This is a genomic window from Exiguobacterium sp. s48 (assembly GCF_018617395.1).
GTDB lineage: Bacteria > Bacillota > Bacilli > Exiguobacteriales > Exiguobacteriaceae > Exiguobacterium.
In genome coordinates this window covers 115343-230685 of record NZ_JACSKC010000001.1, presented here as the reverse complement: position 1 = coordinate 230685, position 115343 = coordinate 115343, and the positions used below count along the sequence as shown (strand labels likewise).

Genomic DNA, 115343 nt, shown 5'->3' with positions numbered 1-115343 from the left:
AGTTTTTCTGTGAAGGTCGTTAAATCCACTCGTAGAAACTTATCGCCCAATTGATTCGGTAATCGGTCGAAACGTTCCGGATATTGAACTTGATAGTGAATCGTTCCCGTTTCGTATAAGTTGATCGTCGACGGATCAATCGAACGGGACACTTGAATCAAGTCGGAAACATTTTCCGCACGTTTGACGTTGATGGTGAACGTATCGATCACCTTCGCATTCCGTTGATCGGACGTCTCGATTTTCACTTCAATCGGTCGGTCTGCCACAACATCCGCTGCCGGAATCGTAAACTCTTTGACTTCGTAGTTACGTAAGTTTTCGAATGCGACTTGTTTCCCGTTATACGTGATTGTTGAGTTGAGGAACAAGTCTTGGAAGTCATAGTCGCTCGGTCGCCACATTAATTTAACGTCTTGTCCAGCAGTCACTTCAACAGTCCCGGCTTTTAAATCAGCAGAGGTATAGGACTGGTTTGAATCACTGACGGACTCAATCACGTTGTAAGGTTTATGATTCGCCCCGATAAAGGCGCGATACATCGTATTGATGAAGATTTTCTTCTCATCTTCTACCGAGAACTTGTTCGTGTGCCCTGCACCGGAGTAGGTGAAGTTGTTTTTTGTATACGTGTAGTAATGATTGCTTGCATCTCCATATACACGATTTCCACCAGTAGAATACAGGTTGTACCAAGGCGTCACATCCGGATCGTTCAAATCGAGAGTGAAGTATTGGTTATGGGTATTTGAGATATTTTTGATTGAATCATCGAGGCGATACGGATAAGATGTGAAAATCCCATCCTGTACCTTAACTGCCTTATTGGTTGTTTCAGGAGCACCAAATCCCATGTTCGTATACATTTTTTGCCCTGAGATATTCAGTGAAGGATTGATATTCACAAATTGACGTTCCCACTCGGACGTAGGTGATGATGAACTATTCGTACGGAAAATCGTATCGTGCGTCAACATGACACCTTGTCCTGTTTCACTGAAACGTTTGACTTTCGAAGTGGCCGCAGCGTTCATGCTTCCATAAACGTTGTACGAATCCTGGAATCCAAAAATCAGCATATCGTAGTCGTTTTTGAGTAATGCCTGGTCATAAGTACCACCCTCGAACTGACTAGTTGTACCGTCCGTTAAATTGAATTCATAATTCCCAGCCGGGTCTACTAACATATTAGATAAATAGCTTGAAATTCTTCCGTTCGTGCCGGTTCCAGCAGTGAGCTGCAAGATGTTCGCTTTCACTTTTTCATCGAGGTAGAGAATACTCCCCTTACGATAATCTGCTCGACCTGTCAATGCATCCTTGACGACGAGCATCCAGTTCTTCGGTCCGCTAAACGTCGGACGCGATAACGTAAAATTGAGCGTTCCCGATTCTTTTGCCTGTTGCTCAATGACTTTTTCATCCGCATCAAATCGATCGTTATGGTCGTAATCGATATACAATTCTACGAATGCTGAAGAAGTTGGTGGTTGCGATAATGTATAGGCGAAGTTGATTGGATGACGGACACCATCTTTCACTTGAATCGTCTGATTGCTAATCGACTGATTGTTATACTTCACTTCAGTTGATTGAAATCTCGGACGGGAAATGGTGAGTTGATTCAACTGCTGCGACATCTCGCGATCGACATTCTGTTGATCATTTCGATTAAAGACTTTCACGTTTGCATAATCACGTTGATAGTCTGCCAAGCGTTTTAACTGTGTATCGCCGTTTGCAGCATCCTCATGCATAAGAAGGGGCAAGCCGACACGGACAACCGTATTGAACAATTCCGTCGCTTTCAACTCTGTCAGATCGTTCATTTGATTTGTCGTGTCATGATTTTTCGAGTTGACGACAAGCGTCCCATTTTTATATTTCTCAGTTAAAGGACTGCTTCCAATCATGACCGCATCGAATGCACCTGTCATCGGAAAACGGGAGGCATTAAATTGTTTAATCGTCATAAACTGCGCATTCACTTTCGCAGTATTTACATTCAATGAATCACGATATGTTTTCACCGCGTTATTGTATTCAGTCACTGAAAGTATTTTCGACGAAGAAAAAGCATCACGAAGAATCAATACGTTTAAAATCGGTTGATTGGTCTGCGCAACTACTTTTTGTGGAATGATGGATATGATTAATACGAGAACCGCTATGTATTGCATGAGTTTACGCAATGTATAGTCCTCCCTATTTTTAGTCTTCACTACTAATTATCCCACCCACTTGAAAAAATATACATCTATTTCTTTGACATCAGGTAAATGTTTTAACTTAGGAAACGTCTCACTTCACTGATGAAATAAAGAGACCCTGTCACAATCAACGTCTCACTCGTCGGTACTTCCATCCAATCGCTTAGCCATTCTTTCCATTCAACGAAGCGTGCCCTATCTTTTAAAAGCTGATCTCTCGTTCTCGCACGAGGAAAATCAAACGTTGTCTCGTACACGTCGCCAATCTCTTGAAGCGCGTGAATCATCGTGTCACGGTCCTTGTCCGCTAAAATCGCCGTCAGCACGGTCACGTCTTGTTCTTGTTTGGCTTGAAGGACCAATGCCTCGATGCCTTCCTGGTTATGCGCCCCATCCAAGATCACTCGTGGTCGTTTGGAGACGAGTTCATAACGCCCCGGATGTTGTGCCCGCTCAAGACCTGACCGGATCGCCTCTTCCTTCCATCCAAGATGATGCGCCACTGCCACGGCACACGCTCCGTTATATGCTTGATGATGCCCCGTCAAGCCGAGCACGACAGGTGGCATCCCCTCATATGTCACGACAGTCCCAGCCCCGTCCTCGATTTCTGACACAAGCGTTCGTACATCATGAATCGAAGCGCCTACGTCTTCTCCTTTTTGAAGCAACAATTCAATCAACTTCTCCTGATTGACACTGTGGAACATCGGCACGCCACGTTTCATGATGCCGTACTTTTCCAGCGCAATCTCTTCAAGCGTATCGCCGAGAATCCCTTGATGGTCATGTCCGATTGACGTGACGATCGTCGCGAGTGGTTGCTTCAATATGTTCGTCGAATCGAGGCGACCCCCGAGACCGACTTCCCAAATGATTACATCAGGACGTGTGTCATCAAAATAGCACCATGCCATCATCGTCAAGAGTTCGAACTCCGTCAACGTCTCTGGTGCTTTGTCCGCACACGCTTTGACTCGATTTGCCACGTCGACGAGCGCGTCTTCCGGAATCGGTTCCCCGTTCAACATGATTCGCTCCTCGAACTGAATGATATAAGGGGAGGTAAATGTGCCGACGGATAAGCCGTTCTCCATCGCCATCGCCCGTAAAAACGCGACGGTCGACCCTTTTCCGTTCGTCCCGGCCACATGGATGGATGGGCGTTCTTCTAACCCTAACTGCTCAATCATCCAGTTCATCCGCTCAAGACCCGGTTTGATCCCGAAGCGAAGCTGTCCACTCAACCAATCGAATACATCTTGTCTCGTCTTCATCTTCCACACTCCTACTGTTTACACTTCTGTTTCATCTTATCAAAATTCACGACAGCCGTTATGGAAAACAGTCTATGCTATACTCGAAGCGAAGAAGGAGGCATGCGCCATGACAACTGACTGGAACTTCGAGGCGACGTACCTCGAACTACGTGATATTTTTTACGACCGTGGACCCATCCATCCGGTCGACAACCCGACACTCGTCTTGTTTAACGATTCATTAGCCGCTTCGCTCGGCCTTGATGCGCAAACACTCAAACAAGACATCGCTTTACTTGCCGGCAATCGTCAAACCGAGACATCTTTCTCTCAAGCATACGCCGGACACCAATTCGGCAACTTGACGATGCTCGGGGACGGACGCGCCCTCATGCTCGGGGAACATGTGACTCCGAACGGGAAGCGTATCGATGTGCAACTGAAAGGTTCTGGGCCGACAGAGTATTCTAGAGGGGGCGACGGACGGGCCGCACTCGGCCCGATGGTACGCGAGTTCATCATCAGCGAGGCGATGCACGCTCTCGGCATCCCGACGAACCGTGCGCTCGCCGTCGTTCAGACAGGGGAAGCCATCATGCGTCAAGGTCCGAAGCACGGGGCAATCCTGACTCGGGTCGCCTCAAGTCATCTTCGTGTCGGGACATTCCAATTCGCAGCAGGCGCCGGCTCTATCGATGATGTTATTTCGCTCGCGGAGTTTGCGATCAAACGTCATGATCCTGACTTGGTGGATGCGCCTGATTGCTACGAGCAATTCCTCGGACGCGTCGTCGAAAGACAGGCGAGACTGATTGCCAACTGGCAACTCGTCGGGTTCATTCACGGGGTGATGAATACGGACAATATGTTCATCAGTGGAGAAGGTCTCGATTACGGACCGTGCGCATTCATGGATACGTATCATCCGGAGACGGTCTTCAGCTCGATTGACCGAGACGGACGTTACGCCTATGCGAACCAACCATATATCGGGTCTTGGAACCTCGCCCGACTGGCGGAGACATTGCTGCCGCTCCTTGGCGAGACGAAAGAAGAAGCGGTCGATGTGGCGAACAAACAGCTTACCCGTTATACCGAGTTATATAAAGAAGCGTACTTTACCGGACTCGCGCATAAGATTGGCTTATTCGTCCGAAAAGACGGTGACGATGCACTAACCGATGAACTGCTCCGCTTGATGATGGAGACGGAGGCAGATTATACGAATACGTTCCGCTCGTTGACGCTTGGTGAAATCGATTCGCTTCCATTCGCAACTCGTGAAGATGGGAAGGCGTGGATTGACGCTTGGCGAAAACGTTTGAGTGAGCAAGGTCTCCCGGACGAGGACGTCAGTCGAATCATGCGCCAATACAACCCGGCCGTCATTCCACGTAATCATCACGTCGAGAAAGCAATCCAAGCGGCAGAACGAGGCGACTTCGGACCGACCGAGGCGCTACTCACGATTTTACGTGACCCTTATAACTACGACCAACCGTCTGAATACGTATCGGCAGGTCCACCACGGACGTATCCGTATCAAACGTTTTGTGGCACGTGAACCATCTCACTTTTGCAAGATGGTTTTTTTGAAACCTATCTCATCGATTTATCGTAATAGAAAGTAGTTCATAAAATATTCGAGTGAATTGGAATGGAGTGACACAAAATGAAAGGACTCATCCCGTTGATGATCCTCATCACCGCTTCAGCATCTTATGTAGTGTATAGTTTATATCTAACATTAGTCGGCCAACCGATTCAGCCACAGTTGACTGGTGTGGCAATTGGTCTTCTTTTCACGTCTTCATACTACATCACAACAGGCCGTTTGCCGTTTTGGAGTGAAGAGGAAGAGGCATGAGACGCATCTATATTGCTCTCTTGTTTATTGGTACGGTTCTATATTCCACGTACATCGTCCATCTGTTTCGAATCGGTTTCACGACCCCATTATATACCCAACTCCCGATGCTATTGGTGATTGGAGTCATCGTCTGGTCGCTCGTACAAACAAGACCCGAACGTCGCTCTTGACGCTCGGGTCTTAATATTATTCTGAATCCCGAAAAGGAAACGATACAGACGAAGGTTCCGGTAACGAATCAGCGAGTGCCAACAACTCTTCTTCCGAGATATTTCCTGTCACGATAATCAGTTTGCCTTGGGTTAAATAGTATAAACCGTTCCCGTATGATTGCTCCAATACATACGGTTCTGGCTGTTCCGACATCTCCCCTTCTACCTCAGTGAAAGAATCCGTCGCAATGATACTGATGAGGCGTGTCTCATCATATAACGTCCAAAGTTTCACCGACCAATCGCTACCTGAGTAATCAGTGCTGATGGCCTCCATCTCTTTATTAGGAAGATCTAATCCGTGAGCGAACGCTGATGATGTCTCCGGAATCCCAAAGCGTTGCATGCCACGCTGCGCCCATCCATTTCTTTCATCATGAATGAATACGCCAAACGGGTTCTCACGGTCAGGGACGGTCATCGCAACTAAACCGATCCCCCCGACCATCGTCTCCGTTATAATGTGATCCTTCGACAACTGTCTTGTCGAGCCATCTTCATATTGAAGGGTGATTTGTTCCACGACCGCGTCCGAGACCCGTTCTGTCCCTGGTTGTACTTCGGCAATCGTCGTCCCCGTCACGTCTACGTCGGGGAATTGCGATTCATCAATCACTCCCTCCTGTTCTACCTTTTCCACATCTGCCTTCTCCACAGACTCCGTCTCTTCTGATGGTGTACATCCAGCCAGTCCTAACATAAGAACACATATTACCTCAAGTCGTCTCATCTCATATCCCCTTTCTCCGTCCATCTCTCCAAATTCTACCAAAACATAAAAAAACCTTCTTCAGAGAATCAATCTCCAAAGAAGGTGTGTCTTACTTACGCAACTCTTCCAAACGGGCGCGGACCGCGTCACGCTTGTCGAGGTAGTCTTTTTCTTTTGCTTTCTCTTCGTCGATGACGTGAGCCGGCGCCTTGGCGATAAAGCCTTGGTTTCCGAGTTTCTTCTGCACGCGCTCGACTTCCTTCTCATACTTCGCCACTTCTTTTTCAAGACGGGCGATTTCTTCTTCGAAGTTGATGAGGTCTGCGAGCGGGATGAAGAGCTCCGCTCCCGTCATGATCGCGGACATCGACTTGTCCGGAGCCGTGAGGCCACGTCCGATTTCAAGCTCTGTCGCATTCGTGAACTTGCCAATCGTCATTTCATTCGCGCTCAAGTAACCTTGGGTCGCATCGTCGCTCGTCGAGATGAAGAGCTGAATCGGTTTCGACATCGGTGCGTTCACTTCGGCACGAATGTTACGAACCGAGCGGATGACGTTCATCACAGCTTCAAACGCTGGAACCGAATCGGCGAAGTGAAGGTCGTCACGACGCGTCGGGTAGCTTGCACGAACGATTGAATCGCCTTCATGCGGCAAGTGCTGCCAAATTTCCTCTGTAAGGAACGGCATGAACGGGTGCATGAGACGCATGATCGAATCGAGCGTATGCGCGAGGACCGAACGGGTTGTGTGCTTCGCTGCTTCGTCCTCACCGTAGAGCGTGAGTTTCGCCATCTCGATGTACCAGTTACAGAACTCTTCCCAAATGAAGTTGTACAAGTAACGACCGGCTTCACCGAACTCGTATTTGTCGACGAGACGTGTCACTTGGTCGATTGTGTCGTTCAAGCGCGTCAAGATCCACTTGTCAGCAAGCGTCTTCTCACCTGTGAGATCGATGTCTTCCACTTTGAGTCCATCCATGTTCATGAGTGCGAAACGGCTTGCGTTCCAAATCTTGTTCGCGAAGTTCCATGTCGACTCGATCTTCTCCCAATAGAAACGAAGGTCGTTCCCTGGTGTCGAACCTGTGAGGAGGAACCAACGAAGTGAATCCGCTCCGTACTGGTCGATGACTTCCATCGGGTCAACGCCGTTACCGAGTGATTTCGACATCTTGCGTCCTTCCGAGTCACGGATGAGACCGTGGATGAGGACGTCGTTGAACGGTTGCTTCCCTGTGAACTCGAGTGATTGGAAGATCATCCGTGATACCCAGAAGAAGATAATGTCGTATCCCGTGACGAGCGCGCTCGTCGGGAAGTAACGGTTGAAGTCCGGTGCGTCCGCATCCGGCCAGCCCATTGTTGAGAACGGCCAAAGTGCTGACGAGAACCATGTGTCGAGGACGTCTTCGTCTTGTGTCCAGTTCTCACTGTCCGCCGGTGCTTCTTTCCCTACATACACTTCGCCTGTTTCGTTATGGTACCAAGCCGGGATGCGATGGCCCCACCAAAGTTGACGGCTGATACACCAGTCGCGGATGTTCTCCATCCAACGGAGGTATGTGCCTTCGAAGCGTTCTGGGACGAAGTTGACTTTCGTGTCGTCGTTTCCTTGTGCCTCGAGTGCCGCTTTCGCGAGTGGCTCCATGTCAACGAACCATTGTTTCGAAAGGTATGGCTCGATGACTGCGCCTGAACGCTCTGAGTGACCGACCGAGTGCGTATGCGGCTCAATCTTCACGAGTGTTCCGTCCGCCTCAAGGTCTTTCACGAGTTGCTTGCGGCATTCGAAGCGGTCGAGCCCTTCGTACTTGCCTGCGTTCTCGTTCATCTTCCCGCCTTCGTCCATGACGAGGATGCGTGGAAGCTCGTGACGGTTTCCGATTTCAAAGTCGTTCGGGTCATGGGCTGGCGTGATCTTCACGCAACCTGTACCGAACTCCATGTCTACGTAGTCGTCTGCAACGATTGGAATCTCACGGTTCATGATTGGAAGCATGATCGTCTTGCCGATGAGGTGTGTGTAACGCTCATCTTTCGGGTTGACGGCAACCGCCGTATCACCGAGCATCGTCTCAGGACGTGTCGTCGCGATTTCGATGTGACCAGATCCGTCAGCGAGTGGATACTTCATGTGATAGAACGCACCCTCGACCTCTTGATAGATGACCTCGATATCCGAAACGGCCGTCTTTTGAGCCGGGTCCCAGTTGACGATATATTCGCCACGGTAAATCAAGCCTTTTTCATACAAACGGACGAATACTTCTTGAACGGCTTTTGAGAGCCCTTCGTCGAGTGTGAAGCGCTCACGCGAGTAATCGAGACCGAGACCGAGTTTTGACCATTGATCGCGAATCGTCTTCGCGTACTCGTCTTTCCATTCCCACGTCTTCTCGAGGAACTTTTCACGTCCGAGGTCGTAACGCATCACGCCCTCTTCACGGAGCTTTTGCTCGACTTTCGCTTGGGTCGCAATTCCGGCATGGTCCATCCCTGGGAGCCAGAGCACGTCATAACCTTGCATACGCTTGAGGCGTGTCAACAAGTCTTGGAGCGTCGTGTCCCATGCGTGCCCGAGGTGAAGTTTCCCCGTAACGTTCGGTGGTGGGATGACGATCGTGTAGGGTTGTTTCGAATCGTCCTCGTCTGCTTTAAATACATCGTTCTCTAACCAGTAGTCGTACCATTTTGACTCCGTCGCACTTGGGTCGTACTTCGTCGGCATGGTGATTTCATTTGTCTCATGGGCCATGTGGGGCGCCTCCTCTATATAATAATGAACACAAAAACGGCTTCTCTCGTCCTATACGCTAAGGACGAAAGAAGCCGTGATCTTCCGCGGTACCACCTTAGTTCGCCAACAAGTGGCGCCCTCAAAATCGAATAACGGTCGATGGACCGAACTTTCCTACTCCATTCAGAAAGTCAGCTCCGAGGCGACTTCCGCGTCCATCCCTCGCAACCTTTCACCAAGCGGTCGCGTCTCTAAAAGGAATGGAGGATGCGTACTACTCCTCATCAATGCTTTTCATCGTATCTGTTAAATAATTGTAGCGACAGAAACGTCAGCAGTCAAGATTAGAGTGAAAACTCTTCTTGAAGCTCCTTGAACGTCGCCTCGACCGCTGCAATCGTCTTCTCGATATCCTCATCCGTATGAGCCGTCGAGAGGAACAATCCTTCAAACTGTGACGGTGGCAAGAAGACGCCACGCGCCGCCATCTTCTGATAGTACGAACGGAACATCTCGAGGTTCGCCGATTTCGCTTTCTCGAAGTTCGTTACTTTCTCGTTCGTGAAGAAGAAACCGAACATCGAGCCGGCACGGTTCGTGTCGTGCGGGATGTTGTATTTCTCACCGGCCTGCGTGAAGCCTTCCGCGAGACGATCTGCCTTACGCTCGAACTCGGCGTAGTGCTCAGGCTTCAGTTGCGAGAGTGTCGTGTAACCGGCAATCATCGCGAGTGGGTTACCCGAGAGCGTACCCGCTTGATAGATCGGACCTTGCGGTGCGATTTGTTCCATGATTTCATGTTTCCCACCATATGCACCGACCGGAAGTCCACCACCGATGACCTTCCCGAGACATGTGAGGTCCGGTGTGACACCGAAGTACCCTTGTGCACAGTTGTACCCGACACGGAAGCCCGTCATGACCTCATCAAAGATGAGAAGCGCGCCGTTTTGTTCCGTGATCTCGCGGAGTCCTTCGAGGAATCCTGGTTGTGGTGGTACGAAGCCCATGTTTCCTGCGGCCGGTTCGACGATGACGCCAGCGAGGTCGTCACCGTATTTCTCAAAGGCGACGCGGACTGCATCTAAGTCATTGTAAGGAACCGTGAGCGTATGGCTCGCGAGTTCTTTCGGTACCCCTGGTGAGTCCGGGAGACCGAGCGTCGCGACACCAGACCCGGCTTTGATGAGAAGCGAGTCACCGTGTCCATGGTAGCATCCTTCGAACTTCAAGATTTTCGTCTTCCCTGTGTAGCCACGTGCGAGGCGAAGTGCCGCCATTGTCGCTTCCGTACCCGAGTTGACCATACGGACCATCTCGATTGACGGAACGCGGTCGATGACGAGTTCTGCCATCTTCGTCTCAAGCTCAGTCGGCGTCCCGAACGTCCAGCCTTTTTCGGCTTGTTCTTGAATCGCTTTCGTGACGACAGGGTCACGGTGACCGAGGATGAGTGGTCCCCATGAGAGGACATAATCGATATACTCGTTGCCGTCGATGTCATAGACGCGTGAGCCTTCACCGCGTTCGGCGAAGATTGGCGTCATGCCGACCGATTTGTAGGCACGGACCGGACTGTTGACACCGCCTGGCATGAGCGGGCGGGCTTGTTCGAACGCTTCTTGTGAGCGCGTTTGGTTGTATGTCATGCGTAGTCTCCTTCCAAATAGCGACAGACGTCTTTTGCGAAATACGTGACGATGAGATCGGCACCGGCACGTTTGAATCCGACCATCGTCTCCATGACGATGCGTTCTTCGTCGACCCAGTCGTTGAGTGACGCGGCTTTAATCATCGCGTACTCTCCGCTCACGTTATACGCCACGATTGGCATATCGAGTGAGTCGCGCATGTCACGGATGATGTCCATGAAGGCGAGAGCCGGTTTGACGATCATGAAGTCGGCACCTTGTTCGACGTCCGATTGTGACTCACGGAACGCCTCACGACGGTTCGCCGGGTCCATCTGATACCCTTTACGGTCGCCTTCCCCAGGAGCCGATTGGGCAGCGTCACGGAACGGTCCGTAATAGGCTGACGCATATTTGACGCCATAGCTCATGATTGGAATGTGACTGAATCCGTTCTGGTCGAGACCTTCACGGATAGCTGCGACGAATCCGTCCATCATCGAGCTCGGTGCGATGATATCGGCACCCGCTTGTGCTTGCGTGATGGCTGTCTGGACGTGAAGTGGAAGCGATGCGTCGTTATCGACGTCCCCGTCCTTCACAAGGCCACAGTGACCTGTCGACGTGTATTCACAGAGGCACGTATCGGCGATGACCGTGAGCTGTGGTGCCCACTCTTTTACTTTACGGATCGCTTCTTGGACGATGCCGTGATCGTGATACGCTTCACTGCCTTCTGGGTCTTTATGTTCCGGCACGCCGAACAAGAGCACAGATTGGAGACCGAGGTCGACGATTTCTTTGATTTCTTCTTCGAGTCGGTCAAGTGAATAATTAAAGACGCCAGGCATCGAGCTGACTTCACGTTTAATGTTAGTCCCTTCAATGATGAAGAGCGGGTAAATCAAATCTTCTTTTCGAACATGATTTTCACGTACGAGGGCACGCATCGACTTCGATGAGCGAAGACGACGGTGACGGTCAAACTGGTTCATGAAAAATCCTCCCCTACACACTGTATTAATGCATCCATAGTATAACATTCTGGCACTCGTACCGGTAACGTCGACACTTGTCGGATGGCACGTCCGGTCACTTCACCGATGGCGTACCACGTCCCGTTGAAGTGGGACAAGTGTGGTGTGAGCGCCTCGACGGCCGACGGGCTCAAGACGAGCATCGCCTTTACGGTTTCGAGTTGTTGCTGTTGCGCCGGTGTTAGCGGCACTGGAATCGTCTCGTAGACGACCCAGTCCTGCACGTGAGAGAGCATCGTCATGTGCTTCGTGTTCGCCAAATTGCCACGTGCGAACAAGACGACCTCCTCGGTTGACACGACTTCACGTAACTCTTGAAAGAGCGCCTCACCCGTATACGTCTCCGGCATGAGTGAGACGGTAAACCCTTCCGCTTCAAGTGCCCGTTTCGTCTTCTCTCCGACAGCGGCGACTTTCACGTCCCGCGTCAGATTTTGAAGGGCGGGCACCGCGTTTTGACTCGTCACGACGAGCCAATCGAATCGTTCCACGGGTGGTGGGATGTGCGTCTCTCTCGTCTGAATGAGCGGGACATGATGAACGGAAAGACCGCTCGCCTCGAGCCGTGCTCGTTGCGAAGCGGTCATTCGTTTCGTTCCCGTGTACCAGACGTCACTCATTGACCGAGGCGAGGATTTCACGTCCGCCACGACCGAGCAATTCTTCTGCGACTGCTTGTCCGAGTGCGACCCCGTCCGTTGACGTCTTCGTCACGCGAAGCACTTCTTTCCCGTCCACTGACGCGATGAGGCCTGTGAGCGTCACGTCGTCACCGTCGACCGTCGCATAACCGCCGACCGGTACGTGACAGCTTCCTTCGATGGCTTTTAAGAAAGTTCGTTCCGCCGTCGCCGCTTTCGCCGTCACATCATCGTGTAACAATTGAAGCACTGAAGTCACTTCTGCATCGTTCTTGCGGCTTTCAATGGCGAGTACGCCTTGTCCGACAGCCGGTACCATGACGTCCGGGTCGAGCGCTTCAAAGTCGACACGATCTGTCCACCCCATTCGCTCGAGTCCTGCTTTCGCGAGCAAGATGGCGTTGTAGTTCTCCGAGTCTAACTTTTTCAGACGCGTATCGATGTTTCCACGGATCCATTGAATCTCAAGGTCAGGACGTGCCGCTAAGATCTGAGCACCACGACGGAGTGAACTCGTTCCAACAATCGAACCTTTCGGAAGCGTCTCGAACGTGTATCCGTTCTCACAGATGAGGACGTCACGCGCATCGACACGTTTTGGCATACAGCTGATATAGAGTTCTTCTGGTAGTTCGGCCGGAACGTCTTTCATACTGTGTACGGCGAAATCGATGTCCCCATCGAGCATCTGTTGTTGAATCTCTTTGACGAATAGACCTTTCCCACCGACCTTCGACAATTGTACGTCGACGATTTGGTCCCCTTTCGTCACGATTTCTTTAATCTCGAAGTCGTTTTGTGCTCCAGCTTGCTTCAATTGCTCGATGACCCATTTCGTTTGAGTCATGGCGAGTTGGGAACGGCGTGAGCCGACAATGATTTTCCGCATGTTCAATCTCTCCTTCATAGAAAAAGGCGACACACGTCGCCTTTTTGTCTTGTTAGCGCATCAATGCGCGAAGTGGTGCTTTAGCCGAAGTGGCATCTGTTTCTTCCACTTCGTCTACAGGTTGTTCCGGCAACTCGACATCGAGTCCGAACGTCTCGATGAATTGAGCGATCCGAACGTTCGCATCCGGCTGAGCCGCTGCGTCCTTAATATAATCGATCGGATCACGAAGCATTTGATTGATAATCGACTTCATATGCTTTCCGATGACTTTCTTGTCACGTGCCGACAAGTGATCGAGTTTACGCTCTAGACTCGTCATCGTGTCTTCTTGAATATCAAGGGCACGGGCACGTAACTCATTCATGATCGGGACGACGCCGAGCGTGACGAGCCATGTTTGGAACTCTTGAATCGCTTCATCGATTTTCATTTCAATCTTTTCAGCCTCGACGAGACGTGCCTCAAGATTCTTGTTGACGATTCCATTCAAATCATCGACATCGAATAAATGAACACCCGGAAGTGTCGCGACCGCTGGATCGATATCTCGCGGCACAGCGATGTCAATGAGCAAGAGTGGACGTTCACGGCGTAACAATTGTGCCGCTGCCACATCGTCATATCCGATGACGGCGTCTTTCGCCCCTGTCGAACTGATTAAAATATCCGCATCGAGTAATCCGCATGCGATTTCACGAATTGAATGGGCACGACCTTGGAACTTGTCCGCAACCGCCTTCGCCTTACTTTCCGTCCGGTTAAAGACAGCGATTTGTTTGGCGCCCGCCTCAAACAAGTTGAGTGTCGTCAATTCACCCGTTTCACCGGCTCCGACGACGACGACTTGTTTGTCTTCAAGCTGTTGGTACATCTCTTGCGCAAGCGTCACGGCAGCCGAACTGACTGATACAGACATTTCCCCAATTTGCGTGTCCGTATGGGCGCGCTTGGCGAGTGTGACCGCTTCTTTGAATAATTTGTTGAAGACCGTTCCTGTCGTTCCATGCTCTTGAGCGCGGAAGAAACTCGTCTTCACTTGACCTAAAATTTGTGTTTCCCCGATGATCATCGAGTCGAGTCCAGATGTGACACGGAATAAGTGGCGAATCGCCTCTTCTCCTTCTCGGATCGACAAGTATGGCGTGAACTGTTCCATCTCTAAATCGAACCAGTTCGCCAAAAAACGTTTCGTGTAATAACGACCCGTATGGAGTTGGTCCGTCACGACGTATAGCTCCGTCCGGTTACACGTAGACAAAATAACCGACTCGAAAATGCTCTTCTCTTCGCGAAGTGCAATCATCGCATCCACGATTTCTTGCTCCCCAAACGAGAACTGCTCCCGAATCGCGACAGGGGCTGTCTTGTTATTTAGTCCAACGACGACAATATGCATGTATCTCTTCCCCTCATCTAAAATCCACCGACGGTTGTCTCTTCTTTTTCAATCTCTACCGTACATTATAACAATTTTTATCTAGGAACTATAATCTTCTGTTTGATTTTCCTGAAATAAAATAAGAACTTTTTGTGACAAAAAGAAGTAGAAATGGCGAAACCCCATTCCTACCCTTTTTTCTTAAGCATTTGGCGAGTTCGGGTCCGTGATAATCGAACTCTCTGCCTCTTCTTTGTCTAAATATTGCTCACGTTCCTTCAGTTTGTAGATTCGAACGATATTCTGAACAACCGTTTTGGCGACCGCATAGAACGGTACGGCGATGAGCATTCCGATGATGCCGGCCAAGTTCCCAGCCACGAGTAAGACAATGATGATCGTGAGCGGGTGCACTTTCAAAGATTTCCCTTGAATGAGCGGCGAGATGACGTTCGATTCGATTTGTTGCACGATGATAATGACGACGATGACCCAAATCACTTTGATCGGATCTTGGATAAACGCGACGACGACTGCCGGTGCGGCTCCTAAGAACGGACCGACGTACGGAATGATGTTCGTCACCATCATGAAGAGCGCGAGCAAGATGGCATAATCCACCCCAACGATCCAAAGACCGATGAGCGAGGTGATTCCGACAAAGAACGCCACGAGTAGCTGCGCGTTGACATAGCTACGGACCGTCTCGTGCATGTCATGCAAGATGTGACGTGTCTCTTTCTCATAGCTCGATGGCAACAGTTTGACAATGGCATCCGGTAATCGTTTCCCGTCGAGTAACATATACAGGAGCATGAATGGAATGACGACAATGGTGATGACCGCTGACGTCACGAACCCGACGACTTGGCCGAATGACGAGGCGATGTTTCCGAATAGGTCTCCTAAGTACGATGTGATGTTCGTCGTCAAGTTACGGAACATCTCATCATTTTGTGCCATGAAGCGCGACAAGAACTCATTTTGAAGTAACGAATCACGAACGGCGAACGCCTGTTGCTGAAGTTCTTTCGCGATACTTGGCATCGCATTGATCAGTGACGTGATCTGCTCACCTAAAACGGGTCCGAGCACACTGAAGACAATGGTGAAGATCAGGACGAGCCCGATCAATGTCAATGCGACCGCTAACGTTCGTTTCCCTTTTAAACGTTTCTCTAAAAAGTCGACGATGCCGACCAAAAAGTAAAAGAAGAGTCCTGAAATAATGAGCGGCACCGTGACAAGTGCCAAAATAACTTGAACCGGCTCAAACACAAAGGAAATTTGTGTTCCGACCCAAATGACTAAAAAGATGGTCAGCGTCCAAAAGAGGGCGCGGTACCATTTGCTTTCAAACATACGTTGCATTTCCCCACCTCGTTTACGATTATGACTATGTACTAACTATGATTATACGATAATTACCCGCTTGCGGGATGAGAAAAACAAAAAGGCGAAGGAATCCCTTCGCCTTCGCCTTATTCACCCTCTGTGATGAGTGCGTAAATCGCTTTCCATGCCTCGTCTTTTCCTTCTGCCGTTTCAGCTGAGAAGGCGACAAAGCGGTCGGATGGATCAAATTGAAGCTTGCGTTTCACCGCTGCCTCATGTTTTTGACGCTGACTCTTCTTAATCTTATCGAGTTTCGTCGCCACGACGATGACTGGAATCTCGTAATGCTTCAAGAAGTTATACATCGTCACATCATCACCCGTCGGTTCATGACGGATATCGACGAGTAAGACGACACCACGAAGCGCCTCCTGGCTCGTCAAGTATTGCTCCATCATGACGCCCCACTTCTCACGTTCCGTTTTCGATACTTTCGCGTAACCGTATCCTGGAACGTCAACGAACATGATTTCATCATTGATATTGAAGAAGTTGAGGGTCTGAGTCTTCCCTGGTTTCGAAGACGTCCGTGCGAGCGCCTTCCGTTGGCAAATCTTATTAATGAACGACGATTTCCCGACGTTCGAGCGTCCCGCAAGTGCCACTTCCGGCAACTCATGGACCGGATAATGGTCTGGCGCGACGGCACTCGTCACGAACTCTGCTTTGTTGATCTTCATTTAATTTCCTCCAAATGCTACATCTAGTACTTCATCGAGTGTCGTCACGGGAACGAACGTCAATTTCTCACGTACCGTCTCTTGAATGTCATCGATGTCTCGCTCATTATCTTTCGGAATGACGATGGTCGTCAACCCGGCCCGGTGAGCAGCGAGCGCTTTTTCTTTCAATCCACCGATCGGTAAGACACGTCCACGGAGTGTGATCTCCCCGGTCATTCCGACGTCACGATGGACTTTTTTCCCGGTCAACGCGGAAATGAGTGCTGTTGCAATCGTGATCCCGGCTGACGGACCGTCTTTCGGCACGGCACCTTCTGGTACGTGAATGTGGATGTCTTGTCGCTCGTAAAACGTCGGGTCGATCCCGAACCGCTCTGCATTCGCACGGACATAGCTATACGCAGTCTGTGCCGACTCCTGCATGACGTCCCCGAGTTTACCCGTCAACTGAAGTTTACCTTTCCCTGGAGCGAGTGCCACTTCGATCGTTAGCGTGTCTCCACCGAACGCCGTATAGGCAAGACCTGTCACTGCACCAATCGAGTCCTCGGTCTCCCCTTTTCCATAACGGTACTTCGGTTTTCCGAGATACGTGATGATGGCTTTTTTCGAAATCGTGACGCGTTTCTTCTCACCGATAGCGATTTGTTTCGCTGCTTTTCGGCAAAGCGAACCGATGACGCGTTCTAAGTTCCGGACGCCGGCTTCACGTGTGTAACGGCGCACGACTTCATAGAGCGCATCTTCTTTAATCGTCAATTGACTCTTCTTCAACCCATGCTCTGTCAGTTGTTTCGGTACCAAATGGCGCTTCGCAATCTCTACTTTTTCAAGTTCCGTATACCCACCGATTTGGATGAGTTCCATCCGGTCAAGGAGTGGGGCCGGGATTTGCGAGACATCGTTCGCCGTCGCGATGAAGAGGACGTTCGACAAATCGAACGGTTCTTCGATGTAATGGTCCGAGAACGAGACGTTTTGTTCCGGGTCGAGCACTTCGAGCATGGCTGATGCTGGGTCTCCTCTAAAGTCAGATGCCATCTTGTCGATCTCATCGAGCAAGAAGACCGGGTTCTTGCTTTCCGCTTGCTTCAATCCACGAATGATCCGTCCTGGCATCGCCCCGATATACGTGCGACGGTGTCCACGGATTTCTGCCTCATCGCGCACGCCACCGAGCGAAACACGGACGAAGTGACGGTCAAGTGCAGAAGCGATGGAGCGGGCAAGCGACGTCTTCCCGACCCCTGGAGGTCCGGCAAGGCAGAGAATTGGTCCACGAAGCGAGTTCGTCAACTGACGAACGGCCAAATATTCAAGGATGCGATCTTTCACGGATTCTAAGCCGTAATGGTCGTCATCAAGCACATCCGCCGCGTGTTTCACGTCAAGCTTATCATCCGTTTCGATGCCCCACGGAAGAGACACGACCCAGTCGAGGTAATTACGAATGACCGCATACTCTGGCGACGTTTGTGGCACGACGTTCAACCGTTCCGCTTCACGCATGACATTCTTTCGTGTCGTTTCCGGCAAGTCGAGCGCTTCTAACTTCTCACGAAGACGGTTCGGTTCCGACTCTTGCGTCTGGTCCCCAAGCTCTTGTTGAATCGTCTTCATCTGTTCTCGTAAGTAATACTCGCGCTGTGACTGTTCAATCGATTTCTTCGTCCGTTCGCGCATTTCTTGCTCAAGCTCGATCACTTCGACCTCATGGGCGATGATTTCAAGTAGCTCAAGTCCTCGCTTGACGGCATCTGCTTCTTCAAGCATCGCTTGGCGAAGCTCGACGTCGACATCAAGTTTTGACGTGATATAGTCCGTGAGTGATTCAAGCCGCTCATACATTTCGAAACGACGACGCTCATCTGGCGACATGCCCTTAATGTTTGCGACGAGTTTTCCGAACTGTTCTTTTAACAGACGGACGAGTGCCGTACGTTCGACCTCTTCCCCTTCTGCGAGTTCGACCGGCTCGATATTGGCGAACCATCCTTCATCTGTCGATTCAATCGAGTCGACACGGACGCGCTCTTTCCCGACGATTCGAACCCGAATCGTCTCGTTCGACAATTCACTCATCTTCGCAATGTGGACACGCGTTCCAACCGTGTATAGGTCTTCCGGTTCCGGCGACTCGTTCCCTGTTTCTTTCTGCGTCACAACAATCAAATCTGTTTCATGCTCCTTTGCGGCAAGGAGCGCCCGAAGGGATAACGGGCGTCCGACATCGATGGTCACACCGATGAGCGGATAGACGACGACTCCTCGCAAAGGAAGGATTGGTAATTTTTCCATATACAACGCCTCCTGTGCAAAAAGGCCCAAAACTCGGATGTGCCGAGTGTTTGAGCCTTCTTCGTTAACAAATTATGCTGTCTCTTTGTTGTCCCCTGTCTGTTCGACAGTACCATCACGAAGGACGTATTTCGGACCGGCAAGACCCGTAATCGTTTCATCCGTAATGATGACTTTCTCAATATCGTCACGCGATGGGACGGTGAACATCACATCGAGCATCATTTCTTCGATAATCGAGCGGAGACCGCGTGCGCCAGTCTTACGTTTAATCGCAAGTTTGGCGATTTCAGTCAATGCCTCGTCAGTGAACGATAATTCCACATCGTCAAGCTCGAGCATCTTCTCGTACTGACGAACGAGGGCATTTTTCGGCTTCGTCAAGATTTCAACGAGTGCTTCCTCATCGAGTGTCGTGAGTGTCGCCATGACTGGCAAACGACCGATGAACTCAGGAATCAACCCGAATTTTTGAAGGTCTTCAGGAAGTGCGCGGGCGAGCAAGTCTTCTTGCGTCAACTCGCGATTCTCTTGATCATTTCCGAAACCGATGACTTTCTTCCCGATACGGCGTTTGACGACCGATTCGATGCCGGCGAATGCACCACCGACGATGAAGAGAATGTTTGTCGTATCGATTTGGATGAATTCTTGATGCGGATGCTTACGACCACCTTGTGGCGGTACGCTCGCTGTCGTGCCTTCAAGAATTTTAAGAAGTGCCTGCTGAACGCCTTCACCGGATACGTCACGCGTAATCGATGGGTTTTCAGACTTACGGGCAATCTTATCGATTTCATCGATATAAATGATTCCTTTTTCAGCCTTCTCGACATCATAGTCAGCTGATTGAATCAATTTAAGCAAGATATTCTCGACGTCTTCCCCGACGTAACCTGCTTCCGTCAAGCTCGTCGCATCCGCGATTGCGAATGGGACGTTCAAGACGCGAGCCATCGTTTGGGCAAGAAGCGTCTTCCCGCTACCTGTTGGTCCAATCATGACGATGTTCGACTTCGCGAGTTCGACATCATCCGAACGCCCACCGGCGTTGATTCGTTTATAGTGGTTATAGACAGCTACTGAAAGCGCACGTTTCGCACGGTCTTGACCAATAACATAATCGTCTAGGATGTTACGAATCTCTTGTGGTTTTGGAATGTCTTTGAATTCGACTTCTTCCTCTACACCGAGCTCTTCCTCAACGATTTCATTACAAAGTTCGATACACTCATCGCAAATGTATACACCTGGTCCAGCGACTAACTTACGAACTTGTTCTTGCGATTTTCCGCAAAACGAGCACTTGAGTTGCCCCTTTTCCTCGTTAAATTTAAACATTCGATACACCCCTTCTGTGGTGAAAATGGATGTAAGTGCGATAAATCGCGATTTGAATTTTCTGGTGCGATGCACCGTGAAAAGACAGTTTACATCTCTGCGTTGAAATAATTGTAGCATGAACATATTGCGACTTCAAAGAATTACACATGCAAAGTGCTGTGATAGAAAAAAGGACGACCGCTAAGCAGTCGTCCCACTAAAAATCAACTTACTTCGCTTTACCGTTTTCAACGAGGATGTCGATCGCTTTACGGAATTTGAGGTCACCTTTAAGTGTTTCAAGTCCGCCTTGTGGAGCGAGCATCGTACGGAGTTGGTCCGGTGCGATGTTGTAAAGTTTAGACATTTCTTCAAGCTCTTTCTCAGCATCTTCGTCAGATACTTCGATTGCTTCTTTTTCAGCGATTGCTTTCAAGACGAGACGAGCTTTTACGCGCTCTTCAGCTTGCTCTTTCATCTCTTCGCGCATTGCTTCTTCAGAAGTGCCAGTGAGTTCGAAGTACATGTTGAGGTCGATTCCTTGTGAAGATACACGTGAGCCGAACTCTTGTACCATGCGGTCTACTTCTTGGTCAACGAGAACTTCAGGTACGTCGATTGTTGCGTTTGCAGTTGCCTGCTCTACGAGTTGGTCGCGCATTGTACCGTCAGCTTCTTGTTTCTTACCAGCTTCTAAACGCTCACGGATGCTCGCTTTCAACTCGTCGAGTGTTGAAACTGACTCGTCGATGTCTTTTGCGAACTCGTCGTCGAGTTCAGGAACTTGTTTTGTTTTAACTTCGTGAAGTTTGACTTTGAATGTCGCTGGTTTACCCGCCAAGTTTTCAGCGTGGTACTCTTCAGGGAATGTTACTTCAACGTCTTTTTCTTCACCAGCAGTCATGCCGATCATTTGCTCTTCGAATCCTGGGATGAATTGGCCAGAACCGATTTCAAGTGTGTAGTTCTCAGCTGTGCCGCCTTCGAACTGCTCACCGTCAGCGAAACCTGCGAAATCAAAGACAGCTGTATCGCCGTTTTCGATTGCACCTTCTTTAACAGCGAGTTCTGCGCCTTGCTGTTGAAGTGCTTCAAGTTCTGCTGTCACTTCGTCTTCTGTTACTTCAGTAGAAACAGCTTCGTACTCAAGACCTTTGTATTCGCCAAGCTCAGCTTCTGGCTCAACCACGAATGTCACTTTGAACGCGACTGGTTTGCCTTTTTCGAGCGTGCCGTCTACATCGATGTTTTCGAGCGCGATTGGTTCGAAACCAGCTTCTTCAACCGCACCTTGGATTGTGTCGCGGTAGAGAATGTCGAGTGCATCTTGATAGAGTGCTTCTTCTCCATACATTTTGTTGAACATTGGGCGTGGCAATTTCCCTTTACGGAAGCCAGGCACGTTCAAGTCTTTGACGACTGTTTTAAATGCGGCGTCAACTGCTTTATCAAAAGCTTCTGCAGGAGCTTCGTACGTGAGTACACCTTGGCTACCTGATGTTTTTTCCCATTTTGCTGTCATGCTAAGTCCCTCCAACAATTCGTTTATACCGTACAAAAATGTACAACAATCCGTATTATAGCATAAATCCTCAGTGTGCACACAAGGATTTAGTCTAATAACGACTGCGTAAAGCGCAGATCCGCCTCCAAAATCGCGGACGCCAAACCGTCGACCGGTTCGTCATGTAAAATCGCCTGTTTCGCTTGTATCAGTGCCACTTCGACCTCTTCCTTTGAAGCCGGCACATACGGATAGTGCGTGTACATGTAGTTCATCAATAGCTGGGTTCCAATCTCATCACCCTCTACTGATTTTTGAAGCGATAACACCGTTTTTTCCCACGTTTCGATTTGTATCGAAGCATCATCTTTCGTCATCTCGTGCATCGAGCCCTCATCCGTCCATGCGATGTCCGACAGTTCGGCAAATGCCTTTTCTAGCACAATCAGTTTGACGAGTTTCGGACGATCCGACACGAGCAATTCATGAAGCACATTGTCGAGGACGCTGTCGATATTAAAGTGGACATGTTGTAACGCTTCGATTTGTTCCCCTGTACTCCCGCGCGTCAACGTCCGCTTCAGTTTGGCGATGGCAGCCGGAAATTCCGTCATCTTCAAGACCTGCAATACCTGGTCCGCCTGTGTATTTACCGTATCTTTTTTGTCTTGCCAGTCGAGATACTGATGAATCCAATAGGCCGCTTCAAACGGTTGATCTCGCATGATGAAATATTGTGCAATCTGAAGTCCGCCAGACGCTGGTTCTTCTGCTTCTGCCATCTGAATCGTGACGAGCTCCTGCAGCTTTTCGAGTGTTTCGGGGTCATCCGGTCGTTCCATCGCACATTGGAAGATTTCCATGAAAATAAACGGGTCACCCGGAATCGTCTGATACCAATCCCACAAAATCGGTTCGATCCGCTGTCGTTCTCCGGAAGCATCCGCCTCCTGAATCATCTTATGCAGACGCGACCAATTCCCGGGGAACGGATAGTCCTGATCCTTTTTCTTCTCCATCTTCCCTCACCCTCTCTTCCATTCCCTTTCATCTTCCGTTAGGACGCAATTCCTTGTCAATCGATTTCCCGGAAAATGAAAAAAGAGACGATCTCCGTAGAGAGCGTCTCTATTTTAATGGAAGCGTCCCAAGAGGGATTCGAACCCCCGACCGACGGCTTAGCTTACCACCATGACTTTCGTCACCAACATCGTGTTGTTTGTAGTCTGGACTATATCTTCACCGTTTCAGGTGCGACACGTGTAGTCTCTACGGAACCTCACGAGCATGATGCTCCTCCATTGATTCTACCTCTACATTCATAGACATTCGAATCAACTCGACCCGATCGGGAATGAGTTTCCTCGGTATTACCATCAGCATGATCTGTTAAGGCTTCACCGATATAGTGTCGTCCACTTTATAGGTTTCTGTTTCCCTATAAAGGCTCCTATTTGTCTTGAAGGCCGTTGCTCTATCCTGCTGAGCTATTGGGACATTGACATGAAAACTATAATAGAAAAATGGTTTCCTGTCAATCGATTTCCCATTCGAAACTCATAGTTTTCCTGCGATGTCCAAATCTTCGACAGGTGAACCGTCTTCTGAGCGATAAAAACGCACCGTGGCTTCTCCATTTTCTAGGTCAAGAAGCGCATACGTCTTGTCGGAGCGTCCACGTGGCATCCGAATCGAACCTGGGTTGATGTAGACGACCCCGTCCTCGATTAAAGCACCTGCCACATGCGAGTGACCGAACAAGACGACATTTGCGCCGACTTCTTCAGCCCGGTAACGCAATCGATTCAAATCAAATTTGACGTCATGATGATGCCCGTGGACGATAAGAATCGTACCGGCATCCGTCGTCTCGATCCGTTCAAGGGGTAAGTCTCCCCCAAAATCACAATTTCCACGGACCGTTCGATACGGTAACAAATGTTCATCCACTAAAGCGAGTTGGGAATCGCCACAATGGAACGCATCCTCAATCTCTGCCTCGTGTCGTTCAAAAATCGTTGTCAATTCTTCGGTCAGGCCATGACTATCACTCACTATTAGAAAACGCATAAGCTTCATCCTTTCATGAATGGAATGATTTCTGCCTCCAATTTTCGTAATGCTTGTCCACGGTGACTGACGACCGCTTTTTCTTCACGTTCTAATTCCGCCGCTGTCTTGTGAAGTGATGGAACGATGAAGAGTGGATCGTATCCGAAACCGTTCTCTCCTCGTGGCGAGTAGCCGATTGTCCCTTCAATCGTTCCGCGAACGGTCAACGTTTCCCCGCTCGGCTTCGCTAGACAAAGGGCACAGACGAAGCGCGCCGTCCGATTGGTTTCACCATTTAACTTTTCAAGCAGAAGCGCATTGTTCGCCTCGTCCGATTTTTCTGGACCAGCGAAACGGGCAGAATAGACTCCCGGTGCTCCGTCGAGCGCGTCGACTTCGAGGCCAGAGTCATCCGCGAGTACGGCATGCCCAAAGTAGGCAGCCGCTTCCGTCGCTTTTAACGCCGCATTTTCTTCAAACGTCGTGCCGGTCTCATCTGTTTCCGGTGCATCCGGATAATCGAGTAACGACTCGACTTCGAAACCGAGCGGTGTCAGCATCCCTTCTAGTTCCTTCACTTTTCCGGGATTGTGTGTCGCAATGATCAACTTCATAATGTCTCCTCCGAGCGTTCTCCGACGTACCACCACGAAGCACCGAGTGCCGCTTCGGCCGTCTTGAATAATGATTCGATTCCGTGTTGTGCGAGCGCGAGCATCTCGTTCATCTCTTGAAGGGTGAACGTCGCTTCTTCTCCCGTACCTTGTACTTCGACAAATCGACCGCTCGCCGTCATGACGACGTTCATGTCGACCTCTGCCGCGGCGTCTTCCAAGTAATCCAAGTCTAGGACGAGCTCATCTGTTCGCCCAACGGAAATCGCGGCCACGCCTTCTTTGATTGGTGTATCGTCGAGTTTCCCTTGACGGATCAATCGGTCGACGGCGAGGACGAGCGCACAAAAGCCTCCCGTGATAGAAGCTGTTCGCGTCCCCCCGTCTGCTTGAATGACGTCACAGTCAATCCAGATCGTTCGTTCTCCGAGCCGCTCCAAGTCAACGACCGAGCGAAGCGACCGAGCAATCAAACGCTGAATCTCCATCGTTCGACCGGACTGTTTCCCTCGAACCGACTCTCGGACAGTCCGATTGCCCGTCGCACGTGGCAACATCGCATATTCCGCATTGATCCAACCTTGCCGTTTTCCGCGAAGGAAATTCGGGACGCGCTCTTCGACCGTTGCGGTACAGATGACTTTCGTATCGCCAATCGAAATGAGGACAGACCCTTCCGCGTGCTTGTTTACATGTGGCACGATTTCAACCGTACGTAGTTCATCAAATCGTCTCGTCTCACGCAATGCCGGTCACCTCGACTTTCTCCGCATGGACTGGTCTTCCTAGCCATTCACTTGCCAATCGGTCGAACAGTTCGATATCCCCCGTCGCATAAAAGGCATGGGACGGGACCGTATCCAATCCATTTTCAAGTTCTTGATAATCCAGCATCGCCGCCACTTCAAGCGCTGTCTCGTCACCCGATGAGATGAGGTGGACGTCCGGTCCGACCACATTTTGGATGACGGGAGCGAGAAGTGGGTAGTGTGTGCAACCGAGAATGAGCGTATCCATTTCAGACGATTGGAGAGGACGGAGTGTCTCCTCCACCACTTGATACACACGATCTCCAGACACCTCACCCGCCTCTACGAGCGGCACGAACGGTGGACATGCGAGTGAGTACACATCGACCTCACCGGCTACATGACGAAGTGCTTTCTCATACGAACCACTTTCAATCGTCATCTTCGTTCCGATGACACCGATATGTTTGTTCCGCGTGCCTTTGACGGCAGCGCGGGCACCCGGGTCAATGACACCTATGACTGGGATATCGAGTCGTCTCCGCGCCTCTTTCAACACGACCGCCGTCGCCGTGTTACAGGCAATGACAATCATCTTGACATCTTTTTTCAATAAAAATTCAATCAATTCCCATGTATATGCTTCAATCTCATCGTGCGGACGCGGACCATAAGGACAGCGTTCCGTGTCGCCGATATAGATGATTTCTTCTTTAGGGAGTTGGCGCATCAATTCTTTGACTACCGTCAATCCGCCGACTCCTGAATCGAGGACTCCAATCGCTCGTTTCATTTCGCATCACTTCCATTCTCACCTATCTTACCAAAAAACATCGACCGGAAAAAGAAACGGTCACATGACAAAAAAAGACGAGGTCGCCAGTGGCGCCTCGTCCCTTACCCGAATTACTGAGCAAGACCTTCGCTAGTGAGCATGTCAGAAAGCGTGTTGATTGCTTCTTCTGCATCTTCACCTTCAGCAGTGATCTTGATTGTAGAATCTTTTGCGATACCGAGTGAAAGTACACCCATAATCGACTTCAAGTTAACTGTTTTACCATTGTACTCGAGGTTGATGTCTGACTGGAACTTAGAAGCTGTGTTAACCAACTGAGTAGCTGGACGAGCGTGAATTCCTGAATCAGCAACGACTGTGAACGTTTTTTCCATGAGATGATGGTCTCCCTTCAAAATTCAATTCTACAGGCGAACCGGCAGAATATTTTTTGTTTGTGAACTCATTATCAAATGATAGCGGATTCGCAAAAATTCTGCAAGCGGTTTTTATATTCTGGAGTCCATTCCGTAGGACGGCCTTCCTTCGTCAAATGAACGAGGCTTGTGCGTCCTGCGAAGAGGAGTTGTTCTCCATCATATGCCCCGTAATGAATATCACATGAAGTGTTTCCGACCGTCAAGATATTGGCATGCACAGTCAGCTGTTGACGTGGCATGACTTGTCGAACATAGTCACATTGCGCATCGGCGACGACAACAAATCCATCCTTTAAGGAGAATCCTGTCGCCTCTAACAACTCGATCCGGGCATCTTCGAAATAGATGAACGGAATCGTGTTATTCATGTGACCATACGGGTCGCACTCTGAAAATCGAACTTTCACATCGAGTGCGATCCCTGCTTTGACACGTGTTTCCCAACCTGGCTCTCGAAAGTACTTGGTCATCGGTTCGCTTATGCCTCGACCGCAGAACCGGTGCGACCTTTGTCACTACCGAAGAACTGTTTGAACGAGTGAAGCGTCGTTTGACGGTTCATCGAAGCGATTGACGTCGTGAGCGGAATACCTTTTGGACAAACTTCGACACAGTTTTGTGCGTTTCCGCACTGCATGATGCCACCGTCTTCCATGAGCGCTTCGAGGCGTTCTTCCGCGTGGAAGGCACCTGTCGGATGCGAGTTGAAGAGACGTACCTGTGAAATCGCCGCTGGACCGATGAAGTCTGATTTGTCATTCACGTTCGGACACGCTTCAAGACAAACGCCACACGTCATACATTTTGATAACTCGTACGCCCATTGACGTTTGTTCTCCGGCATACGCGGTCCTGGACCGAGGTCGTACGTTCCGTCGATTGGAACCCATGCCTTTACTTTTTTCAACGCGTCGAACATGCGTTGACGGTCGACTTGAAGGTCACGGATGACCGGGAATGTTTTCATCGGCGCAAGGCGAATCGGTTGTTCAAGTTTGTCAACGAGTGCCGTACACGATTGGCGCGGCTTTCCGTTGATGATCATCGAACAGGCACCACATACTTCTTCAAGACAGTTCATGTCCCAGTTGATTGGTGTCGTTTTTTCCCCGTTCGCATTGACCGGATTCCGGCGGATTTCCATCAATGCTGAGATGACATTCATGTTTGGACGGTATGGTACCGTGAATTCTTCCGTATACGTCGCTTGATCCGGTCCATCTTGGCGTTCGATGATGAAACGGATGTCTTTTTGTTCAGATTGCATTGGCGTCGTCATTTCGTCTTCGCCCCTTTCTTCGAGTAATCCCGTTTACGTGGCGGGATTAACGAAACATCGATGTCTTCATACGAGATATCGACTTCCCCATCTTTGTAACGTGCCATCGTCGTCTTCATGAACTGCTCATCATTACGTTCCGGGAACTCCGGTTTGTAATGGGCACCACGGCTCTCGTCCCGCTTGAGTGCGCCGAGTGTGATGACGCGTGCGAGGTCGAGCATGTGGTCGAGTTGTCGAATAAACGATGCCCCTTGGTTGCTCCAACGTGCCGTATCCGTAGCTGAGATGTTATGGAAACGTTCACGTAATTCTTGGATTTTCTTATCGGTCGCTTCAAGTTTGTCATTGTAGCGAACAACGGTAACGTTGTCTGTCATGAGTTCACCGAGTTCACGGTGGATTTGATACGCATTCTCTGTTCCGTCCATCGCCAAGATGTTGTTGAAACGCTCGATTTCTTCACGTTCGTTAAAGTTGAAGAGCGCCTCTGAAACGCTCTCTGTCGCTTGATCGAGACCACGCATGTAGTTGACTGCCGCAGGACCTGCTTCCATTCCGCCATGAACGGCTGAGAGAAGCGAGTTCGCGCCGAGACGGTTCGCACCGTGCATCGAGTAGTCACATTCTCCGGCCGCGAAGAGTCCAGGAATGTTTGTCATTTGATCGTAATCGACCCAAAGTCCGCCCATTGAATAGTGGACCGCCGGGAAGATTTTCATCGGTACTTTACGCGGGTCGTCCCCTACGAATTTCTCGTAGATTTCGAGAATCCCACCAAGCTTGATGTCGAGTTCTTTTGAGTCTTTATGAGACAAGTCGAGATAAACCATGTTCTCGCCGTTGACACCAAGTTTTTGGTTGACACATACGTCGAAGATTTCGCGTGTCGCGATGTCACGCGGTACGAGGTTTCCGTAAGCCGGATATTTCTCTTCGAGGAAGTACCATGGCTTCCCGTCTTTGTATGTCCAGACACGTCCACCTTCCCCACGAGCCGATTCACTCATGAGACGAAGCTTGTCATCGCCAGGAATCGCGGTCGGGTGAATTTGAATGAACTCCCCGTTCGCATAGACCGCGCCTTGACGGTAAACCGCTGCCGCTGCCTGCCCTGTGTTGATGACCGAGTTGGTCGATTTACCGAAGATGACCCCAGGTCCACCTGTCGCCAAGATCACCGCGTCTGATGGGAACGCTTTAATTTCCATCGAGCGTAAATCCTGACAAACCGCGCCGCGGCAAATACCTTCTTCATCGATCACGGCGCGAAGGAATTCCCATCCTTCATACTTCTCGACGAGGCCTTGCGCCTCGTAACGACGAACCTGCTCATCGAGTGCGTAGAGAAGTTGTTGCCCCGTCGTTGCTCCCGCATATGCCGTACGGTGGTGAAGCGTTCCGCCGAACCGACGGAAGTCTAAGAGACCTTCTGGCGTACGGTTGAACATAACGCCCATCCGGTCGAACATGTGAATGATTTTCGGTGCATTTTCTGCCATCTTTTGAACAGGTGGTTGGTTAGCGAGGAAGTCGCCTCCATAGACCGTGTCGTCAAAGTGTTGCCACGGGGAATCCCCTTCCCCTTTCGTATTGACGGCACCATTGATTCCGCCTTGAGCACATACTGAATGTGAACGCTTGACCGGTACAAGCGAGAATAGTTTTACCGGAACACCCATCTCAGCCGACTTGATTGTCGCCATGAGTCCAGCTAGACCGCCACCGATGACGATCAGACTTTGATTTGCCATGTACAATTCCCCCTAATTACAAGATGCCTGCAAACGTCAAAATCGAACGGATGCCGACAAAAGATAGTGCCAAGAACACGACACCTGATACGTAGCTCATGAGTCGTTGCGAACGAGGTGACTGTGTAATCCCCCACGTGATTGAGAACGACCAGAGACCGTTCGCAAAGTGGAATGTAGCCGAAAGAATTCCGACTATGTAAAAGAGCAACATAAGTGGATTGTCGACGATGCTTTGCATCATTTCTGCATTGACCTCCACACCGCGTAATTTCGCAAGGCGCGTCTCCCATACGTGCCACGAAATAAAGATCACAAGAAATACCCCTGTAAAGCGTTGGAAGAGATACAACCAGTTCCGTGCGTATGAATAGCGGTTCGAGTTAATCGATCCGAGAAACGCATAGTACACCCCGTACACTCCGTGGAAGATCATCGGTAGTGCGATAATCGTCACTTCAAGGAAGTATAAATACGGTAAGCTCTCCATAAATTGTGCTGCTTTGTTGAATGACTCCACTCCATCGACGATGTAGTAGTTGACCGTTAAATGGACGATCAAAAACAGACCGATTGGAATGACCCCAAGTAGCGAATGGACTTTACGACTAAAGTAGTCACGATGCGCTGCCATTCTATTTCCCCCTTTTCACGAGCGCTGGCTCGTTTTGTCAATAAAAGCGTTTTCAAATGCAGATATAGCTTTCTGTCTTTTATTCTACTCCTGTGAAAATTGTATGACAAGACAACCTAGCCGATTTGTGCCACATTCTTTTCAAAAATACAGGATGACCAAATTCTAAATGGTCGTTATAATGATATAGAGAGATTGGAGTGATGGGATAGAATGGAAACGATGAGCCAACCGATTTTCGCGATTGAACTACTTCGCGACTATGTGTTGACGGACTTGCTTGGTGAAGATTACGCCCAAGTCATCTATTGGTCAGGGAAACGGGTCGCCCGTAAGTTCCCGACGATGTCTGACGATGAACTGATCGCTTTCTTCGCGGAAGCGGGTTGGGGAGAGTTGACAATCAAGAAGGAACGCGGAAGTAAATTCACATATGAATTGATTCCCCCACCTGCGACTCAAAATAAAGCGACAGGCTACTATCAACTTGAAGCCGGGTTTTTAGCCGAACAAATTTCAGGTCGTTTCCAGTGTGTCGCAGAGGGGTATGCCGATCCCACTCGAAAAGCTGTCCAAATCACCGTCCAACTAGACCGGAAAGACGATTACGAATAAGAGTCGATGCACACGCATCGACTCTTATTTTTGTTTCAGCTGAAGTTGCTCATTCATATACTGGCGTACGTCATTGAGTTCATATTGATCAAACGTCACGCCTTCCCCTTCACAGCCCTGAGACGCCTTACGAACGACCGTCACAACATTTCCCGGAAAATGTCCGTTATCTTCCAGCCAACCGAGTGCTTCTTGTTTCGAGAGCAGGACACGTTCTTGTTCATAAGCCAATCCGCGTACCAAGTTCAACACGCAATAAATCGGATTTTCCTCCAGCGTGTCGAGACAATCAATCGCATCTGCACGAATCGCATCAGAAAAATGAGCGGAATCGAATCCGCAGAGCAATTGATGTAGTGGATGTCCGCGCCAAGTGATACCTCGTTCTAAAATCATCAACATATGAGCTGCCAGATCAGGGTCGGTGAATCCTTGCTGCAATTCGGTTCGCTCTTCCCCATTTGCCTTTTCAAAACGAGAACGCCACCCTTCACTATAGTGAAACTCAAAAGGACTCGGGTGACACCAGTCTTTTAGCTGAGCTACCGTCATGATACTCAGTTCGAGCGGATATGGTTCGTTGGAGTATAAGAGACAACAGTCGATGAGTTTATGTCGTTCCTCCCGAGTCAATGCGTTCGATACGACGAGCAACAAATCTACATCACTTCGTTTTGGATGAAAGCCACCCATCGCTACTGATCCATGAATGTATATATGCTGAACGGTTGGTAGAAATTCATCAATCGCTCTCACGAATGAAGCGATTGTATTCTCCACATCTGTCGGAAGCTGTCTCACTCATCCGTCTCCTCGTGCACATATTGAAGCACGGTCTCCGCTAATTTTTCAGGTAGTCCCGCTTCCTTCAATTGTTCGAGTGAGGCCAGACGGATCTGTTTCATCGACCCGAAATGACGGATGAGCTGTTGTCGACGCTTCGGACCGACACCCGGGATCTCATCTAATAGTGATTTTGTCATTTTCTTCGTCCGCAAGCTACGGTGGAACGTGATGGCGAAACGGTGGACCTCATCTTGCATCCGCTGCAATAGATAAAAGGCGCTCGAGCGTGGATGGAGCTCGACGACGCCACCCTGTTCTCCGAACAATAGCTGGCTCGTTCGGTGTCGGTCATCTTTTTTGAGCGAGCCGACCGGTAAGTCGAGCCCGAACTCGTTTTGGATGACGTCGAGGGCCGCGTTCAATTGCCCAATCCCCCCATCGATCAGTAGGAGGTCGGGTAATCGTTTGTCTTCCGTCAAGAGACGGCGGAACCGTCGCCGGACGACTTCACGCATCGTCTCGTAATCGTCTGGTCCTTGGACCGTCCGAATCTTATATTTCCGATATTCTTTTTTGAGCGGCTTCCCGTCTTCAAAGACGACGAGCGCCGACACGGCGTCTGCCCCCTGGATATTCGCGTTGTCGATGATGTCGACACGGGACAAGTTTGGGATGCCGATGGCTTCCCCGAGTTCACGCATTGCGAGCAACGTCCGCTCTTCGTCACGTGCGAGTAGCTCGAACTTCTCGTTCAAGGCGATCGACGCATTCTTCGTCGCCAAATCAAGCAATTGTTTCTTCGCCCCTCGTTTCGGTTGCATCACTTTCGTTCCGATGGCGTCATTCAGTAAGTCGAGCCGGACCGTCTCCGGTACGAGAATTTCTTTCGGCACGACGTTTTGTTCATAGAACTGCACGATGAAACTTTCGAGTTCTTCCGAAGGCTCTCCGTGCATCGGGAAGAGCGAGACATCTCGCTCGATCATCTTCCCGCCACGCATATAGAATACTTGGACACACATCCAGCCTCGGTCGAGTGTATAGCCGAAGACGTCCCGGGCCGTCGGGTCGGCCGTGATCATATTCTGTTTGTTCATGATCGATTCGACGGCTCGAATTTGATCGCGTAGTTCAGCCGCCCGTTCGAATTGCATGTCCTCAGCGGCACGTCCCATCTCGACATTCAACTTCGCGAGCGTCTCACTCGTCTCCCCGTTCAAGAAGCGCCGGATTTCATTGACGATTTCTTTTTGCGAATCCGTATCGACCGCTAGCTCGCAAGGACCCAAACATTGCCCGATATGATAATACAGACAGAGTTTCTTCGGCATCGGCTGACATTTCCGGAGTGGATACAGCTTATCGAGAAGTCGTTTCGTCTCGTTCGCCGCATAGGCGTTCGGGTATGGCCCAAAATAATGGCCTCCGTCTTTCTTCAGCTTACGTGTCGTCAATAGACGTGGGTAAGGTTCGTTCGTGATTTTGATGTACGGATACGTCTTGTCATCCTTCAAGCGAATGTTGTACTTCGGGTCGTGCTTTTTGATGAGCGTCATTTCGAGTAATAACGCCTCAAGTTCGCTCGCCGTCACGATGTACTCAAAGTCACGAATCTCCGCGACGAGACGCATCGTCTTGATGTCGTGTGCCCCTGTGAAGTAGGAACGCACCCGGTTCTTCAAGTTTTTCGCCTTCCCTACGTATATGACCTCGCCGTATTCGTTTTTATGCAGATAGCAACCCGGTTCGTCCGGGAGTAGCGCTAATTTATGTTTAATGTGGTCACTATGACTCAATTCCATTCACCTCAGTTTAGCTTCCTCCTGGACGGGAAAAAGAGTGTGATATCTCGTCAGAGGAGGATTTAATATTATGAAACGATACGATGTCATCATTGTCGGTAGCGGTTCCGCCGCGAGCCAAGCCGCTTCCATTTTACGAGAAGCCGGTAAAGAGATCGCCATCATTGAGAATTGGACGTTCGGGGGGACGTGTCCACAACGCGGATGTGATCCGAAGAAAATGCTTGCCGAAGGAGCCGAACTCCTTGCCCGAACGGAACGTATGCACGAGCTCGGGGTCGAAGGGAACCTATCACTCGATTGGGCCTCCTTTAAAAAGCGGATTGATGAATATCGCTTCTCGATCCCTACGTCAAAAACACAGCATTGGAACGAGATAAACATTGATTTATATCAGGGGGAGCCTCACTTTATCGATGAAGACTCCATCGTCATCGATGGTCATGAGTTGTCTGCCCATCAATTTTTGATTGCGACAGGACAAACGCCACGTCCGCTTGATATCCCTGGTGGCGATTTGGCCATCACAAGTGATGATGTATTCGACCTAGATGCAGTACCGGATGCGATTCATATCGTGGGTGCCGGCTATATCGCATTCGAATTCGCCCATATCTTTCGACGCTTCGGAAGTGACGTGACACTCCTCATCCGCTCACGTGCATTAAAATCATTCGACCCGAACGTCGTCCATCGGCTCGTCGAGGAATCGAAGCGCATCGGAATCACCGTCCGCCACGATATCGAACCGACACGAATCGACGGGAACGTCTTGACGTTATCAGATGACTCTACCCTTGAAGGAGTTGTCCTTAACGCCACCGGGCGAATTCCAAGCATCGAGCGACTACGGTTAGAAGCGGCCGGAGTCAAGGCTGACCATCACGGTTTGCTCGTGAATGAGTATCTCCAAACAAGTAATCCGAACATATACGCCGCCGGTGACGTCGCCAACAGTCCAAATCCCGCACTTACTCCGTTCGCCGGTCAGGAAGGCCGTCTCGCCGCCTTAAATATGCTTCACGGGAATACGCGAGCACTTCCAGAGCGCCCTGCCCCGACCATCGTCTACGCGACTCCTCCGATTGCAAAAGTCGGTCTTACGGTAGAGGAAGCGGAGGCCGAGGGGATCGACTTCGTCGTGAAAGAGACAGACATGTCGAACTTCTTAACTTATTCACGCATCCATGACACGACGGCTTACTCGAAAATACTTCTAAGCGCCGAAGGTCATGTCATCGGGGCACACCTAATCGGACACCATGCGCCGGAACTCATCAATCTGTTCTCTTTCATTATACAGAACAAACTGTCGCATCAACACGTGAAGCACTTAGAAGTCGCCTATCCGACTGCTGCTTCTGACCTCACTTATCTCATCTAAACAAAAGACGGGACTCGCCGAATGGCGAATCCCGTCTTTCTTTCATTCAATCCCTTTATCTTTGTCTTCTTTCAGTGCGTCTTGTAACGACTTCTCCCAAAGCGGGACCCCTTTCGCGTGCGCCGCACGTGAGATGAGGTGCCCCCCGACAGGAGCCGTCAAGAGGACGAAGAAGAGTCCAAGCAAGAGTCTTGCATCAAATACGCGCTCATCTACATACACGTGTAAAACGGCCGCGAAGAGCACGAACATGACGCCCAGTGTCGCACTCTTCGAGGCAGCGTGCGTTCTCGAATAAATATCCGGGAGACGAATGAGACCGATTGCGGCGACGACGGTGAAGAAGACGCCGATAATCGTAAAGATGCCGGTGATAAGATCAAAGATCATTGTCGCGGTCATTTTGGATAATCTCTCCCCTCTCTAAGAATTTCGAGAATGCCACTGTTCCGATGAAGGCTAAAATACTGAGCAGTAAGATGACTTCAAAGTAAAGTGTCGTATCAAGCAGGATGGAGAGCAACGCAACGACCGAGATCAGTGCGATTCCGATTGAATCGAGCGCGATGACACGGTCCGCTGTCGTCGGTCCCTTTACGACACGATATAACATCATCAGCATCGCAAGCACAAGAATGGCGAGCGAGATGTAGATGAGAACATCTAAAAGATCCATCACTCTGTCGCCTCCTTAATACTTAATTCAAAGTTGTCATATATATCTTTTTGTAACGCTTCTTTATCTGGCATATTGAGCGCATGGATATAGAGGACGGAGTTGTCTTTCGATACTTGGACAACGAGCGTTCCCGGTGTGAGCGTGATCAACATCGAGAGCAAACTAACTTTCCACCCTTTATCGAGCGATGTCTCATATCGGAAGATCCCTGGTTGAATCTTCAGTTTCGGACTTAATACGAGACGCAATACCTCAAAGTTCGCAAGGAACAATTCACGGATGAAAATCAAGAGCAGTTTGAACAATCGCCAGACGCGAGCGAAATAGAATCCGCCTCCGCCCGCTTTGAAGAACCGGCGCATCATGAACAAGATGAGCAAACCGAGTAAATAACCGACGAAGAAACCGCTCGATGTGAACGATCCCGTGAGGAACATCCAGATGAACGCCAAGAAAAAGTTAATCAATAGTTGATAAGCCATCTGTCATTCACTCCTTTATCACGGCATCGATATAGATTTCTGGATTGACGAGCGGTTCGATTGCTTGGGTGATATACGGGTGGATGGCTTCTGCCCCAAAACCGTATGCGACCGCAATGGCAAGCAACAAGAACACCGGCACAATCAATCGTTTCGTATATGGCGCGAGTGGCCCATCGTACTCACGTTTCGCCTCTCCCCAAAATCCGTTCAAGAAAATCTTCATGACCGAATAGAGGACGAAGAGACTTGAGATGAGAACAAGAAGTGGTCCAAAGAGCTCGCCTTCGTTCATCCCACCTGACACGATCAACAGTTTCCCGAAGAACCCACTGAGTGGGGGAATCCCCGCAAGCGAGAGCGCTGCGACGAAGAACGTCCATCCGAAGAGCGGGAATCGTGTGATGAGCCCCCCCATATCCCGGAGTTGACCAGATTTGGTGATGCCAATCATCATCCCGACGAGCATGAAGAGGACGGCCTTGATCAACATATCGTGAATCAAGTAGTAGAGCGACCCTTCAAGGGACGTCTGCGTGTTCACCGAGATTCCGTAAAGGATGACCCCGACCGCGATCATAATGTTGTAGATGATAATCAACTTCACATCATTATAGGCGATCGCACCCGTCATCCCGATGAAGATCGTGAGGGCAGCGAGCACCATGAGGAAGGTCTGTAAAAAATCACCGTTCCCATCAAAGAGAAGCGTATACGTCCGTAAGATCGAGTAGATCCCGACTTTCGTCAAGAGGGCTCCGAACATCGCGAGAATCGGTGTCGGCGCGACCACATACGCTCCTGGTAGCCAATAATGAAGTGGGACAAGTGCCCCTTTCATCCCGAAGACGATGACGAATAGCACACCGATGACGGTGATGACGTCCGGATTGTCGACGAGCGGGATCTTCATCGCCAAGTCTGCCAAGTTGAGCGTGCCTGTCACGCCATAGAGTAAGGCAACTGACATGACGAAGAGAGCCGATGCAATAATGTTTACGAGCAAGTACTTGATCGACTCGCGTAACTGAACGCCACGTCCACCGAGTACAATCAGGACATACGAAGACATCAAGAAAACCTCGAAGAAGACGAACAAGTTGAAAATATCGCCTGTCGTGAAGGCACCGTTCACCCCGACGAGCAAGAACAGCATCGCAATGTAGAGATAGTTGCCTTCATACGAATCTGAGAAATAATGGACGGCGAACCACACGATAAAGAGTGTGAGCAATGTCGACGTCGTGACGAGTAGGGCTGACAGCATATCCGATACGAGTGTGATCCCGAACGGTGCCTGCCAACTCCCGAGATTGAGGGTCTGAATTCCCTCTGTCGAGACCGTGTGCACGAGAAAGAGTGACACGATCGAAGTGATGACTAAAGCTCCAAGAGCCATCCCGCGCTGCAGCTGGACACGTTTCGGCATGAACATCATGAGGATGGCCGCAAGCGCAGGAATGACGATTGGAAAGACCGGTAAGTTAATCATACGATTCTGTTCCTTTCATTTCTTCCATATTGTCCGTGCTGAGCTCCTGATACGTGCGATAAGCAAGTACGAGGAAGAACGCCGTCACCCCAAAACTGATAACAATCGCCGTCAAGACGAGAGCTTGTGGTAACGGGTCTGTGAATTCAGTCACCCCATCCACAAGAACAGGGGCAGCCCCCGTCTTCAATCCTGCCGTCGTCAAGACGAGCAAGTGTGCGGCGTGACTGAACAGTGCCGTACCGATGATGATGCGTAACAAACTTCTTGAGAGAACAAGATAGACCGCACACATCGTCAGGACACCGATGATGATGCTAACGAAGATTTCCATTATTCACTCTCTCCAATCGTTTGAATGATCGTCATGGTGACACCGATGACAACAAGGTAAACGCCTAAGTCGAATGCAATCGCCGTATGGAGCGTCTGCTCACCGAGAAGTGGCAAATGAAACTTTCCATAAGCATGTGTCAAAAACGGACGACCTAGAAAAACTGAATGAAGACTTGTCGCAAGCGCAATCAGCAACCCACTTGCTGTCATGAGGCGATAGTTGACCGGAAGTACGTTCGCGAGCGTCTTCGCATCGAATGCGAGTAACAACAGGACGAGGGCCGCAGAGGTCATCAATCCACCGATGAAGCCTCCACCTGGTGAATAGTGACCGGCAAAGAACAAATCAATCGAGAAGATGACGATGATGAAGAAGATGATGATTGCGGCCGTCTGCAAAATAACGTCATTGACGCGTTTGCTGTTTTGCTTCATGTGCACCTTCTCCTTTCGTACGTCGTGATGTTCTAAATTTAATCATCGTGTAAATCCCGAGGGACGCAAGTCCGAGGACCACGATTTCAAACAAGGTATCAAAGCCACGGAAGTCGACAAGGACAACGTTGACCATGTTCTTCCCGGCAGCGAGCTCATACACGTTCTCTTTATAAAACTCAGAGATCGAGGTGAGCGATTTATTCGTCAATGCCATGAAGCTGAGGAGCATCACGGTCGTCCCGACGAGAATCGCCACGAGAGCATTCCCCACTTTAAAGCGCATGCGTACTTCTTTCTTACTGATGTCCGGCATGTGATAAAAGACGAGTAAGAACAACGCCACCGACACCGTCTCAATGACGAGCTGTGTGAGTGCCAAGTCAGGGGCTCCGAAGAAGACGAAGAAGAGTGCCACGCCGTAACCGACGACCCCGAGTAAGATAATAGATGGAAGTCTCGACTTCATAAAGAGAATGGCGAGCGCACCGAGCATGACGACGGTCCCGAGAACATATTCATATGGTGCGATTTCTGCCAAGTTCTCAAATGAGAAGTCGTACATCCCGAACCACCAGATGCTAAAGAGCATCATCCCTGAAAGGAATACGAAGATGTAGATCAAGTATGACCGAATGAATCCCGTCATGTAATTGTCTTTAAAGCGATATGCCGCTTTGTTCGACCAGACGAGCGTGCCGTCGTACATCCCGTTCAGCGTCAAACGATATGGGATTCGGTTGTAGATGCCCATCCATTTACCCAACTGCCAGAACAGCAACGAACCGAGCACCACGACCCCGATGGTCATGAACAACTCAGGTGTCAATCCGTGCCAGAAGTAGATGTGGACGTCGACTTCCTGTCCCTCTGCGACAAGGGTCGGATAAATCGATTCGACTGCCGGTTTAATGAGCGAGTGCGACAAAACGTTCGGGAAGAAACCGAGAACCACGACGAGAAGCGCAAGAATGACAGGAGAAATCAACATCCCAATCGGCGCCTCATGCGGTTGTTTCGGTAACTGGTCGAACTTCGCTTTACCCATGAACGTTTTCGTGAACAGCATGATGCTGTAGATGAACGTGAACACACTTCCGACAAACGCAATAATCGGGAGTACAATTCCAATCGTATCAAGTGCAAAGAAATCGGCTGAAAAGACTTTCGTCGTCGCCTTTAAAAACATCTCTTTACTCAAGAATCCGTTAAACGGAGGAAGACCTGCCATGGACAAGGAACCGATCACGGCAATCGTGAATGAGATCGGCATGACGGTCATCAGACCACCGAGCTTACGAATATCACGTGTCCCTGTCTCATGATCGACGATCCCCGCCATCATGAAGAGCGATCCTTTGAATGTCGCATGGTTGATGAGATGGAAGATGGCCGCAATCGTCGCCACCATAAAGATATTGTCATCCATCCCGTCATAGTGAAGCGCCGCAGCCCCGAGACCGAGGAGCGACATGATCAATCCAAGCTGACTGACTGTCGAGAATGCCAAGATTCCTTTCAAATCGGTCTGCTTCACGGCATTGAACGAGCCCCAGAACATCGTGAACATCCCGACCACGGCTATCGTCCACAACCATACAGCCGACTCTTGGAACACCGGGCTCATACGGGCCACGAGATAAAGACCCGCCTTGACCATCGTTGCCGAGTGGAGGTATGCACTGACCGGAGTCGGTGCTTCCATCGCGTCAGGCAACCAGATGTGGAACGGGAATTGCGCGGACTTCGTGAATGCCCCGAGCAAAATGAGAATCATCGCCACGAGGAAGAATGGGCTCTCCGCAATCACACCGGAGTTTGCGACCATGTCTCGAATGCTGTACGAGCCAATCATCGACTCGATTAGTACGATCCCCCCAAGCATCGACAATCCTCCGAACACCGTGAGAAGCATCGACTTTTGAGCGCCGTAACGAGAACGTTCTTTTTCATACCAATATCCGATTAACAGGAAAGATGAAATCGAAGTGAGTTCCCAGAACATATACATGACGATCATGTTGTCCGAGAGAACGACCCCGAGCATCGCACTCATGAACATCAAGAGATACACATAAAAATTCCCGAGCGACTCTTTGTCCTTATTCAGATAGTAGATTGAATAGAGAACAACGAGTGACCCGATCCCTGTGATGAGAAGGGCGAATAATAGGCTCAGTCCATCGACATATGCCGTGAAGTTGATCCCGAGGGATGGCATCCACGCAATCGTCTCTGTCACGACGTCCCCTGCACTTGTAATCGGAATGAATCCGGCGAAGTAGGTGACGAGGACGACCGGAACGATTAAGACGAACCAGCCTGTATGAATTTGTCTCATCCCCCGAAACAAAAGCGGGATGAACGGTGCCGCAAGGAGCGGCAACAAAATAGCTAAATGTAACACCGACAAGAAAATTCCTCCTTCGAACAGAGTCGTACCATTGAGTGAGTCGTAAAGTAAGTTCACTTGACTCCATCAAGTCTTCCTCATGAGTATAGCGCAAATTTTCAGTCTGTTTCCATGATAAAAGCTTCCAGTTCAGATGCTCTCTCGTCAAAATTTCGAATCTGTTAAATATGAAGGAAGCCGACGGAAAATCCTCAAAAAAAAATTTGAAAAACAGACGATATGTATCAGAATTGGCCCTTCAATCAGGCTGTATGGGATAACTCAACTTATTCCCCGCTCGTCTGTCCTTTTCCTTCTTTTCAAGTCGATAAAACAAAAAAAGCAGCCGATTCGAATCGGCTGCTACGCAATTATTGTGCTGTCGCAATAAACTCTTTCAATGCTTCTTTCGGTTGGAAGCCCATTGTTTTAGAAACAGGTTCGCCGTCTTTGAACATCATGAGTGTAGGGATACTTTGAATTTGGAAAGCACCTGCGACTTCTGGGTTTTCGTCGACATCGAGTTTCACGATTTGGACTTGGTCACCCATTTCTTGATCGAGTTCTTCGAGAACTGGCGCGATCATGCGACATGGTCCACACCAAGTTGCCCAGAAATCTACGAGGACGACGCCCTCTTTTACATCTTGTTCAAACGATTGAGTCGTTGCGTGTTTAATAGCCATTTGTAAAAACCTCCCCAATAAGATGAGAGAGTCCTGATAGAGAACTCTCATGCAATTCATGTTCAGAGTATACCACGGAGGGTAACAACCCCAAAACGTTTTGCTTATTAGCTATTGACGAGGTGTTTGCGGAATTCTTCTGTCAACATCGGGACGACATCGAACAAATCGCCGACGATCCCGTAGTCAGCTACGGTAAAGATGTTGGCTTCCGGATCTTTGTTGATGGCGACGATGACTTTTGCGTTACTCATCCCTGCCAAGTGTTGAATCGCTCCAGAAATCCCACAAGCGATGTAAAGGTCAGGAGTAACGACTTTACCCGTCTGTCCAATTTGAAGTGCATAGTCACAATAGTCGGCATCACATGCTCCACGTGAAGCACCGACGGCTCCCCCGAGAAGTTCAGCCAACTCTTCGAGCGGTTTAAATCCGTCTTCACTCTTCACGCCACGTCCACCTGCGACGATGACTTTCGCTTCCGACAAGTCGACTTTCCCAGTCGCCTTCCGGACGACTTCCTTGACGATCATCGCAAGGTCTTTCAATTCGACTGCAGGCGTTTCAACCGTCACACTCGCTCCAGCTTGAGGCGAGAGCGGGTCGATGTTGTTCGGACGGATTGTGAAGAACATGACCGAGTCTTTGAATTTTACTTTTTCGAACGCTTTCCCTGAGTAGATTGGGCGAACGAACTCTGCGTCACGACCTGATCCTTCGATCGAGACGACGTCACTGATGAGTCCGGCATCAAGGCGTGCCGCGAGTTTCGGTGCAATGTCTTTCCCAAGAGCCGTGTGTCCAAGGACGATCAACTCTGGGTTCTCTTGCTCGATCAACTGACGGAGCACTTGTCCGTAGCCGTCTGGCGTATAGTGTTTGAGACGATCGTCCTCGACGACGAGGACGCGACTTGCGCCATACTCCCCGAGTTCTTGTGCGAGTGATTGGACGTGATCCCCGATCACGACTGCCGTCACATCGTCTGTCAATTGTTTCGCCGCAGCGATGGCTTCGAATGATACGTTACGTAACGCGCCTTCACGCGCTTCTGCGAGTACTAAAGCTTTCATCAATGATCTCCCCCTTAAATGACTTTCGCTTCCGTGCGAAGAAGTTGTACGAGCTCGCTTACTTGTGACGACATGTCGCCTTCAAGGATTCGGCCAGCCTTCTTCTCTTCCGGTAAGAATCGTTCAATCGTCTCGATTTTCGCTTCGATTTCATCTTCGTCGAGGTCGATATCCATGAGCTCAAGTTCTTCAAGTGGCTTTTTCTTCGCCTTCATGATTCCAGGTAAGCTCGGGTAACGTGGCTCATTCAATCCTTGTTGCGCTGTCACAAGAAGTGGGAGTGCGACTTCGATGACTTCCGTGTCCCCTTCGACGTCACGCGTGACCGTTGCTGTTGACCCGTCGATTTCGAGAGCCGTGATCGTCGTCACATAGTTCATGTCCAATAGTTCTGCGACACGTGGAGCAACTTGTCCACTACCGCCATCGATAGCAACGTTTCCTGCGAAGATGAGGTCGACGTCTTGTTCTTTTAGGTATGTCGCGAGCACTTTTGAAATCGTGACATGGTCCGCGTCCTCGACATCGTCCTCGATTGAGATGCGAACGGCTTTATCCGCACCCATTGCGAGCGCTGTCCGAAGTTCTTTATCCGCGTCTTCTGGTCCTACCGTGATGACCGTGACCTCTCCCCCGAGTGCGTCACGTTTTTGAATCGCTTCTTCGACCGCATATTCGTCATACGGGTTGATGATGAACTCAGCGCCGTCTTCTTGAATTTCCCCATTCTCGAGCTGAATCGCTTCCTCTGTATCAAACGTACGTTTCAGCAAAACAAAAATATTCATGGTTGATCCCCCTTTAGTCAATTCTTCCCATCATTCATGAATCAGCATTCATTTTTTGAGCTAGTGATAGGGCTTACTATTAAGCAAGCCCCTTTTTTAACATATGGTGCACATCCGGAAGCGTCGACATCAAATCGTATTTGAAGCCGCTCGCCATCCAACTCGTCACAACCTCATCGATTGTGCCGAAAATCATTTGACGGGCGAGTCGATAATCTAAATCCTTGTCGAACTCTCCTGTCTCGATTCCGTGTTTGACGACGGAATCAATCAAATTCAAGTATGGTTTAAGCACTTCCCCGATTTTTTGACGAAGTACCAAGTTCGACTGTCGAAGTTCGATTTGGGTCACGACAGCGAGGTCATAATCGGCCGACAATTGTTTCAAATGGGATTCGATCAGTTGGTATAACTTACTACCGGCTGTCGACTCGTTCTCGATTTGCTGTTTCGAGTAATCGATAAATAGCCCCATCTTTGCCTGGAACAATTCAATTAAGAGATGTTCCTTATTTTTAAAGTACAAGTAAATCGTGCCGTCCGCGACACCCGCCTCTTTGGCAATGGCTGTCACCTTTGCACCATGATAGCCATGATTGGCGATTACTTTGACCGCCGCATCAATGATTCGGTCACTTTTCGAAATGTTATTTGTCATAAACCCCAAGCTCCTTACCGTTGCAGAAAAATGAATGATGGTTCATTCATTTATTATTCTATCATGCCTACGCTTGGTGTCAACTGCTTTGTTTCACTTGTTTTGCCTTCTCTTCATCGACGAGGACACGGCGTAGAATCTTCCCGACAAACGTCTTCGGTAGCTCATCACGGAACTCATATAACTTCGGCACTTTATAGGCCGCAAGCTTCTCACGGCAATGTTTGTCGAGCTCTTCTTCCGTCACGTTCGACCCATCACGAAGCACGATAAATGCTTTCACCGTCTCGCCACGATACGGGTCCGGCACACCGATGCAGACCGCCTCTTTGACGGCCGGGTGCTCGTAAAGGATCTCCTCAATCTCACGCGGATAAATATTGAAGCCCCCCGCGATAATCATATCTTTCTTCCGATCGACGATATAGAAGAAGCCGTCCTCTCCCATGTACCCGAGGTCACCCGTCGCGAGCCACCCATCTTTTAAGACAGCTGCCGTCTCCTCAGGTTTTTGCCAATAGCCCTTCATGACTTGCGGACCACTCAACATGATTTCGCCAATCTCACCAATCTCTGCCTCCGTCTCTCCGTCTGCCATCACTATTTTAGCAGAAGTATCCGAGAGCGGCGCGCCGATTGAGCCGACAATCCGTTTATCCCATAAGAAGTTCGCATGTGTGACCGGAGATGTCTCAGATAAGCCGTACCCTTCCACGATTCGACCACCCGTGATTTTTTCAAATTCTTCTTGCACCTCGATTGGAAGTGGGGCCGAACCTGAGATACACGCCTCGATCGAAGACAAGTCATACTTTTTCAATTTCGGATCGTTTAAGATTCCGACATACATCGTCGGGGCACCTGGGAAGAAATGCGGCTTTTTCTTTTGAATCGTCTTCAAGACATCTGTCACGTCGAAGCGTGGGACAAGGACGAGTTCATAACCGTTCGTGACCCCAAAGTTTAGACAGCATGACATCCCGTACACGTGGAAGAACGGCACGACGCACAATACGCGCTTTTCGTCTCCACGATTGTATTTATAGAATAAGTTCGTAATCTGGTCCGCATTCGCCGTCAAGTTGAAATGAGTCAACATGACCCCTTTCGGAAGACCCGTCGTTCCTCCTGTATATTGCAGAACCGCGACATCTTCTTTCGGATCGATGTCGAGTGGCGTGACCGGATTGAAGTCTTTGTAGTCTTTAAACGGAGTCGATCCGGTCGTATCGATCACGATATTGTTCTCGCGCTTCACTTTGATTGGGTACAGTTTATTTTTCGGGAACGGTAAGTAGTCAGCGATGCTCGTCGTGATCACGGTCTGAATCTCCGTCTTCTCACTGACGCGAAGCGTTTTCGGATATAACAAATCGAGGGTGATGACTAGTTTGACGCCTGCATCCGTTACGAGGTTTTCGAGCTCTCGCTCCGTATAAAGCGGGTTTGTTTGGACGACTGTCCCACCAGCGTACAAGACCGCATAGAAAGAAATGACGTACTGAGGGCAGTTCGGAAGCATGAGGCTGACACGGTCCCCTTTTTCGAGACCTTTCGCTTGAAGCATCGTGGCGAGTCGACGTGCGGCGTCATCAATTTCAGCATACGTCCACTCTTTCCCGATAAAGGAGACGGCCGTACGATTCGGAAAATCCTTCGCTGCGCGAGACAATGCCTCGTAGAGCGGTTTTACCTCATAATCAATCGATTGGGGCATACCTTCTGGATAATCTTGTAACCACGGTTTGTTCATCGCTGTTCCTCCTTGGAAATGAATACTCATTCAGTTAACTCCATTATAATGCTAAGAAAACGCTTTCATCTACCCTTTACCCGATAATTTTCAGAAAATATCAAAAAAAGCGATTGGATTTGTCATCCAATCGCTGTCAAACTCGCCTGAAATAGGAATCTGTCGACTCTAGTTTTTCAAGCTTCTGATTCATGAGTTGTTGCAATTCTTTTTCATGACGAATGTTTGCGAAGTCTGTCTCGAACCATGCCTCCATCTCCGGTCGGGAGAAGGCATACGTCCGGTTCGGGAATGCGAAGCGGACAATCTCGGCGTTCGGGATGAGGGTGAAATAGGCAGCCGCATTCCGAATCGCGAGACGTTCCTGTTCCGCTCGCTCCATCCCCGGGTCTTCGTAACGGACGGTCAACCCATATGGACGCTTCTTCGTCTGCAACTCGACCGATCGATAGCACTCATGTAGCGGCAAGCTCCCGGCAATTCCAATGACTGCATTGTGATCTCCGACTTTCGATCCTTTGTATTCAAATGCCGTCGGTGTATCTGGATTCGTGCATCCAGCTAACGAAAGAATGAGTACGAGCAACAGACAGAAGCGTTTCATAGGTGTCCCTCCTTACGATTTGAGTCTCAAGTTGAAACGGTAAAGCAAGCGTTTGGCGAGTAAATGTGCCAAGAACGCACCGATTACAAAGCCAATCATATATAACACGCTATTCGCTTCATACGTGAACGTCGTAAACATAATTCCTGTGAACATCGCGATACAAACAACGATGATGATGTGAACGAGCCATAACCAGTTGTTGAACATGAAGAAGCGACCGTTGTTTTCTTGTGGCGCACGATTATACATCCAAGCTCCTAACCAGAATGACAAAACGATGAAGACGATGGACGATGGGATGCTGATTGAGATGAAATCTTGCCATTCTTGGTCAGATTGGATGAATTCATATAAAGTCAGATTCGCTAAGTTTCCAAGGGGCGAAACGACTTGAATAAATACACCATTGTATAGGGAATCTAACCATGAACTTAGTCCCTCTAGACTCGTAAACACATAGGCCGAGGCTTGAATCAATGCGATGATGCCTAACGGGAATATCAAGGCGACAAACGACCACGCCGTTTGAGAAATCGATTCCCCACCGAACGATCCCATCCATAGAGCCAATGAGAATAACGAAATGCCAATCAATGCGATATACAGGACGATCACGACCGATTTGAAAACGGTCCCTTCTAATAAGAAGGAATAACGGGAAGTGGCGATCAATGCAAACATCGCGATACTTCCTAACAGCGTAGACATGACAATCCCACTTGCCCCCAATACCCATTTTGATATGTACTGCTGGGTTCGGGTGAACGGAAGCGACATCGAAAAATCCGACATTTGACTGTTGCGTTCGGCACCAATGAGCGAGGTGGCCATGAGTGCACTAAACACGACAAACAAAAATACAACGGGACCGAGAGGAATCACACTTCCAATATCCCCAATATAGTAGGCGATGCTTGAATCGAGGTCAAAGAAGGACTCGTCCGTCAGGCGATCTCGTTCTTCAAACGGGATACCGTAATCTACAGAATTCGCTCTCGCATTTTTAATCTGCTCATCAAACTGCTCAAATTGTGTCCAAGCCGGCACCGTGAAGGCGACGACGCCTAAGAAGACGAGCAGGATCCAAAGCAGTGATACTTGTTTCCAATCTTTCTTTAACAATACTTTAGACAGCATGGGCTTCTCCTCCTAACTGGACACGGAATACGTCTTCAAGAGACATCGGAATCTCTTCGATCAGCATCGGATTGTATGAATCGATGAACGCTTCGAGCTCTTCCGTCCGTTCTTTTGCCATGAACAGCACGACACGTCCTGTCACGTTGATGATTTCGATATCTTTTCGTTCGAGCAGTTCGACCGGAACATGGTCATTGAACACGACTTGCCACTTAATGCTGAGGGCACGTGCCTCTTCGAGCGACAAGATGGCTTTGACACGTCCGTTCTCAATCATGATGATGCGGTCAGCGATGCGTTCGAGTTCATGCAGTTGGTGACTCGAGACGATGATCGAACAGTTCCGATTCTCGACTTGGGCAATCATCAGTTTCAACACGTCAGATTTGGCGACGACGTCCAAACCGTCCGTTGGTTCGTCGAGCAGGTAGTATTTCGCTTGAACGGCGAAAGCGAGCGATAACGTGACGAGTGCCTTTTGTCCTTTTGAAAGTTGGCGAATCTTTTTGTTGTCGATGTTGTATCGCGTCAATGTCTCACGAAAGACGGTACGGTTGAATGACGGATAAATCGACTCATACAAGTCCGTCGCCTCGTTCACCGTATAATTTTTGAGCGCGTCGGCTGAATCCGGTACGAAGATGACGTCACGCTTCAATCCCGCATCTTTAAAGATACTTTTTGCTCCATAGAGTACATCTCCCATATCTGGGCGGATGATGCCGACCATCGTCCGGAGAAGCGTTGTCTTACCGGCACCGTTACGACCGACGAGCGCGATGATTTCTCCTGATTCGACCGTGAAGTCGATGCCGTCGAGAATCGTCTGACGGTCGATTTGTTTACTTAACTGTTCAACTTTCAGCATTGGTTTTCCCTACTTTCTCATATTCCGTCCGTAATACGTCAATGGCTTCGTCCAATGGCACATTCGCATAGTGGCAATCAATCGCAATCTTTTTGATCGAGGCAATGACCGGATCACGTGCCGCATCATCGTCCACCCAGTCCTCAGAGACGAACGTTCCACGTCCACGTCGCATCTCGAGGAGACCGAGCCGTTCTAACTCCTGGTACGCCTTACTGACCGTATTCGGATTGATGACGAGGTCGGTGGCGAGTTCGCGCACGGACATGACTTTGTCTCCAGGCCGTAAAATCCCCCGGATGACGAGCTCTTTCGTTTGATTGATGATTTGTTCATATAGCGGTTCTGAACTTTTCATATCAATTTTGTATAACATGGGTCACACCCTCTCATAGTCAATGATACTCTTTAAGTGTATTATATGTATTAGTACACGCAATTACAATAGTTCTTTGAGGGCACTTTTAGTTTACAGGGAAATGGAAATGATTTGAATAAGACTTTGGACCGAGGTTTCTCTTCGTCGTATCAGGTACATTGGGGTAGAGGTGAAAAAGTGATGAAAAAACGATTTATAGCAGCCATAGTCGGAGGGCTTCTCGCTGGCGGACTCTTCGTATATACGACACATGAAAAATCAGAGGCGCGTGAGGCATACAGCGCGTACGTGAAGGAAACATACAGTGAACAATCCGACATCGAGCTGTCACGCGACTGGCATATGGGCGGTTATATCGGAGAAATGACATTGACGAAAGAACCGTTCGCCGGCAAATATTTTATCGAGACATATGGTGACGGCTCGATCCATGACAATGTGCTCGAGACGTATTGGGAACGCGAGGCAGAGCGGACGATTCACGAGCGCCTCGTATCGCAAGGAATTTTAAAAGAGGAAGAGACGGTCCGTGCGGAAGTACCGACCGGAGTGTCCGATGATGCGCAAGCAAAAGTAAGCCCGACCCCGACGTCTATCTATGAAACGAATCCGAAGACGTATCTCGACGTCTCGATCATGTTTCATGAAGACTGGAACAATACTGACGAACAGAAACAACGGATTCTCGACGTCATACGCGAAGTGGAATCCGACGTCTATTGGATTCACTTCTCGTTCGACGGGAAACCAGGTGGCAATGACGACTATACGGAACGGTACATTATGTTCACGCGCAAAGCGTCTGACATCGACCCGTCCTTCCTCGATGTGAGGACGATTGAAGATTTGAACGCCTACGACCGTCTGTACGGTTTCGACGAGACGACATTCACGACAGAATATCATTTTGATGGCACCCCCATCGAAGAGGAGACGACACGATAATTCGGTGTCGTCTTTTTTTTGAGCGTTTGACTTTACAGGCAATCCAAAACATTGTATCGTTTGACAAGTCAACGATTGATAAGTCAATTGAAAAAGGTGGGACGCAATGGACCTACGTGAAATCAGCCGATTACTTTACCAAATCAAGTTGGCGGAACAAAACGTCGCATCGTCGTTCGAACGGGAAACAGGATTCAGCCTGACCCGCTACGAGATGCTACAAGTCGTCAAAGAACGAGGCGTTTGTTCGCAACGCGTGATTAAAGAAGAGATGAAAATCGACAATGCCGCCATCACTCGACATTTGAAAATCCTTGAAGAGAAAGGATATGTCGTCAGAGAGCGGAACACTGAGAACCATCGCGAGATGTTCGTCCGTGTGACAGAGAAAGCAGAGCAAGACCTCGGGCACTGCGAACGAGACGAACGGGCCAACCACCTCGTCTTACAAGCCTTGTCCGCTGAAGAGATTCAACACTTATCTGGGCTGCTTCAAACATTGAACAGTCACGCCTAAACAGAGAAAGAAGGAATTCACCAATGGCAACTACATTCGAAAACAACACATTTACAGACGTCATGTTCGGTCGTAAATCAATCCGTGTCTATGACGAGAACGTGAAAATCTCCCAAGAAGAGATGCTCGAGATGATCCAAGAAGCAACAACGGCTCCATCATCGGTCAACATGCAACCATGGCGCTTCGTCGTCGTCGAAAGCCCAGAAGCGAAAGAGACGCTCAAACCACTCATCCGTTTCAACACACGTCAAAACGATTCGTCATCAGCGATGCTCCTCATCTTCGGAGACATGGAATGCTACGAGTACGGCGAACAAATCTACGATCAAGCGGTCGCAGAAGGCAAAATGCCACAAGAAGTGCGTGACCAACAGCTCGGCGCAATCATCCCTTACTACAAAAACCTCTCGAAACAAGAGATGAACGACATCGTGAAAATCGATGCAAGTCTCGCAGCGATGCAATTCATGCTCACAGCACGTGCACACGGCTATGACACGAACCCAATCGGTGGTTTCGAGAAAGACCAACTCGCAGAAGCGTTCGGTCTCGACAAAGACCGTTATGTACCAGTCATGATCTTGTCTGTTGGGAAAGCGGCAGAAGAAGGTTACCAATCTGTACGTCTTGACGCTCAAACGGTCACATCGTTCAAATAATTCACCACACAATCGGAGGAATCAACCATGATCTTAGTCAACGCCACATTCGATATCCAAGCATCACAACGCGAGAACTTCTTGCGTGACATCCAAGTCTTGATCGACTCATCAAAACAAGAAGCGGGTTGCGTCGGATATGACCTATACGAGTCAACGTCTGTCGAGAACCGTTTCGTCATGATCGAGAACTGGGAAGACCAAACTGCTCTCGAGCAACACAATCAAAACCCGGTCCTCATTAACTTCGCACAAAACGTCGCGAACTACGTGTCTGCAAAACCAGTCGTACAAGTAGCAGCGGTCAACTAATATGTCGACGCTCACCCTTGCGCTCGGGACGCTCGTCGCCATCGAATTCTTCTATATCTTCTATTTAGAAACGATTGCGACAGCCTCTTCCTCGACGTCACGTGTCTTCCGCATGTCGAAAGACGAACTGAAGAGAGACTCGGTATCGGTTTTGTTCAAAAATCAAGGAGTGTATAACGGATTGATCGGGGTCGGACTCTTATACGGGCTATACGTCTCCCCCAATCCGGTCGAGATTGTCACCATGATCCTGACCTATATCATTCTCGTTGCCCTATATGGCAGTATCACGAGTGACAAGAAGATTATTCTGACACAAGGTGGGCTCGCCATCTTGACGTTGTTGTCGATGATTATGTGATGACAGAAAAAGCGTTCGACCTGAGAAAAGGTCGGACGCTTTTTTTAACACTTGATGTTTAGCACTAGTGATTTTTATTTATCATTTAACTCGTCCTGATTCATCAACCGGTGAATATGAACAGCTAAATACGTTAACTCGTCATTCGGTATTTCTTTTTCATGCACTTGCTCGATATACGATTTCACTTTAAAAGCTACTTCCATCGCATTAGGGTAAAGGGTCGCGATTTGATTGAATAACAAGTTATCTTTCTCGACTAACAGTTTATCTTCATAAAAACGTTCAACGAAGAATTTGACATGAGTGATAAAACGCGTGTAATGAATACTTTCTTTATCCATTGAGATATTCAAGGAATAGCGTACCATGTTAACGATTGCGCCAATTAATTTAGCATAGTTCATTCCTGCACGTGAACTCGATTCCTCGCTTTGTGCATTAATTAAGTGAAACGCAATGTTGGCAGCTTCTTCTTTTGGGAAATCAACTTTCAAGGCGCGATTGAGTAAGTCGACCGCATAAGTACCAATTTCAAACTCGACCGTATAATAGTTCTTGATTTCCCAATACACACGATTCGTGATGTTGATATTTTTTTGATGACGCTCTACTGCAAAGTGCAAGTGGTCCATGAGTGTGAAATAGATTCCACTATTCAACTTCGTCCCTAATTGTTTTTCAGCATGAGCAACGATGTCTTGGGTCAAACTTAAATAGATATTTGGAATTGAGTCAATTAGATGAATTAACTCTTTCGCCTTCGGGTTATCGACCGACATGTAAATTTGATCGGCGCTCTTTCGTTCAACCGTGTCCCCTACTTTGCGACCAAAACCGAGTCCTTTCCCAAAGAGGATGAAGTCCTTTTGTTCTTCATCCTCGACCAAAACTACGCTCGAATTCAATACTTTTTTGATTTTAATCACAACTTACACCTACTTTTATTTTGGCGTGGTTTCGAAAAGTGATGCCCCATTCGTTTCGATGACTTGTTGATACCAGTAGAACGAATCTTTCCGACGACGTTCGAGCGTTCCGTTCCCTTCGTCATCCTGATCGACATAAATGAAACCATATCGTTTCGACATTTGGGATGTCCCAGCACTTACAATATCAATCGGCCCCCAACTTGTATAACCTAGCAATTCTACACCTTCATCTATGGCAGCTTTCATTTGTCGGAAGTGAGCTTTAAAGTAGTCAATGCGATAAGAATCATGAATTGTTCCGTCTGATTCCACTTGATCGACTGCACCCATCCCATTTTCTACGATAAGGAGCGGTTTTTTATATCGGTCATAGAGCTCAAGTAATGAAATTTTAAGTCCGAGTGGATCAATTTGCCATCCCCAATCCGTTGCAGGAAGGTATGGATTTTTGACCCCCATGATTGTGTTTCCTGCAGCTTTTTCAAGACCCTCTTCTGCCGACTCAGTCAATGACATGTAATAACTGAATGAGACGAAGTCGACTGGATTATGACGCAATATGTCTAAATCACCTTCTTCGAAATGAAGTTGAATCCCTTTATTCTCAAACATACGCAGCGTTAATGCTGGATACTCTCCGAATACTTGTACATCAGCGTAGAAATAATTGTGTAAATTTTTCTTAAGCGCCACCTCTACATCTTCTGGTTTACATGTATGAGGATAAGTGGTTAATTTTGTCAGCATACAACCGACCTGGCTCCCAGGAATAATTTCATGACAGCTTTTTGTCACGAGTGCTGATGCAACAAATTGATGATGCAACGCTTGATATACAAGTTCCTCTTCTTTCCCAGGCGGGCATTGATCTGGAATGATACCTGCCGTTGTGAATGGGTGACGATTGATACTATCAATCTCATTAAAAGTGAGCCAATATTTCACAAGTCCCTTGTATCGATTGAAGCAAACATCACTGAAACGAACGAAGTGATCAATGACATCACGATTAACCCAACCATTATACGCCACACTTAAGTGAAGAGGCATCTCATAATGGGAAAGCGTCACTATCGGTTCAATGCCATAACGTTTCAATTCATGAAAAACATTGTCGTAAAATCTTAGACCGTCCTCATTCGGTTCAAGTTCTTCACCTGTTGGAAAAATTCGACTCCAAGCAATAGATACCCTTAATGTTTTAAAACCCATTTCTGCGAATAATGCGATATCTTCTTTGTAATGATGATAAAAATCAATACCTCTTCGTTTAGGATAGATAGTATCCGTCTTATCTGCCATCGCCTCGCTTACACTCTTTGTCGTCACCCCAACATGACCGTCATAGTCATCTAAACTGAGGTTTGCCTTGAATGTTGCGACATCTGCAACGGATAAACCTTTTCCATCAATGTTCCATGCCCCTTCTGCTTGGTTGGCTGCAATTGCGCCTCCCCATAAGAATCCTTTTGGAAATGTTTTGTTCATGTTAATTCTCCTCCTATTGGACGTAACGTCATGATTGTATCGTGTTGGCTGACTAACTGAACTGGTGGCACAATGACTTCGTAACGGTCTTTGTTTGTGACGATAGCAAGTGTTACCGGATCAAATCCTGCATTCTGAATTGCATCAAGATCAAATTCTACAAGTAAATCTCCAGCCTTCACAGATTGCTCAGGCTGAACATGGGCTTTAAAATACTTTCCTTCCAATTGAACTGTATCAATCCCGATGTGGAATAGAACATCTGCTCCATTTTCCGTCTGCATTCCCACCGCATGTTCCGTATCCATTACAACGCGGATTGTACCGTCGACCGGTGCATACAACTTTCCTTCGGCTGGGACAATGGCAATCCCGTCACCCATTACTCGTGAAGAGAATATTGAATCGTTCACTTGTTCCAAAGAAATCATTTGTCCCACGACAGGACTTTTGAATGTTTCTCGACTTCCAATTTCATCAGCAAAGTGTTGATCTGGTAACTCTTCTTCTTTGACCTGATCTTTTCCAAGTAAAAATGCTGAAACAAATGCAACTACAAACGAAATTCCGAAGCCAGCGATTGCATAAAGAATATTTCGAGGTAATTCTTCAGAAATAAACATCGTCAAACTTGCCAAACCAGGACCTACAAGTACGAAAGCCTGGAGTCCGACGATTCCAACGAATGTACCTCCGACGAACGATCCGAGCATGACACTCCCAAGCACTTTTTTATTTTGTAACGTGACCCCATAAAGAGCAGGCTCTGTAATTCCGAATAATGCAGAAATTCCTGCAGAGATTGCTGTTGCTCGCAAGAGCTTATCTTTAGTTCGGATAGCAACTGCGAAACATGCACCACTCTCAGCAACGTTATGTGCAAGGGATGCGGGGAGATAAAGGACCTCTTTCCCGAGTTCTCCCATTGTCGTGACCGCGTACGGAATCATTGCCTTATGCATACCTGTTGCTACCATAAGCGGGAGAACCGTTGCTAAAAGACCAACTGCAATCCAACCAACCTGTTCAAAGATGAATAAAATAAGTGAAGCAAATTCTTGTCCGATTCTAAAACCGAATGGACCGAGTAATAGAAGACCAATCGGTACCGTAATCAAAAGTGACATCATTGGCACGAAGAAAATTCGAATCGGCTTTGGAGAGACCTTTGTAATGGCTTTTTCAACTTGTGCATATAAAAGAACAGTCAAAATAGCCGGAAATACTTGATATGCATAAGCGATATTTACGATATCGAACGTAAATAATTGAGCGCCTTCAGCTAGCATCGCTGACATGTTTGGCAACAGCATCGCTCCGACTGCTGATAAAGCAACTAGTGAATTGACCTTTAATTTGTTCGCTGTTGTCACAGCGACAAGCAGTGGTAAGAAGTATAGTGGCGCATCTCCTACCAAATTCAATATTCTATACGTTTGTCCATCTGAATCCATCCAACCAAACAATGCTAAAAGTAAAAGGAGTGACTTTAAAATTCCTCCCCCGGCGATTGCAGGGATGAGTGGTTGGAAAATCCCAACGATAAAATCAAGGATTGTTGGTCCAAGCTTTTGCTTTTTCTTAACTTCGGGGTTGGTTGAATCAACTTCCCCGATTAAATTCCGGATTTCGTTATATACTTCAACGACTTCGTTGCCAATGACCACTTGGCATTGTGCTGTCATTCTAACAGCCATGACACCCGGCGTTTGTTCAAGCTTTTTCTTTTGCATTTTCGAGTCGTCTTTCAACGTAAAGCGAAGGCGTGTTGAACAATGCTCAAAATGAGAGATGTTTTCTTTGCCACCGATTAAATGCAAAACATCTTTTGCGACTTGTTGATGGTTCATTTGCTTGGCTCCTTTTGCAAGACACATCCCTGAAGACAACAAAAAAGGACCTAAAATCGTAATGAGTCCACACTTGGCCACAAAACAATTTTAGATCCTGCCTGCATCACCAGTCACATGTCTAAATGTGATATTTAGTTCTGACGTCAGTATAAAACGAAAAAATGTAAGCGTCAACATAAAAATCATATTATTGCATTTAGGAGACCATTTATTTAAGTGTCTAATCACTTTGGATTAATGCATGTAAGGAAATTTGAAAAATACCAATCACTACGCTTGATGTAAATACTGCCCCCACATCGCTTCATCGACGACAAAGAACGATTCATGGGGACATACCGCGAGCACGCACGTCTCCCCCTTATAAAACATCAAGTCTTCTGGAAGTTCTGGATTGAGCCAACTGAACAATGAGCCACCATGCTCTTTTAGGAACTGTGCTGTCCGATAATTCATATGGAACGAATATAGATACGCCGTATCCCCAGATAGTCTTGTCGTCTCCCACTCACTTACGATGGTTCGTTCCATCAAATCCCAGCGAATCTCTTCCGTCAGTACATCCATATACACCAGGCGCTCTTCTTCGATCTCCATTCGGCGCCTGTCTTCCACGAACGCAAAGTGAGTACAGTGCCCAAGCAAAGTATCGATGAGCGCCTCATAGCGGTTCCCCTTTATATCCTGAGTGATCATCAGCATGCTTCACAAGTCTCCTATGGCGAAGAAACAAAGATACCCGTCTCTTCCGTAATCTCGAACGAATCTTGATTCCATCTCACTTCAATCGTCCCGACTCGTTTCGGTTCTTCAACACTTCGATATAATCGCCTGACCTCCATGTCGAAAGTGAAAAAGCCACTGGACTGTTTCATATACCCTTCTTCATTCACATATGTATTTGTCTGATCACCAATCAGCGTAAATGAGTCACAGCTCTCATCTTCACATTGTACCGAATATGTTTCCTCGAACCAGCTCACAAAGTCATCCATATCTGGACTAGTCGTATACATCGGTACAATCCAAACTCTAGCTATAATCAACCCGATAAAACCGAAGAACAACCATTTTTTCATATACTCTCCCCCGCTTTCACTATCCAAAGTCTACCATATCCAAATCATCAAATAAAAAAACCGCCCTGACCGAAGTCAGAGCGGAATTGATATCTTATAAGACGAAAATCGCTGCAGATACACCGACGACACCGACGAGCGCCATCGCATATACCGGCACACGTGGCATTTCGCCATTGTTGTCGAGTGCTTTCCCGAACATGTAGAAGACGATCGGGTGCACGAGGAACGGCATCGAGAAGATGAGCGGGATGAGAAGCGACGCTTCCGTTCCGAACATGCCGCCTTGGACCGCTGCGAACAAGCCGAAGTGCGAGATCGCTGACGACTGTGCCATCGTCGTGTAATCAAATGCAATCGTGCTGAACGTCAAGATGACGAGACCACCGAAGACGGCCATCATTTGCCATCCGAACGAGAACTGCATAAGGGCTTTGACTTCTTTGAAGTCTTCCCCGTTCGCCGCACGCAAGTTTTTCAACGAAAGCGCCGTGAGCGCGAGACCGACTAAGACGATGATCATCGTCGGCCAAATCCAGAGCGCGCCGTTGTCGGCACTAACTGCGAGGATCGAGAAGACGAAGATATGTCCGAAGAACGGGATGTTGATCATGATTGGCGCACGTTTTGCCGCCACTTGACCGAAGTCCCCAGCCGTACACGCTCCTGTGAGACCGCTATGTGAAAGTGACCCCGCCATACCTGGCGCGAGGTTACGGACGTGGCCTGTGCGAGCAAACCACATGATGAGTGCGATTCCACCGAACATCCAGAACAACTGACCGAAGAAACCGTACACGAGAATCGAGTTCATGCCTTCGATTGCGAACGCGTCACCGATTCGTGAACCCCCAACCATGAAGTTGGCAGCCAAGACGACCGGAATCCCTGCGAAGAGAAGCGCGCGGACAGTCGGTCCATACGTCCAGTTATGGAAGATGGCACCGAGTGCTGACGAGATCAACATCGCAAAGAAGATTTGCGGAAGTGCGATAATCGGCTGAACCGCTGTCGCAATCAAGAACGAGACGAACAAGATGACAAGCAAGAGGACTGTCTCGATGACACCTTTTTGCATGTATACTTTCTTGTCCTGAATCTGTGCTTTATGGTCGATGAGTAAGAACGACACCGCAAGACCGAGAAGTGCGAGAATTGGGTAGTAAAGCGCAATCCCTTCTGCCGTATCTGGCTCGATTGCCATACGGAAGAACCCTTCCAAACCGACGAGCAAGAAGAACGAACGAAGGATGAAGATGAACTGCGTACGTCCTGTCCCGAGGAACATCTCTTCTTTAGAAGGAACAACGATATCCTCCATGTCGAGCTCTTGTTTGCTTAAGATTTTACGAAGTTCTTGTCCACCGACGAAGAACGAAACGACTAATGCGATGATTGTCGTCCGTGACAAGAAGTCGACGAGCGGAAATTCAGGAAGACCCGGCGTCGCGATACCGAGCTCGACCATACCGAACCCGAGACCGAGACCGAAGATGACGATGACGAGGATCGGCGAGAAGCGCGTCCCAGCCACGACCATACGAGATAAAATGACCATTGGAATGACGAAGGCCATAAGCAACCAGAATTGGTTGATCAGTTGCATTTGAGATAATTGCTGTACAAGTTCCATTGACTAACCCCTAACATAATTTTTAGCACACAATATCGAAGTGTACAGTAATGAACATTGTGTGACAATAGGGTGTGATGTTTTGTAAACATTGAAAGCGGAACCAAGTGAAATTGGTCCCGCTTTCGTTAGTTATTGGATTGTCTGAGACCCCAAATGCCTTTATTTCCTGTGGAATAAAAAAGGTCTTCTTTCCCAGTAAAGCTCGCTGAATCACTGGAATGCGCACGAATCTGTTTATTAACGTGCCCTTTCCAATCTTTATAACGGTCAAGCTCGAGTTGATAATACGATTTTTCGACATACGCATAAATGTCTTTCAAGGATGCCGTCCCGCCGTGATGCTCGAGGGCGAATTGGATTTTGCGTAGTAATAGGCGTTTCAAATTACCCCACCTTTCTACTTTTTCTTTCAATATAACTGAATTGATCAATCGTATGCTCGTCGCGCTTTCCGACTGAAGTAGTAATGTAACCGAACTTCTACAATCTGATTCACCCATTCATAAACAATCCGATTGCGGAGCGCTTCATTGAATTCGATATGTAGGCTTTCACCTTCTACATAAAACGGTCCTTTGGCAATTTTATCGAATGGCATGCGCAATAACAATTTTTCAATTTTTTGTTGATGGAAAGGTTGCTGAAAGTCTTTCGTCTTTCCATCAATCTGTTGGCGATAAGGTACGCTCGTCAAGTATTCATAGAACGGATAAGCTGCATCAGATGCTTTCAAAGGATTGTACCACATTTGCGCTCCCCGCTCTAACATGACGGATAATACAACCATCTTATAACTTGTTGTCATTCTTGTATCCTCCACTTCGTACAAAAGAGGATACATATTTTCAAAAACACTTAACTCACCGTCTGTTAACTCACCAATTTTCTTTAGAAAACCGAAGAAGCCACCAAAGTGCTTCCTTTCGGATTGATAAGCTTCCAATGAATATTCACCTCGTTGGATTAGTTCTAGGTAGGTCGGTCGTCTCCCTAGTTCTTCCTTCACCATGAAATAATTTCGTTCTAATAATTGATGTCGTGTCGAAGATCGAGTCATCATTTTCTTCAAAAGATCGACAGTCTCTAAATCAAATTCGATTGTACACGAAGTAGGTAAGTTATTTGATGTTGGAACCTTCTTCAGTGAATCTGGACCGCCTGTCGTCAATAACGCCAGTTTCTTATCAATGTTTTTATAGTTCCCAATCAAATCGATAATCGTACAATGTGTCTTTCCTGTTGATAGACGTAGTCCTCGTCCGATTTGCTGGGTGAACACAGTCAATGATTCAGTCGGACGACAGAACAATAGCGTATCGATTTCAGGAATATCTACACCTTCATTAAATAGATTCACTGCAAAAATGATGTCCAATTGTCCTTGCTTTAATTGGGCAATTACTTCCGTTCGATCATAATCGGCCTGACTATGAAGTGCTACCGCTTGTACTCCTTGCCTCCTGAAATAATCAGCCAAATATTCAGCTTGTATAACGGAAGAACAAAAGCCGAGTGCTCTCGATTGATGATGCTCTGACCAAGCTCTATAAATCTTCTCAGCAACACTTTCTTTTAACTGTTCTGCCAATAACTCTTCTTGATCGTAACGACGTCCATTGATCAGACGAATCTGAGAGTAGTCGATTTCATCATAGATTCCAACATAATGAAACGGGGTTAAAAACGATTCTTCAATCGCTTCAGTAAAGTGCATCTGGAAGGCGACGTTATCATCACAAAGTGCATATACGTCTCCTCCGTCTAAACGGTCAGGCGTTGCAGTCAAACCGAGTAAGAACTTCGGTTGAAAATAATCTAGCACCCGACGGTAGGAAGGAGCAGCCGAATGATGGAACTCATCCACGATTATCAAATCGAATTGCTCCGGGTCATATTGCTCCATTCTTTGTTTCGAAGCTAACGTTTGAATCGAGGCGAACACGACGTCAGCAGTATCTTGATTTCTTGATTCACCACCGAGTAGTAACCCGGTCTTCCAGTCGGTCGCCACATTGAGGAATGACTTTTCTGCTTGTAACAAAAGTTCTCTTTGATGTGCGACGAAAAGGACACGTTTGAATTGACGTGCAAAGAATGCACTCAAATACGTCTTTCCTAATCCAGTCGCCAAAACGAGCATCGCTTTTTTTCGACCTTCCGCCATCGTCTCCCGGAGTGCCAATAACGCTGCGTCTTGGACAGACGTCGGTGTAATCGAATCATCTTCTATGTAGACAGGAGAATGTTCAGCGACCTCCAGCTCCTTCATTCGATCCTTTCGCGCTTCATACTCTTCGCGATACGGCTGTAACGAAACTGAATTCATCATTTGCGCATATTCACTATAAAATAATTCATGGAACGCAGCGACTGACTCTTCAAACACTTTCTCTGATACACTTGAAGGAATTTCAACATTCCATTCCACACCATGATTCAACGCACTATGCGACAAGTTCGAGGAACCAACAAAAAATGTACCGCTTCCTATTGTACGGAACAAATATGCCTTTGGATGGAACGACCTCCCTTTTGAGCGGTATAGCCGGAGCTCAATATTCGGTATTTGTAATAGCATATCCAATGCATCAGGATCGGTAAGGTACAGATAGTCTCCTACCAAAATTCTGATTTGAGCGCCACGTTCACTCGCTTTTCTTAACGAAGCGGATAATTCTTTCACTCCCGAAACTTGAGCAAACGCGACGACCATATAAATTTCAGTCGCCGCGTCTATGTGTTCTTGTAAAGGGATGCCTAGATTGCTCGTATGGAGTCGTAAATCACTCATGATCGAAGACCTCTTCTAAAAATAGACCCTTTTCAAAACCGCCACGTATTTTGCGTTTCTCTTCACGTATGCGGTTCAATTCATCGAAGTCTGCCCCATGCATGTTTCCAAGTGTATAGACCAACTCCAAAATGTCAGCTAACTCTTCAAGAGACTCTTCATCAATGTTCGTCTCTTCATACTCTTTGATTTCTTCATAGAGTTTCAAACGTGCTTGCTCAAAGTGTTCGGCTTGAGTAAGTTGCTTCACAATCGGGATTTTTCCTGATTCGTGAATAATTTCAGGAATGCGGTCACGGATTAATTTATTGTACTCTTTCCTCATTATTCTCAACCCTTTCTGCATGCATTGCGGTAGATCAATTTCTATTAAAATACTATACTTTCATTATACCCAATTATTTGAAGGTTTGTTTTATGAAATAGGAGGCTGTATCTAATTGATTACTTCAGAAATCCAATCAATATTTAACGTATTTAATAATGATTTTATTTATGAAATTCCTGATTTCCAAAGAGATTTTGTATGGGGGGAAGAAGAAGTTACACAGCTCTTTAAAGATTTTAATGAAGACACAGAAGAATTTACAAAGGAAAGTTCGTTATTAGACGGCTATTTGTTGGGAAATATCGTGTTGATTAACAATGATCACCAACCTGCAAACAAAATTGTGATTGATGGTCAACAGAGACTTACAACCCTTTCGTTACTATATAAAGTTCTAGAAGAAACAATTGATTATCGTTTACATCAGAATAAAAGCAGCTTTGATACAATTCAAAAATGGATGAATGTCCGAGGTGAATTAAACAAAGGATATGGATTATTTGACGATGATGCAAATTTTAAAACTTCTAAAATACAGCATCACAAAAGCTTAGAATTTGGTAGTACTTATCGGCACATTATTCGCCCAGATTCTAATTCGAAAAACCTATCTCAAACTTCTACTCAAATTGAAGAAGTATATGATGTATTAAAAGAAGAACTCGCTAAATTAGATGATCAGAAATTATTGAAATTTGTAAACTACATAAAACATAAAGTCATGTTAATTGTAACTACTGCACCGACATTATCTAAAGCATTTCAATTATTTGAAATCTTGAATAACAGAGGGAAAGATTTAGAACCGTTAGATTTAATTAAAAACATGCTTTTAAAAAATTTAGCTAAAGATTTCTATAGTGACGATGAACGAGATAAGTTTACTGAAATGTGGAAGAAATTTAACGACAACCTCGTACTAAGTCCTAAAAGAAAAGTTGAATCTTCAACCTTTCTAAAGCACTATTTAGTTGGGACGACTGGAGAGAATGTTCGTAAAGATAAACTTTTTAACTATTATTCCGAACTAAATCCAGCAAAAGAGGAAGTTCTGTCAATCGTTTCTGAGATGCATGATGTTTCATATACTTACGGAAAATTAGAGCGTAAAGAGTTTGAAGGATTTATTAAAAACACCCACTTACTAAATGTTTTATTCAAGCTTTTGAACTTAAAACAGGCACAAACAATCCTCATTCCGTTTTACAATGAATCAGAACAAAGAAAATCAGAGATTGTTGATTTGGCAATTCGATTGGGTGCAAGTGTTATTTTTTCTTACACGCAAACTAACTATATTGAAGCTGAAATACCTTCATTAATAAAAAAATATAACGCAAACTTAAAACGAGAAGGACAAGACCAGGCTTATCATCAATTCGTAAGTGAATTAGAAAGAAGAATTTCAGAAAAAGCTAAACTTGCAAAAGAAGCTGTATTTTCTAGAAAATTTGAGAACACTAGAGGAAACTACAATAAAAAAGGTTACGACTTGCTTCGTTTCATTGAAGCTTATGGTCATTCCGATAATACCGTTCTTCTAACGTCAAACCGAAATAAAAAGGTCACTTTAGAACATATCATGCCAAGAACACCTATCAGCAATGAACTGATAGAGGCTTCCGGTTTTGAAGACTTGGAAGAATATAAAGAATACGTGAATCGGATTGGTAATTTTGCACTTATCGGTAACGATGAAAACTCTTCACTTTCTAATAAACAATTTGATCAGAAGAGATCTGTATATGCAGATTCATCAATTTGGACCACTCAAGTATTGGCAGATCGTTTAGTCTCGTCGATGAAGTCTGGAAAAGAAGTACAACAATTCGAAAGAATTAATAGCTATTTGTTTATGGATGAATCTTCTTCAAGTGTCTATTGGACAAAAGAATTAATTCTGAAGCGCTCTGAAAAACTTGCAGCATACTTAGAAGCTGTCCTCACTAACAAATGACCAACTTCTCTATTAATCTTTTTAAGATATGTATTTAAGAAAAGTGATTTAACTTCACTTTTCTTTTTTATTTTTCAATCCACCTCAAACGCCTTCACATACGCCACATGATCCAACATCACAATCAACTCGTCCTCAAACTGTACGAACCCATCACTCGCATGTCGAAACGATTGGTAAATCGACTCCAATGCCTCAAATCGTGTGTCAGCTTCCACCATATACGTCAGAACTTCCCCATTGACTAAATGGAACTCAATCTCGAATGATTTCATCGCGTTCACTCCCTTTCGCTCGACCGCTTATTTATTTATCTATTCCCTTTTTAGTAATCAATTGTACAATTCTTTGTTCCTTCAACCTCACTCCGGTTTGATGGCATCAATGATTAAAGAAGGGAAAACAAGCTCATCTGCTTGATTTCGAGGGTCATACTTCTTGGACCGAAAGATGACGCCATCCTCTCCATCCCAATCCTGTTGATGGAATTTTCCATTCTCATCGCAGTATTCAAGTAATTTCACTTCATAGCCCGCCTCTTCAAACAGACTGATGATAGATTGATATGTATGGACAATCTTGTGACTCGCCGCCGGATGATTTTTCGGACCAGGTCCACCGACTTGTACAATCTGTTGATACGACTCATCTGGAAAATATCCATCTGGTACCGCACAGCGAATATAGCCTAAAGGCTTTAAATAGTGATGGCACAGCTTCGCTGCGGTCACTCCCTCTTCATACGTGAGATGTTCCCATACATGCTCGGCTAAAATCGCATTGATTGAATGTATAGCAAAACGGTTTTGCCAAGAAAATTCGTCCAATACATCTAATTCTTCTTCTTGAGTATGGATCCAACCTGGATTGTTATTGTACTCCCCCGCTCCAATTACAAGCTTGATTTCATCTGACTTTCGATTCGAAGATTCCACATGCTCCGCTCCTTTTTTACCATTCCTATGTACGCTTACTATTCCGTATATCTATCCGTTACTCCTTTGAAACCAAGATAAAAATTTATCCAGCTATCTAAAGGAAAGTTTTTCCTCTAATCTAAAATAGTCAGAATATTACGTCCTCTTACATATTTTCACTATACATTAGTTAAAGGAGAGATTTAACGATATGGCCTATCACTTCACATGTGAACACTTAACAAAACGCTTTGACACGGGTGACGTCAAAACGGTTGCCTTACAGGACATCAACCTCCGCTTTGAGCACGGGGATTTCATCTCCATTATCGGACCATCGGGGTCTGGGAAATCGACGCTCCTCAGTCTGATTGGTACACTCGACCGTCCGACAGAGGGTACCTTGCTCTTCAACGATGAACCCATCTCGACACTATCTGCGAAACAGCTCGCGAACTTCCGATTCGAGAACATCGGTTTCATCTTCCAACAGTTCCACCTCATCCCGACGTTGACGGCGCTTGAGAACGTCATGTCCCCGCTCTTCGGACGAAAAGTTGATTACGATGTCCATGAACGTGCGCTCGAACTGTTGAAAGAGGTCGGTCTCGCTGACAAGGTCGATTCGTTACCGTCCCAACTGTCAGGTGGTCAGCAACAGCGCGTCGCCGTCGCCCGCGCCTTGATTCATCGCCCGAAATGGCTCCTCGCCGATGAGCCGACGGGGAACCTCGATACACACACGGGTGACGTCATATTTGATCTATTAATCCGCTTGAATCGCGAGAACGGATGTGGCGTCCTCTTCGTCACCCATGACCCGGAACTCGCCGACCGGGCCAACCGAAAAATCGAGATGCGCGACGGGCAGGTCGTCGCTATGAGCGACGTCCATCATGCTTAAGTTCATTTGGAACTCGTGGTGGCGGAATAAGGAACGATTCATCCTGCTCATGGTCGGGATGCTCATCGTCAGTACCGGGCTCAGCTATCTTCTCGGTGTGACGCAGGCGAATAACGGGACGGTCGTCAACGAGCTACAAAAGCGTTGGGACTCGTCTTATCACATCGTCGTCCGTCCGGAAGGCAGCCGAAGCGTGACCGAGGACTTGAACTTGCTCGAGCCAAACTATATGAGCGGACTCGAAGGCGGAATCACACGCGAACAATACGAGACGATTCAACAGATTGCCGACATCGATGTCGCGGCACCGATCGCGATGATTGGGTCGACTTATTCGAGCTCGTTCACGCAAACGCACACGTTTGATAAAGCGGGACTTTATCGCCTTAAGATGAACACACTCATCGATACGGGTATTGAAAAAATCAATGACTTCCAAGACTTGAAAGCCTACTTTTGGGTCGGCTGGATGCCAAACGGTGATTCCACTCACATCGGCATCGGCCCGACCGCCCTATATGAAGAATTCCCACTCAGTTACGGAAGCGATGTCATGCTCGCGGGGATCGACCCGGTCGCCGAAGCGAAACTCGTCGGGTTAGACGATGCCGTACAAGCGACAGCGTTCAGTCGTTACTTCAATGAAGAGGATGTCCCAGAACCTTACGATGAAGACATCACGACAATCCCGATTTTGATGAGTACAAAAGACTACGTCGATGCCTCGATCAACTACACCATCGAAGAAGTCGATGCCGATACGAGCGACCAAGAAGCCTTTATCAAAACCTATCTCGAGAAAGGGAAAGGGGAATATCTAGATAGCTTGAAAGGGACGAAAGTCGCCTCATACGACTTTACAGCCCAACAAATGCACGACAATATCACGAAACACATTTTAGAAGGAACACCACAGCCACAAGATCCTCGTGTCACGGTTGACTACACTTGGCTTTCCGAGAAGGCATCACCTCTTGTCTACGAAGGCGTGACGAGCCCGTTCCCGAAACGGTGGCCGTACTCGTATCAAATCAAACCGTTCCTCGCTGAGGGTGAAGTGAAGTATGGGCAAGAAAGTATGTATCGTAAGTCCAATTTATACGCGGAAGACCTCAACGAAGTGCCGAAAGTGAAATATAACTACATCGGACTATTCGACCCATCGAAACTGAAGCTGTCAAAAGACCCGCTAACGGAACTCCCGATGGAGACGTATTTCCCGGCAAGCGCCGAATGGGTCATGAACTCGAAGGATGAACCGGTCAACCCACCGACGACCGTCAAACCGACGAATAACCCATATAGCTTCTTGACGAAGCCACCGTCAATGTTGACGACACTCGACGCGGCGTTCGCCATCGCTGGTGACAAGGCCATCTCAGCCATTCGTGTCAACGTGAAAGACGTGGACGTCTTGAATGAAGAAAGTGAAGCGAAGCTCCAAGCAGTCGCCAAAGAGATCGAGGACAAGACCGGTCTCATCACGGACGTCACGCTCGGCTCATCTCCACAATACGCCGTCACGTATCTCCCAGGTTTAAAAGGAGAAAGTTCGCTCGGTTGGATTCAGCAGCCATGGATTAAAATCGGGTCGTCAATCACGATTTTCCAAGAAGCGAAACTCGGCTTCTCCGGCGTCGTCGCGAGTGTTATCCTCGTCGCGATGCTGTACGTGTTCAGCTCGAACATCATCATGTTGTACGCACGGAAGAAAGAGTTCGCCATCCTCTTGTCGCTCGGTTGGCGGCCGAGTCAGCTCTCGAAACTGTTATTCTTAGAAGCCACGATCCTCGGGTCGATGGTCGCGCTCATCTCGTGGATGATTCTCGGGACGTTCCTTTGGACGGCGGCCGGCTCGACTTCGATTACCCGTATCTTATTAATTGGACTGGCCGGGCTCTTAATTTACTGGCTCGGGACACTCATCCCGATTCGACTCGTCCGTCGCATCAAGCCATATGAAACGATGCAGTCCGGTGAAGTCTCAAAAGGACGACGTCTCGGCCGCTCGCGCTCAAGCGTCGGCATGAGCTTGAACCAACTCGTGACGTATTGGCCACGGACGTTGTTGTCGATTCTCGCCATCGCCTTACCGACGAGTCTGTTCGGCTTCTTCTTGTTCGTCACGTTCCGCCTCCAAGGCGTCTTGTATACGACGTGGATTGGGGAGTTCGTGGCACTAGAAGTCGGGACGATGCATTACGTCGCCATGGGGGTCGCCTTACTCATTGCGATGTTGACGACGACCGAAATCATGTGGCAAAACGTATCCGAGCGTAAGCCTCAACTCGCCGTCTTGAAAGCGCTCGGTTGGCAGAACACGTCCATCCGTCGTCTCGTCTTGACGGAAGGTGCGTTGACTGGCTTCTTCGCAGGACTACTCGGTGTGACCTTCACCATCATCATCGTTACGATCATGTATCAACAGTTCCCGACGTCAGAGCTACCGTTCTTGTTTGCGACCATCCTCATTCCGGTCGTGACAGGGGTCTTAGGTGCATTGCTTCCTGCCGAACGCGCGGTCCGCATCACGCCGGCTGAAGCCATCGGTGGGCATGTCGTCAACCAAAAACAAGTCGAGAAACGATTCCGCTTCGTACTCGGGACGACGGCGACGGCACTCGTCGTCGGAATCATCAGCTTGTTCGTCTTCACATCACCAGAAGTCAAGCCGGTCACGGAAGAAGCGAAAGCGACCCCAGCCCCGACTGCGCAGACGACGGGTGCGAAACAGGCTGATTTAAAAGCAGATAAACCGAAAGAAGCAAAAGACACCACACAAAAAGAAGATGACCTTCAAAAAATCATGAACCTCGGCACGTTCCAAACGTTTATCGGGGATCCAAAAATGAAGAAACGCGAATTTCAAGTGGGTGAACCCGTGTACGCCTCTCCGGACGGGACTGAACCGGAAGCTGGGAAGCGATTCGTCAGTCTGCCGCTTACGTTGTATGACAAAGATAAGGGCTATGGTGGCTATGCGGACTATCGTCCGAACGGATTCCGCATGTACACGCCAGATGGGACGGAATACAGCCCCGTCGACATGGTCAACCACAATAAGAAAGCATTCCAAGGTGGCTTCCGTTACAAGCCAGGCGAGAAATCCGAAATTGATTTAGTCTTCCTCGTCCCAGAGAAAGCGAAGACGCTCGTCTTGTTCGCTTCGAGTGATGCCATGCCGAAGACCTATACCGTCAAAATTGATGTTCCATAAGCGAAACAACGTCGCCTCCGATAAGAGGCGACGTTGTTTTTATTCGGCTTCTTCTACGATTTCGACACGTACTCCCGTGTCCCCGACTTTTCCTAAATCTTCTACGATCGGGTCTTCATACGCTAACACATGAAACTCCTGCTCGATCGTACGGATGACGTAATGTGCGAGCGCGCCACGGTTACGGTTCACCGGATGAATCGCCATCCGTTCACTAGCGAATGACATCAGGCGCGATGCGGATAGTTTCACAATCGGATGCTCGTTCCATAACCCATCTTCTTTCATTCCGTGCTCTTCTTGTGTCCCTAAAAAGACGGCGTACTGTTCGAAGCGGATTCGGATGCGGTCGCGATTAGCGTCCCATGTGAGGAGCATCGTCGGATTCGCTGCTCCATAAAACGTCCATTCTAACGGGTAATACGCTTCATTCTTCATCTGAAACGATTCTATGTCGAGTACGTAGCGCTCGGTCGACATCAAGTAGTGTAAGTCTAGATTCATGAATAATCCCCTCCTAGAACATACGATATCTTCTTAGATGACTTCCCCGTCATTACGTGATCCCTCATCAATTTCTACAAATTCTGCTTCGATGATTTCAAGATTTTCACGCTTGACTGCTTCCACACTTTCAATAAACTCCGCTTCCGTCATGTTGACGCCTTCTTCAAGCGCATGCATAAGGCGATTGCCCATCTTCGTCATCGATGAGTACGTGATTCCTCCCGAAATGACACCGCCTGCGAGTGGGATCATCTTCGAAATCCCTTTGGCGAACGTGTCTTTCGTCATCTTCACCCCAATCATCGCTGACATTTTCTTGATGATTGGATAGTACACCGTTTTCATCAGCGCTTTGTTCGGGATCTTTTTCAAAGCTTCTTTCGAGAGTTGTGCGGATAGTGCCTTGATGGTAGCCGTCGCACCGCCCACGCCGAACATGACACCTAAAAAGAGAATCAATTCTCCATTCACCCGTTCGACATCTAGTTCCCCGTCTTCCCAAAAGTCATCGTACCCATATAAATACCCGATTTCTTGCGCTAAACGGAGGGCGAAACCGAAGAATTGTGCCGTATCGGCCGGAATCGTTGCGGCGAGACCGATGCCTCCAGGTAGACCGGCTGCAAACGATGCACTCGAACTCTTCATCGTCTGATTGGCGATATTTCGCTTCGCTACTTTTTTGATGACTGAAAGAGGGACGTTCGCCTCAAGCGGTCCCTTCTCTATAATCTCTGCCAACTGATTCGCCGGCACGTACTTACTAAAATTTTGAGCTAAAAACTCTTTCCGGTCTACTTTCACTCCAGGCAATTTCACTGCATTCGTCATCAAGACTTCAAACACTTCTGATCCGTTCGCCATGACCCACACCTCAACCTTCTTATGTATCTCGTTCCATAATCTAGTTTCAGTATATCGATTTCCTCACACGAATTGTAAAATATTTTCCTTTCACCTATATATTTTATATTCAAGGTTACCAAAATCAAAAAAGGGATCATCCAAATGGATGATCCTCGTCTCTCAATAAAACATATACCAGAGTGCCGCTGCCACTAAGAACAGCCCGGCCCCGATGAACAAAATCTTTGCCAATCGTTCGTATACCATGTCTTCACCTCACCAATGCCGCGCCGACGACGAGAGATACCCCGATCGACAGCAAGAATGCCAACAATCCGACAGCAATATTTCCTTGTTGAATCTCGTCGTTCACCTTCAGCGTCGGTGTCAAAAATTCAAATAACCAATAAGTCGCCAGAAGCAATAGGAAACCGAACCCTCCACCGATGAAGATATCGATCGTGCTCTCATGATAGCTCTCGACGACACGGAAGATGTTGGCGAGACCGACAATCTTCCCACCTGTTGCCAAAGCGACAGCGATATTTCCTTTTTGAATCTCGCGCCAGTTGCTGTATGGCGTCGTCACCTCGAAGATGGCGAGACCGACAATAATCATCAGTCCTGCCATCGAATAAAGTCCGAACGACTCTAGCATAACCGCAAACGTTAACGTGCCCATTCCCCGACTCCCTTTACTTTAGTTCGACGACCGTGACTCCGAGTCCACCCTCGCCCATTCCTCCCGGGCGCTGGCTCTTCACGTGACGATGTCCTTTTAAAAATTCTTGTGTCGCCTGACGCATCGCCCCGGTACCTAAACCGTGGATGATGCGGACGTTATCATAGCCCGACACGAGCGCTTCATCGATATACTTATCTAGACGCATGAGCCCTTCCTCGACACGGACGCCACGAAGGTCGAGCTCGGACTTCGTCGAGCTCTGTCGTTTGAGCGAGCTTCCTTTCGATTGAAGCGGCTTCTCTTTCGATGGACCGATCTTCTGAAGGTCGTCCGCTTTGACGTTCACTTTCATGATGCCGACTTGGACGTTGTACTCATTGTCGTTGATTTGTTTCACGATGTAGCCTTTTTGGTTGAACGTCGTCACTTTCACTTCTTCGCCCTTACTGAACGTACGTTTCTGCTGGGCTTTTTGTTTCACTTTTTGGATCTTTTTCTCTTGAAGCGTCGGTTTGGCCGACTCGAGCTCTTTCTTCGCTGCGATAATCTCGTGCTCTTTGACGATTCCCTGTTCACGTAGCTTCTTCAAGCGGTCGATGACTTCGTTCGCCTGACGCTTCGCCTGCTCGACGGCCTTCTCGGCTTTCGCCTCGGCCGCGCTATACAAGTTGTCGCGTTCGCGCTCAAATTCGGTCATCTTCGCTTCAAACGCTGCCTGCTCTTCTTCGAAGTCATGGCGTTTGACGATCAATTCCTGTTCGAGCTGTTCAGCACGTTGTTTCGCTGCTTCAAGTTCGTTGATCATCGATTCGACCGACTCCGCGTCACTACCAACGTGGCTACGCGCCTTATCGATGACTTGCTCAGACAGTCCGAGACGACGACTGATCTCAAAGGCGTTCGAGCGACCCGGTACACCGATTAAAAGACGGTACGTCGGGCTGAGCGATTCGATATCAAACTCCATCGAGGCGTTCATGACACCCTCGCGGTTATAAGCATACGCCTTCAGTTCCGAGTAATGCGTCGTCGCTGCGACACGTGCCCCGCGGCGTTTCACTTCATCTAAGATGGCCATGGCGAGCGCGGCCCCTTCTTGCGGGTCCGTCCCGGCACCGAGCTCATCGAAGAGGACGAGTGACATGAAGTCGATTTTGTCGAGCATGCCGACGATGTTTGTCATATGCGAGCTGAACGTCGAGAGACTCTGTTCGATTGATTGCTCATCCCCGATGTCGGCATAGACCGCGTCAAACACGGAAAGCTCTGTCCCGAATTCTGCCGGTACATAGAGACCTGACTGCACCATTAACTGAAGGAGTCCGATCGTCTTCAACGTGACGGTCTTCCCGCCGGTGTTTGGTCCGGTGATGACGAGTGACGTGTAGTCTTCCCCGAGCTCGACCGTGATCGGCACGACCTCATCTTTCGGGATGAACGGATGACGTGCCTGCTTCAATTTGATTTCCCGATTGTCGTTCAACTTCGGCTCGGTCGCTTTCATCTCTTGTCCGTAAGCGACTTTCGCAAAGATGAAGTCGAGTTCGGCTAATACATCGATATTCGTCATGATGGCATCATGCACCCCACCGACCTCGTTCGAGAGCGCACTTAAAATCCGATCGATTTCAGCACGTTCCTTCAGGCGAACTTCTTGAATCTCGTTGTTGATGGAAACAATCGCTTGCGGCTCGATGAAGAGCGTCTGGCCAGAAGCTGACTGGTCGTGCACGATCCCGCCGAACGCCTGGCGATACTCTTGTTTGACCGGCACGACATAGCGGTCGTTTCGAATCGTGACGATCGCGTCTGAAAGCATCTTCGCATTGTTGCGGAGAATGTTATCGATGCGTGAACGGACACTGCCTTCAAAGCTACGGAGCTGTGTCCGAAGTCCACGGAGTTGTGAGCTCGCCGAATCTTGGACCATCCCTTGGTCGTCAATCGCCTGACGAATCGCCTGCTCGACCTCGATGAGCTTCGTCAACTTGTCCGCATACTCGTCAAGGCGTGGAATGCGAATCTCCTCGTTGTCCTCGTGAAGCTTTTCAAAGAAGTTCTTCACTTGGCGACCGCCATACATGACGGCAGCGACGGCGAGCAACTCGCTCGTCGAGAGGACCGAGCCGATGGCGGCCCGCTTCACTTCCGCACGGACGTCCGTGAGCCCACCGAGCGGCAGACGGTCACGAAGACGAACGACCTCAGTCGCCTCTTTCGTCACATTCAAATTTGAGAGCACCCGGTCGTATGAGTAGTCAGGTTGCATCTTCAGCGCCAAATCTTTTCCGAGCGAGCTCGCCGCATGACCGGCAAGCTGTTGACGCAATTTTTCATATTCTAATACGCGTAACGCGTGGTCCATCTAGCATGTTCCTTTCTATCGCTTCGCCGCAAAGAACGCCTTGGCGTCTTCAAACGTGAAGCAGTTGATAATATCCGATGGTTCGAGATAGGCTTTCCGGGCGTGCAACACACCGAGTGCCATATCTTCCATCATATCTGGGTGGTGCGTATCCGTGTTGATCATCACTTTGACGCCCGCTGCCTTCGCCTTCTTGAGTGTAGAGGCTGTCAAGTCGAGGCGGTTCGGGTTGGCGTTCAACTCGAGCGCCGTCCCCGTCTCTTTCGCGAGTGCGATCAACTTGTCCTCGTCGATCGGATAGCCATCCCGACGACCAATGAGTCGACCCGTCGGATGGGCAATCACGTTGACGTACGGGGAACGGCAGGCGTTCTCGAGACGTGCCATGATCTCGTCGACCGATTGGTCCATCTTCGAATGGATGGAAGCGACGACATAGTCGAGCGTCTCTAAAAATTCTGGTTCATAGTCGAGTGTCCCGTCAGGACGGATATCCATCTCGACGCCACGCAACACGTTCATGTCGTGTGTCTTCGCGGCTTCTTGGATTTCTTTCCCTTGTTCCACAAGTCGTTCCTCCGTCAAGCCATTCACGAACGTCAAATACTTCCCGTGGTCCGTGATGGCCATCCATTCATAGCCGCGCCCTTTCATCGCCACGACGATCTCATCGACGGTCAACTTCCCGTCCGACCAGACCGTGTGCATGTGTGCGTCAGCCTTGATGTCCTCGAGCGTGACGAGTTTCGATAAGTCGTGCTCGAACTCAGCATGTCCCTCCCGAAGTTCAGGCGGGATGAATGGGAGACCGTACCGTTCGAACAATTCTTCTTCTGTTTTTGGTTGCCACAACCCATCTGCCGTCTCGACTCCGTATTCGGAGATGGATTCCCCTTTCGCCTTCGCGAGTTGGCGCATACGGACGTTGTGGTCTTTTGAACCAGTGAAGTGGTGAAGCGTCGCAGCGAACGCGCCTGGCTCGACCATACGGAAGTCGACCGACACCATCTCCTCGCGTTCGAGGACGAGCGAGACTTTCGTCTCACCTGCCGCAATCACCTCGTTGATGAACGGCAAGGCGAGTAGCTTCTCACGCAGTTCAATCGGCTCCTCGGTCGCGATGATGAAATCGAGGTCTTTACATGTCTCTTCGGCACGGCGGAAACTGCCACCGACCGAATGACGCAAGACGAGCGTCTCCTTCTCTAACACCTCATTGATCTCTTCAACAATCGGTCGCATGACTGCGTACGCTAATCGTTCTGGACGTGACTCAAGGTTCTTCGCAGCGGCAAGCAATTTCTCCACACTTTTCGCACCGAAGCCTGGGAGCGATGCCGCTGTCCCGTCTTCAAGCACCCGGATGAGCGATTCCAAGTCGACGACGCCGACTTCACGGAGTTTAGCTAGCTTCTTCCCACCGAGCCCTTGAATCTTCAAGAGTTTCATCAGACCGAACGGAATCTCTTCTTGGAGCGCTTCAAGTACTTCACTGCGTCCTGTGTCTCGATACTCCTCAAGGACGGCCGCCGTCCCCTTTCCGATTCCTGAAATCGAGGTCAAGTCATCGATGTCCTCGAGTTCAAGGTCCGTGTTCTCGAGCGCTGTCGCAGCCTTACGAAACGCATTGATTTTAAACGGGTTCTCCCCTTTGATTTCCATGTATTGCGCGATTTTTTCGAGCAACATCATTGCTTCTACTTTATTCATTCGCTTCCCCCTCTTCACACAGAAAAGACCGAGACACAAGCACTAGCTTGCATTCCGGCCTGTCGTGTCACAACATCTTATTTGAAAACCAATCGGATAGATATGGCGTGTCTTGAATGATGTATGTCGCTAGCGACGAGTTGTCGACGGCGTTTTGTACGCTCGCCATCGGCACGAACGCAATCACCCAAAGGATGAAGAATGTGATGACGTACGCCTCAAGGAACCCGAGAACGGCACCGATCACACCTTTTAATTGGCGTAAAATTGGCAAGTCCGTCAAGAAGTCGAGCATCGCCAAAATGAGATGCAAGACGAGCTTCGTGATGAGGAACAAGACGACGAACCAAAAGACGTTATAGAATGTCATCTCAATCCCCGACAGGGAGTTGAGATCCAACACGCCACCCGGCAGCGTCCCGTCTAGCTGAGACGGATACGGGATCCACAGCTTAAACGCTTCCGCTAACTCTTTATAGTACGTATTGGCGACAAGAAAACTGATGATAAGCGCGACCCAATGGCCGAGCTGTAGAATCGCGCCACGACGAAAACCGTTGACGATTCCAATAAATAAGAAAAACAGTATAAGTAGCGTAACCATGGATTGATTTATTCTCCCATATTTCGTTTAGTTTTGACGTGGTCGCTCGCGATTTGAATCGCAGCCAAGACCGCTGCCTGACGAGCATCTAGATGAGGGGATTGTTCACGAATCTCGCGGATCTTACTGTCGACCAAAAAGCCTACTTCCCTCACATGATCGGCGGGTTCTTCGCTCACGATCGTATAGTCTTGACCCGCAATGTGAATCGTTGTTCGTTGTAACTGCACGCGCACCCCTCCTTTACGTCTGTCAGCATTAATCATAACATCGTTTTTATATTAGGAAAAGGAGAAGCCCCTTCCCTTGATATGTACAACATTTTCTATTACCCTTCTATGAAGTCGTCAAACGTCTTTCTTCAACAAATTTGAAAGAGATGGTGGCATCATATTGTGAAATGTGCGAAAATATCAACTATTCAAACAAACAGAAAGGATGATTGATTTGAAATTACGCATTGGCCTCTTAGGTCGCATCATCATCGCGATCGCTTTCGGGATATTACTCGGGAGCATCGTACCAGAAAGCCAGAACTGGATCGTTCGGACGTTTGTCACGTTCAACACGGTCTTCGGGCAGTTCTTAGGCTTCGCCATTCCACTGATTATTCTTGCCTTTATCATCCCGGGAATCGGGGAACTTGGAAAAGGAGCAGGAAAATTAGTCGGACTCACCGCTCTTATCGCTTATATTTCGACAATTGTCGCAGGGACGCTCGCATATTTTGCGACGAGCAACTTATTCCCACAAATTTTGACTCGGTCGACAACAGAAGCCGAGAATCCTGAGGAAGCTCTCCTCAAAGGGTTCATGGAATTTGATATTCCGCCGGTATTCGGTGTCATGACCGCACTCATCTTGGCTTTCGTTATCGGAATCGGGATTGCCGCAATCGAAAGCAAACGGTCACTTGACCTTGCCATGGATTTCCGCGATATCATTGAACTATTGATCAGCAAAGTTATCATTCCACTCTTACCATTCCACATCGCCGGAATTTTCATGAACATGACGTACGCCGGACAAGTCGCTGAGATCCTTTCAGTGTTCTCGCTTGTCTTTGTTACCATCATCGTCCTTCACTTGACGATGCTCATGATTCAATATTCGATCGCAGGTGGACTCAACAAAGAGAATCCGTTCAAGTTGCTCAAGACGATGATGCCGGCTTACTTCACAGCCATCGGGACGCAATCATCGGCTGCTACAATTCCAGTCACACTTCGTCAAGCGAAGTTGAACAACACGGATGAGGGGGTCGCGAACTTCGTCATCCCGCTCTCAGCAACGATTCACTTGTCAGGGTCGACGATCACACTCACGTCGGTCGGTGTCGCGCTCATGTACTTGAACGGCATGCCGATGTCTTACGCCATCGTGCTCCCATTCATCCTCGCACTCGGGGTGACGATGATTGCAGCACCAGGTGTACCAGGTGGGGCCGTCATGGCATCACTCGGGTTGTTCGGATCGATCCTCGGGTTCGATGCGACGATGCAAAGTTTGGTCATCGCCCTTTACTTGGCGCAAGATAGTTTCGGGACAGCAACAAACGTCACAGGTGACGGCGCCATCGCGAAAATCATTCATTACTTCAAACACAACACAAAACTTCTCGACAACACAGCGTCGAAACAAGAAGAGATCGCATAATGAACGACTCATAAACGGGCAAGCCATCAGGTTTGTCCGTTTTTATCTACATACTATAAAGGAGAGAACCATATGGAATGGATTGAATGGAAAGACCCGAACCACTTCTCAGATCGCGTCATGGATGCATTGTTGAAGGAAGAAGCGAAGAACAGTCTGATGATCGGCGTGTTGAACAACGTGATACAAGGCGTCTATGAAACCTTTCAGCAATTTACCGTCGAAGCAGAAGGTGAACTTCTCGCCATCCTGCAGGTGACACCGCCACACCCGCTCCACTACATCGTCGTGAATCAAGAACGGGAGGATGAGCTTCCATCTTTCATCATCCCACACCTTCTCGAAAACGAGATTCCCTTCACCGAAATCGTCTCGGAACGTGCACAAGCCGAACGGTTCGGGAAAGCGTGGCAAGAGATCACATCTGGGTCGCGCGAGATGTTCATGTCACAAGGGCTCTATCGACTCGATCATGTGGAAGACATCGAGTTGGCGAACGGTCATATGCGTGAAGCGACGACAGCCGACCAGGCACAACTTGAGGCATGGTACAGCGCCTTCGAAGCCGAGTCGGGTCTTCGTTCTTCACCACCCGAGAAAGTAACAAAGGCCGTACAGGCGATGCTCGACAGGGAAGAGGCCGTCTTTTGGGAAGTCGACGGTCAGGTCGTCTCATGTGCGAAACGTGCTCGTCCGACCGAGAATGGAATCACCGTCTCGTTCGTCTATACGTCACCTGGCGCGCGTGGAAGAGGTTACGCGCGAAGTTTAGTCGCAGATCTTAGTCGTCAAATCCTCGAGACGAAAGCGTTCTGCGTCCTCTATACGGACTTGACGAATCCGACATCGAATAAAATCTATCAAGAAGTTGGTTATCAACAAATCATGGAATCTGCTTGGGTCCGACTTGCTAGATGAAATGAATCGCCTCCCCTATACTATTAGGTGGAGGCGATTTTTCATGAATAGATTCCGTTTCATTTGGGTTTCGCTCGGCGTGGCAATCCTTCTTTATATGCTAATCGTCGGTGGACAGAGTATTCTGAATGACCCGAATATCGACACGCTTTTGCTCAGTGTCATCGGTGCCGCCCTTTTGACGTTCATCGTCTATCGGGCAACAAAAAAGTGATCGACGCGTTCGTCGATCACTTTTTTGTGTTTAGAAGAATGATGCTGGGTTAACTGTGCTTCCCGCGCTCGATGAAGAGTACGAATAGCCGCCACGGTGAATCTCGAAGTGAAGGTGTGAACCTGTCGAGTTCCCTGTGCTACCCATGCCGCCAAGGTTTTGTCCTTGTGACACGCGTTGACCTGCAGAAACGGATACCGAGCTCATGTGAGCGTATACCGTCGTCCATACTTGCCCGTTGATCACGTGTGCAATCATGACATGGTTCCCGTAAGCGCCACCCCAACCTGCACGGAGGACCGTACCTGTTTGTGCTGCATAGATCGGTGTACCGACTGGACCTGCGATATCAAGACCGTTGTGGAACGAGTAGCCGTTCGCACCGCTTGCTGGGCCCCACCCTTGTGAGAGACGTCCGTTTGCAGGGCGTTGGAACATGCCACCGCTTGCTGGTGCAGATGAAACAGGCGCCGCTGTCGCAGCTGAACCACTGTTCGAGCTTGAACCTTGTTGTTTTTTCGCTGCCGCAGCTGCTGCAGCCGCACGACGTGCTTCTTCTTCCGCACGACGTTGTGCTTCGATTTCAGATTGAATCGCTTTTTCTTGCGCTTTGAGTGTGTCTTCCATCTCTTTCAAGCTCATGAGTTTCGATTCAAACTTCACTTTTTCAGCTTCAAGTTTCTTGATTTTCGCCGCACGCTCTTTCATTTTTTGATCGAGTTCTTTTTGGCGCTTCTCAAGTTCTTCTTTTTGCTTCACGAGTGAATCGCGTTCTGCTTTTAATTCAGCTTGCGCTTTCGCGAGTTTATCTTTTGTTGCTTCATATTCTTCAAAGATCTGTTGGTCGTTCTCTTGAATCGTACCAGCAGTAATCATACGTGTGATCAAATCACCGAAGTCTTTCGAACCAAAGATGAACTCAGCCCAGTTGACTGACGAGCCACCGTTCTTTTGCATCGTCGCCATACGGTCTTTCATGAGTTCTTCTTGCTTCTTCATTTTTGCTTCGTACTTTTTGATTTGTGCTTGAAGCTTTTTGATTTTTTCTTCAGTTGCACGAATTTCAGCTTTCTTCTGAGCGACATCGTTGATGACGTCTTGGAGTTCAGCATCTAACTTGTTGATCTCTTGTTGCTCTTTGCTGATGGCTTGCTCACGTGATTGAATCGAAGAGTTTGCTTTCGACTGCTCGCTGCTATTCTTTTGTCGTTGTTCTTGTACTTTCTTCTGCTTCTCTGTAAGTGAGGCCGCATAAGTCGGTGACGTTCCGCCGATCAAGAGTGCGCCTAGAGTGACTGTTGCTGCAAATTTCTTCAAGTTACCCAATGTGCTTCCCTCCGCTGATTCCCGTGTATTTTTTATCTATAATCGTTCATGTGTTTTTTAATAAGATAAGTCGCGACATTTCGTTCGCTCTGTGACTCATTATAGCAATCTAAACCAAAAGTTATTTTACACTTATATTTCATTCGTATGACATTGACCAAATTTAGGTTTTATTCTTTAAAAAACGTGGGTATAAATAATATTTTATTTGGTTTATTGTCACAAAATAATTTTTAAAAGAAAAAAAGCACTCGAAGAAAGCGCTTTTCACATAGTAACCTATTCATTTTTTTGACTACCTTAGTGCCACATAACCGGCCCGTTTTCCATTTTTCCGTTTCGAACGAAGCAATAGGAACCCACCAATCAAAACGACACCGGCCGCAGCACCCGTACTATCCAAAAGGACATCTTCTAACAGAGCAGTCCGTTCAGGGGTCAAACTCTGATGATACTCATCAAAGATTGCCACCGTGTTCACGAGTGCCCAGGCGAAGAGCAGGTTTAACCCGGCATGAAGATTCGTTCTCGAGATGGCTCTCACGAATAATGCACCGAGGACGAGGAATGTGACGACATGAGCTGTCTTCCGCATGAAGAACTCAATCAACCCTGCCGTCCCCAACGTATCGAGCGAGATTTCCTTTCCGGCGTAGTCGAACTGTACGTTTGCGAGGGTCGGTTCGATCCAGGTCCAATTGAATCGCTCGAGTGGCGAAACGATGGACTGGTCCGAGTAAGGCGTCGCACTCGATAAGAAGAGTCCGATTAAAATAAGCCCGATCCATATAAATTCATTTTTTAAAAGTCGCATAACACCGTTCCTTTCTACAACGATTTTCATTATACGGATTCTTTCTTCGGAAAGATGTAACAGCGACATCATGATTTCATAACAATTTGATTGCACGCAACGCGTTCAAAGTCGAGACTCTCTCTTTCTCTTGGTATACTACAGAAAAAGGGGGAATCACCATGATTTATGATTTTGAAGCGTTAGACATGAAAGGACAATTACAACCGTTAGCTACATATCAAGGCGACGTCTTACTCATCGTCAACACGGCGAGCAAATGTGGGTTCACGCCACAGCTTGAAGGTCTTGAGTCACTTTACAACACCTATAAGGGACAAGGCCTACAAATCCTAGGCTTCCCGTGCAACCAGTTCGGTCATCAGGACCCGGGCTCCAATGAAGAAATTCAAGAGTTCTGTCAACTGAATTACGGGGTCTCGTTCCCGATGTTCGCGAAAGTCGACGTAAACGGCAAGGACGCGCATCCGCTCTTCACCTATCTCTCAAAAGAAGCACCTGGGCTTCTCGGGTCGAAAGCGATCAAATGGAACTTCACAAAGTTTTTGGTCGACCGCGACGGGAACGTCATCGAACGTTTCTCACCTCAGACGACACCGGCTGAGATTGAAGATGCGGTGAAAAAACTCATCTAATATCAAAAAAGGATGGCTCCGGAGAGTCATCCTTTTATTGTGGTGTGATGAAATTAATCGTGTAAAACGGACTGTTCTCATCATTGTAGGCAAGTCCGACCGCCGCGTGAGTGAATCGAGGTTGCAAAATATTCTCCCGGTGCCCTTTCGAGTTCATGAGTCCCCAATGCGCATGGAACACACTCATCTGTCCCATCGCCAAGTTCTCCCCGGCCATCGAGTACGAAAGTCCCGCCTCATCCATTCGATCGAATGGGTCTTGTCCTTCAGGATTCGTGTGACTGAAGAAGTCGTTCTCCGCCATGTTCTGACTATGTGCCCGAACGACCGGGTAGAGTGGTTCGTAATCGGCTAACGCATTCAATTCAAACTTTTCGCGGTCCCAGTTCATGAGGATGCGCATCAACTGTTCATTGGCGACCGTCCCTTCCTTAGAGAGGTCACCATAATAGCCGTCACTCGCTTCTTCAACGCGACGACCGACCGACAAAATCCCTTTCAAGAGATCATCATCATGTTGATCAAAAAAGAAGGTGACGTACTGGCCATCAATCGCGAAAACGGAAAACGATGGGTCGTCTGGAATCAAATATCGATTCAGCCCTTTATTATACGAAGTCACCGCCTCAAAGCCGATATCTTCGACTTGACCACGTGTCGTTTCATTCAGTACGAGACCACGATATGTGCTTCCCGTCTCGAACTGATAAAATCCTTTTTTCGCGCCGTCTTCGTCAATCAGTTCAAGTCCGCGATCACCGCCACGTTCGACTAAATACCAGTCGTGACCGGCGTACTGACTCGCAAACTTCGGTGCGTCCGTCGCCCGTTCGGTTGCCACCTCAGACTCAACCTGAATGCTCGTCGGGGCAGACACGTTCGGCATCTCATATTGCCAAGCCATATAAAGTCCAATCCCTATCAAGAGGATGATCAATTTTCGAAACATGGCTCCTCCTTCCTTACTGCTCGCGCTGACGCTCCCCGAAATCGTGTAATCTCGTCTTAATATCGGTGAGCATCTCCATATATGCGATATACGTCGCTTCATCTATATTTAGCATACCACTTACTTGTCGTGGCACATCCAACGCCTGCTCACGCAACGCGCTACCGCTTTCTGTCAATCGGACGACGATTTTTCGTTCATCATCGGTCGCGCGACTTTTTTCTACATAGCCGATTTGAATGAGCCGTTTGACGAGCGGTGACAACGTCCCGGAGTCGAGCGTCAACCGTGATCCGAGTTGCCGCAAATCCATTCCGTCCTCTTCCCATAAGACGAGCATCACAAGGTATTGACTGTACGTCAGGTTTAGCGGTGCTAAAATTGGGCGATATAACCGGGTAAGCTCTTTTGAAGCGGTATACAACTGAAAACAAATTTGATGTTCTAACTTTAACGATTGGTCCATGCATAATCCTCCGTACTATTCTTTAGCCAAGCATATCACTTGCGAAACTTTTTGACTGCTCTATAATTTAAATTGTGCACAACTTAATTGTTAAAAATGAAATGGAGGAATTCAATCATGAAATCACTATTCACAGCATCAGCAACAGCAATCGGTGGCCGCGAAGGTCACGTGAAATCAACTGACGGCGTCATCGACATGAACGTCTCAATGCCTGGCGCGAAACACGTCGACGGTGCGACAAACCCGGAACAACTTTTCGCAGCTGGCTATGCGGCTTGCTTCGGTAGTGCCCTCAACCTCATCATCGGAAAAGAACGTGTGAAGACAGACGGTTCGAGCGTCACAGGTCACGTCACATTGAACCAAAACGATGAAGGTTTCTTCATTTCAGTCGAACTTGAAGTCGAGATCAAAGGTGTCGACCAAGCGACAGCAGAACATCTTGTCGAAGAAGCACACAAAGTGTGCCCTTACTCAAAAGCGACGCGCGGCAATATCGACGTCAAATTGACAGCAAAAGCAGCGTAATCTTTTAATCCCGCCTCCTAGAGCGGGATTTTTTTGATTCCTCGAATGCATCAAGGTAAGATAGAGGCACAAGATGAAAGGAGGCGAAGTGAGATGAAGATCCGAAAATCAACCCTTCTTTTTGCCATGCTCGGCATCTTGTTGCTCACGGCGACCTACAACGGGTTGACCGTCCGCACGTACAACGTGACCTCAGAAAAATTGGCAACAAATGAATCGCTTCGCATCGTACTCCTTTCTGACTTGCACAGTGCCTCCTACGGCTATAAACAGTCCATTTTGATTGACCAAGTCCGCGCACAGGAGCCTGACCTGATCGCCTTGCCAGGTGATTTACTCGACCGCTACCGTTCTCCTGATCCCGCATTTGATCTCATCGAAGGGCTCGCCGGCATCGCCCCCATGTATTTCGTAACCGGCAATCACGAAATCGATGGTTCGGACGATTATGTCCGTCACAACGTGAAGGAAGTCTTCCGTTCACACGGTGTCACCGTGCTCGAAGATGAGTGGGAAACAGTCACGATCAATGGGATCGAACTGGTCATCGGTGGATTAGAAGACCCGCTTCGCGGATTTAGAGAAAGCATCTATACGGACTGGGATGCGGAGTCGACGGTCGCGATGGAAGACATTGAAAGAGACGACACGTTCAAAGTCCTCCTGTCCCACCGTGCTGAGAAAATTGACACTTATGCCGAGCTTCCGTTCGATCTCGTCTTATCAGGACATGCTCACGGCGGACAAGTTAGAATCCCCTATGTGATGAACGGCCTATTCGCACCAGACCAGGGATTTTTCCCGAAATACGCGGGAGGTCTTTATGAACACGAGACGTTCACCCATATCATCGGCCGTGGATTCAACTATAGTTTCAATATCCCACGTATCTACAATCCACCAGAGATTGTCGTCATTGACGTGAACGGAAAATAACGGACACTCAGGCGAGTGTCCGTCAGACTGTAGACAAAGTATAGGTCTTATGCCCAATCCGGACATGGCTCGCTTTCCTAGGGGCAAGCAGGGAGCCGCATCGCGACTGCGTCACTGCTGGGTCTCCCTTTGCTTGCTATTCCCTCAGGAGTCTCGCCTGCCCGTTCTTGGTCACCTTTTGTCCTTCATCCCATATAATGGTGTGAGAAGAACACACAGGGGGCGGATCTGATGATCAACAAGTCGACACAATCCATCCTTCACGGTCTGACGAACGGAACGGATGTTGAACAGCGGCCTGAGGAGGATGATCTCGGCGTTTACCTTCCCTTTCCCCTAAAACATCGAGTCAAAGTAAATACCGAGCTTTTTCTTCGGCCGTCGTGGCCTTGGAAGAAGACAAACGACCGCCAGATGACGACCGTTTGCGTTGCTCGCCCGACGGCGCCCCGACTCCTACAGGAAAGCAATCCGACGGAGACCCAGCAGCGACCTAGGTCGCGATGCGGCTCCGGGATTGCCTGAGGAAAGCGTGGGCGCCGGACAGGCGAGCGATAAGATTCAAGTTAGTCAACAAGCTGACGGACACTCAGGCAAGTGTCCGTTTTATTTACCAAATAATTCGTTCTTCACAGCATTGACGCTCTCGTTCGACCTGTACCGTCGAGCGCTCAAACGTTCCATATTTCCGAATCCGTTCCGTCACTTGCCGCAAAATGTCTTGGTCATCCGTCTCTTCATCGATCAAGACATGACATGTCGCCGCATGCTCGCTCGAGGAGATGGACCAGACATGAAGATCGTGAACTTCCTTCACCCCTTCGATGCCCGCTATCTCTTCTTGCATCGCCCGGACGTCAATTTGCTCCGGCGACCCTTCCATCAAGATATGAATCGCATCGCGTGTCACCCGATAGCCACTGATTAAAATCAATATCGCGACAAACGCACTCGCGACAGGGTCCGCCCACGTCCAACCGAACAACATGATGAGGATCGCTGCCGTGATGGCTCCGACCGACCCGAGTAAATCTCCGAATACATGGAGTAACGCACTCTTCACATTCAAATTATCTTTCTCGCCACGCATTAAAATCCAAGCTGCTAAAATATTGACGAGCAGTCCGATGATGGCAACGATGAGCATTCCACCGCTCAAAATGTCTGGCGGTGCGCTTAGTCGCTGATACGCCTCAAATAGGATATAGATCGAGATGACGAGAAGCGTCACCCCGTTGATGAATGCTGCTAATATTTCAAAACGTCGATATCCGAACGTCCGACTTGGCGTCGCCGCTTTCGCCCCAAATCGAACTGCAAGGAAACTAAGCCCTAAGGCTGCCGCATCTCCAAGCATATGACCCGCATCTGATAAAAGGGCTAAACTGTTCGTCCATAGTCCGCCGATCACTTCGACGACCATGAACGCTGCGATCAGTACGAATGCAAGTAAAAGCGCTCGTTGATTCGCAGAATGATGATGATGATGGTCGTGATCATGATGATGTCCCATAACTGACTCCTCCTTCCACTCTTTATCTTATTCCATTTTCCGCAAACATTCAAACGTTCATTTGAATGTTTGCTAATAAAAAAAGCGAGAGAACGATTCTCCCGCTTCATGTCATTTATGTTCGAGACGGACACGCATGACGCCACTGTATGGGAACAGTTTCAATTGAACCGTCTTCCCCTCGAACCAAACCCCTGTCGTTTGATCGCTTGTCGCTTGTACGTCCGGTGTCGCGAATGCCTGATTGTCCCAATCGATCGCTCGCACTTTCTGGTCTCGTACCATGAGGAAAAAGCCATCGTAGAAATAATACTCATTCACTTGATCACGTTGAACAGCAGAAGGACTACCAAGTTCCGCACGAACGGACTCGATGTCTTTCCCAATCCAGTCAAGGGCGGTCTCCGAAGCATTCGGGACGACTTGTTGCCAAGCGGCAATCACCTCGTCATCGGACAACTGTGTAGCCTCTGTCGTCACACTCTCCTCCGTGACCCATCCCGTCAATCGTTCGTTCAACTGAACTTTGACAAAACCACTCACCGTCTCCAGTCGTTTAAACCGGTCACCGAGGTCGGCTTCGTAGACGACTGCGACCCGATCATCCCCATATACTTTCGTATACGGTTGTTCGATATAAATCATATCGGCGGATTCGGTTTCCTCATCAACGGGTTGTTCCGACTCCGAGTCGACCATTTCCGTGGCAATCTCATCCGATTCCGGCATCGCCGATTCTTGCTTCTTGTCAATCAATGCCGCGAACGCGATGATGCCGACTAAGGCGAGCACTAGTGCCAATGCCGTCGTGATGCGGAACACGCGTTTACGCTTCCGCGTCGTCGCACGCGACAATCTTCCTCCATTCATGTTCTTCACTCCTACTCGATTCGATTCATTTCACTCGTTTCGTCAAATGGTAGGAGGTTTCCTGCTTCATCAAAAAATTTCAATTCATCTTTTGTCAATTCGTCCATCGTTCGGACCATTTGGTCGACATCGACCGGCTTACCGGTATCATCGTTCTCACGTATGATGATGTGTTCCCCTAATTCAATCGTGCGCGAAGTCAAACGATGAAAGTAGCGGTCGTGGGAAATCAACAATAATCCACCCGGATAGACGGATATGGCCGCCTCGATTTGTTCACGCGTCGCCACATCCAAATAGTTCGTCGGTTCATCTAATGCCAACAGATGGGCATCCGAGAAATACAAGATGAGAAAGGCGATTCGACACTTTTCTCCCATGCTCGCCTCGGCAATCGGTCGATGCACCTCATCTCGTCGGAACAAGAAATGAGCGAGCAACGTCCGCGCCTCCGTTTCTCCGATCTCACTATTGGCGAGTAACGCCTCAAGTAACGTCCCCGTCTCCGGGAGACGCTCGAGCGTTTGAGAGAAATACCCGATCTTCAGACGAGGATGTCGCTTGATCACGCCTGAATGTGGCACTCGTTCACCAATCAGTACGTTCAATAACGTCGTCTTTCCGCTCCCGTTTGGTCCGGTAATCGAGATCCGTTCTCCTTTATTTATTGAGAAAGAGAATGGGTCATAGAACGGCTTCTCGTATCCAAACGTCACATCCTCACACGTCAACCACGTCTTCGCTTCGAGCTCATCCGCCGCAAAACGGACGGAGATGGTTTTCTCCTCTTTTGGCTTTTGCGGACGATTGTCTTCGAGCTGTCTGAGCTTTTGTTCCCTCGCCTTCATTTTGACGGCGAGATTGGCCGCTCCTTTTTGCGCCCCCGGACTGCGGACACTCGCTGTCGCTTTCGCCTTCAAGTGCCAGCCTTTGTACTGGGAAATCATGTCGAGCAGTTCTGCCTTACGACTCACGTAACGGGCATGGGCCCGCTCGTCACGCACACGTTCTTCTTCTTTTTGCTGTTTATACGCCGTATAGTTCCCCGGATATCTTGTGACCTCCCCATCCGACAGTTCGAGGATGACCGTCGCGACGTCGTCCATCAGTTGACGGTCGTGGGAGATGATGAGCACCGTTCCCTTGAACTGGTTCAACCACTTCGTGAGCCAGTGGATCGACTCGAGATCGAGATGGTTCGTCGGTTCGTCGAGCAGGACAAGGTCCACCTGCTTCATCATCAGTGTCGAAAGTTGTGTTCGCGTCTTCTCGCCCCCACTCAACTCGTTGATGTTCCGAGTGAGCTGTTTTTCTAGACCTAGTTGCGTCAACGCTCTTGTCGCCTCTTGCTCTAAGTTATACACATCGAGTGCGAGCGCCTGTTCATAGGACCGCATGACACGCATCTCGTCACCAGAAGAAACATCTTCATAGAGCGCATATCGTTCAAGATCACTGCGCATCGTCCACTCGAGAACGGTCATGTCTGGCGATTCGATGGTCTGTCGGACGAGCCCGACCTGACCTTGACATTCAATCGTCCCGTCTTGCGGGGTCAACTCCCCTGTCACGAGTCGGAAGAGCGTCGTCTTCCCACTCCCGTTCAGTCCAAATAATACAGCGCGTTCTCCAGTCGCGACCTCAAAAGAGACCGCTTCAAATAATGGTTTCCGGTCGTAATCAAACCGGACTTGTTTCATTGCTAACATCTGTTTCACCTCGCTCATTTTTCCGATACGCGATGAAACAAAAAAACACCATCCGCTTCAAAGCGGTGGTGTGAAGGAATCCGTTCAAAAAGGAAACGAGAGCTTCCCGCACTTGAAAAATGGACACACTTCACCCGTGACTGTTCAAGCGAACAGTGATGATTCGTCTCATCGTTGGAGTGAACGTGTATTTTTCATCGCACGGTGTACCTCTCTTTCCTAAGTTACTGCCACCTTATCAAATTGAAAGCGGATTCGCAAGCGTGCGCCCCACAATCTCCCATTTTTTCTACACCTTTAGGCGGATGCGATGTGTGCTCCTCCGCGTTATGATGACAGTATATTCGAACAGTGAGGTGATGCATGATGCGCCGACGCATCCTCGTTCCGAGTGCCGTCTTGGCGAGTGTCGGAACGTTTCTTTATACACGATTCAAACGACGACTCCCTCGACCGCGTTTTAAATGGCCGGAACGTCCAGAACTGACAACCATTGATGAGACGCATGTGCAAGCGACGTGGATTGGCCATTCGACCGTCCTCATCCATTGGTATGGACTCAAAATTTTGACAGATCCCGTCTTCTCAAAACGAATCGGCGTTCATCTCGGACCGCTAACGATTGGGATGAAACGTCACACGGCTCCCGCCCTCTCGATCGAGGAGGTCGGTCCGGTCGACGTCATTCTACTTAGCCACGCCCATATGGACCACTTTGACCATAAAAGTTTGAAACGACTCATCACTCGCGAGACGATCGTCGTCTCTGCCCCTGGGACGAGTCGCCTGCTCCGACGATACCCAAGTCTGCAGACGCTCGAACTACATCCACATGATAAAGTGACGCTTGCGAACGGACTCGATGTCCGCGCCATTCCCGTCAAACATTGGGGCAACCGTTTCCCGTGGGACAAACATATGGGCTATAACGGGTATTTGCTCAAATACAAAGGGATCCGGATGCTCTTTGCAGGAGACACGGCGTATACCGACTCCTTCAAAGGACTCGCGGACCGTGAACCGATCGACCTCGCCTTCTTCCCCATCGGCGCCTATCAACCGGACTCGTTCCAAGAGGCGCACTGCACTCCGGAACAGGCTTGGATGATGTACAAAGAGAGCGGGGCGAAGCGTTTCTTCCCGATGCATTGGGATACGTTCGTCCTCTCCTACGAGCCGGTCGAGGAGCCATATCACCGTCTCGTCGCGGCCGCAAAACTCGACCGTGACCAAATTGTGATCAAGTCGCATGGGGAGAGCATCCGCCTGTAGTTTTTCCTTTCCCTTCATCCAAAACTTCGGTAACGTTATAGACGAGAGGGAGGGATTTTTTATGGAATGGACGACGTTGAACAATAACGTCAAGATGCCGATGCTCGGGCTCGGTGTCTATAAGGTCGAAGACGGCGCGGTAACGGTCGATACGGTCAAAGCTGCGCTCGATGCGGATTATCGATTAATCGATACGGCCGCGATTTATCAAAATGAAGAAAGTGTCGGACAAGCGCTTCGGGAAGCAGGTATCTCACGGGAAGACGTTTTTGTGACGACGAAGCTTTGGAACGAGTTTCACGGATTCGACGAGGCGCTCCAAGCGTTTCAAGACAGCCTTGACCGGCTCGGACTCGAGTACGTCGACTTGTTCCTCATCCACTGGCCGATGCCTCGTTTTGGCAAATTCGTCGAAACGTATAAGGCACTCGAGCAACTGTACGAAGAAGGACGCGTCCGAGCGATTGGTATCTCGAACTTTGAAATCGAGCATTTGGAACAAATCATTCAATCGTGCTCGATTGTCCCAGCGGTGAACCAGGTCGAGATCCATCCATATTTGTCTCAAAAAGAATTGATTGCATTCTGCAAACGATATGACATCCAAATTCAAGCGTGGAGTCCACTCATGAAAGGACGCGAAGCGCTCGAAGATGAAACCATCGTCAAGATTGCGAACGCTCATGGCAAGTCACCGGCCCAAGTCATCTTGCGCTGGCACTTACAGAACGGCGTCGCGGTCATCCCGAAATCGGTCACTCCAAGTCGAATCAAAGAAAATATACAGGTATTCGACTTTACGTTGACGAATGAAGAGATGGCGGCCATCGATGCGCTCAACCGTGATGAGCGGACCGGCTCCGACCCGAAAGAGATGCATAAAATCCATTATTGAGGAGTGAATGACATGTTCAAAAAACTAGCTTCTGATTTGACCGGCTTCAGTGATATCGGTGAGGTGATCGACCCATCCGACTTCGACAAGGCGGATGCGGATGACTACGTCCTTCACGAAGACAATGAAAAGATTTACTTTTTGATCAAGTCAAAATCAGATGAGTATTGTTTCACCAACTTGTCGATGATCCACCTCGATGGAACGAGCGCCATCAGTTCGAAGCGCGTTCTCTATCGTTATCCGTATTCACATTATCCAATCAAGCACGTCATGTTCGAGACGGCGGGTACGGTCGACCTCGATGTCGAAGTCAAATTCTCAATCGGCGACAAAGCGTACTCGATTGATATCAATAAGAAACAAATCGAGCATGTCAAAGATTTGTATAAGGCACTCCTCGCGATTGAAGAGATCCAGCGGGAAGGTCGTCGTATGATGGAGTATGCGAATACGTCGCTCACGCACTCGGTGTCGATATTAAGTGGGCTCCGCGAAGGGGACATGAACGTCCCGAACACGTTCAAGGAATTGAACGAGCAAACGTTCGATTGGCTACAACGTCACTATCATGAGTGGAACCGAAAAGACTTCGGTTCGGTTTACGAGAAATACATCAACAACTAAAAAACAACGCCACCATAGACTCTTTGTCTACAGTGGCGTTGTTTTATTTATCATCAATCAACTGTTCGGCCAATCGTTGATACAAGTGGCTCATGTGTACGGCAGACGCAATGGCGAGCGACCGCTGGATACCATTCTCTTTTTCGACCGATGTGCTCAAAAGCGTGTCTGCCTGGGCTTCGAACGCTTCTAAATTCTTCACTTTTTGTGCCTGATACGCTTCATAAAAGTCCTCAAGTGAGAACGTCTCATCTGACTCATTTAATGGACGTAGCGTCTCTTTGATGTCATTGATCGACAAGAGACCTTTCATCTCATAAATCAAACTGAGTAACATCAGATGTTCATTCGTATACTTTTTATTTTTGACGGGATGAAACAACTTGCCCTTGGCGTAATTGTTGATCATCGTCTTCGTCAAAATCGTCTCATCCTCGTCTCGCTTCATCTTCCCATAGTGCTGCTCGAACAATTGGATGACCTGGTCCATGTATAAATCGACAGTCGGCAATACGTCCCTCGGGAGCGTCCCTTCCGTTTCGGTAATATTCTTCGCTTTCATCCGTCTCACCTCACCCTCAAGTATAAAGAAAACTCTCATTTGTCGAAAGGTACACCTTGCTGTTTGTTCTTCTTCAGTATATCATGTAGTTATCAATACTACATGATGTGATAAGGAGTGTTTTACATGCATTCGATTTTCCGTGAACCGATTAACGCGCTGACGCATCTCGCCGGTGCGGTACTCGCTTTCATCGCGCTCATCGCCATGGTCGTCAAAGCATCACTGCTTGGCTCGCCGCTTGCGATTATGGCCGCCATCCTATTCGGGATCAGCCTCGTCTTTCTTTACTTGTCGTCAGGTCTTTACCATAGCATCATCGCCTCACCGAACGTCATCGCCTTCTTCCGGAGAATCGACCATGCGATGATTTACGCATTGATTGCGGGTACATACGCACCGCTCACGCTACTCGCGCTCGAAGGACCGACGCGGTGGGTCCTCTTCGGAACGGTACACGCACTCGCTTTGTTCGGCATCGTTTTCAAACTCGTCTGGTTCCATGCCCCGCGCTTCTTATCGACTGCGCTCTATATCGGGATGGGTTGGCTGTCCGTCTTCTTTATCGGACCGCTCCATGACGTGATCGGCAACGCCGGCATCTTCTGGCTCGTCCTCGGGGGCGTCATGTATACGATTGGCGGACTCATTTATGGGTTCAAACCAAAATTCGTCAACTGGCGAGGATGGGGCTTCCATGAAGTGTTCCATTTGTTCATCTTGTTCGGAAGCTTTGCCCACTTCGTCTGTGTATTCTGGTATGTCTTTTAAGTCCTCCTCGTGGAGGGCTTTTTTTCATGAGCCGTTTCCTGTACTTTGAATTCAAGATTTCCTACACTAAGGCTAGGAGGGATTTATGATGAAAATTGAAGTATGGTCAGATTATGTCTGCCCGTTTTGTTATATCGGTAAGCGTCGTCTAGAGGAGGCGCTCGAACAGTTCCCACAAGCGGACCAAGTCGAAGTCGAATTCAAGAGTTTCGAACTCGACCCGAACGCCCCGACGAACGATTCACGCTCCATCTATGAGGCACTCGCGACGAAATATCGCATGCCGATTGAACAAGCGAAAGGAACGACAGCGCAAGTGGCTGCCCAAGCCCGCGAAGTCGGACTCGACTATGATTTTGAGAACATGGTCGTGACGGGTACGCTCGATTCGCACCGTTTGACGCATTATGCGAAGACGGTCGGAAAAGAAAAAGAATTATCGGAAGCGTTGCTTCAAGCGTATTTCGTCGATGCAAAACATATCGGGAATCATGATGTGTTGCTTGAAATCGCGACAAGCGTTGGTCTCGACCATGACGCGGTGCGTGACGTCTTGACGACGGATGTGTATACGGAAGACGTACGTGCTGAAGAGAAGCGCGCAAGCGACCTCGGCATCACAGGTGTTCCGTTCTTCGTATTCGACAACAAGTATGGAGTATCCGGTGCTCAGCCGACGGAAGCGTTCACGCAAGTGCTCGAAAAAGTCTGGTCTGAGAATAACCCGACGATCCAAGTCCTTTCGAACGGTGCGACGTGTACCGACGACAACTGTGATATTTGATTGATGAAGAAGCCGACGTTCGGCTTCTTTTTTGTGGTATTCTTCACTCTACTACTTGATAATAGTGATTAGCATATAAGAATCGAGGACTACATCTATGTGGAAAAATCGGAACGTCTGGATCATCTTGACGGGCGAATTCGTCGCCGGTCTTGGGCTATGGCTCGGTATCATCGGGAACTTGGAATTCATGCAAGACCGCGTTCCATCCGACTTTGTGAAAGCGGTCATTCTCGCCATCGGTTTACTCGCCGGGGTCGCCATCGGTCCGCTCGCCGGACGTTTGACCGACCAAGGCTCTAAGAAAAAGATCATGCTCATCTCAAGCATTGTCCGAGCGCTCAGCGTGCTCTTCATGTTCGTCGCCATCGAAACGGATTCAGTCGTGTGGATGGTCGTCTTTTTAATCATCTTACAAGGGTCGGCCGCTTTTTACTTCCCTGCCCTGCAGGCAGCGATTCCGCTCATCGTGAAAGAACGGGAGCTCCTCGCCTTGAACGGTGTCCATATGAACGTTTCGACGTTGTCACGTGTCATCGGGACGGCGATTGCCGGTGTCCTCTTGACGCTCATCTCGCTCCGTAACGTCTATGCGCTCTCGCTCGTCGCTTATCTGTTGCTTGCGGTCGCGACGCTCTTTTTGAAACTCGATGAGTCGAAGACACCGTCCGCGAAAAAAATCGATGCGAAAGCGTCGAGCGGCTTCAAAGACGTCTTCCCGATCATCAAATCGATCCCGGTCATCTTCATGACACTCGTCATGACGCTCATCCCGCTCCTCTTTATCGGAGGGTTCAACTTACTCGTCATCAACATTAGTGAGTTGCAGGATTCGACAGCGATTAAAGGATGGATTTATACGGCTGAAGGACTCGCCTTCATGACAGGTGCCTTCATGATCAAACGAATCGGCGAAAAGTTCTCGGCGTTCTCGATTTTATTCTCGTTCTCGTTTTTGATCGGTGTCGCACAATTGATGCTGTATTTTGCGGATATCCCGTTCATGTCGATCGCCGCGTTCGTCGTCTTCGGATTCTCGGTCGGTTGCTTCTTCCCGACGGCCGTCACGATTTTCCAGACACGGATGCCAAAAGAATATCACGGGCGCTTCTTCTCGTTCCGAAACATGCTCGACCGGATCATCTTCCAAATCGTCCTTCTCGTGACGGGGTTCTTCCTCGACTTGATTGGACTTCAGCTTATGGTTGTCTTGTTCGGAGTCAGTTCGATTGCGATGACCGCAGCGTTCCTCGTCTATACACGTAAACATAAACTGCATATCGAAGAAGATGCCACAGAGAAGATGTCTTCTTAACAAAAACAAGCGGTGACCGAGGTCATCGCTTGTTTGCGTCTTCGAGTTCTCGCCACCACGTCGTCGTATCGTTCCGACCGTCTAGCGTGATGCGCTCCCCAATCATTGGCGTGAGAAGAACGTCTTTCGGTAAAAGAGACGCCATCTGTTCTGCCGGGTCGAACCAATCATGGAACGAGAGTGTGAACGCCCCCCAATGAATCGGAATCATCTGGTCGGCGCGTAAATCGTGAAACGCTTGCGCGGTCTCTTCCGGTTGCATATGGACGTCTGGCCAGCGTACATCATATTGACCGCATTCAAGTGCGGCGAAGTCAAACGGTCCGTACTGTTCGCCAATCATCTTGAAGTGTGGAGCGTAACCGCTGTCCCCGCTGAAGAAGAGCCGGTCCGTCTCACCGAGGACGACCCACGATGCCCATAACGTGCTGTTGCGGTCCGTCAACGAACGACCGGAGAAGTGACGCGCCGGCGTACAGACGAACGTCCAGTTCCCGAACGCATACGACTCGCCCCAATCCCGTTCCACGATTCGCTCTGCCCCGACACCCCATCGTTTCAAATGACTGCCGACACCGAGCGGCACGATGAACATGGCGACCTTGTCTTTAATCGCAAGGATCGTCCCATAGTCGAGGTGGTCGTAATGATCATGCGTCAACAAGACGACATCGATCTCAGGCAAGTCCTCAAGGTCGAACGGCAAGTCTTCACTAAAACGTTCATTTTTTGCGAACGGAAGCGGAGATGGGCTACGTCCAAACATCGGATCGACGAGCATTGTCTTCCCGTCCATTTGTACCATGAGCGCCGAATGACCGAGCCAATAGATTCTCGTGAAGCTCGAGCCCGTCTTCTCCTCAAAATCGATGGGTACGATCGGAAGACGTTCGGTAGGCTTACGAAGTGACGTCACGTCACGATAGTCACGCGCCATCGATACCATGTCCTCTGCGGAGAAGTTCATCGGTGTCTCGTATTGATTACGGAATCTCCCGTTCACCTGGTTCGGCGATTGAAGTGATTTCGGCTTACGTCCGAGTGGTTTGTACTGCGTCAAGACCGTCCCGGTGACGGCAGCCAGTCCGACTAATGAGAGCAACATCGTCTTTTTCATCTAAATCCTCTTTTCTACATGTTCGTTGAATTGATTATAGCGTGCATGCCCCATTCATATAACGGTTAGTATGCAGATTCGCTCATCTTTCAAAAAATAAGTGCTCTTGATTGTGGCGGCCTAGTCTTTCAAGTATATCAGGTTTCCCCACTCAAAAGACCTGCCCCACCGCATGTGGAACAGGTCTTCTGTTAAGACTTCTGCAAGATTTTAATGTCGTTGATGATGTCTTCGGTCGGGACGTTTTGGAAACCAGGATACGCTTTGATGATTTTCCCTTCCTGGTCGACCAAATAGAAATACGTACCGTGGTCGACTTGTGTGCCTTCGTCAGGCTTCCGGACGAGCGCCTTGAAGTTCTGTTGGGCAAACGTTTCAATCTCGTCTTGCGAGTAGCCGGAGAGGAACTGCCAATCTGCTTTCGAAAGGTCATAGCCACTCATAAACGCTTTCATTTTCTCCGGAGTGTCCACCGTCGGGTCGACGCTGAACGAAACGAACTGCACGTCTTCAACACCTTCTTCTTCGAGCGCTTCGTTCAGCTTCGTCATATTGTAAGTCATCGGTGGACAGACTGTCTCACAGCTTGTGAAGACGAAATCCGCCATCCACACTTTCCCTTTTAAATCGTCGAGGCTGACCATTTCTTCTTCTTGGTTCATGTATTCGAACGATTCAACTTCCCAATTAAGCGGATCCTCAATCTCTTGTCCGCATCCGGCTAGGACGATGAGCATCGTCATCAAACCAATCATCCACCATTTCTTCACACGCGCCAACTCCTTATCGCTTTTTGATATTCCACATGAAGAGGGTAAGGAGTGCGAAGGCTGTCAATGCGAGGAAGGGAATCGTGATGAACCCTAGCCAGTTGATATATTGACCACTACACGGAACTCCTTGTGTACACGGTTGAATTTCTGCAAAACCTGGCACTTTCTGTACCAAGTAATGGTAAAGTGAAACCAAACCGCCTATGATAGTAAGCGGTAACACATATTTACGTACTGACCGATCGTCTGTAAAGACGGCAATCCCTAGGAGGATTGTCAATGGATACATAAAGATGCGTTGAATCCAACACAACTCACATGGCACAAACTCTCGAATCTCACTAAAGTAGAGACTTCCAAGGGTTGCTGTCAAAGAGACAAGCCATGCGAGATACAGGCCGTATTTTTCGAAAAACGTCTTCATTTTACAAATCCTGTTCAATCAACTGTTGGATTTGCTCATAATTAAACGGGTCCTCGAGCATCACACCGTTAATCATAATCGATGGCGTGAACTGAATCCCATTTTCTTTCACCAATCCATCGTCTGTGCTGACTTTTTCGATGACGGTTGAATCTTCTCCGAGATCTTGCTCGAGCTGTGCCAAGTCGACCGATGTCGTCTCACTCGCAATTTCCTTCAGCTTCTCAACGGTCACCCATACGTCGTCGTGTTGTTGTGATTCTGGCTGCGCGTCGTAGAGCGCCTTGTGAAACTTCCAGAACGAATCGGGATCTTGCTCGTATACCGACTCGGAAGCGAGCGATGCCAAAATCGATTCTTGTCCATGGAACAAGACATTAATATAACTGAAGCTGACATCTTCTTTATCGAGATAGTCTGCTTTCAACTGAGGATAAATCGTTTCGCCCCATTGTTTACAAGACGGACATTTATAATCTCCAAATTCGACGATGGACACTTTCGCATCCGGATTTCCGAGTGTCGGTTGTCCTTCAATCGATACGTGATCACCTCGGTCAACCGTTGTCGTTTCATCTTGATTGAGCAAGACGAACGCCAAAGCAATCAACGCGACCGCGACGACGGTCATGATGACCAACCATTGATTCTTTTTCATTCTCTTCACCTCTATCTATTTTGACTCGTCTTTCATTATAGCGGAAGCTCTTCCTCCTATCATGATATCGACTCGTTTTTCATAATTCTCTTCAATTCAAGCTTTAGGAGGTTTTTCTCGCATGATCAAGACTTTTACGATGCGCCTCGGACTTATATTGGCGCTCAGCATTGCCACGCTCGTCTTTTTACTGACGATTGCACTCACATCTCTCATCAGTCACCGGGCGTCTGACGCACTCGAACAAGAAATCGGGGAACGCCTGTCGACGACATCGCATCAATTGGCTGATAAACTCGACTTTTATATGTGGTCACGTTATCAAGAAGTCCAACTTTTACAAGGCCTCGATTTAGAAGATCGAGACGAAACACGTCGACTCCTCGATCAAGTACAATCGAACATCCCCGCCTTCTCATGGATGGGCGTAACAGATCCAGACGGGACCGTCGTCGCTTCGACGAACGGGATTCTCGAAGGGGCATCGATTGCTGAACGACCGGTTTATCTGGAAGCACAAGATGCCCCCTTTATCGGAGACGTCCATGAGGCGGTCCTCTTAGCTGAATTATTGCCGAATCCTACGGGGGAACCGCTCCAATTTGTTGATATCAGTGTCCCGCTACTTCAAGACGGTGTATTTCAAGGAGTGCTCGCCACGCATTTAAGCTGGGCATGGGGTGAAGAAGTACTCGGACATTTCAACCGAACGCTTCATGACCAAGTCGACGATACGGATTTATTCGTCGTCAGTGAACGAGACAACCTCGTTCTCCTCGGTCCAGATGACATGGTTGGAAAACCACTGCCCGTGTCATTTACAGAAGGGTCTTCCGTGAAAAAATGGGAAAATGGGCAGGACTATCTGACGGGTATGTCAATCGGAGAAGGGTATGATGAATATCCTGGACTTGGATGGCGCGTCGTCGTCCGTCAACCGACATCAGTCGCATTCGCACCGGTCGAGACACTTAAAACAAGAATTTTATGGATCGGTTTATTGGCCTCGTTCGTGACAGCTGTCCTTGGTTGGCTCCTCGCATCTGTCGTGACGCGACCGTTGAAGCGAATCACCGAAACGGCTTCACTCATGGAGCAAGGGAAAGCCAATACGTTCCCTCATCAATCCGGAATCGAAGAGATCGAGTCCCTCGCATTCGCATTGGAGTCGCTCGTCACCTCCCTGACAGAGTCTGAGTCGGAGCGGGTACATTTTGAGACGCTCGCGAACCGTGACGCGCTGACTGGTCTCGCGAACCGTGTCGCCTTACGTGAACAGCTGAATCAACTTCACACTTCGAAAGAGCCATACGTCTTCTTCTATATCGATCTTGATGGCTTCAAGGCAGTGAATGATACGTATGGTCACGCTGTCGGGGATGAGGTATTGGTCGAAGTCGCACAACGGTTACGAGCACTCACAATCGATGACGTCTATCCCGTCCGGTTAAGTGGAGACGAGTTCTTCCTCATGTTCCCGAGACGTCTTCGTTCAATTCAAGAGATTTTCGAGATCGGGAGTACGCTCATCGCTAAGCTTTCTGAACCGATTACGCTAGACATCGCATCGGTGAACATCGGGGCGAGTATCGGGGCATCCATTTGGAGTCCACCGGAACCACCCCATGTCGCGATCGAACAAGCGGACGACGCGTTATATCGGTCAAAAGCGAACGGGAAACAACAGCTTTCCTTCCATGAGTCGTTCGAATGAATACTGGCCCCCATACGAAAAGGAGTTCGTGATGAACTCCTTTTCGCTTACTCTTCCGTTTTCGTATTCGCGTCTTCTTGCTGCTCTTCTTCTGGCATCGACTCCAAATCCATCGTATACACGTATTCCTCCCCAAAGTTATTCAAAATGAACAACTCTTCTTCCGCACGTGTCGCGAGTCCGTCCGAGAATCCGATGGCTGCATACATCTCTTCTAGCAATACGTCCTGTTCTTTGTCAATCTCATCAAAGATGGCTTGTTCCCATCGTTCAATGATTCCTCCGAGTTGACGGTAGTCATCGTTTTTAATTTTATTTTGATCGCGTAGCAACTCCAAATAGTCACGAACCTCTTTTAGATTGTCATGCGTCATCGGGATGGCACCCGCTTTTTCTGTCGCTAAGATTTTTTGATGGGTCATCAGATGCATCGCGTCGACAAGATTTCCTTTGTTCAACTTTTTGGGATCATCAAAGATGAGTCCCGTCGTCTCCTGTGGGTTGATGCGGCGCGTCACATTTTGACGGCGCCCGAGTGGGTCTTCTTCTTTGATGATGTCAATCAATTCGAGTGCTCGTGTGTAGTCTTCTTCCGTCATTTGTTCCCGGTCGAGTTCATTAGGATTCGGTCCACTACAGTATGTATAGAAAGCATAGGCCGCGATCACCATGATGACAAGTCCGATGATTCCACCCCACCAAAATGTCTTGTTCCGTTTCATTCTGTCCCCACACCCTTTTCTCGTTGTTCTTCATCAAGGATAACATATATATCCATACAAAAATTCCATAAAAAGGGTTCCGTTGAGACCTGGCATAAAAAAATACCCGCTCCAAGATAGGAGCGAGCATCTTCTCTTCTTACGCTTCGAACAACAATTGTTCTGGATCTTCAATCATGTCTTTAATGTGCTTGAGGAATGTCACTGCCTCACGACCATCTACGATTCGGTGGTCATACGAGAGTGCGACATACATCATCGGACGGTTCTCCATCGTGTCCGCGTCGATCGCGACCGGGCGGAGTTGGATCGAGTGCATCCCGAGGATGGCAACTTGTGGTCCGTTCAAGATTGGTGTTGAGAGGAGTGAACCGAACACACCCCCGTTTGTGATCGTGAACGTACCACCAGTGAGGTCGCTCAATCCGAGCTTGTTGTTACGTGCTTTGTCCGCAAGGTGAAGGATGTCTTTCTCAATCTCCCCGAAGTTTTTACGGTCCGCTTCACGGACGACCGGAACGACGAGACCGTCTGGCGCCGATACGGCAATCCCGATGTCATAATATTTCTTCAAGACGATTTCGTTGCCTTGGATCTCAGCGTTCAAGTATGGCATCCGTTTGAGAGCCGCTACCGCTGCTTTCGTGAAGAATGACATGAAGCCGAGTTTGACATCGTTGTCTTTCACGAACTTCTCTTGGCGACGTTTACGAAGTGCCATGACCGCAGACATGTCGATTTCATTGAACGTCGTGAGCATTGCGGCCGTCTGCTGCACTTCAACGAGACGGTTCGCGATCGTCTGACGACGACGCGTCATTTTGATGCGCTCTTCTTCTTTTCCACTCGCAGCCGGTTGTGGTGCCGGAGCTGCTGCCGCTGGCTTCTGCTCTTTCACAGACGGTTTCTCTTCATGTTTTGAAACGTCATGGACATTGATGCGTCCAATTGGATCGTTCGTTTGAACGGCTGAAAGGTCGATGCCTTTCTCACGAGCAAGTTTACGTGCAGCCGGTGTCGCAATCGGCCCTTTACCAGGACTGGCAACATGTTCTTCACGTTTCTCGACTTTCTTGCCTTCTTCGACGGACTCCGTCTTTTTCTCAGTCGGTGCTTCTGTTTTCGTTTCAGTCGCGTTTTCTGTCTTCGTCTTCGTCGCGACAGCCGTTCCGCCACCTGAACCTGAACCGAGACGTGCGATGACTTCACCGACTTGAACCGTGTCCCCTTCTCCAGCAAGTTGTTCTTCTAACACACCCGCTTCGTCAGCCGGGACTTCGATATTGACTTTATCGGTCTCGAGCTCGACGATGGCTTCCCCTTTTTCAACTTGATCGCCTGGCTGTTTGAGCCATGTAGCGACCGTTCCTTCTGTAATGGACTCTGCTAATTCCGGTACTTTGATTTCGATCACAATGAGTTCCCCCTTAACTTATTTACGATCTTTTTGATATGTGCTCGTGCCTGCACCGCTCGAGACGACGTCACGAGAAAGTGCTTCACGGATGATGCGTGCTTGTTCTTGTTTGTGAGCTGTCGGATTTCCTTCAGCTGGACTCGAACGACGGCGACGGCCGATATAACGAACATCGAGTCGGTTCGTAGTGACCGCTTCTAGACGAGGCTCGATATATGTCCAAGCCCCCATGTTTTTCGGTTCTTCCTGGACCCAGACGATTTCACGTGCATTCGGATAACGGCTGATGACGTCACGAATCTCACGTACCGGGAACGGATAGATTTCTTCGACTCGGATGATATGCAAGAAGTCGAGTGACTCTTCTGACTTGCCGACCGCTTCCGCAAGATCGATTGCCATCTTCCCTGTACAGAAGACGAGACGTTCGACTTTCTCCGCGTTCTCACCGAGACCTGGTTGTTCAACGATCGGTTTGAAACTCTCTTCCGTGAACGCCTCGATTGGGGACGTTGCGAGCGGATGACGAAGTAGGCTCTTCGGAGTCATGATGATCATCGGGCGAATCTCTTCTTTACCGAGCATCTCTGCTTGGCGACGGAGAATATGGAAGTATTGTGCCGCAGATGAAAGGTTAGCAACTGTCCAGTTCTTCTCTCCTGCAAGGGTCAAGTAACGCTCCATCCGTGCACTCGAGTGCTCTGGTCCTTGTCCTTCATAACCGTGTGGCAAGAGCATGACGAGGCCTGACTTTTGACCCCACTTCGCACGTCCTGCCGAGATGAACTGGTCGAACATGACTTGTGCCGAGTTCGCAAAGTCCCCGTATTGTGCTTCCCATAGGACGAGCGTGTCTTGTGCGAAGACGTTGTAACCATATTCAAATCCAAGCACCGAACCTTCTGAGAGCGGGCTGTTATAGACCGAGAACGATGCTTTTGCTGTCGATAACTGGTGGAGTGGCGAGAATTTCTTCCCTGACTCGACATCGTTCAACATGATGTTCCGCTGAGCGAATGTTCCACGTTCGGAATCTTGACCACTCAAACGAACCGGCGTACCGTCTGAAAGAATCGACGCGAATGCGAGTGTCTCCGCATGGCCCCAGTCGATCTTTCCTCCTTCGCTGAATGCATCACGGCGACGGTCGAGTACTTTTTGAAGTTTGTGGAAGACACCGAAGCCCTCCGGCCAATCAAGCAATTCGTCGTTCAATTGAGTCAAGAGATCGCGTTTCACGCTCGTATCGACTTTCGGGAATCCTTTATGGACCGCATCCGGCAAGACGATATCCGCATCCTCTTCTTCAGAAGGAACGAGGTCGCGCGCTGCTTTCAGCGCCTCTTCAATCTTTTGCTCGATTTGTGCTTTCTCATCTTTCGTCATGACGCCTTCTGCCTCGAGTTGTGCGGCATAGACGTGACGGACGGACTGGTGTCCTTTGATGGCTTTATAAAGAACCGGGTTCGTGTTCATCGGTTCGTCCATTTCGTTGTGTCCGTATCGACGGTATCCAATCAAATCGACTAAGATATCTTTATGGAATTTCGCGCGATATTCACTAATCAACTTCGCGACAGCAACACACGCTTCCGGGTCATCCGCATTGACGTGGAGGACCGGAATTTCATACCCTTTAGCGATATCACTTGCGTAACGTGTCGAGCGTGAATCGTTCGGGTCTGTTGTGAAGCCGATCGTATTGTTGGCGATGACGTGAACTGTCCCACCTGTACGATATCCCGTCAAATTCGTCATATTGAGTGTCTCTGCAACGATTCCTTGTCCAGGGAACGCTGCATCTCCGTGAATCAAGATCGATGCCGCCAAATCATCATGCTGTACAGCTGATCCTTTTTCAGAACGATCATCTTGTGCGGCACGCGTATACCCTTCGACGACTGACCCGACGAACTCGAGGTGACTCGGGTTGTTCGCTAAGTTGAGACGGACTTCTTTTTGCTGTTCGACGACTTTGCGATCGAGACCGAGGTGATATTTCACATCGCCCGACCATCCGAAGTTGATGCCGATTGACCCTTCAGACGGGATCAATTCTTTGTTCGGTGCATGTTGGAACTCCGCAAAAATCATCTCGTACGGTTTGCCCAGGACGTGAGCGAGGACGTTCAGACGTCCACGGTGAGCCATCCCGATGTTGATATGTTCAGACCCGCTCGAAATAAGGCCTCCGACCATCGCATCGAGAAGTGGTACCATCGCATCTAACCCTTCGATTGAGAAGCGTTTTTGTCCGACGTATGTCTTATGAAGGAATGATTCAAACAATTCCGTTTCCGCAAGACGTTTGAACAATTCAATTTTTTCTTCTTTTGAGAAGGTGTGCTTCAATGCACCTTGTTCAACTTGGCGACGGATCCACTTCTTCTCTTCCATATCATCTAAATGACGGAGTTCGATAGCGACCGTCCCTGTATAAACATCGAGCAAATGACGGAATAAATCTAGAGCACTCGCGTTTGGTTTAGGTGCATCGTCGGAAAGAAGACGAGCTGGAATTTGTTTTAAATCGTCTTCTGTCAAATCGTACCGTGACAATTCGAACAATTCCTGTTCGCGCGGATGGTCTTTTAACGGATAAATATCAGCCGCTTTATGACCGAACGCACGAATATCGTTGACGAGACGTGTCGCCGAGACGACTTTCTCCAAATCAAACGATGGACCCGAGACCGGTACTTCTGTCGGTGATGATTCTGGCGCCCCAAATTCATCAAAATATTGACGCGTCTCTTCATCGACCGATGATGGGTCTTCCAAATATTGTTCGTACAGTTCAATGATGTAGCCTAAGTTAGGACCATAAAATGCCTGCGATTTCTCGTGAACATTCGACGACTCTCCCATTGAATAAATCCCCCTTATCCATTCCTAAACGTCCAATCTGTGAACGCTTTCATTTTAACATGTAGCCCGAAGCAGTTCACCCTTCTCCTACCCTGGTGAACAAAACCAAATCTTGCCTCTTACGCTCAACTACATACTACACCTTTCGTGCCGGAAAGACCCTTACAAATTCACAATTCGTCCATACTATTTCGATAAGTTTTGCTTATCGATAAATTGTGTCATGATCAATTTGTTTCAACGATTTCAAAAAATGATGAAACCTTATTTCAAACAAGCCGTAGAAGGGGATGTAGGCAGTACACTATCACTCTTAATAGAAAGCTAGGTGACCACATGTTATCCGTACAAAATGTCCATAAGAAAATGGGAAAAGCAACGGTATTGACGAATGTCAGCTTTGACGTCGTTCCAGGAGAAATTTTCGGATTCCTCGGACCGAACGGCGCCGGGAAAACGACAACCATCCGAATCATCACGGGCCTCATGCCAGCAACGCATGGAACTGTGACGGTCGATGGGTATGACGTAGCAAACAATCGCCAAGAAGCGCTCAGCCGTATCGGAGCCATCGTCGAGAATCCGGCGTTCTATCCGTACATGACCGGTCGTGAAAACTTGATTCACGCCATGAACTTGATTCCGAACTTGAAAAAAGTCGACTTGAACGCACTCGGTGCGCTCGTTGGACTTGACGGAAAGCTCGATATGAAAGTCAAGCAGTACTCACTCGGGATGAAACAGCGCCTCGGGATTGCCCGTGCCTTGCTGCATAATCCGAAAGTACTCATCTTGGATGAACCGACGAACGGGCTCGACCCAGCCGGCATCGCCGACCTCCGAAATTACTTACGCCACCTTGCCGATCACCGTGGAATCGCCATCTTGATTTCGAGTCATTTGTTGAGCGAGATGGAATTGATCACCGACCGCTTCGCCATCATCGACCAAGGACAAATCAAATCAGTGGAAGACGGGAAGACGAAAGCAGACAGCGTCATCCTCTGTAAAGTTGCCAAAGAGCAGATGAATGAGGCACTCGATGTTGCCGCCCTCACCTTCGATGACGTGAAGATCGTCCAGCAATCTGCCGAGGCGTTTATCGTGCCGCGACAGGAGACGGACATTCCGGTCTTACTGAAACAATTAATCGAGCGTGATATCGCCGTCTATCAAATTGGCATGAAACACGAGTCGCTCGAAGAACAATTCTTGAAATTGACGAAAAAAGAAGGAGGTACGAACAATGCGTTCATTACTCAGCAATGAATGGATGAAATGGCGCCGCACGATTAAGCCTTACGTTGCTTTAGGCGTATATACGGCAATCATCCTCATCGTATACGCTGTATTAGCTAGTGGTGATGGGACACCGGAAGCGGCATCGTTCTTTGAATTCTCAACGATGGGCGCTATCGCTTTCCTAAGTATCTTTACGATCGTCTTTACAGCCGAGATGGTTGGGAACGAATTGAAATTTGACACGTTGAAGCATCTCTTGATGAGTCCATATTCCCGAGACCGCATCTTGTTGTCGAAACTCGTCATGGCCGTTCTCGTCATGTTGCTCCAATTTGTTTTCATCTTAGTCGTCGCGTTCGGCTTCTCGCTCACGTTAGACGGCTCTGTCGCATGGGATGTCGTTCGTCCGATCCTCATCAGTGTGAGCGGACCGATCTTCATCATCTTCTTGACGCTCATGTTCTCGGTCGTCTTCAAGTCGGTCGGGGTCGTCATCGGATTCACGGTGCTCGCGAACTTCGCTTCGAGTATCATCGGTGGACTTCTCGTCGCCTGGAAACCCGAGCTTGCGAAATGGATCGTCTTCTTGCATACGGATCTTTCCATCTATGACGTCAACCCAGAGTTCATGAAAGCGATGGACGCGACGATGGGCTTCTCGATTTTCTATGTCGCCCTTCATATCATCGCCTTCTACCTCATCACGGCGTTTATGTTCCGAAGCAAAACGTTCGCGGAATAAGACAAAAACACGATGCCAAACAAATGGCATCGTGTTTTTTTACGAGATTAAGTCGCTCCAGATTTTGATGGTACTGGCCAAGATGAGTAACGCCAAAATCCATTGCAACGCTTTTGTATGCATATTTTTACCGACATTCGCCCCAATCGGTGCGGCAATCAGACTGGCGATAATCATAATAATCGCCGGACCCCAGACGATTTGGTCTGTGATGATTTTCCCGAACGTCGACCCGATGGACGAGATAAACGTGATGGCGAGTGAGCTTGCAATCGCCATTTTTGTCGGGATGCGCAGAACGACGAGCATGATCGGCATGAGAATAAACGCCCCTGCCGCTCCAACGATTCCCGCTGCGACTCCGACAATGAATGCAGAGCTTGCGGCAATCATCTTGTTGAACTGGACTTGATCAAGTGGCATATCGTCCACTTGTGGTTTCGGTAAAAACATCATCACAGTCGCAATCGTCGCGAGAACGGCGTAAACGACATTGATGGCTGTTTCAGATAGCAGCGTCGACCCGTATCCACCAATGAAACTACCAATCAAGACCGACACACCCATATATAAAATCAACTGTTTGTTTAAGTATCCGCCTTTACGATAGGCATATATCCCACCGATCGTCGCAAAGAACACTTGAATGGCGCTGATTCCCGATACTTCGTGGGCACTGAACGCCGCAAATCCTAAGAGTGGTGGGATGTACAACAACATCGGATATTTGATGATTGACCCACCAATCCCGACCATCCCTGAAATAAATGACCCGATGAAACCAATTAAAAAAATCGTAATGATAAACCCAAACTCCATATCGATTCCTCCATTATCCTTTTATTCTCTTCTTATTCAGAAGCTTCCCAAGCCATCATGCCGCCTGACACATCATAGATTTCGGTATAGCCGGCATCTTGTAATCGGCTAGCAGCCTGAGCACTTCGGTTCCCACTCCGACAGATGACGTAGATCGGCTCGTCTTTCGGATACGGCAACTCGTTGGCATCTAATGAAGAAAGTGGTGCGTTCACCGCTCCTTCAATATGCCCCCCCTCGTATTCGGACACTTCTCGAACGTCAAGGAGTGTTATTTCCTCGTTTTCCAATTTGTTTTGTAGAGTTTTAACATCGATTTTCGCTATCTCACCCTTTTCTGATGTGATTACAAAGATAAAAATCGCCATTAAAGCCAAAATCCCAACAAATAAGGAAATTCTCTTCATTTTTTCGCCTCCAATTCTTTTCACTTGCGCTCATTATACCTTAGGGGGTATATTAAAGCCAACGAAACATTCTCGTTGCCATAAAACCTTACACACGAAAAGGAGATCAAAGACTCATGAAGACGATTACGACTACTGAATTAGAAGCATTACTCCAAGCGGACGAATCACTCAATTTGATTGATGTGCGAGAAGTGGATGAATATGCCGGCGGTCACATCAAACAAGCGAAAAACGTACCACTTTCTGAATTCGGGGCAAAAGTCGATGAGCTCGATCGCTCTAAACCAATTCACGTTATTTGCGCAGCTGGCGGACGCAGCATGAACGCATCTGCTTATCTCGACTCACTTGGATTCGACGTCACGAACGTCGACGGTGGGATGATGAGCTGGCAAGGCGAAGTCGAATAAAAACCATTATTTTAGTCATAGGGGGAATTTCACATGTTATTACGTTATTTTTATGATGAAAAATTAGCACAAGCTTCATATATGGTCGGTTGCCAAATGACAGGAGAAGCGATCGTTATCGACCCGGCCCGTAACATCGAGCCATATCTTCAAGAAGCGAAAAAAGAAGGCATGAACATTGTTGCAACAGCTGAGACACACATCCATGCGGACTTCGTATCGGGCTCACTCGAACTCGCGAAGCGAACAGGTTCGAAAGCTTATTTATCAGATGAAGGCGACGCTTCATGGAAATACGCATTCGCCAAAGACATCGATGCACAACTCGTGAAAGACGGTGACACATTCAAAGTCGGTAATGTGACACTTGAAGTCATGCATACACCGGGTCACACACCAGAACACATTTCGTTCCTTCTGTATGACCGGAACCAGACACAACCGATGGGGATCTTCACAGGCGACTTCGTCTTCGTCGGAGATATCGGTCGCCCTGACCTTCTTGAAGAAGCAGCCGGTGTGAAAGGAACGACGGCAATCGGTGCGGAACAAATGTTTGATTCACTCAAAAAATTCATGGCGCTCCCTGATTTCGTTCAAGTTTGGCCAGGACACGGTGCTGGTAGTGCTTGTGGGAAAGCGCTCGGCGCGATTCCGACATCGACAGTCGGTTACGAGAAAGCAACGAACTGGGCCCTTCAAATGACGGACAAAGATGCCTTCATCAAAGAGTTGACGACGGATCAACCCGAACCACCGAACTACTTCGCCATGATGAAGAAAGTGAACAAAGAAGGCATTCAAGTGACGACAGAAGTCGCTCGCCCAGAAATCGTAGGCACAGATCGTCTCGATACACTTGTTGAAAATACACAGGTCGTCGATACGCGTAAAGGTGAGGACTTTGCGAACGGACACGTCCCTGGGACAATCAATATCCCGTACAACAACAAGTTCGTCTCGTGGGCAGGCTGGCTCGTCAACTTCGACAAAGACATCACACTTATCGCGAGTGCGGAAGATGTCGATCAAGTACAAACTGATCTTCAATCAATCGGTCTCGATCGCCTCCGCTTCATCGTCCCAGTCGAAGAGCTCGACGCATCACTCTTGACGGAAACGTATACGGACGTGACGGCAGAAGAAGCCATCGATGCTGCTGAAAAAGGTGACGTCTTCGTCCTCGACGTTCGAAACGCGACCGAATGGAACGCGAGCCATTACGAAAAAGCAGAGCGCATCTTGCTCGGTAAACTCGTACGGGATCACGAAGGTCTTCCGACAGACCAAACGATTGCGGTCCACTGTGCATCAGGCGTCCGCTCACGCATGGCGGCAAGTGTCCTTCAATCGCTCGGCTACAAAGATATCCACAACATCCTTGGTGGCTACGGCGCGATGAAGACTGTCTTAAACGCTCAACAAATCAAGTAATGCTATACTGACTAGGAATATGGCGCCCGCTTCGAGAGGGGCGCCTTTTGTTTAGGAGGGAAAGACGTGGTCGCTATCGGTCCACTCAGCATTCGTTTCGATTTACTCATCTTTTTACTAAGCCTTGTCGTCCTTTACGGGATCTTTCGCTTTCGCGGACTGACGAGTAAACAACGGGAAGCCGTCATCGGCACATGGTTCTATGGTTTTCTTGCCTGGAAAGGGAGCGCCATCTTCATTGGTCTGTTGACGACACGTGACCTGTCGCTCGCGCTTTATGCAACGGGAGGCGCTTGGTCTCAATGGATTGCGGCCGCTATTGTCCTTTGGTTCGTCTATCGACTCGACCGAGACCTTTTAGGCTATTGGGTGCTGAGCGGCCTTTTCATTTGGTTCGGTATGACGCTCGCGGTTCCAATGTACGGAACGATTTGGCGTTTCCCAGATCAGCCGATTCATGTATGGAGTGCAACCCTCATCCTTCTGCTACTCAGGATGACGTGGCGCTGGATGCATCAACCGACTCGTGGGAACATTCTTTGGACCACATTCGGTGCATCTAGTATTTGGTTATTCGAATCGTATGCGGTCGGACAGATTCAATGGTGGACGATCGGAATCGTCACCATCCTGTTCGGATTGAGCGTTGTTCTCGCTCGCCCTTCTAGAAAAGCGATTCAACTCAGTATCGGTGTACTTGTGTTGCTCGCGGTCGTGAATGTAGCCATACCTGAACAGGGGGCACAAACTGTCACGAGAGAGACGGCGTCGACCGGGCTAAATATCGGACAAATCCCTCCTTCGTTCGCATTACAGCGAACCGATGGGAGTACGTTCGACTTAGCATCGTTACGTGGTCAGCGCGTCATCGTCAACTTCTGGGCGTCCTGGTGTCCGCCGTGTCGTGCAGAGATGCCCGATATGGCGAATTTCGCGAAAAAACGAGACGACGTGACGATTGTCGCCGTCAACACTACGACGAGCGAACGCGACCCTGACAACGCTGTCTCATTTGTCGAACCATACGAAGATGCCTTTACCGTCGTCTATGACCGTTACGGCCAAGTCGGTGATGCGTATCGGATTCAAGCGATGCCAACGACGTATGTGCTCGATGAATCTGGCGTGATCATCGCGAAACAATTTGGTGCCATTGACAAGAATTGGCTCGACGCTCAACTACATTGAACATCATAAAACCGCCGACATTGAGTTGTCGGCGGTTTCTCTTATTGCTTCAAATAGCCTTGTGCTTTCAAAAAGTCTTTGACGTCAAGACGTGTCGATTTCGACAACATGCGTCCCATCTGTCCGGTCCACGTATCCTTACGCGGATTCGAGCCACGGACCATGTAGTAATCATGGATCAATGCATCATAATCCGAAAGGGACTGTTTGATGCGTTCTGGATTCGTCTCGTACGTATTCTCATGGTAGACGTGATGGAACGGGAGACGAGGTTTCTGATCTTCGACTGAAGCCGGTACACCGACTGCCATCCCGAAAAGCGGAATGACCCGCTCCGGCAATTCGAGCACTTCTTTCACGGCAAAGAGGTCGTTCCGAATGCCTCCGATATAACAGATGCCGAGTCCCATCGACTCTGCCGCTATGGCCGCATTTTGTGAGGCGAGCGCCGCGTCAATCACAGCAACCAAAAGTTTCTCATCCGTCTCAAGCGTCGCAGATACTTCAGTCTCCTGTAGCTCACCAATCATTTCATGCCGATGCAGGTCTGCACAGAATACGAAAAAGTGACCGTTCTCGACGACATAGGACTGGTTGCCCGCAATCTCAGCGAGTCGTTTCTTCTTCGCTTCATCGGTCACCCCGATGATGGAGTAGGCTTGGATGAAGCTAGATGTCGATGCCCGTTGTGCGCTCTCGACGATGGTCTGGATTTGTTCATCTGTTAATGTCTCGTCCGTAAAATCGCGGACGGAACGGTGGTTCAATAAGGTCTCAATCACTTCGTTCATACGTTCTTCCCCCTTTTTTCAATCTTGGCACAAGCTCTCTGAATCCACAAATGAGAGGAATCCATTGAGCACATTTTGAGGAGAGAACGCTCATATCTTGTTTTCTTATGCTATCATTATAAGCTACATAGTAAATACGATAGCCTAACTTCGAATAAGGAGCGATATAGATGAAAAGAATACCATTTTACATTCCATTCTTACTTGGGGTGCTGTTTCTCTCCGGTTGTACGGATGCCGATGTGAGTGTCTCGACGTCGACCGAGGACACTGTTGAAGAGGAACCGGCACAAGAGGAACAGACCACCGAGACACCTTCACCTGAACAGGAAGAAGATGTATTTGATGGCTATACGTTGATCGAGGTGGATGGCGGCGATCAATCCGGTAATCGTGAAGCAAATGTCGTCGTCGATATCGGCTTCGGCGACCGGGAGTACTGGGCGTTCACGAACGAACATGGTCAGCTGGTTCGCGTGATTGCCGATGAGATTGTCCTGCAGGATGATAAGAGCGAAGACGTCAATTCTTCAGGACGTTACTATTCAGACGAGGCGAAAGTTCCAGGTGTCGAAGACCCGAACCTCGACGAAGGCCATATCATCGCCGATTCACTCGGCGGTGTCTCGAACGCCTATAACATCACGCCACAAAACAGCGCACTCAACCGTTACGGCGACCAGGCATTCATGGAAGATGTCATCCGGAAGGCTGGCGGGGCGAAAAACTTCGAAGCCATCATCACCTATCCGAATACAACGACTCAGATTCCTTCCCACTATCAATATACGTATACCGTACGCGGCAACACGGTCACGGATTCGTATGATAACGCGGATCCAGAAGAGGTGAACGAATCGCTCGATTTGACGGACGACTCCCCTCCTGCAGTGACGACGGATCCAGTCGAGGAACGCGACTTATCCGATATCGACGTTGACGGGAACGGGCAAGTGACAATCAAAGAAGCAAAAAACGCCGGATTCGAGATGCCGATCACGCGTGATCATTGGTTGTACCAGTATATGGACGACCGTGACGGTGACGGGATGGTAGGAGAATAACAACAATGAACGAGACGTTTCTCTATGAGAGGGACGTCTTTTTGCATATAAAAAACCGCGGTACATGACCGCGGCTACTCGTTTATTTCGACATTTGGTTCAAGAATGGTGCGAGATCGACGTTCAACTCGTTCGAGAGACGCTCCCCGAGTTCACGGTCAGCACGATAAAAGTTGCAAATCAAGAGGAGAACCGTCTTCTCATGACGAACTTCTTTGATGTGAGCGACAAGGTTCCAGATGAGCGCATCCTTCTCTTCTTGAGAATAGCGACGGTACACTTCTCCAGCCTGACCGAAGTCGTTCGTCTTCTCAATCTTCTGGCGACCCGTCACGCCTGTGATCGGTTGCGGCGTCTCGATATAGTCCGCATTCGGTTTCGGTGCATCTTCATAACGGTTCGGTTCATAGTTGACCGGGCTCGTCTGTTGCTTAAATGGCATCGCCCCGTCACGCTGGTTGTTCGCGACTTGAGCGAACGGGCAGTTGATCGGAAGTTGGAGATAGTTCGGTCCGATGCGGTGACGCTGCGTATCTGAATATGAGAAGAGACGTCCTTGGAGCATCTTATCTTCTGATGGCTGAATCCCTGGTACGAGGACGCCCGGGTTGAAGCCGACTGATTCAGTCTCGGCGAAGAAGTTGTCGACATTCTTGTTGAGGGTCATCGTTCCGACTAATTGATACGGGATGACGTCTTCGAACCAGTCTTTCGTCGCATCGAGTGGGTCGAAATCAAAGTTATCCATGTCCGCCGGGTCTAAAATTTGTACATATAGATCCCATTCCGGATAGTCTCCTTGCTCAATCGCGTTGAACAAATCACGTGTCGCATGGTTGAAGTCTTCTGCTTGAATCTTCGCCGCTTCTTCCATCGACAAGTTTTGAACACCTTGCTTCGGCACCCAGCGCATCTTTATGTACACCGTGTTTCCGAACTCATTCACCCACTTGAAGGAGTGGACGGACGATCCACGCATATGGCGATACGATGCCGGAATACCTTCGTCACTGAATAAATGAAGAAGCATGTTCGTTGACTCAGGTGTGAGCGACATGAAGTCGAAGAAACGGTCCGGATCTTGAAGGTTTGTTTGTGGGTCCGGTTTGAGCGAGTGAATCACGTCTGGGAATTTAATCGCGTCGCGGATGAAGAACACCGGTAAGTTGTTACCGACGAAATCATAGTTCCCTTCTTCCGTGTAAAACTTGACGGCGAAACCACGCGGGTCACGAAGCGTCTCCGGTGAACCTAAACCGTGAATGACGGTCGAGAAGCGCGCAAACACAGGTGTCTCTTGCCCCTCTTCTTGCAAGAAGGCGGCTTTCGTATATCGTTTCATACTATTTTTTACAGTGAAGACACCATGCGCCCCTGCCCCTCTCGCATGAACGACACGTTCTGGTACACGTTCACGATCGAAATGCGCTAATTTCTCAATTAATTGGTAGTCTTCGAGAAGCGTCGGTCCCCGACGACCCGCAGTGATGGAGTTAGCGTTATCCCCGATTGGTACGCCTTGGTTCGTAGTTAGTTGACGATGTTGGTCCATATGATTGCCTCCCGTTGTTTATAATCATTACAATATTGATATTAATAAAAGATTAGAATGATTACAAATAAAAAAGCTCGTGAATCACGAACTTTTTTTCATGTGTCTCTTTTGTTTGGCTTTTTCCCGTTGATGGAGCGTCACGACGAAGAATGCAGCGAGCACTCCACCGAGTGACCCGGCGATGATGTCGACCATCGTATCGTCGTTCCCGTTCCCTTGCATCGTCGTGTTCAATACGACGTCGGATGTGAATTCATACATCTCCCAAAGAGCCGCACCGGCCATTGAAAAGACGACAATGTATACGAATAAAAATCGTTTCGGGATCTCGGTCCGAATGTCGTCATCGAGCCGGCTGAAGAAGTCGAATCCTAAGAATGCGAGAAAGATACCGCTCAAGAGATGAAGGAATGTATCCCACCAACCGTTTCCGTACAATCCGACGATCGACCCTAAATACTGTGAGGCAAATAGGAACAGGATATACGCCACCTTCATTTTGCTATCGAGCTCTGTTTTGAACGTCTTTTCGATAAAAAACGGGATGAGACCAGAGATGATTCCGGCCCCCGCCACACTCGCATCGAACCATGATTCTTCTAGAATCGATGTCACGAGCATGACCGCCATGAACAAGACGAATCCGAATTCGAGGATACGTCCTTTCGTGAGATTCATGATAGTTCGCCTTCTTTCGTCTATTTTGTTCTCTATTCACTTTATTCCCAAGTCTCAATTGGGTTCAATCACACAATCGAATTTAGTTGGACTCACTTGCGTTTTACGAACATATGTTCTATAATAAATATTATGAATCCGAGGAGGAACTTGCTATGCCCATCAATCCGTATCTCAACTTTAACGGGAATTGCCGCGACGCCGTGAACTTCTATGCGGACGTATTCAAACACGCTGCTCCAGACATCATGACGTTCGGTGATCAACCTGGTCCAGACGGTCAACCGGTGCCGAGTGAAATGGCTGATCTCGTGCTGCATACCCGACTCTTGATTCACGGCTCATCGCTCATGTTCTCTGATGCCATGCCTGACGGACCGGTCACGTTCGGGGACAATGTCACGCTCGCTGTCGTCACGGACGACCTCGATGCCATCCATCGTGAATTCGAGGCGCTCTCTGTGAACGGACGTGTCTTGATGCCGCTTCAAGAGACATTTTGGAGCAAAGCATATGGCATGCTCGAAGACCAGTTCGGTGTCCAGTGGCAGTTCAGCCACGAAGCATGATCGTCCAAAAGACCTCAAACACATTTTTATGATGAGGTCTTTTGTTCTTTTCAAGATTAGCTTCGCCACAGAGAGTACTTTCAAGGAGATGAATCAAACTCATGAAAGAAGAGAATCCTGATCACTTAACGATTCCTATTTGGGCATATGAGGCGATTGAAATAGAAGATGCAAATATGCAATGGGAAGCATATGGTCTACGTGAAACAAGAGAGTTGTCTGACGTACTTTCAAAATTTGATATTAAGGGAGCAGAACATATAGGTAGCACAGCGGTTCCCGGTCTACCTGCAAAACCCATTATTGATGTGATGATTCGAATCGAATCGTTTGTAAATATGAATGCGATTGTTGATACTTTAACCGCATATGGTTGGCACTATGTACCACCTGAATTGGATGGAAAGCCCTGGCGCAGATTTTTTGTGAAAGTGAAAGATGATAAACGAGTTGCTCATTTGCATCTCATGAAAGGCACAGAAAAACGGTGGGAAGAACAGATTGAATTTCGAGACAAGCTACGGGAATCTCCTTTACTCGCGAAGGAATACGGGCTTCTAAAAAAGCAGTTAGCGACTGAATTTCGTGAGGACAGAGAAAAATATACTGAAGCCAAAGCTGAATTTATAAATCGAGTATTAAACTTCTGATACAGATGAAGACCCCATCGCTAATCTACGATGGGGTCTTCCTTATTTTTGGGCAACGAAGAAGATGCGTTCGGCATCCGCTCCCGGTGCATGTTCAGTGAAATCAGAAGTGACCGATTTGACGTGGAACCCGGCACCAATCAACCATTGCATGTACTGGCCAGGTTCATACGTCCGTTGTTCATGTGTCTCCTCGATCCGTTCGTACGTTCCGTCTTCAAGCGCGACGAAGAACGTCAAATCGTGAACGACTGAGAGTGGTGCCTCTCCCGGATCGGC

At 48.6% G+C, this 115343-nt stretch carries 115 protein-coding genes and 1 other annotated feature (2 of these 116 running past the window's edge); of the genes, 34 read left to right on the top strand and 81 right to left on the bottom strand.

The genetic code is table 11. The annotated features are described in order from the left end of the window. Together KNO66_RS01165 and KNO66_RS01160 are read right to left on the bottom strand one after the other, a co-directional pair. Positions 1 to 2192: the 5' portion of a DUF5057 domain-containing protein gene (locus KNO66_RS01165; protein WP_251128039.1), read on the bottom strand. It extends 1543 nt beyond the left edge of the window; 2192 of the gene's 3735 nt are visible here — the first part of the coding sequence; the start codon lies at positions 2190 to 2192; its stop codon lies off the left edge, out of view. 92 nt (positions 2193 to 2284) lie between these two features. Beyond that, positions 2285 to 3487: a bifunctional folylpolyglutamate synthase/dihydrofolate synthase gene (locus KNO66_RS01160; protein ID WP_214739665.1), complete on the bottom strand. Its 1203-nt coding sequence runs from the start codon at positions 3485 to 3487 to the stop codon at positions 2285 to 2287. Positions 3488 to 3596: 109 nt separating this feature from the next. On the opposite strand from KNO66_RS01160, the gene KNO66_RS01155 reads away from it, so the two are divergent. From KNO66_RS01155 to KNO66_RS01145, 3 genes are all read left to right on the top strand, one after another. After that, entirely contained in the window at positions 3597 to 5033 is a 1437-nt protein-coding gene (locus KNO66_RS01155) for a protein adenylyltransferase SelO (protein ID WP_214739663.1), read from the top strand. 108 nt (positions 5034 to 5141) lie between these two features. After that, positions 5142 to 5336 carry a hypothetical protein gene (locus tag KNO66_RS01150; protein ID WP_214739661.1) on the top strand — a complete coding sequence of 65 codons (195 nt, stop codon included), beginning with the start codon at positions 5142 to 5144 and terminating at the stop codon, positions 5334 to 5336. Next, positions 5333 to 5509: a hypothetical protein gene (locus KNO66_RS01145; RefSeq protein ID WP_214739659.1), complete on the top strand. Its 177-nt coding sequence runs from the start codon at positions 5333 to 5335 to the stop codon at positions 5507 to 5509. The genes KNO66_RS01150 and KNO66_RS01145 overlap by 4 nt, the downstream gene beginning before the upstream one ends. A 16-nt stretch (positions 5510 to 5525) precedes the next feature. On the opposite strand, the gene KNO66_RS01140 is transcribed toward KNO66_RS01145, so the two are convergent. The 22 genes from KNO66_RS01140 to KNO66_RS01035 all read right to left on the bottom strand — a co-directional run bounded on the left by KNO66_RS01140 (position 5526) and on the right by KNO66_RS01035 (position 30085). Beyond that, positions 5526 to 6251 (bottom strand): hypothetical protein, encoded by a 726-nt coding sequence (locus KNO66_RS01140; protein WP_214739657.1) that lies wholly within the window; start codon positions 6249 to 6251, stop codon positions 5526 to 5528. Between the two features lie 121 nt (positions 6252 to 6372). Continuing rightward, on the bottom strand, positions 6373 to 9024 hold the full coding sequence (locus tag KNO66_RS01135; RefSeq protein WP_214739655.1) for a valine--tRNA ligase: 2652 nt from the start codon (positions 9022 to 9024) through the stop codon (positions 6373 to 6375). A gap of 57 nt (positions 9025 to 9081) precedes the next feature. After that, positions 9082 to 9303 (bottom strand) — a binding site (T-box leader). Between the two features lie 47 nt (positions 9304 to 9350). Next, positions 9351 to 10655: a glutamate-1-semialdehyde 2,1-aminomutase gene (hemL, locus tag KNO66_RS01130; protein ID WP_214739647.1), complete on the bottom strand. Its 1305-nt coding sequence runs from the start codon at positions 10653 to 10655 to the stop codon at positions 9351 to 9353. Next, positions 10652 to 11632 carry a porphobilinogen synthase gene (gene hemB / locus KNO66_RS01125; RefSeq protein ID WP_015881120.1) on the bottom strand — a complete coding sequence of 327 codons (981 nt, stop codon included), beginning with the start codon at positions 11630 to 11632 and terminating at the stop codon, positions 10652 to 10654. The genes hemL and hemB overlap by 4 nt, the downstream gene beginning before the upstream one ends. After that, positions 11629 to 12294 carry a uroporphyrinogen-III synthase gene (locus KNO66_RS01120; protein ID WP_251128038.1) on the bottom strand — a complete coding sequence of 222 codons (666 nt, stop codon included), beginning with the start codon at positions 12292 to 12294 and terminating at the stop codon, positions 11629 to 11631. Before KNO66_RS01120 ends, hemB begins: the two co-directional genes overlap by 4 nt. Further along, a complete protein-coding gene (gene hemC / locus KNO66_RS01115; RefSeq protein WP_214739645.1) occupies positions 12287 to 13204 on the bottom strand; it encodes a hydroxymethylbilane synthase in 918 nt (305 codons plus the stop codon). The genes KNO66_RS01120 and hemC overlap by 8 nt, the downstream gene beginning before the upstream one ends. 52 nt (positions 13205 to 13256) lie before the next feature. Beyond that, positions 13257 to 14603 (bottom strand): glutamyl-tRNA reductase, encoded by a 1347-nt coding sequence (gene hemA / locus KNO66_RS01110; RefSeq protein WP_214739643.1) that lies wholly within the window; start codon positions 14601 to 14603, stop codon positions 13257 to 13259. Between the two features lie 183 nt (positions 14604 to 14786). Next, positions 14787 to 15956, bottom strand: a complete 1170-nt coding sequence (locus tag KNO66_RS01105) for an AI-2E family transporter (RefSeq protein WP_214739641.1) — start codon at positions 15954 to 15956, stop codon at positions 14787 to 14789. A 110-nt stretch (positions 15957 to 16066) separates the two neighbouring features. Continuing rightward, a complete protein-coding gene (gene yihA, locus KNO66_RS01100; protein WP_211781493.1) occupies positions 16067 to 16660 on the bottom strand; it encodes a ribosome biogenesis GTP-binding protein YihA/YsxC in 594 nt (197 codons plus the stop codon). After that, entirely contained in the window at positions 16661 to 18961 is a 2301-nt protein-coding gene (lon, locus tag KNO66_RS01095; protein WP_214739639.1) for an endopeptidase La, read from the bottom strand. A gap of 72 nt (positions 18962 to 19033) precedes the next feature. After that, positions 19034 to 20302 (bottom strand): ATP-dependent protease ATP-binding subunit ClpX, encoded by a 1269-nt coding sequence (clpX, locus tag KNO66_RS01090; protein WP_214739637.1) that lies wholly within the window; start codon positions 20300 to 20302, stop codon positions 19034 to 19036. 211 nt (positions 20303 to 20513) lie between these two features. Beyond that, the gene (gene tig, locus KNO66_RS01085) at positions 20514 to 21806 is read right to left on the bottom strand and encodes a trigger factor (RefSeq protein ID WP_214739635.1); all 1293 of its coding nucleotides are present in this window, start codon (positions 21804 to 21806) and stop codon (positions 20514 to 20516) included. Between the two features lie 89 nt (positions 21807 to 21895). Further along, positions 21896 to 22807: a hypothetical protein gene (locus tag KNO66_RS01080; RefSeq protein WP_214739626.1), complete on the bottom strand. Its 912-nt coding sequence runs from the start codon at positions 22805 to 22807 to the stop codon at positions 21896 to 21898. Positions 22808 to 23345: 538 nt separating this feature from the next. Beyond that, positions 23346 to 23858: a metallophosphoesterase family protein gene (locus tag KNO66_RS01075; protein WP_214739624.1), complete on the bottom strand. Its 513-nt coding sequence runs from the start codon at positions 23856 to 23858 to the stop codon at positions 23346 to 23348. A 5-nt stretch (positions 23859 to 23863) separates the two neighbouring features. Continuing rightward, positions 23864 to 24454 (bottom strand): XTP/dITP diphosphatase, encoded by a 591-nt coding sequence (locus KNO66_RS01070; protein ID WP_214739622.1) that lies wholly within the window; start codon positions 24452 to 24454, stop codon positions 23864 to 23866. After that, positions 24451 to 25200 (bottom strand): ribonuclease PH, encoded by a 750-nt coding sequence (rph, locus tag KNO66_RS01065; protein ID WP_214739620.1) that lies wholly within the window; start codon positions 25198 to 25200, stop codon positions 24451 to 24453. The genes KNO66_RS01070 and rph overlap by 4 nt, the downstream gene beginning before the upstream one ends. After that, on the bottom strand, positions 25193 to 25996 hold the full coding sequence (gene racE / locus KNO66_RS01060) for a glutamate racemase (RefSeq protein ID WP_214739618.1): 804 nt from the start codon (positions 25994 to 25996) through the stop codon (positions 25193 to 25195). Before racE ends, rph begins: the two co-directional genes overlap by 8 nt. A gap of 113 nt (positions 25997 to 26109) precedes the next feature. Next, the gene (locus KNO66_RS01055) at positions 26110 to 26373 is read right to left on the bottom strand and encodes a phosphocarrier protein HPr (RefSeq protein ID WP_015881106.1); all 264 of its coding nucleotides are present in this window, start codon (positions 26371 to 26373) and stop codon (positions 26110 to 26112) included. Between the two features lie 74 nt (positions 26374 to 26447). Continuing rightward, positions 26448 to 26888: an acyl-CoA thioesterase gene (locus tag KNO66_RS01050; RefSeq protein ID WP_147537790.1), complete on the bottom strand. Its 441-nt coding sequence runs from the start codon at positions 26886 to 26888 to the stop codon at positions 26448 to 26450. Between the two features lie 8 nt (positions 26889 to 26896). Continuing rightward, positions 26897 to 27685: a succinate dehydrogenase iron-sulfur subunit gene (gene sdhB / locus KNO66_RS01045; protein WP_214742347.1), complete on the bottom strand. Its 789-nt coding sequence runs from the start codon at positions 27683 to 27685 to the stop codon at positions 26897 to 26899. An 8-nt stretch (positions 27686 to 27693) separates the two neighbouring features. After that, positions 27694 to 29451, bottom strand: a complete 1758-nt coding sequence (gene sdhA / locus KNO66_RS01040; RefSeq protein WP_214739616.1) for a succinate dehydrogenase flavoprotein subunit — start codon at positions 29449 to 29451, stop codon at positions 27694 to 27696. Between the two features lie 16 nt (positions 29452 to 29467). Continuing rightward, positions 29468 to 30085, bottom strand: coding sequence for a succinate dehydrogenase cytochrome b558 subunit (locus tag KNO66_RS01035; protein ID WP_214739614.1), 618 nt, complete (start codon positions 30083 to 30085; stop codon positions 29468 to 29470). Positions 30086 to 30307: 222 nt separating this feature from the next. Between KNO66_RS01035 and KNO66_RS01030 the strand changes: the two genes are divergently transcribed. After that, a complete protein-coding gene (locus KNO66_RS01030; RefSeq protein ID WP_251128037.1) occupies positions 30308 to 30700 on the top strand; it encodes a YslB family protein in 393 nt (130 codons plus the stop codon). A 24-nt stretch (positions 30701 to 30724) separates the two neighbouring features. On the opposite strand, the gene KNO66_RS14985 is transcribed toward KNO66_RS01030, so the two are convergent. After that, positions 30725 to 31501: an aminoglycoside adenylyltransferase domain-containing protein gene (locus KNO66_RS14985; RefSeq protein WP_214739610.1), complete on the bottom strand. Its 777-nt coding sequence runs from the start codon at positions 31499 to 31501 to the stop codon at positions 30725 to 30727. Continuing rightward, positions 31498 to 33288, bottom strand: coding sequence for an excinuclease ABC subunit UvrC (uvrC, locus tag KNO66_RS01020; protein ID WP_214739608.1), 1791 nt, complete (start codon positions 33286 to 33288; stop codon positions 31498 to 31500). Before uvrC ends, KNO66_RS14985 begins: the two co-directional genes overlap by 4 nt. Before the next feature lie 70 nt (positions 33289 to 33358). Between uvrC and KNO66_RS01015 the strand changes: the two genes are divergently transcribed. Next, complete coding sequence (locus KNO66_RS01015) at positions 33359 to 34672, top strand: dihydrolipoyl dehydrogenase family protein (protein WP_214739606.1); 1314 nt, start codon at positions 33359 to 33361, stop codon at positions 34670 to 34672. A 42-nt stretch (positions 34673 to 34714) separates the two neighbouring features. Here KNO66_RS01015 and mnhG read toward each other — a convergent pair whose 3' ends face one another. The 16 genes from mnhG to KNO66_RS15025 all read right to left on the bottom strand — a co-directional run bounded on the left by mnhG (position 34715) and on the right by KNO66_RS15025 (position 48437). Next, a complete protein-coding gene (mnhG, locus tag KNO66_RS01010; protein ID WP_015881097.1) occupies positions 34715 to 35074 on the bottom strand; it encodes a monovalent cation/H(+) antiporter subunit G in 360 nt (119 codons plus the stop codon). Then, positions 35052 to 35348: a Na(+)/H(+) antiporter subunit F1 gene (locus KNO66_RS01005; RefSeq protein WP_214739604.1), complete on the bottom strand. Its 297-nt coding sequence runs from the start codon at positions 35346 to 35348 to the stop codon at positions 35052 to 35054. Before KNO66_RS01005 ends, mnhG begins: the two co-directional genes overlap by 23 nt. Beyond that, on the bottom strand, positions 35348 to 35833 hold the full coding sequence (locus KNO66_RS01000; protein ID WP_214739603.1) for a Na+/H+ antiporter subunit E: 486 nt from the start codon (positions 35831 to 35833) through the stop codon (positions 35348 to 35350). Before KNO66_RS01000 ends, KNO66_RS01005 begins: the two co-directional genes overlap by 1 nt. Positions 35834 to 35840: 7 nt before the next feature. Further along, complete coding sequence (locus tag KNO66_RS00995) at positions 35841 to 37325, bottom strand: Na+/H+ antiporter subunit D (RefSeq protein WP_214739602.1); 1485 nt, start codon at positions 37323 to 37325, stop codon at positions 35841 to 35843. After that, a complete protein-coding gene (locus KNO66_RS00990) occupies positions 37318 to 37659 on the bottom strand; it encodes a Na(+)/H(+) antiporter subunit C (protein WP_015881093.1) in 342 nt (113 codons plus the stop codon). The genes KNO66_RS00995 and KNO66_RS00990 overlap by 8 nt, the downstream gene beginning before the upstream one ends. Further along, positions 37659 to 38096: a Na(+)/H(+) antiporter subunit B gene (locus KNO66_RS00985; RefSeq protein WP_214739600.1), complete on the bottom strand. Its 438-nt coding sequence runs from the start codon at positions 38094 to 38096 to the stop codon at positions 37659 to 37661. The genes KNO66_RS00990 and KNO66_RS00985 overlap by 1 nt, the downstream gene beginning before the upstream one ends. Further along, positions 38068 to 40509, bottom strand: coding sequence for a Na+/H+ antiporter subunit A (locus tag KNO66_RS00980; protein WP_214739598.1), 2442 nt, complete (start codon positions 40507 to 40509; stop codon positions 38068 to 38070). Before KNO66_RS00980 ends, KNO66_RS00985 begins: the two co-directional genes overlap by 29 nt. Before the next feature lie 350 nt (positions 40510 to 40859). Then, positions 40860 to 41174 carry a thioredoxin gene (gene trxA / locus KNO66_RS00975; protein ID WP_015881090.1) on the bottom strand — a complete coding sequence of 105 codons (315 nt, stop codon included), beginning with the start codon at positions 41172 to 41174 and terminating at the stop codon, positions 40860 to 40862. A gap of 107 nt (positions 41175 to 41281) precedes the next feature. Further along, on the bottom strand, positions 41282 to 42247 hold the full coding sequence (locus tag KNO66_RS00970) for an electron transfer flavoprotein subunit alpha/FixB family protein (RefSeq protein WP_214739596.1): 966 nt from the start codon (positions 42245 to 42247) through the stop codon (positions 41282 to 41284). Positions 42248 to 42261: 14 nt separating this feature from the next. Next, the gene (locus tag KNO66_RS00965) at positions 42262 to 43035 is read right to left on the bottom strand and encodes an electron transfer flavoprotein subunit beta/FixA family protein (protein WP_214739594.1); all 774 of its coding nucleotides are present in this window, start codon (positions 43033 to 43035) and stop codon (positions 42262 to 42264) included. A 79-nt stretch (positions 43036 to 43114) separates the two neighbouring features. Then, positions 43115 to 43693 (bottom strand): fatty acid metabolism transcriptional regulator FadR, encoded by a 579-nt coding sequence (locus tag KNO66_RS00960; RefSeq protein ID WP_214739592.1) that lies wholly within the window; start codon positions 43691 to 43693, stop codon positions 43115 to 43117. Positions 43694 to 43772: 79 nt separating this feature from the next. Further along, complete coding sequence (locus KNO66_RS00955; protein WP_214739591.1) at positions 43773 to 45446, bottom strand: AMP-binding protein; 1674 nt, start codon at positions 45444 to 45446, stop codon at positions 43773 to 43775. Between the two features lie 136 nt (positions 45447 to 45582). Then, the gene (locus KNO66_RS00950; protein WP_214739589.1) at positions 45583 to 46050 is read right to left on the bottom strand and encodes a DUF4825 domain-containing protein; all 468 of its coding nucleotides are present in this window, start codon (positions 46048 to 46050) and stop codon (positions 45583 to 45585) included. A 12-nt stretch (positions 46051 to 46062) separates the two neighbouring features. Further along, positions 46063 to 47190, bottom strand: a complete 1128-nt coding sequence (locus tag KNO66_RS00945) for an ABC transporter permease subunit (RefSeq protein WP_214739587.1) — start codon at positions 47188 to 47190, stop codon at positions 46063 to 46065. Next, positions 47180 to 48061 carry an ABC transporter ATP-binding protein gene (locus KNO66_RS00940; protein ID WP_214739585.1) on the bottom strand — a complete coding sequence of 294 codons (882 nt, stop codon included), beginning with the start codon at positions 48059 to 48061 and terminating at the stop codon, positions 47180 to 47182. Before KNO66_RS00940 ends, KNO66_RS00945 begins: the two co-directional genes overlap by 11 nt. Continuing rightward, positions 48048 to 48437 carry a GntR family transcriptional regulator gene (locus tag KNO66_RS15025; RefSeq protein ID WP_214739583.1) on the bottom strand — a complete coding sequence of 130 codons (390 nt, stop codon included), beginning with the start codon at positions 48435 to 48437 and terminating at the stop codon, positions 48048 to 48050. The genes KNO66_RS00940 and KNO66_RS15025 overlap by 14 nt, the downstream gene beginning before the upstream one ends. Positions 48438 to 48620: 183 nt before the next feature. Here KNO66_RS15025 and KNO66_RS00930 point away from each other — a divergent pair, with 183 nt between their 5' ends. The 5 genes from KNO66_RS00930 to KNO66_RS00910 all read left to right on the top strand — a co-directional run bounded on the left by KNO66_RS00930 (position 48621) and on the right by KNO66_RS00910 (position 51237). Then, positions 48621 to 49385 (top strand): hypothetical protein, encoded by a 765-nt coding sequence (locus KNO66_RS00930; RefSeq protein ID WP_251128036.1) that lies wholly within the window; start codon positions 48621 to 48623, stop codon positions 49383 to 49385. Between the two features lie 106 nt (positions 49386 to 49491). Further along, on the top strand, positions 49492 to 49902 hold the full coding sequence (locus tag KNO66_RS00925) for a MarR family winged helix-turn-helix transcriptional regulator (RefSeq protein ID WP_214739579.1): 411 nt from the start codon (positions 49492 to 49494) through the stop codon (positions 49900 to 49902). Between the two features lie 23 nt (positions 49903 to 49925). Further along, positions 49926 to 50564 carry a nitroreductase family protein gene (locus tag KNO66_RS00920; protein ID WP_214739577.1) on the top strand — a complete coding sequence of 213 codons (639 nt, stop codon included), beginning with the start codon at positions 49926 to 49928 and terminating at the stop codon, positions 50562 to 50564. A 27-nt stretch (positions 50565 to 50591) separates the two neighbouring features. Next, on the top strand, positions 50592 to 50876 hold the full coding sequence (locus KNO66_RS00915; protein WP_214739575.1) for a putative quinol monooxygenase: 285 nt from the start codon (positions 50592 to 50594) through the stop codon (positions 50874 to 50876). 1 nt (position 50877) lies between these two features. Next, the gene (locus tag KNO66_RS00910; RefSeq protein WP_214739573.1) at positions 50878 to 51237 is read left to right on the top strand and encodes a DUF1304 domain-containing protein; all 360 of its coding nucleotides are present in this window, start codon (positions 50878 to 50880) and stop codon (positions 51235 to 51237) included. 74 nt (positions 51238 to 51311) lie between these two features. Here KNO66_RS00910 and KNO66_RS00905 read toward each other — a convergent pair whose 3' ends face one another. From KNO66_RS00905 to KNO66_RS00865, 9 genes are all read right to left on the bottom strand, one after another. Continuing rightward, positions 51312 to 52166: a PRD domain-containing protein gene (locus KNO66_RS00905; RefSeq protein WP_214739571.1), complete on the bottom strand. Its 855-nt coding sequence runs from the start codon at positions 52164 to 52166 to the stop codon at positions 51312 to 51314. Positions 52167 to 52181: 15 nt separating this feature from the next. After that, on the bottom strand, positions 52182 to 53657 hold the full coding sequence (locus KNO66_RS00900) for a glycoside hydrolase family 1 protein (RefSeq protein ID WP_214739569.1): 1476 nt from the start codon (positions 53655 to 53657) through the stop codon (positions 52182 to 52184). Continuing rightward, positions 53654 to 55507, bottom strand: a complete 1854-nt coding sequence (locus KNO66_RS00895; protein WP_214739567.1) for a beta-glucoside-specific PTS transporter subunit IIABC — start codon at positions 55505 to 55507, stop codon at positions 53654 to 53656. The genes KNO66_RS00900 and KNO66_RS00895 overlap by 4 nt, the downstream gene beginning before the upstream one ends. Positions 55508 to 55780: 273 nt before the next feature. Further along, the gene (locus KNO66_RS00890) at positions 55781 to 56212 is read right to left on the bottom strand and encodes a stage III sporulation protein AH (RefSeq protein ID WP_251127401.1); all 432 of its coding nucleotides are present in this window, start codon (positions 56210 to 56212) and stop codon (positions 55781 to 55783) included. Between the two features lie 14 nt (positions 56213 to 56226). After that, positions 56227 to 56589, bottom strand: a complete 363-nt coding sequence (locus tag KNO66_RS00885; RefSeq protein ID WP_214739565.1) for a hypothetical protein — start codon at positions 56587 to 56589, stop codon at positions 56227 to 56229. 94 nt (positions 56590 to 56683) lie between these two features. Further along, positions 56684 to 58222: a hypothetical protein gene (locus KNO66_RS00880; RefSeq protein WP_214739563.1), complete on the bottom strand. Its 1539-nt coding sequence runs from the start codon at positions 58220 to 58222 to the stop codon at positions 56684 to 56686. Between the two features lie 128 nt (positions 58223 to 58350). Beyond that, positions 58351 to 58608: a hypothetical protein gene (locus KNO66_RS00875; RefSeq protein WP_214739561.1), complete on the bottom strand. Its 258-nt coding sequence runs from the start codon at positions 58606 to 58608 to the stop codon at positions 58351 to 58353. Positions 58609 to 58652: 44 nt separating this feature from the next. Beyond that, positions 58653 to 61016 (bottom strand): DEAD/DEAH box helicase family protein, encoded by a 2364-nt coding sequence (locus tag KNO66_RS00870; protein ID WP_214739559.1) that lies wholly within the window; start codon positions 61014 to 61016, stop codon positions 58653 to 58655. After that, positions 61009 to 61341, bottom strand: coding sequence for a nucleoside triphosphate pyrophosphohydrolase (locus KNO66_RS00865; protein ID WP_214739557.1), 333 nt, complete (start codon positions 61339 to 61341; stop codon positions 61009 to 61011). The genes KNO66_RS00870 and KNO66_RS00865 overlap by 8 nt, the downstream gene beginning before the upstream one ends. 115 nt (positions 61342 to 61456) lie before the next feature. On the opposite strand from KNO66_RS00865, the gene KNO66_RS00860 reads away from it, so the two are divergent. Next, the gene (locus tag KNO66_RS00860; RefSeq protein ID WP_214739555.1) at positions 61457 to 63301 is read left to right on the top strand and encodes a DUF262 domain-containing protein; all 1845 of its coding nucleotides are present in this window, start codon (positions 61457 to 61459) and stop codon (positions 63299 to 63301) included. A 74-nt stretch (positions 63302 to 63375) separates the two neighbouring features. Here the strand turns inward: KNO66_RS00860 and KNO66_RS00855 are convergent, their stop codons facing one another. Both KNO66_RS00855 and KNO66_RS00850 read right to left on the bottom strand, forming a co-directional pair. Further along, positions 63376 to 63576: a hypothetical protein gene (locus KNO66_RS00855; RefSeq protein ID WP_214739553.1), complete on the bottom strand. Its 201-nt coding sequence runs from the start codon at positions 63574 to 63576 to the stop codon at positions 63376 to 63378. Positions 63577 to 63663: 87 nt separating this feature from the next. After that, positions 63664 to 64236 carry a class I SAM-dependent methyltransferase gene (locus KNO66_RS00850; protein WP_214739551.1) on the bottom strand — a complete coding sequence of 191 codons (573 nt, stop codon included), beginning with the start codon at positions 64234 to 64236 and terminating at the stop codon, positions 63664 to 63666. A 193-nt stretch (positions 64237 to 64429) separates the two neighbouring features. Here KNO66_RS00850 and KNO66_RS00845 point away from each other — a divergent pair, with 193 nt between their 5' ends. Then, complete coding sequence (locus tag KNO66_RS00845) at positions 64430 to 65122, top strand: ABC transporter ATP-binding protein (RefSeq protein ID WP_214739549.1); 693 nt, start codon at positions 64430 to 64432, stop codon at positions 65120 to 65122. After that, positions 65115 to 68339 carry an FtsX-like permease family protein gene (locus KNO66_RS00840; protein ID WP_214739547.1) on the top strand — a complete coding sequence of 1075 codons (3225 nt, stop codon included), beginning with the start codon at positions 65115 to 65117 and terminating at the stop codon, positions 68337 to 68339. Before KNO66_RS00845 ends, KNO66_RS00840 begins: the two co-directional genes overlap by 8 nt. A 39-nt stretch (positions 68340 to 68378) precedes the next feature. On the opposite strand, the gene KNO66_RS00835 is transcribed toward KNO66_RS00840, so the two are convergent. From KNO66_RS00835 to zapA, 7 genes are all read right to left on the bottom strand, one after another. After that, on the bottom strand, positions 68379 to 68843 hold the full coding sequence (locus KNO66_RS00835) for a hypothetical protein (protein WP_214739545.1): 465 nt from the start codon (positions 68841 to 68843) through the stop codon (positions 68379 to 68381). A gap of 33 nt (positions 68844 to 68876) precedes the next feature. Continuing rightward, on the bottom strand, positions 68877 to 69710 hold the full coding sequence (locus tag KNO66_RS00830) for an EcsC family protein (protein ID WP_214739543.1): 834 nt from the start codon (positions 69708 to 69710) through the stop codon (positions 68877 to 68879). Between the two features lie 253 nt (positions 69711 to 69963). Then, positions 69964 to 70374 (bottom strand): DUF350 domain-containing protein, encoded by a 411-nt coding sequence (locus KNO66_RS00825; protein WP_214739542.1) that lies wholly within the window; start codon positions 70372 to 70374, stop codon positions 69964 to 69966. Between the two features lie 13 nt (positions 70375 to 70387). Then, on the bottom strand, positions 70388 to 72742 hold the full coding sequence (locus KNO66_RS00820; protein ID WP_214739540.1) for an endonuclease MutS2: 2355 nt from the start codon (positions 72740 to 72742) through the stop codon (positions 70388 to 70390). A gap of 15 nt (positions 72743 to 72757) precedes the next feature. Next, positions 72758 to 74452 (bottom strand): DNA polymerase/3'-5' exonuclease PolX, encoded by a 1695-nt coding sequence (gene polX / locus KNO66_RS00815; RefSeq protein ID WP_214739538.1) that lies wholly within the window; start codon positions 74450 to 74452, stop codon positions 72758 to 72760. A gap of 67 nt (positions 74453 to 74519) precedes the next feature. Then, positions 74520 to 75056, bottom strand: coding sequence for a CvpA family protein (locus tag KNO66_RS00810; RefSeq protein ID WP_214739536.1), 537 nt, complete (start codon positions 75054 to 75056; stop codon positions 74520 to 74522). Between the two features lie 8 nt (positions 75057 to 75064). Then, positions 75065 to 75286, bottom strand: a complete 222-nt coding sequence (zapA, locus tag KNO66_RS00805) for a cell division protein ZapA (protein ID WP_015881047.1) — start codon at positions 75284 to 75286, stop codon at positions 75065 to 75067. A 208-nt stretch (positions 75287 to 75494) separates the two neighbouring features. On the opposite strand from zapA, the gene KNO66_RS00800 reads away from it, so the two are divergent. The 3 genes from KNO66_RS00800 to KNO66_RS00790 all read left to right on the top strand — a co-directional run bounded on the left by KNO66_RS00800 (position 75495) and on the right by KNO66_RS00790 (position 77844). Beyond that, positions 75495 to 76712 carry a dicarboxylate/amino acid:cation symporter gene (locus KNO66_RS00800; protein WP_214742345.1) on the top strand — a complete coding sequence of 406 codons (1218 nt, stop codon included), beginning with the start codon at positions 75495 to 75497 and terminating at the stop codon, positions 76710 to 76712. Between the two features lie 72 nt (positions 76713 to 76784). Further along, positions 76785 to 77630: a GNAT family N-acetyltransferase gene (locus KNO66_RS00795; protein WP_214739534.1), complete on the top strand. Its 846-nt coding sequence runs from the start codon at positions 76785 to 76787 to the stop codon at positions 77628 to 77630. Positions 77631 to 77673: 43 nt separating this feature from the next. Then, positions 77674 to 77844 (top strand): hypothetical protein, encoded by a 171-nt coding sequence (locus KNO66_RS00790; RefSeq protein WP_214739532.1) that lies wholly within the window; start codon positions 77674 to 77676, stop codon positions 77842 to 77844. A gap of 30 nt (positions 77845 to 77874) precedes the next feature. On the opposite strand, the gene KNO66_RS00785 is transcribed toward KNO66_RS00790, so the two are convergent. Both KNO66_RS00785 and KNO66_RS00780 read right to left on the bottom strand, forming a co-directional pair. Next, entirely contained in the window at positions 77875 to 79161 is a 1287-nt protein-coding gene (locus tag KNO66_RS00785) for a murein hydrolase activator EnvC family protein (protein ID WP_353048527.1), read from the bottom strand. A gap of 304 nt (positions 79162 to 79465) precedes the next feature. Beyond that, entirely contained in the window at positions 79466 to 79984 is a 519-nt protein-coding gene (locus KNO66_RS00780) for a VanZ family protein (protein ID WP_214739528.1), read from the bottom strand. Positions 79985 to 80145: 161 nt separating this feature from the next. On the opposite strand from KNO66_RS00780, the gene KNO66_RS00775 reads away from it, so the two are divergent. Continuing rightward, entirely contained in the window at positions 80146 to 80619 is a 474-nt protein-coding gene (locus KNO66_RS00775; protein WP_214739526.1) for a glutathione peroxidase, read from the top strand. 34 nt (positions 80620 to 80653) lie between these two features. Here KNO66_RS00775 and KNO66_RS00770 read toward each other — a convergent pair whose 3' ends face one another. Together KNO66_RS00770 and KNO66_RS00765 are read right to left on the bottom strand one after the other, a co-directional pair. Then, entirely contained in the window at positions 80654 to 81568 is a 915-nt protein-coding gene (locus KNO66_RS00770) for a CAP domain-containing protein (RefSeq protein WP_214739524.1), read from the bottom strand. A 13-nt stretch (positions 81569 to 81581) separates the two neighbouring features. After that, positions 81582 to 82034 (bottom strand): MarR family winged helix-turn-helix transcriptional regulator, encoded by a 453-nt coding sequence (locus KNO66_RS00765; RefSeq protein WP_214739522.1) that lies wholly within the window; start codon positions 82032 to 82034, stop codon positions 81582 to 81584. Between the two features lie 117 nt (positions 82035 to 82151). Here KNO66_RS00765 and KNO66_RS00760 point away from each other — a divergent pair, with 117 nt between their 5' ends. Further along, positions 82152 to 82565 carry an organic hydroperoxide resistance protein gene (locus KNO66_RS00760; RefSeq protein ID WP_214739520.1) on the top strand — a complete coding sequence of 138 codons (414 nt, stop codon included), beginning with the start codon at positions 82152 to 82154 and terminating at the stop codon, positions 82563 to 82565. A gap of 93 nt (positions 82566 to 82658) precedes the next feature. Then, positions 82659 to 83501 (top strand): metallophosphoesterase, encoded by an 843-nt coding sequence (locus KNO66_RS00755; RefSeq protein WP_214739518.1) that lies wholly within the window; start codon positions 82659 to 82661, stop codon positions 83499 to 83501. A 610-nt stretch (positions 83502 to 84111) separates the two neighbouring features. Here KNO66_RS00755 and KNO66_RS00750 read toward each other — a convergent pair. The 3 genes from KNO66_RS00750 to abc-f all read right to left on the bottom strand — a co-directional run bounded on the left by KNO66_RS00750 (position 84112) and on the right by abc-f (position 87593). Beyond that, entirely contained in the window at positions 84112 to 85014 is a 903-nt protein-coding gene (locus tag KNO66_RS00750) for a cation diffusion facilitator family transporter (protein ID WP_214739516.1), read from the bottom strand. 111 nt (positions 85015 to 85125) lie between these two features. Then, a complete protein-coding gene (locus KNO66_RS00745) occupies positions 85126 to 85884 on the bottom strand; it encodes a hypothetical protein (protein ID WP_214739514.1) in 759 nt (252 codons plus the stop codon). Between the two features lie 11 nt (positions 85885 to 85895). Continuing rightward, the gene (abc-f, locus tag KNO66_RS00740; RefSeq protein ID WP_214739512.1) at positions 85896 to 87593 is read right to left on the bottom strand and encodes a ribosomal protection-like ABC-F family protein; all 1698 of its coding nucleotides are present in this window, start codon (positions 87591 to 87593) and stop codon (positions 85896 to 85898) included. A gap of 366 nt (positions 87594 to 87959) precedes the next feature. Between abc-f and KNO66_RS00735 the strand changes: the two genes are divergently transcribed. The 3 genes from KNO66_RS00735 (at position 87960) to KNO66_RS00725 (ending at position 90387) form a co-directional block, all read left to right on the top strand. After that, positions 87960 to 88865 (top strand): MBL fold metallo-hydrolase, encoded by a 906-nt coding sequence (locus KNO66_RS00735; protein WP_251128035.1) that lies wholly within the window; start codon positions 87960 to 87962, stop codon positions 88863 to 88865. Positions 88866 to 88926: 61 nt separating this feature from the next. Further along, on the top strand, positions 88927 to 89760 hold the full coding sequence (locus KNO66_RS00730; RefSeq protein WP_214739508.1) for an aldo/keto reductase: 834 nt from the start codon (positions 88927 to 88929) through the stop codon (positions 89758 to 89760). A 12-nt stretch (positions 89761 to 89772) separates the two neighbouring features. Beyond that, the gene (locus KNO66_RS00725; protein ID WP_214739506.1) at positions 89773 to 90387 is read left to right on the top strand and encodes a PH domain-containing protein; all 615 of its coding nucleotides are present in this window, start codon (positions 89773 to 89775) and stop codon (positions 90385 to 90387) included. Positions 90388 to 90430: 43 nt separating this feature from the next. Here KNO66_RS00725 and KNO66_RS00720 read toward each other — a convergent pair whose 3' ends face one another. Continuing rightward, positions 90431 to 90949 (bottom strand): DUF1836 domain-containing protein, encoded by a 519-nt coding sequence (locus KNO66_RS00720; RefSeq protein ID WP_214739505.1) that lies wholly within the window; start codon positions 90947 to 90949, stop codon positions 90431 to 90433. A gap of 126 nt (positions 90950 to 91075) precedes the next feature. Here KNO66_RS00720 and trhA point away from each other — a divergent pair, with 126 nt between their 5' ends. From trhA to KNO66_RS00705, 3 genes are all read left to right on the top strand, one after another. Then, a complete protein-coding gene (gene trhA / locus KNO66_RS00715) occupies positions 91076 to 91720 on the top strand; it encodes a PAQR family membrane homeostasis protein TrhA (RefSeq protein ID WP_214739503.1) in 645 nt (214 codons plus the stop codon). An 88-nt stretch (positions 91721 to 91808) separates the two neighbouring features. Continuing rightward, complete coding sequence (locus KNO66_RS00710) at positions 91809 to 92504, top strand: DsbA family oxidoreductase (RefSeq protein ID WP_214739501.1); 696 nt, start codon at positions 91809 to 91811, stop codon at positions 92502 to 92504. 97 nt (positions 92505 to 92601) lie between these two features. Then, positions 92602 to 93819, top strand: a complete 1218-nt coding sequence (locus tag KNO66_RS00705; protein ID WP_214739499.1) for an MFS transporter — start codon at positions 92602 to 92604, stop codon at positions 93817 to 93819. A 22-nt stretch (positions 93820 to 93841) separates the two neighbouring features. Here the strand turns inward: KNO66_RS00705 and KNO66_RS00700 are convergent, their stop codons facing one another. The 4 genes from KNO66_RS00700 to KNO66_RS00685 all read right to left on the bottom strand — a co-directional run bounded on the left by KNO66_RS00700 (position 93842) and on the right by KNO66_RS00685 (position 96791). Then, positions 93842 to 94936 (bottom strand): MBL fold metallo-hydrolase, encoded by a 1095-nt coding sequence (locus KNO66_RS00700; protein WP_214739497.1) that lies wholly within the window; start codon positions 94934 to 94936, stop codon positions 93842 to 93844. Positions 94937 to 95127: 191 nt separating this feature from the next. Beyond that, positions 95128 to 95691 (bottom strand): SCO family protein, encoded by a 564-nt coding sequence (locus KNO66_RS00695; protein WP_214742344.1) that lies wholly within the window; start codon positions 95689 to 95691, stop codon positions 95128 to 95130. A 28-nt stretch (positions 95692 to 95719) separates the two neighbouring features. After that, the gene (locus KNO66_RS00690; RefSeq protein WP_214739495.1) at positions 95720 to 96133 is read right to left on the bottom strand and encodes a disulfide oxidoreductase; all 414 of its coding nucleotides are present in this window, start codon (positions 96131 to 96133) and stop codon (positions 95720 to 95722) included. A 1-nt stretch (position 96134) separates the two neighbouring features. Then, on the bottom strand, positions 96135 to 96791 hold the full coding sequence (locus KNO66_RS00685) for a DsbA family protein (protein WP_214739493.1): 657 nt from the start codon (positions 96789 to 96791) through the stop codon (positions 96135 to 96137). 121 nt (positions 96792 to 96912) lie between these two features. Between KNO66_RS00685 and KNO66_RS00680 the strand changes: the two genes are divergently transcribed. Next, on the top strand, positions 96913 to 98505 hold the full coding sequence (locus KNO66_RS00680) for a diguanylate cyclase domain-containing protein (RefSeq protein WP_214739491.1): 1593 nt from the start codon (positions 96913 to 96915) through the stop codon (positions 98503 to 98505). A gap of 47 nt (positions 98506 to 98552) precedes the next feature. Here KNO66_RS00680 and KNO66_RS00675 read toward each other — a convergent pair whose 3' ends face one another. The 3 genes from KNO66_RS00675 to KNO66_RS00665 form a co-directional block, all read right to left on the bottom strand. Continuing rightward, on the bottom strand, positions 98553 to 99227 hold the full coding sequence (locus KNO66_RS00675; protein ID WP_214739484.1) for a DUF6241 domain-containing protein: 675 nt from the start codon (positions 99225 to 99227) through the stop codon (positions 98553 to 98555). Positions 99228 to 99366: 139 nt separating this feature from the next. Beyond that, positions 99367 to 100641, bottom strand: a complete 1275-nt coding sequence (gene odhB, locus KNO66_RS00670) for a 2-oxoglutarate dehydrogenase complex dihydrolipoyllysine-residue succinyltransferase (RefSeq protein WP_214739482.1) — start codon at positions 100639 to 100641, stop codon at positions 99367 to 99369. An 18-nt stretch (positions 100642 to 100659) separates the two neighbouring features. Further along, entirely contained in the window at positions 100660 to 103512 is a 2853-nt protein-coding gene (locus KNO66_RS00665; RefSeq protein ID WP_214739480.1) for a 2-oxoglutarate dehydrogenase E1 component, read from the bottom strand. A 336-nt stretch (positions 103513 to 103848) separates the two neighbouring features. Here KNO66_RS00665 and KNO66_RS00660 point away from each other — a divergent pair, with 336 nt between their 5' ends. Further along, on the top strand, positions 103849 to 104781 hold the full coding sequence (locus tag KNO66_RS00660; RefSeq protein WP_214739478.1) for an ABC transporter ATP-binding protein: 933 nt from the start codon (positions 103849 to 103851) through the stop codon (positions 104779 to 104781). Further along, positions 104759 to 105496 (top strand): ABC transporter permease, encoded by a 738-nt coding sequence (locus tag KNO66_RS00655; protein WP_214739476.1) that lies wholly within the window; start codon positions 104759 to 104761, stop codon positions 105494 to 105496. The genes KNO66_RS00660 and KNO66_RS00655 overlap by 23 nt, the downstream gene beginning before the upstream one ends. 39 nt (positions 105497 to 105535) lie before the next feature. On the opposite strand, the gene KNO66_RS00650 is transcribed toward KNO66_RS00655, so the two are convergent. Together KNO66_RS00650 and KNO66_RS00645 are read right to left on the bottom strand one after the other, a co-directional pair. Further along, positions 105536 to 106315: a sulfite exporter TauE/SafE family protein gene (locus KNO66_RS00650; protein ID WP_214739474.1), complete on the bottom strand. Its 780-nt coding sequence runs from the start codon at positions 106313 to 106315 to the stop codon at positions 105536 to 105538. Between the two features lie 32 nt (positions 106316 to 106347). Further along, a complete protein-coding gene (locus KNO66_RS00645; RefSeq protein WP_251128034.1) occupies positions 106348 to 106722 on the bottom strand; it encodes a rhodanese-like domain-containing protein in 375 nt (124 codons plus the stop codon). A gap of 116 nt (positions 106723 to 106838) precedes the next feature. On the opposite strand from KNO66_RS00645, the gene KNO66_RS00640 reads away from it, so the two are divergent. The 3 genes from KNO66_RS00640 to KNO66_RS14970 all read left to right on the top strand — a co-directional run bounded on the left by KNO66_RS00640 (position 106839) and on the right by KNO66_RS14970 (position 109757). After that, positions 106839 to 107135, top strand: coding sequence for a rhodanese-like domain-containing protein (locus tag KNO66_RS00640; protein ID WP_214739473.1), 297 nt, complete (start codon positions 106839 to 106841; stop codon positions 107133 to 107135). 33 nt (positions 107136 to 107168) lie between these two features. Further along, a complete protein-coding gene (locus tag KNO66_RS00635) occupies positions 107169 to 108569 on the top strand; it encodes an MBL fold metallo-hydrolase (protein ID WP_214739471.1) in 1401 nt (466 codons plus the stop codon). A 66-nt stretch (positions 108570 to 108635) separates the two neighbouring features. Continuing rightward, a complete protein-coding gene (locus KNO66_RS14970) occupies positions 108636 to 109757 on the top strand; it encodes a TlpA family protein disulfide reductase (RefSeq protein WP_214739469.1) in 1122 nt (373 codons plus the stop codon). A gap of 41 nt (positions 109758 to 109798) precedes the next feature. On the opposite strand, the gene nfsA is transcribed toward KNO66_RS14970, so the two are convergent. Next, positions 109799 to 110548: an oxygen-insensitive NADPH nitroreductase gene (nfsA, locus tag KNO66_RS00625; RefSeq protein ID WP_214739467.1), complete on the bottom strand. Its 750-nt coding sequence runs from the start codon at positions 110546 to 110548 to the stop codon at positions 109799 to 109801. Between the two features lie 170 nt (positions 110549 to 110718). Here nfsA and KNO66_RS00620 point away from each other — a divergent pair, with 170 nt between their 5' ends. After that, on the top strand, positions 110719 to 111612 hold the full coding sequence (locus KNO66_RS00620) for a DNA/RNA non-specific endonuclease (protein WP_214739465.1): 894 nt from the start codon (positions 110719 to 110721) through the stop codon (positions 111610 to 111612). A gap of 82 nt (positions 111613 to 111694) precedes the next feature. Here the strand turns inward: KNO66_RS00620 and KNO66_RS00615 are convergent, their stop codons facing one another. Both KNO66_RS00615 and KNO66_RS00610 read right to left on the bottom strand, forming a co-directional pair. Continuing rightward, positions 111695 to 113164 carry a catalase gene (locus KNO66_RS00615; protein ID WP_214739463.1) on the bottom strand — a complete coding sequence of 490 codons (1470 nt, stop codon included), beginning with the start codon at positions 113162 to 113164 and terminating at the stop codon, positions 111695 to 111697. Positions 113165 to 113248: 84 nt separating this feature from the next. Beyond that, positions 113249 to 113845: a DUF2238 domain-containing protein gene (locus KNO66_RS00610; protein ID WP_214739461.1), complete on the bottom strand. Its 597-nt coding sequence runs from the start codon at positions 113843 to 113845 to the stop codon at positions 113249 to 113251. Positions 113846 to 114000: 155 nt separating this feature from the next. Here KNO66_RS00610 and KNO66_RS00605 point away from each other — a divergent pair, with 155 nt between their 5' ends. Both KNO66_RS00605 and KNO66_RS00600 read left to right on the top strand, forming a co-directional pair. Next, the gene (locus KNO66_RS00605; protein WP_214739459.1) at positions 114001 to 114414 is read left to right on the top strand and encodes a VOC family protein; all 414 of its coding nucleotides are present in this window, start codon (positions 114001 to 114003) and stop codon (positions 114412 to 114414) included. A gap of 101 nt (positions 114415 to 114515) precedes the next feature. Continuing rightward, positions 114516 to 115064 (top strand): GrpB family protein, encoded by a 549-nt coding sequence (locus KNO66_RS00600; protein ID WP_214739457.1) that lies wholly within the window; start codon positions 114516 to 114518, stop codon positions 115062 to 115064. Positions 115065 to 115106: 42 nt separating this feature from the next. On the opposite strand, the gene KNO66_RS00595 is transcribed toward KNO66_RS00600, so the two are convergent. After that, positions 115107 to 115343, bottom strand: partial view of a class I SAM-dependent DNA methyltransferase gene (locus KNO66_RS00595; protein WP_214739455.1) — the 3' portion only. The gene runs 489 nt beyond the window's last position; the window shows 237 of its 726 coding nt (coding positions 490–726); its start codon lies off the right edge, out of view; it ends in the stop codon at positions 115107 to 115109.

Coding starts and splice junctions, on each gene's coding strand:
- KNO66_RS01160 (WP_214739665.1), bottom strand. CDS start 3,487: ATGAAGACGAGACAAGATGTATTCGATTGGTTGAGTGGACAGCTTCGC.
- KNO66_RS01155 (WP_214739663.1), top strand. CDS start 3,597: ATGACAACTGACTGGAACTTCGAGGCGACGTACCTCGAACTACGTGAT.
- KNO66_RS01150 (WP_214739661.1), top strand. CDS start 5,142: ATGAAAGGACTCATCCCGTTGATGATCCTCATCACCGCTTCAGCATCT.
- KNO66_RS01145 (WP_214739659.1), top strand. CDS start 5,333: ATGAGACGCATCTATATTGCTCTCTTGTTTATTGGTACGGTTCTATAT.
- KNO66_RS01140 (WP_214739657.1), bottom strand. CDS start 6,251: ATGTTAGGACTGGCTGGATGTACACCATCAGAAGAGACGGAGTCTGTG.
- KNO66_RS01135 (WP_214739655.1), bottom strand. CDS start 9,024: ATGGCCCATGAGACAAATGAAATCACCATGCCGACGAAGTACGACCCA.
- hemL (WP_214739647.1), bottom strand. CDS start 10,655: ATGACATACAACCAAACGCGCTCACAAGAAGCGTTCGAACAAGCCCGC.
- hemB (WP_015881120.1), bottom strand. CDS start 11,632: ATGAACCAGTTTGACCGTCACCGTCGTCTTCGCTCATCGAAGTCGATG.
- KNO66_RS01120 (WP_251128038.1), bottom strand. CDS start 12,294: ATGAGTGACGTCTGGTACACGGGAACGAAACGAATGACCGCTTCGCAA.
- hemC (WP_214739645.1), bottom strand. CDS start 13,204: ATGCGGAAAATCATTGTCGGCTCACGCCGTTCCCAACTCGCCATGACT.
- hemA (WP_214739643.1), bottom strand. CDS start 14,603: ATGCATATTGTCGTCGTTGGACTAAATAACAAGACAGCCCCTGTCGCG.
- KNO66_RS01105 (WP_214739641.1), bottom strand. CDS start 15,956: ATGCAACGTATGTTTGAAAGCAAATGGTACCGCGCCCTCTTTTGGACG.
- yihA (WP_211781493.1), bottom strand. CDS start 16,660: ATGAAGATCAACAAAGCAGAGTTCGTGACGAGTGCCGTCGCGCCAGAC.
- lon (WP_214739639.1), bottom strand. CDS start 18,961: ATGGAAAAATTACCAATCCTTCCTTTGCGAGGAGTCGTCGTCTATCCG.
- clpX (WP_214739637.1), bottom strand. CDS start 20,302: ATGTTTAAATTTAACGAGGAAAAGGGGCAACTCAAGTGCTCGTTTTGC.
- tig (WP_214739635.1), bottom strand. CDS start 21,806: ATGACAGCAAAATGGGAAAAAACATCAGGTAGCCAAGGTGTACTCACG.
- KNO66_RS01080 (WP_214739626.1), bottom strand. CDS start 22,807: ATGGAGAAGAAAAAGGATCAGGACTATCCGTTCCCCGGGAATTGGTCG.
- KNO66_RS01075 (WP_214739624.1), bottom strand. CDS start 23,858: ATGCGTTTTCTAATAGTGAGTGATAGTCATGGCCTGACCGAAGAATTG.
- KNO66_RS01070 (WP_214739622.1), bottom strand. CDS start 24,454: ATGAAGTTGATCATTGCGACACACAATCCCGGAAAAGTGAAGGAACTA.
- racE (WP_214739618.1), bottom strand. CDS start 25,996: ATGAAACGAGCGATTGGAGTCCTCGATTCAGGAGTCGGCGGATTGACG.
- KNO66_RS01055 (WP_015881106.1), bottom strand. CDS start 26,373: ATGGAAAAAACGTTCACAGTCGTTGCTGATTCAGGAATTCACGCTCGT.
- KNO66_RS01050 (WP_147537790.1), bottom strand. CDS start 26,888: ATGACCAAGTACTTTCGAGAGCCAGGTTGGGAAACACGTGTCAAAGCA.
- sdhB (WP_214742347.1), bottom strand. CDS start 27,685: ATGCAATCTGAACAAAAAGACATCCGTTTCATCATCGAACGCCAAGAT.
- sdhA (WP_214739616.1), bottom strand. CDS start 29,451: ATGGCAAATCAAAGTCTGATCGTCATCGGTGGCGGTCTAGCTGGACTC.
- KNO66_RS01035 (WP_214739614.1), bottom strand. CDS start 30,085: ATGGCAGCGCATCGTGACTACTTTAGTCGTAAAGTCCATTCGCTACTT.
- KNO66_RS01030 (WP_251128037.1), top strand. CDS start 30,308: ATGAGCCAACCGATTTTCGCGATTGAACTACTTCGCGACTATGTGTTG.
- uvrC (WP_214739608.1), bottom strand. CDS start 33,288: ATGGAATTGAGTCATAGTGACCACATTAAACATAAATTAGCGCTACTC.
- KNO66_RS01015 (WP_214739606.1), top strand. CDS start 33,359: ATGAAACGATACGATGTCATCATTGTCGGTAGCGGTTCCGCCGCGAGC.
- mnhG (WP_015881097.1), bottom strand. CDS start 35,074: ATGACCGCGACAATGATCTTTGATCTTATCACCGGCATCTTTACGATT.
- KNO66_RS01005 (WP_214739604.1), bottom strand. CDS start 35,348: ATGGATCTTTTAGATGTTCTCATCTACATCTCGCTCGCCATTCTTGTG.
- KNO66_RS01000 (WP_214739603.1), bottom strand. CDS start 35,833: ATGGCTTATCAACTATTGATTAACTTTTTCTTGGCGTTCATCTGGATG.
- KNO66_RS00995 (WP_214739602.1), bottom strand. CDS start 37,325: ATGATTAACTTACCGGTCTTTCCAATCGTCATTCCTGCGCTTGCGGCC.
- KNO66_RS00990 (WP_015881093.1), bottom strand. CDS start 37,659: ATGGAAATCTTCGTTAGCATCATCATCGGTGTCCTGACGATGTGTGCG.
- KNO66_RS00985 (WP_214739600.1), bottom strand. CDS start 38,096: ATGAAGCAAAACAGCAAACGCGTCAATGACGTTATTTTGCAGACGGCC.
- trxA (WP_015881090.1), bottom strand. CDS start 41,174: ATGGCTATTAAACACGCAACGACTCAATCGTTTGAACAAGATGTAAAA.
- KNO66_RS00970 (WP_214739596.1), bottom strand. CDS start 42,247: ATGAAAGCTTTAGTACTCGCAGAAGCGCGTGAAGGCGCGTTACGTAAC.
- KNO66_RS00965 (WP_214739594.1), bottom strand. CDS start 43,035: ATGAATATTTTTGTTTTGCTGAAACGTACGTTTGATACAGAGGAAGCG.
- KNO66_RS00960 (WP_214739592.1), bottom strand. CDS start 43,693: ATGACAAATAACATTTCGAAAAGTGACCGAATCATTGATGCGGCGGTC.
- KNO66_RS00955 (WP_214739591.1), bottom strand. CDS start 45,446: ATGAACAAACCGTGGTTACAAGATTATCCAGAAGGTATGCCCCAATCG.
- KNO66_RS00950 (WP_214739589.1), bottom strand. CDS start 46,050: ATGAAACGCTTCTGTCTGTTGCTCGTACTCATTCTTTCGTTAGCTGGA.
- KNO66_RS00945 (WP_214739587.1), bottom strand. CDS start 47,190: ATGCTGTCTAAAGTATTGTTAAAGAAAGATTGGAAACAAGTATCACTG.
- KNO66_RS00940 (WP_214739585.1), bottom strand. CDS start 48,061: ATGCTGAAAGTTGAACAGTTAAGTAAACAAATCGACCGTCAGACGATT.
- KNO66_RS15025 (WP_214739583.1), bottom strand. CDS start 48,437: ATGTTATACAAAATTGATATGAAAAGTTCAGAACCGCTATATGAACAA.
- KNO66_RS00930 (WP_251128036.1), top strand. CDS start 48,621: ATGAAAAAACGATTTATAGCAGCCATAGTCGGAGGGCTTCTCGCTGGC.
- KNO66_RS00925 (WP_214739579.1), top strand. CDS start 49,492: ATGGACCTACGTGAAATCAGCCGATTACTTTACCAAATCAAGTTGGCG.
- KNO66_RS00920 (WP_214739577.1), top strand. CDS start 49,926: ATGGCAACTACATTCGAAAACAACACATTTACAGACGTCATGTTCGGT.
- KNO66_RS00915 (WP_214739575.1), top strand. CDS start 50,592: ATGATCTTAGTCAACGCCACATTCGATATCCAAGCATCACAACGCGAG.
- KNO66_RS00910 (WP_214739573.1), top strand. CDS start 50,878: ATGTCGACGCTCACCCTTGCGCTCGGGACGCTCGTCGCCATCGAATTC.
- KNO66_RS00900 (WP_214739569.1), bottom strand. CDS start 53,657: ATGAACAAAACATTTCCAAAAGGATTCTTATGGGGAGGCGCAATTGCA.
- KNO66_RS00895 (WP_214739567.1), bottom strand. CDS start 55,507: ATGAACCATCAACAAGTCGCAAAAGATGTTTTGCATTTAATCGGTGGC.
- KNO66_RS00890 (WP_251127401.1), bottom strand. CDS start 56,212: ATGCTGATGATCACTCAGGATATAAAGGGGAACCGCTATGAGGCGCTC.
- KNO66_RS00885 (WP_214739565.1), bottom strand. CDS start 56,589: ATGAAAAAATGGTTGTTCTTCGGTTTTATCGGGTTGATTATAGCTAGA.
- KNO66_RS00880 (WP_214739563.1), bottom strand. CDS start 58,222: ATGGAACTTGTACAGCAATTATCTCAAATGCAACTGATCAACCAATTC.
- KNO66_RS00870 (WP_214739559.1), bottom strand. CDS start 61,016: ATGAGTGATTTACGACTCCATACGAGCAATCTAGGCATCCCTTTACAA.
- KNO66_RS00865 (WP_214739557.1), bottom strand. CDS start 61,341: ATGAGGAAAGAGTACAATAAATTAATCCGTGACCGCATTCCTGAAATT.
- KNO66_RS00855 (WP_214739553.1), bottom strand. CDS start 63,576: ATGAAATCATTCGAGATTGAGTTCCATTTAGTCAATGGGGAAGTTCTG.
- KNO66_RS00845 (WP_214739549.1), top strand. CDS start 64,430: ATGGCCTATCACTTCACATGTGAACACTTAACAAAACGCTTTGACACG.
- KNO66_RS00840 (WP_214739547.1), top strand. CDS start 65,115: ATGCTTAAGTTCATTTGGAACTCGTGGTGGCGGAATAAGGAACGATTC.
- KNO66_RS00835 (WP_214739545.1), bottom strand. CDS start 68,843: ATGAATCTAGACTTACACTACTTGATGTCGACCGAGCGCTACGTACTC.
- KNO66_RS00830 (WP_214739543.1), bottom strand. CDS start 69,710: ATGGCGAACGGATCAGAAGTGTTTGAAGTCTTGATGACGAATGCAGTG.
- KNO66_RS00825 (WP_214739542.1), bottom strand. CDS start 70,374: ATGGGCACGTTAACGTTTGCGGTTATGCTAGAGTCGTTCGGACTTTAT.
- KNO66_RS00820 (WP_214739540.1), bottom strand. CDS start 72,742: ATGGACCACGCGTTACGCGTATTAGAATATGAAAAATTGCGTCAACAG.
- polX (WP_214739538.1), bottom strand. CDS start 74,452: ATGAATAAAGTAGAAGCAATGATGTTGCTCGAAAAAATCGCGCAATAC.
- KNO66_RS00810 (WP_214739536.1), bottom strand. CDS start 75,056: ATGGTTACGCTACTTATACTGTTTTTCTTATTTATTGGAATCGTCAAC.
- KNO66_RS00800 (WP_214742345.1), top strand. CDS start 75,495: ATGATTGATTTGAAATTACGCATTGGCCTCTTAGGTCGCATCATCATC.
- KNO66_RS00795 (WP_214739534.1), top strand. CDS start 76,785: ATGGAATGGATTGAATGGAAAGACCCGAACCACTTCTCAGATCGCGTC.
- KNO66_RS00790 (WP_214739532.1), top strand. CDS start 77,674: ATGAATAGATTCCGTTTCATTTGGGTTTCGCTCGGCGTGGCAATCCTT.
- KNO66_RS00780 (WP_214739528.1), bottom strand. CDS start 79,984: ATGCGACTTTTAAAAAATGAATTTATATGGATCGGGCTTATTTTAATC.
- KNO66_RS00775 (WP_214739526.1), top strand. CDS start 80,146: ATGATTTATGATTTTGAAGCGTTAGACATGAAAGGACAATTACAACCG.
- KNO66_RS00770 (WP_214739524.1), bottom strand. CDS start 81,568: ATGTTTCGAAAATTGATCATCCTCTTGATAGGGATTGGACTTTATATG.
- KNO66_RS00765 (WP_214739522.1), bottom strand. CDS start 82,034: ATGGACCAATCGTTAAAGTTAGAACATCAAATTTGTTTTCAGTTGTAT.
- KNO66_RS00760 (WP_214739520.1), top strand. CDS start 82,152: ATGAAATCACTATTCACAGCATCAGCAACAGCAATCGGTGGCCGCGAA.
- KNO66_RS00755 (WP_214739518.1), top strand. CDS start 82,659: ATGAAGATCCGAAAATCAACCCTTCTTTTTGCCATGCTCGGCATCTTG.
- KNO66_RS00750 (WP_214739516.1), bottom strand. CDS start 85,014: ATGGGACATCATCATGATCACGACCATCATCATCATCATTCTGCGAAT.
- KNO66_RS00745 (WP_214739514.1), bottom strand. CDS start 85,884: ATGAATGGAGGAAGATTGTCGCGTGCGACGACGCGGAAGCGTAAACGC.
- abc-f (WP_214739512.1), bottom strand. CDS start 87,593: ATGTTAGCAATGAAACAAGTCCGGTTTGATTACGACCGGAAACCATTA.
- KNO66_RS00735 (WP_251128035.1), top strand. CDS start 87,960: ATGCGCCGACGCATCCTCGTTCCGAGTGCCGTCTTGGCGAGTGTCGGA.
- KNO66_RS00730 (WP_214739508.1), top strand. CDS start 88,927: ATGGAATGGACGACGTTGAACAATAACGTCAAGATGCCGATGCTCGGG.
- KNO66_RS00725 (WP_214739506.1), top strand. CDS start 89,773: ATGTTCAAAAAACTAGCTTCTGATTTGACCGGCTTCAGTGATATCGGT.
- KNO66_RS00720 (WP_214739505.1), bottom strand. CDS start 90,949: ATGAAAGCGAAGAATATTACCGAAACGGAAGGGACGCTCCCGAGGGAC.
- trhA (WP_214739503.1), top strand. CDS start 91,076: ATGCATTCGATTTTCCGTGAACCGATTAACGCGCTGACGCATCTCGCC.
- KNO66_RS00710 (WP_214739501.1), top strand. CDS start 91,809: ATGAAAATTGAAGTATGGTCAGATTATGTCTGCCCGTTTTGTTATATC.
- KNO66_RS00705 (WP_214739499.1), top strand. CDS start 92,602: ATGTGGAAAAATCGGAACGTCTGGATCATCTTGACGGGCGAATTCGTC.
- KNO66_RS00700 (WP_214739497.1), bottom strand. CDS start 94,936: ATGAAAAAGACGATGTTGCTCTCATTAGTCGGACTGGCTGCCGTCACC.
- KNO66_RS00695 (WP_214742344.1), bottom strand. CDS start 95,691: ATGATTGGTTTGATGACGATGCTCATCGTCCTAGCCGGATGCGGACAA.
- KNO66_RS00690 (WP_214739495.1), bottom strand. CDS start 96,133: ATGAAGACGTTTTTCGAAAAATACGGCCTGTATCTCGCATGGCTTGTC.
- KNO66_RS00685 (WP_214739493.1), bottom strand. CDS start 96,791: ATGAAAAAGAATCAATGGTTGGTCATCATGACCGTCGTCGCGGTCGCG.
- KNO66_RS00680 (WP_214739491.1), top strand. CDS start 96,913: ATGATCAAGACTTTTACGATGCGCCTCGGACTTATATTGGCGCTCAGC.
- KNO66_RS00675 (WP_214739484.1), bottom strand. CDS start 99,227: ATGAAACGGAACAAGACATTTTGGTGGGGTGGAATCATCGGACTTGTC.
- KNO66_RS00665 (WP_214739480.1), bottom strand. CDS start 103,512: ATGGGAGAGTCGTCGAATGTTCACGAGAAATCGCAGGCATTTTATGGT.
- KNO66_RS00660 (WP_214739478.1), top strand. CDS start 103,849: ATGTTATCCGTACAAAATGTCCATAAGAAAATGGGAAAAGCAACGGTA.
- KNO66_RS00655 (WP_214739476.1), top strand. CDS start 104,759: ATGCGTTCATTACTCAGCAATGAATGGATGAAATGGCGCCGCACGATT.
- KNO66_RS00650 (WP_214739474.1), bottom strand. CDS start 106,315: ATGGAGTTTGGGTTTATCATTACGATTTTTTTAATTGGTTTCATCGGG.
- KNO66_RS00645 (WP_251128034.1), bottom strand. CDS start 106,722: ATGAAGAGAATTTCCTTATTTGTTGGGATTTTGGCTTTAATGGCGATT.
- KNO66_RS00640 (WP_214739473.1), top strand. CDS start 106,839: ATGAAGACGATTACGACTACTGAATTAGAAGCATTACTCCAAGCGGAC.
- KNO66_RS00635 (WP_214739471.1), top strand. CDS start 107,169: ATGTTATTACGTTATTTTTATGATGAAAAATTAGCACAAGCTTCATAT.
- nfsA (WP_214739467.1), bottom strand. CDS start 110,548: ATGAACGAAGTGATTGAGACCTTATTGAACCACCGTTCCGTCCGCGAT.
- KNO66_RS00620 (WP_214739465.1), top strand. CDS start 110,719: ATGAAAAGAATACCATTTTACATTCCATTCTTACTTGGGGTGCTGTTT.
- KNO66_RS00615 (WP_214739463.1), bottom strand. CDS start 113,164: ATGGACCAACATCGTCAACTAACTACGAACCAAGGCGTACCAATCGGG.
- KNO66_RS00610 (WP_214739461.1), bottom strand. CDS start 113,845: ATGAATCTCACGAAAGGACGTATCCTCGAATTCGGATTCGTCTTGTTC.
- KNO66_RS00605 (WP_214739459.1), top strand. CDS start 114,001: ATGCCCATCAATCCGTATCTCAACTTTAACGGGAATTGCCGCGACGCC.
- KNO66_RS00600 (WP_214739457.1), top strand. CDS start 114,516: ATGAAAGAAGAGAATCCTGATCACTTAACGATTCCTATTTGGGCATAT.